The 114469-nt window shown below is 69.5% G+C and carries 115 protein-coding genes and 7 pseudogenes (2 of these 122 cut by a window edge); 76 read left to right on the top strand and 46 right to left on the bottom strand.

Annotated elements, in window-relative coordinates:
* The 6 genes from ACFWRV_RS02320 to ACFWRV_RS02295 all read left to right on the top strand — a co-directional run.
* A protein-coding gene (locus tag ACFWRV_RS02320; protein WP_384326995.1) for a M15 family metallopeptidase crosses the window boundary here: on the top strand, positions 1-750 show its 3' portion. The gene continues 516 nt to the left of window position 1, outside the view; the window shows 750 of its 1266 coding nt (coding positions 517-1266); its start codon lies beyond the left edge, outside the window; its stop codon occupies positions 748-750.
* A gap of 295 nt (positions 751-1045) precedes the next feature.
* Positions 1046-2815 (top strand): ATP-binding cassette domain-containing protein, encoded by a 1770-nt coding sequence (locus tag ACFWRV_RS02315; RefSeq protein ID WP_384327258.1) that lies wholly within the window; start codon positions 1046-1048, stop codon positions 2813-2815.
* Between the two features lie 131 nt (positions 2816-2946).
* Positions 2947-4119, top strand: coding sequence for an NUDIX domain-containing protein (locus ACFWRV_RS02310; RefSeq protein WP_384326993.1), 1173 nt, complete (start codon positions 2947-2949; stop codon positions 4117-4119).
* 591 nt (positions 4120-4710) lie between these two features.
* On the top strand, positions 4711-5661 hold the full coding sequence (locus ACFWRV_RS02305; protein ID WP_384326991.1) for a hypothetical protein: 951 nt from the start codon (positions 4711-4713) through the stop codon (positions 5659-5661).
* Between the two features lie 678 nt (positions 5662-6339).
* Entirely contained in the window at positions 6340-6888 is a 549-nt protein-coding gene (locus ACFWRV_RS02300; protein ID WP_384326989.1) for a hypothetical protein, read from the top strand.
* Positions 6889-8133, top strand: coding sequence for an MAB_1171c family putative transporter (locus tag ACFWRV_RS02295; RefSeq protein WP_384326987.1), 1245 nt, complete (start codon positions 6889-6891; stop codon positions 8131-8133).
* Between the two features lie 16 nt (positions 8134-8149).
* Here the strand turns inward: ACFWRV_RS02295 and ACFWRV_RS02290 are convergent, their stop codons facing one another.
* Complete coding sequence (locus tag ACFWRV_RS02290) at positions 8150-9004, bottom strand: helix-turn-helix domain-containing protein (RefSeq protein ID WP_384326985.1); 855 nt, start codon at positions 9002-9004, stop codon at positions 8150-8152.
* A 688-nt stretch (positions 9005-9692) separates the two neighbouring features.
* On the opposite strand from ACFWRV_RS02290, the gene ACFWRV_RS02285 reads away from it, so the two are divergent.
* The 9 genes from ACFWRV_RS02285 (at position 9693) to ACFWRV_RS02245 (ending at position 17623) form a co-directional block, all read left to right on the top strand.
* The gene (locus tag ACFWRV_RS02285; RefSeq protein ID WP_384326983.1) at positions 9693-10589 is read left to right on the top strand and encodes a helix-turn-helix domain-containing protein; all 897 of its coding nucleotides are present in this window, start codon (positions 9693-9695) and stop codon (positions 10587-10589) included.
* 2 nt (positions 10590-10591) lie between these two features.
* Positions 10592-11305, top strand: coding sequence for a hypothetical protein (locus tag ACFWRV_RS02280; protein ID WP_384326981.1), 714 nt, complete (start codon positions 10592-10594; stop codon positions 11303-11305).
* A 159-nt stretch (positions 11306-11464) separates the two neighbouring features.
* The gene (locus ACFWRV_RS02275; RefSeq protein WP_384326979.1) at positions 11465-12088 is read left to right on the top strand and encodes a WhiB family transcriptional regulator; all 624 of its coding nucleotides are present in this window, start codon (positions 11465-11467) and stop codon (positions 12086-12088) included.
* Positions 12085-13428: a DUF2637 domain-containing protein gene (locus tag ACFWRV_RS02270; RefSeq protein ID WP_384326977.1), complete on the top strand. Its 1344-nt coding sequence runs from the start codon at positions 12085-12087 to the stop codon at positions 13426-13428. Before ACFWRV_RS02275 ends, ACFWRV_RS02270 begins: the two co-directional genes overlap by 4 nt.
* A complete protein-coding gene (locus tag ACFWRV_RS02265) occupies positions 13425-13616 on the top strand; it encodes a hypothetical protein (protein WP_164260488.1) in 192 nt (63 codons plus the stop codon). The genes ACFWRV_RS02270 and ACFWRV_RS02265 overlap by 4 nt, the downstream gene beginning before the upstream one ends.
* A 319-nt stretch (positions 13617-13935) precedes the next feature.
* Positions 13936-14553 carry a plasmid mobilization protein gene (locus ACFWRV_RS02260; protein WP_384326975.1) on the top strand — a complete coding sequence of 206 codons (618 nt, stop codon included), beginning with the start codon at positions 13936-13938 and terminating at the stop codon, positions 14551-14553.
* Positions 14550-16277: a relaxase/mobilization nuclease domain-containing protein gene (locus ACFWRV_RS02255; RefSeq protein WP_384326973.1), complete on the top strand. Its 1728-nt coding sequence runs from the start codon at positions 14550-14552 to the stop codon at positions 16275-16277. The genes ACFWRV_RS02260 and ACFWRV_RS02255 overlap by 4 nt, the downstream gene beginning before the upstream one ends.
* Positions 16278-16428: 151 nt before the next feature.
* A complete protein-coding gene (locus ACFWRV_RS02250; protein WP_384326971.1) occupies positions 16429-16872 on the top strand; it encodes a hypothetical protein in 444 nt (147 codons plus the stop codon).
* 79 nt (positions 16873-16951) lie between these two features.
* Positions 16952-17623: a hypothetical protein gene (locus tag ACFWRV_RS02245; RefSeq protein WP_384326969.1), complete on the top strand. Its 672-nt coding sequence runs from the start codon at positions 16952-16954 to the stop codon at positions 17621-17623.
* Here the strand turns inward: ACFWRV_RS02245 and ACFWRV_RS02240 are convergent.
* The 4 genes and pseudogenes from ACFWRV_RS02240 to ACFWRV_RS02225 form a co-directional block, all read right to left on the bottom strand.
* Positions 17581-18084 carry a hypothetical protein gene (locus ACFWRV_RS02240; RefSeq protein ID WP_384326967.1) on the bottom strand — a complete coding sequence of 168 codons (504 nt, stop codon included), beginning with the start codon at positions 18082-18084 and terminating at the stop codon, positions 17581-17583. The two genes, ACFWRV_RS02245 and ACFWRV_RS02240, sit on opposite strands and share 43 nt — an antisense overlap.
* A gap of 148 nt (positions 18085-18232) precedes the next feature.
* The gene (locus tag ACFWRV_RS02235) at positions 18233-19054 is read right to left on the bottom strand and encodes a DUF317 domain-containing protein (RefSeq protein ID WP_384326965.1); all 822 of its coding nucleotides are present in this window, start codon (positions 19052-19054) and stop codon (positions 18233-18235) included.
* Positions 19055-19069: 15 nt separating this feature from the next.
* A complete protein-coding gene (locus tag ACFWRV_RS02230; RefSeq protein WP_384326963.1) occupies positions 19070-19360 on the bottom strand; it encodes a hypothetical protein in 291 nt (96 codons plus the stop codon).
* Positions 19361-19459: 99 nt separating this feature from the next.
* Positions 19460-19775, bottom strand: a pseudogene (locus ACFWRV_RS02225) (DUF317 domain-containing protein).
* 256 nt (positions 19776-20031) lie between these two features.
* On the opposite strand from ACFWRV_RS02225, the gene ACFWRV_RS02220 reads away from it, so the two are divergent.
* Positions 20032-20430 carry a TnsA-like heteromeric transposase endonuclease subunit gene (locus ACFWRV_RS02220; protein WP_384326961.1) on the top strand — a complete coding sequence of 133 codons (399 nt, stop codon included), beginning with the start codon at positions 20032-20034 and terminating at the stop codon, positions 20428-20430.
* 265 nt (positions 20431-20695) lie between these two features.
* Here ACFWRV_RS02220 and ACFWRV_RS02215 read toward each other — a convergent pair whose 3' ends face one another.
* Positions 20696-21310 carry a helix-turn-helix domain-containing protein gene (locus ACFWRV_RS02215; protein ID WP_384326959.1) on the bottom strand — a complete coding sequence of 205 codons (615 nt, stop codon included), beginning with the start codon at positions 21308-21310 and terminating at the stop codon, positions 20696-20698.
* Positions 21311-21443: 133 nt separating this feature from the next.
* Here ACFWRV_RS02215 and ACFWRV_RS02210 point away from each other — a divergent pair, with 133 nt between their 5' ends.
* Genes ACFWRV_RS02210 through ACFWRV_RS02200 form a run of 3 tightly spaced genes read left to right on the top strand, consistent with a single transcriptional unit; the run spans position 21444 to position 25506 of the window.
* Positions 21444-22634 carry a CaiB/BaiF CoA transferase family protein gene (locus tag ACFWRV_RS02210; RefSeq protein ID WP_384326957.1) on the top strand — a complete coding sequence of 397 codons (1191 nt, stop codon included), beginning with the start codon at positions 21444-21446 and terminating at the stop codon, positions 22632-22634.
* Positions 22635-22678: 44 nt separating this feature from the next.
* Positions 22679-24082, top strand: a complete 1404-nt coding sequence (locus ACFWRV_RS02205) for an MFS transporter (RefSeq protein WP_384326955.1) — start codon at positions 22679-22681, stop codon at positions 24080-24082.
* Positions 24079-25506, top strand: coding sequence for an amidase (locus ACFWRV_RS02200; RefSeq protein ID WP_384326954.1), 1428 nt, complete (start codon positions 24079-24081; stop codon positions 25504-25506). The genes ACFWRV_RS02205 and ACFWRV_RS02200 overlap by 4 nt, the downstream gene beginning before the upstream one ends.
* A gap of 284 nt (positions 25507-25790) precedes the next feature.
* Here the strand turns inward: ACFWRV_RS02200 and ACFWRV_RS02195 are convergent, their stop codons facing one another.
* The 3 genes from ACFWRV_RS02195 to ACFWRV_RS02185 all read right to left on the bottom strand — a co-directional run bounded on the left by ACFWRV_RS02195 (position 25791) and on the right by ACFWRV_RS02185 (position 30366).
* Entirely contained in the window at positions 25791-27437 is a 1647-nt protein-coding gene (locus ACFWRV_RS02195; RefSeq protein WP_384326952.1) for a DUF885 domain-containing protein, read from the bottom strand.
* 128 nt (positions 27438-27565) lie between these two features.
* Positions 27566-28984, bottom strand: coding sequence for an MFS transporter (locus ACFWRV_RS02190; RefSeq protein WP_384326950.1), 1419 nt, complete (start codon positions 28982-28984; stop codon positions 27566-27568).
* Positions 28985-29133: 149 nt separating this feature from the next.
* The gene (locus ACFWRV_RS02185; RefSeq protein ID WP_384326949.1) at positions 29134-30366 is read right to left on the bottom strand and encodes a M20 family metallopeptidase; all 1233 of its coding nucleotides are present in this window, start codon (positions 30364-30366) and stop codon (positions 29134-29136) included.
* Between the two features lie 125 nt (positions 30367-30491).
* On the opposite strand from ACFWRV_RS02185, the gene ACFWRV_RS02180 reads away from it, so the two are divergent.
* The gene (locus ACFWRV_RS02180; protein ID WP_384326947.1) at positions 30492-31577 is read left to right on the top strand and encodes an Lrp/AsnC family transcriptional regulator; all 1086 of its coding nucleotides are present in this window, start codon (positions 30492-30494) and stop codon (positions 31575-31577) included.
* A 469-nt stretch (positions 31578-32046) separates the two neighbouring features.
* Here ACFWRV_RS02180 and ACFWRV_RS02175 read toward each other — a convergent pair whose 3' ends face one another.
* Positions 32047-32973, bottom strand: a complete 927-nt coding sequence (locus ACFWRV_RS02175) for a recombinase family protein (protein ID WP_384326945.1) — start codon at positions 32971-32973, stop codon at positions 32047-32049.
* A 201-nt stretch (positions 32974-33174) separates the two neighbouring features.
* Positions 33175-33480, bottom strand: a complete 306-nt coding sequence (locus ACFWRV_RS02170) for a YfhL family 4Fe-4S dicluster ferredoxin (protein ID WP_384326943.1) — start codon at positions 33478-33480, stop codon at positions 33175-33177.
* Between the two features lie 284 nt (positions 33481-33764).
* On the opposite strand from ACFWRV_RS02170, the gene ACFWRV_RS02165 reads away from it, so the two are divergent.
* Positions 33765-33965, top strand: coding sequence for a tropomyosin (locus ACFWRV_RS02165; RefSeq protein ID WP_384326941.1), 201 nt, complete (start codon positions 33765-33767; stop codon positions 33963-33965).
* A gap of 38 nt (positions 33966-34003) precedes the next feature.
* On the opposite strand, the gene ACFWRV_RS02160 is transcribed toward ACFWRV_RS02165, so the two are convergent.
* Positions 34004-37141 (bottom strand): Tn3 family transposase, encoded by a 3138-nt coding sequence (locus ACFWRV_RS02160; protein WP_384326940.1) that lies wholly within the window; start codon positions 37139-37141, stop codon positions 34004-34006.
* A gap of 673 nt (positions 37142-37814) precedes the next feature.
* Between ACFWRV_RS02160 and ACFWRV_RS02155 the strand changes: the two genes are divergently transcribed.
* Positions 37815-38936, top strand: a complete 1122-nt coding sequence (locus ACFWRV_RS02155) for a glutathione-independent formaldehyde dehydrogenase (RefSeq protein ID WP_384326938.1) — start codon at positions 37815-37817, stop codon at positions 38934-38936.
* Between the two features lie 184 nt (positions 38937-39120).
* Here the strand turns inward: ACFWRV_RS02155 and ACFWRV_RS02150 are convergent, their stop codons facing one another.
* From ACFWRV_RS02150 to ACFWRV_RS02085, 14 genes and pseudogenes are all read right to left on the bottom strand, one after another.
* Complete coding sequence (locus ACFWRV_RS02150) at positions 39121-40041, bottom strand: hypothetical protein (protein ID WP_384326937.1); 921 nt, start codon at positions 40039-40041, stop codon at positions 39121-39123.
* Between the two features lie 471 nt (positions 40042-40512).
* Positions 40513-41514, bottom strand: a complete 1002-nt coding sequence (locus ACFWRV_RS02145; RefSeq protein WP_384326935.1) for a SpaA isopeptide-forming pilin-related protein — start codon at positions 41512-41514, stop codon at positions 40513-40515.
* Positions 41515-41700: 186 nt separating this feature from the next.
* Positions 41701-42177 (bottom strand): hypothetical protein, encoded by a 477-nt coding sequence (locus ACFWRV_RS02140; protein ID WP_384326933.1) that lies wholly within the window; start codon positions 42175-42177, stop codon positions 41701-41703.
* Between the two features lie 25 nt (positions 42178-42202).
* On the bottom strand, positions 42203-43066 hold the full coding sequence (locus ACFWRV_RS02135; RefSeq protein WP_384326931.1) for a DUF317 domain-containing protein: 864 nt from the start codon (positions 43064-43066) through the stop codon (positions 42203-42205).
* Positions 43063-44292, bottom strand: a complete 1230-nt coding sequence (locus tag ACFWRV_RS02130) for an ATP-grasp domain-containing protein (RefSeq protein WP_384326929.1) — start codon at positions 44290-44292, stop codon at positions 43063-43065. Before ACFWRV_RS02130 ends, ACFWRV_RS02135 begins: the two co-directional genes overlap by 4 nt.
* Before the next feature lie 62 nt (positions 44293-44354).
* Positions 44355-44657 (bottom strand): hypothetical protein, encoded by a 303-nt coding sequence (locus ACFWRV_RS02125; protein WP_384326927.1) that lies wholly within the window; start codon positions 44655-44657, stop codon positions 44355-44357.
* Between the two features lie 32 nt (positions 44658-44689).
* Positions 44690-45925: an MFS transporter gene (locus ACFWRV_RS02120; protein ID WP_384326925.1), complete on the bottom strand. Its 1236-nt coding sequence runs from the start codon at positions 45923-45925 to the stop codon at positions 44690-44692.
* Positions 45922-46455 carry a regulator gene (locus tag ACFWRV_RS02115; protein ID WP_384326923.1) on the bottom strand — a complete coding sequence of 178 codons (534 nt, stop codon included), beginning with the start codon at positions 46453-46455 and terminating at the stop codon, positions 45922-45924. The genes ACFWRV_RS02120 and ACFWRV_RS02115 overlap by 4 nt, the downstream gene beginning before the upstream one ends.
* Complete coding sequence (locus ACFWRV_RS02110) at positions 46452-47294, bottom strand: winged helix-turn-helix transcriptional regulator (RefSeq protein ID WP_384326922.1); 843 nt, start codon at positions 47292-47294, stop codon at positions 46452-46454. Before ACFWRV_RS02110 ends, ACFWRV_RS02115 begins: the two co-directional genes overlap by 4 nt.
* Positions 47295-47336: 42 nt before the next feature.
* The gene (locus ACFWRV_RS02105) at positions 47337-47750 is read right to left on the bottom strand and encodes a hypothetical protein (protein WP_384326920.1); all 414 of its coding nucleotides are present in this window, start codon (positions 47748-47750) and stop codon (positions 47337-47339) included.
* A 10-nt stretch (positions 47751-47760) separates the two neighbouring features.
* Positions 47761-48216: pseudogene (locus tag ACFWRV_RS02100) on the bottom strand (hypothetical protein).
* Positions 48213-48695, bottom strand: coding sequence for a hypothetical protein (locus ACFWRV_RS02095; protein ID WP_384326918.1), 483 nt, complete (start codon positions 48693-48695; stop codon positions 48213-48215). The pseudogene ACFWRV_RS02100 and the gene ACFWRV_RS02095 overlap by 4 nt, the downstream one beginning before the upstream one ends.
* 101 nt (positions 48696-48796) lie before the next feature.
* Positions 48797-49144 (bottom strand): SH3 domain-containing protein, encoded by a 348-nt coding sequence (locus ACFWRV_RS02090; protein WP_384326916.1) that lies wholly within the window; start codon positions 49142-49144, stop codon positions 48797-48799.
* Between the two features lie 148 nt (positions 49145-49292).
* Positions 49293-50009, bottom strand: a complete 717-nt coding sequence (locus ACFWRV_RS02085) for a hypothetical protein (protein ID WP_384326914.1) — start codon at positions 50007-50009, stop codon at positions 49293-49295.
* Here ACFWRV_RS02085 and ACFWRV_RS02080 point away from each other — a divergent pair.
* Positions 50008-50334: a CU044_2847 family protein gene (locus ACFWRV_RS02080; RefSeq protein WP_384326912.1), complete on the top strand. Its 327-nt coding sequence runs from the start codon at positions 50008-50010 to the stop codon at positions 50332-50334. The genes ACFWRV_RS02085 and ACFWRV_RS02080 overlap by 2 nt on opposite strands.
* Before the next feature lie 105 nt (positions 50335-50439).
* On the opposite strand, the pseudogene ACFWRV_RS02075 reads toward ACFWRV_RS02080, so the two are convergent.
* Positions 50440-50640, bottom strand: a pseudogene (locus tag ACFWRV_RS02075) (ISAzo13 family transposase); the annotation flags it as partial.
* Positions 50641-50780: 140 nt separating this feature from the next.
* On the opposite strand from ACFWRV_RS02075, the gene ACFWRV_RS02070 reads away from it, so the two are divergent.
* The 5 genes and pseudogenes from ACFWRV_RS02070 (at position 50781) to ACFWRV_RS02050 (ending at position 54736) form a co-directional block, all read left to right on the top strand.
* Positions 50781-51266 carry a hypothetical protein gene (locus ACFWRV_RS02070; RefSeq protein ID WP_384326910.1) on the top strand — a complete coding sequence of 162 codons (486 nt, stop codon included), beginning with the start codon at positions 50781-50783 and terminating at the stop codon, positions 51264-51266.
* Complete coding sequence (locus tag ACFWRV_RS02065; protein WP_384326908.1) at positions 51253-52794, top strand: caspase domain-containing protein; 1542 nt, start codon at positions 51253-51255, stop codon at positions 52792-52794. The genes ACFWRV_RS02070 and ACFWRV_RS02065 overlap by 14 nt, the downstream gene beginning before the upstream one ends.
* Positions 52795-52985: 191 nt before the next feature.
* Positions 52986-53780: pseudogene (locus ACFWRV_RS02060) on the top strand (IS5 family transposase).
* A 59-nt stretch (positions 53781-53839) separates the two neighbouring features.
* Positions 53840-53962, top strand: a complete 123-nt coding sequence (locus tag ACFWRV_RS02055; RefSeq protein ID WP_384326906.1) for a hypothetical protein — start codon at positions 53840-53842, stop codon at positions 53960-53962.
* A gap of 246 nt (positions 53963-54208) precedes the next feature.
* Positions 54209-54736, top strand: a complete 528-nt coding sequence (locus tag ACFWRV_RS02050; protein ID WP_384326904.1) for a hypothetical protein — start codon at positions 54209-54211, stop codon at positions 54734-54736.
* A gap of 16 nt (positions 54737-54752) precedes the next feature.
* On the opposite strand, the gene ACFWRV_RS02045 is transcribed toward ACFWRV_RS02050, so the two are convergent.
* The 6 genes from ACFWRV_RS02045 to ACFWRV_RS02020 form a co-directional block, all read right to left on the bottom strand.
* Complete coding sequence (locus ACFWRV_RS02045; protein ID WP_384326903.1) at positions 54753-55196, bottom strand: hypothetical protein; 444 nt, start codon at positions 55194-55196, stop codon at positions 54753-54755.
* A 10-nt stretch (positions 55197-55206) separates the two neighbouring features.
* On the bottom strand, positions 55207-55494 hold the full coding sequence (locus tag ACFWRV_RS02040; protein WP_384326901.1) for a hypothetical protein: 288 nt from the start codon (positions 55492-55494) through the stop codon (positions 55207-55209).
* A complete protein-coding gene (locus tag ACFWRV_RS02035; RefSeq protein WP_384326899.1) occupies positions 55491-57071 on the bottom strand; it encodes a caspase family protein in 1581 nt (526 codons plus the stop codon). Before ACFWRV_RS02035 ends, ACFWRV_RS02040 begins: the two co-directional genes overlap by 4 nt.
* Positions 57064-57441: a hypothetical protein gene (locus tag ACFWRV_RS02030; RefSeq protein WP_384326898.1), complete on the bottom strand. Its 378-nt coding sequence runs from the start codon at positions 57439-57441 to the stop codon at positions 57064-57066. Before ACFWRV_RS02030 ends, ACFWRV_RS02035 begins: the two co-directional genes overlap by 8 nt.
* Positions 57442-57504: 63 nt before the next feature.
* Positions 57505-57657 carry a hypothetical protein gene (locus ACFWRV_RS02025; RefSeq protein ID WP_384326896.1) on the bottom strand — a complete coding sequence of 51 codons (153 nt, stop codon included), beginning with the start codon at positions 57655-57657 and terminating at the stop codon, positions 57505-57507.
* A gap of 188 nt (positions 57658-57845) precedes the next feature.
* A complete protein-coding gene (locus ACFWRV_RS02020) occupies positions 57846-58001 on the bottom strand; it encodes a hypothetical protein (protein WP_384326894.1) in 156 nt (51 codons plus the stop codon).
* A gap of 10 nt (positions 58002-58011) precedes the next feature.
* On the opposite strand from ACFWRV_RS02020, the gene ACFWRV_RS02015 reads away from it, so the two are divergent.
* Positions 58012-58452, top strand: a complete 441-nt coding sequence (locus tag ACFWRV_RS02015) for a GNAT family N-acetyltransferase (protein ID WP_384326892.1) — start codon at positions 58012-58014, stop codon at positions 58450-58452.
* Positions 58453-58699: 247 nt separating this feature from the next.
* On the opposite strand, the gene ACFWRV_RS02010 is transcribed toward ACFWRV_RS02015, so the two are convergent.
* The 4 genes from ACFWRV_RS02010 to ACFWRV_RS01995 all read right to left on the bottom strand — a co-directional run bounded on the left by ACFWRV_RS02010 (position 58700) and on the right by ACFWRV_RS01995 (position 61068).
* Positions 58700-59020 carry a hypothetical protein gene (locus ACFWRV_RS02010; RefSeq protein WP_384326890.1) on the bottom strand — a complete coding sequence of 107 codons (321 nt, stop codon included), beginning with the start codon at positions 59018-59020 and terminating at the stop codon, positions 58700-58702.
* A gap of 17 nt (positions 59021-59037) precedes the next feature.
* On the bottom strand, positions 59038-59523 hold the full coding sequence (locus ACFWRV_RS02005) for a hypothetical protein (RefSeq protein ID WP_384326888.1): 486 nt from the start codon (positions 59521-59523) through the stop codon (positions 59038-59040).
* Positions 59520-60071, bottom strand: coding sequence for a DUF4913 domain-containing protein (locus ACFWRV_RS02000; RefSeq protein WP_384327255.1), 552 nt, complete (start codon positions 60069-60071; stop codon positions 59520-59522). Before ACFWRV_RS02000 ends, ACFWRV_RS02005 begins: the two co-directional genes overlap by 4 nt.
* A gap of 241 nt (positions 60072-60312) precedes the next feature.
* Positions 60313-61068, bottom strand: a complete 756-nt coding sequence (locus ACFWRV_RS01995) for a DNA-methyltransferase (RefSeq protein WP_384326886.1) — start codon at positions 61066-61068, stop codon at positions 60313-60315.
* 513 nt (positions 61069-61581) lie between these two features.
* Between ACFWRV_RS01995 and ACFWRV_RS01990 the strand changes: the two genes are divergently transcribed.
* The 22 genes and pseudogenes from ACFWRV_RS01990 to ACFWRV_RS01885 all read left to right on the top strand — a co-directional run bounded on the left by ACFWRV_RS01990 (position 61582) and on the right by ACFWRV_RS01885 (position 83367).
* Positions 61582-62703, top strand: coding sequence for a C40 family peptidase (locus ACFWRV_RS01990; protein WP_384326884.1), 1122 nt, complete (start codon positions 61582-61584; stop codon positions 62701-62703).
* 136 nt (positions 62704-62839) lie between these two features.
* Complete coding sequence (locus ACFWRV_RS01985) at positions 62840-63154, top strand: DUF6112 family protein (protein ID WP_359684006.1); 315 nt, start codon at positions 62840-62842, stop codon at positions 63152-63154.
* The gene (locus tag ACFWRV_RS01980) at positions 63154-63846 is read left to right on the top strand and encodes a hypothetical protein (protein WP_384326882.1); all 693 of its coding nucleotides are present in this window, start codon (positions 63154-63156) and stop codon (positions 63844-63846) included. The genes ACFWRV_RS01985 and ACFWRV_RS01980 overlap by 1 nt, the downstream gene beginning before the upstream one ends.
* A gap of 37 nt (positions 63847-63883) precedes the next feature.
* The gene (locus tag ACFWRV_RS01975) at positions 63884-65245 is read left to right on the top strand and encodes an ATP-binding protein (RefSeq protein WP_384326880.1); all 1362 of its coding nucleotides are present in this window, start codon (positions 63884-63886) and stop codon (positions 65243-65245) included.
* Between the two features lie 81 nt (positions 65246-65326).
* Positions 65327-66823 carry an SCO6880 family protein gene (locus ACFWRV_RS01970; protein WP_384326879.1) on the top strand — a complete coding sequence of 499 codons (1497 nt, stop codon included), beginning with the start codon at positions 65327-65329 and terminating at the stop codon, positions 66821-66823.
* Positions 66824-66849: 26 nt separating this feature from the next.
* Complete coding sequence (locus tag ACFWRV_RS01965) at positions 66850-67311, top strand: DUF6238 family protein (protein ID WP_384327252.1); 462 nt, start codon at positions 66850-66852, stop codon at positions 67309-67311.
* 28 nt (positions 67312-67339) lie between these two features.
* Positions 67340-68854, top strand: a complete 1515-nt coding sequence (locus ACFWRV_RS01960; protein WP_384326877.1) for a VirB4 family type IV secretion system protein — start codon at positions 67340-67342, stop codon at positions 68852-68854.
* A gap of 14 nt (positions 68855-68868) precedes the next feature.
* Complete coding sequence (locus tag ACFWRV_RS01955; protein ID WP_384326875.1) at positions 68869-69441, top strand: hypothetical protein; 573 nt, start codon at positions 68869-68871, stop codon at positions 69439-69441.
* Positions 69442-69724: 283 nt separating this feature from the next.
* Positions 69725-70777 carry a hypothetical protein gene (locus ACFWRV_RS01950; protein ID WP_384326874.1) on the top strand — a complete coding sequence of 351 codons (1053 nt, stop codon included), beginning with the start codon at positions 69725-69727 and terminating at the stop codon, positions 70775-70777.
* 182 nt (positions 70778-70959) lie between these two features.
* On the top strand, positions 70960-71220 hold the full coding sequence (locus ACFWRV_RS01945) for a hypothetical protein (RefSeq protein WP_384326872.1): 261 nt from the start codon (positions 70960-70962) through the stop codon (positions 71218-71220).
* Between the two features lie 56 nt (positions 71221-71276).
* Positions 71277-71852, top strand: coding sequence for a hypothetical protein (locus tag ACFWRV_RS01940; RefSeq protein WP_384326870.1), 576 nt, complete (start codon positions 71277-71279; stop codon positions 71850-71852).
* A gap of 17 nt (positions 71853-71869) precedes the next feature.
* The gene (locus ACFWRV_RS01935; protein WP_384326868.1) at positions 71870-72430 is read left to right on the top strand and encodes a hypothetical protein; all 561 of its coding nucleotides are present in this window, start codon (positions 71870-71872) and stop codon (positions 72428-72430) included.
* 103 nt (positions 72431-72533) lie between these two features.
* Complete coding sequence (locus ACFWRV_RS01930) at positions 72534-73274, top strand: glycosyltransferase family 2 protein (RefSeq protein ID WP_384327249.1); 741 nt, start codon at positions 72534-72536, stop codon at positions 73272-73274.
* Positions 73274-73792: a hypothetical protein gene (locus tag ACFWRV_RS01925; protein ID WP_384327246.1), complete on the top strand. Its 519-nt coding sequence runs from the start codon at positions 73274-73276 to the stop codon at positions 73790-73792. Before ACFWRV_RS01930 ends, ACFWRV_RS01925 begins: the two co-directional genes overlap by 1 nt.
* Before the next feature lie 397 nt (positions 73793-74189).
* Positions 74190-75296, top strand: a complete 1107-nt coding sequence (locus ACFWRV_RS01920; RefSeq protein ID WP_384326867.1) for a hypothetical protein — start codon at positions 74190-74192, stop codon at positions 75294-75296.
* Positions 75297-75334: 38 nt separating this feature from the next.
* The gene (locus ACFWRV_RS01915; protein WP_384326865.1) at positions 75335-75796 is read left to right on the top strand and encodes a hypothetical protein; all 462 of its coding nucleotides are present in this window, start codon (positions 75335-75337) and stop codon (positions 75794-75796) included.
* Positions 75793-76986 (top strand): hypothetical protein, encoded by a 1194-nt coding sequence (locus ACFWRV_RS01910; protein WP_384326863.1) that lies wholly within the window; start codon positions 75793-75795, stop codon positions 76984-76986. Before ACFWRV_RS01915 ends, ACFWRV_RS01910 begins: the two co-directional genes overlap by 4 nt.
* 18 nt (positions 76987-77004) lie before the next feature.
* On the top strand, positions 77005-78273 hold the full coding sequence (locus ACFWRV_RS01905) for an MFS transporter (protein ID WP_384326862.1): 1269 nt from the start codon (positions 77005-77007) through the stop codon (positions 78271-78273).
* A gap of 75 nt (positions 78274-78348) precedes the next feature.
* On the top strand, positions 78349-78546 hold the full coding sequence (locus tag ACFWRV_RS01900) for a hypothetical protein (protein WP_384326860.1): 198 nt from the start codon (positions 78349-78351) through the stop codon (positions 78544-78546).
* Between the two features lie 194 nt (positions 78547-78740).
* Positions 78741-79880, top strand: a complete 1140-nt coding sequence (locus ACFWRV_RS01895; protein ID WP_384327244.1) for an AAA family ATPase — start codon at positions 78741-78743, stop codon at positions 79878-79880.
* Positions 79877-81673 (top strand): annotated as a pseudogene (locus tag ACFWRV_RS01890) (hypothetical protein). Before ACFWRV_RS01895 ends, ACFWRV_RS01890 begins: the two are co-directional and overlap by 4 nt.
* Positions 81674-82047: 374 nt before the next feature.
* Positions 82048-83367: a hypothetical protein gene (locus ACFWRV_RS01885; protein WP_384326858.1), complete on the top strand. Its 1320-nt coding sequence runs from the start codon at positions 82048-82050 to the stop codon at positions 83365-83367.
* Positions 83368-83471: 104 nt separating this feature from the next.
* Here ACFWRV_RS01885 and ACFWRV_RS01880 read toward each other — a convergent pair whose 3' ends face one another.
* The 3 genes from ACFWRV_RS01880 to ACFWRV_RS01870 form a co-directional block, all read right to left on the bottom strand.
* Positions 83472-83639 carry a hypothetical protein gene (locus tag ACFWRV_RS01880; RefSeq protein ID WP_384326856.1) on the bottom strand — a complete coding sequence of 56 codons (168 nt, stop codon included), beginning with the start codon at positions 83637-83639 and terminating at the stop codon, positions 83472-83474.
* Between the two features lie 550 nt (positions 83640-84189).
* The gene (locus ACFWRV_RS01875; RefSeq protein WP_384326854.1) at positions 84190-85509 is read right to left on the bottom strand and encodes an alpha/beta hydrolase; all 1320 of its coding nucleotides are present in this window, start codon (positions 85507-85509) and stop codon (positions 84190-84192) included.
* Positions 85510-86005: 496 nt separating this feature from the next.
* Positions 86006-86977 carry an SGNH/GDSL hydrolase family protein gene (locus ACFWRV_RS01870; RefSeq protein WP_384326852.1) on the bottom strand — a complete coding sequence of 324 codons (972 nt, stop codon included), beginning with the start codon at positions 86975-86977 and terminating at the stop codon, positions 86006-86008.
* Between the two features lie 317 nt (positions 86978-87294).
* Between ACFWRV_RS01870 and ACFWRV_RS01865 the strand changes: the two are divergent.
* From ACFWRV_RS01865 to ACFWRV_RS01755, 23 genes and pseudogenes are all read left to right on the top strand, one after another.
* Positions 87295-87669: pseudogene (locus ACFWRV_RS01865) on the top strand (hypothetical protein); the annotation flags it as partial.
* 93 nt (positions 87670-87762) lie between these two features.
* Positions 87763-88188: a hypothetical protein gene (locus ACFWRV_RS01860; RefSeq protein ID WP_384326850.1), complete on the top strand. Its 426-nt coding sequence runs from the start codon at positions 87763-87765 to the stop codon at positions 88186-88188.
* Complete coding sequence (locus ACFWRV_RS01855) at positions 88185-89024, top strand: relaxase/mobilization nuclease (protein ID WP_384326848.1); 840 nt, start codon at positions 88185-88187, stop codon at positions 89022-89024. Before ACFWRV_RS01860 ends, ACFWRV_RS01855 begins: the two co-directional genes overlap by 4 nt.
* 122 nt (positions 89025-89146) lie before the next feature.
* Complete coding sequence (locus tag ACFWRV_RS01850) at positions 89147-89770, top strand: hypothetical protein (protein ID WP_384326846.1); 624 nt, start codon at positions 89147-89149, stop codon at positions 89768-89770.
* Positions 89754-90515, top strand: coding sequence for a hypothetical protein (locus ACFWRV_RS01845; protein ID WP_384326844.1), 762 nt, complete (start codon positions 89754-89756; stop codon positions 90513-90515). Before ACFWRV_RS01850 ends, ACFWRV_RS01845 begins: the two co-directional genes overlap by 17 nt.
* Positions 90512-91156: a hypothetical protein gene (locus ACFWRV_RS01840; RefSeq protein ID WP_384326842.1), complete on the top strand. Its 645-nt coding sequence runs from the start codon at positions 90512-90514 to the stop codon at positions 91154-91156. The genes ACFWRV_RS01845 and ACFWRV_RS01840 overlap by 4 nt, the downstream gene beginning before the upstream one ends.
* Before the next feature lie 13 nt (positions 91157-91169).
* Positions 91170-91577 carry a hypothetical protein gene (locus ACFWRV_RS01835; protein WP_384326840.1) on the top strand — a complete coding sequence of 136 codons (408 nt, stop codon included), beginning with the start codon at positions 91170-91172 and terminating at the stop codon, positions 91575-91577.
* A gap of 269 nt (positions 91578-91846) precedes the next feature.
* Positions 91847-92230 (top strand): hypothetical protein, encoded by a 384-nt coding sequence (locus tag ACFWRV_RS01830; RefSeq protein WP_384326838.1) that lies wholly within the window; start codon positions 91847-91849, stop codon positions 92228-92230.
* Positions 92227-93030, top strand: a complete 804-nt coding sequence (locus tag ACFWRV_RS01825) for a DUF317 domain-containing protein (RefSeq protein WP_384326836.1) — start codon at positions 92227-92229, stop codon at positions 93028-93030. Before ACFWRV_RS01830 ends, ACFWRV_RS01825 begins: the two co-directional genes overlap by 4 nt.
* Positions 93031-93056: 26 nt before the next feature.
* Positions 93057-93413 (top strand): hypothetical protein, encoded by a 357-nt coding sequence (locus ACFWRV_RS01820; RefSeq protein ID WP_384326834.1) that lies wholly within the window; start codon positions 93057-93059, stop codon positions 93411-93413.
* Positions 93404-94222, top strand: a complete 819-nt coding sequence (locus ACFWRV_RS01815; protein WP_384326832.1) for a DUF317 domain-containing protein — start codon at positions 93404-93406, stop codon at positions 94220-94222. Before ACFWRV_RS01820 ends, ACFWRV_RS01815 begins: the two co-directional genes overlap by 10 nt.
* Before the next feature lie 71 nt (positions 94223-94293).
* Positions 94294-94800 carry a hypothetical protein gene (locus tag ACFWRV_RS01810; RefSeq protein ID WP_384326830.1) on the top strand — a complete coding sequence of 169 codons (507 nt, stop codon included), beginning with the start codon at positions 94294-94296 and terminating at the stop codon, positions 94798-94800.
* A gap of 178 nt (positions 94801-94978) precedes the next feature.
* A complete protein-coding gene (locus tag ACFWRV_RS01805) occupies positions 94979-95572 on the top strand; it encodes a DUF317 domain-containing protein (protein WP_384326828.1) in 594 nt (197 codons plus the stop codon).
* A gap of 32 nt (positions 95573-95604) precedes the next feature.
* The gene (locus ACFWRV_RS01800; RefSeq protein ID WP_384326826.1) at positions 95605-97395 is read left to right on the top strand and encodes a type IV secretory system conjugative DNA transfer family protein; all 1791 of its coding nucleotides are present in this window, start codon (positions 95605-95607) and stop codon (positions 97393-97395) included.
* A gap of 113 nt (positions 97396-97508) precedes the next feature.
* A complete protein-coding gene (locus ACFWRV_RS01795) occupies positions 97509-98234 on the top strand; it encodes an HAD family hydrolase (protein ID WP_384326824.1) in 726 nt (241 codons plus the stop codon).
* 397 nt (positions 98235-98631) lie between these two features.
* On the top strand, positions 98632-99087 hold the full coding sequence (locus ACFWRV_RS01790; RefSeq protein ID WP_384326822.1) for a hypothetical protein: 456 nt from the start codon (positions 98632-98634) through the stop codon (positions 99085-99087).
* Entirely contained in the window at positions 99084-99845 is a 762-nt protein-coding gene (locus ACFWRV_RS01785) for a DUF317 domain-containing protein (RefSeq protein ID WP_384326820.1), read from the top strand. Before ACFWRV_RS01790 ends, ACFWRV_RS01785 begins: the two co-directional genes overlap by 4 nt.
* Before the next feature lie 255 nt (positions 99846-100100).
* Positions 100101-100610, top strand: a complete 510-nt coding sequence (locus tag ACFWRV_RS01780) for a hypothetical protein (RefSeq protein WP_384326818.1) — start codon at positions 100101-100103, stop codon at positions 100608-100610.
* On the top strand, positions 100607-101368 hold the full coding sequence (locus ACFWRV_RS01775; protein WP_384326816.1) for a hypothetical protein: 762 nt from the start codon (positions 100607-100609) through the stop codon (positions 101366-101368). Before ACFWRV_RS01780 ends, ACFWRV_RS01775 begins: the two co-directional genes overlap by 4 nt.
* Before the next feature lie 244 nt (positions 101369-101612).
* Positions 101613-102374 (top strand): hypothetical protein, encoded by a 762-nt coding sequence (locus tag ACFWRV_RS01770; RefSeq protein WP_384326814.1) that lies wholly within the window; start codon positions 101613-101615, stop codon positions 102372-102374.
* Entirely contained in the window at positions 102371-103642 is a 1272-nt protein-coding gene (locus ACFWRV_RS01765) for a DNA cytosine methyltransferase (RefSeq protein WP_384326812.1), read from the top strand. The genes ACFWRV_RS01770 and ACFWRV_RS01765 overlap by 4 nt, the downstream gene beginning before the upstream one ends.
* Positions 103642-104763 (top strand): DnaB-like helicase N-terminal domain-containing protein, encoded by a 1122-nt coding sequence (locus ACFWRV_RS01760; RefSeq protein ID WP_384326810.1) that lies wholly within the window; start codon positions 103642-103644, stop codon positions 104761-104763. Before ACFWRV_RS01765 ends, ACFWRV_RS01760 begins: the two co-directional genes overlap by 1 nt.
* A 62-nt stretch (positions 104764-104825) precedes the next feature.
* Positions 104826-106202: a DUF317 domain-containing protein gene (locus ACFWRV_RS01755; RefSeq protein ID WP_384326808.1), complete on the top strand. Its 1377-nt coding sequence runs from the start codon at positions 104826-104828 to the stop codon at positions 106200-106202.
* A 171-nt stretch (positions 106203-106373) separates the two neighbouring features.
* Here the strand turns inward: ACFWRV_RS01755 and ACFWRV_RS01750 are convergent, their stop codons facing one another.
* Complete coding sequence (locus ACFWRV_RS01750; protein ID WP_384327241.1) at positions 106374-107225, bottom strand: DUF5655 domain-containing protein; 852 nt, start codon at positions 107223-107225, stop codon at positions 106374-106376.
* Positions 107226-108431: 1206 nt separating this feature from the next.
* A complete protein-coding gene (locus ACFWRV_RS01745; protein ID WP_384326806.1) occupies positions 108432-108911 on the bottom strand; it encodes a hypothetical protein in 480 nt (159 codons plus the stop codon).
* Positions 108912-110716: 1805 nt separating this feature from the next.
* Here ACFWRV_RS01745 and ACFWRV_RS01740 point away from each other — a divergent pair.
* Both ACFWRV_RS01740 and ACFWRV_RS01735 read left to right on the top strand, forming a co-directional pair.
* On the top strand, positions 110717-110920 hold the full coding sequence (locus ACFWRV_RS01740) for a hypothetical protein (protein WP_384326804.1): 204 nt from the start codon (positions 110717-110719) through the stop codon (positions 110918-110920).
* Positions 110921-110927: 7 nt separating this feature from the next.
* A complete protein-coding gene (locus ACFWRV_RS01735) occupies positions 110928-111074 on the top strand; it encodes a hypothetical protein (protein ID WP_384327286.1) in 147 nt (48 codons plus the stop codon).
* Between the two features lie 279 nt (positions 111075-111353).
* Here ACFWRV_RS01735 and ACFWRV_RS01730 read toward each other — a convergent pair whose 3' ends face one another.
* The 4 genes and pseudogenes from ACFWRV_RS01730 to ACFWRV_RS01715 all read right to left on the bottom strand — a co-directional run.
* Entirely contained in the window at positions 111354-111632 is a 279-nt protein-coding gene (locus ACFWRV_RS01730; protein ID WP_384326802.1) for a hypothetical protein, read from the bottom strand.
* Between the two features lie 809 nt (positions 111633-112441).
* Complete coding sequence (locus ACFWRV_RS01725; RefSeq protein ID WP_384326800.1) at positions 112442-112927, bottom strand: Asp23/Gls24 family envelope stress response protein; 486 nt, start codon at positions 112925-112927, stop codon at positions 112442-112444.
* 173 nt (positions 112928-113100) lie between these two features.
* Positions 113101-113730 carry a hypothetical protein gene (locus ACFWRV_RS01720; protein WP_384327238.1) on the bottom strand — a complete coding sequence of 210 codons (630 nt, stop codon included), beginning with the start codon at positions 113728-113730 and terminating at the stop codon, positions 113101-113103.
* A gap of 711 nt (positions 113731-114441) precedes the next feature.
* Positions 114442-114469: pseudogene (locus ACFWRV_RS01715) on the bottom strand (molybdopterin-binding oxidoreductase) (its annotated part continues 185 nt past the right edge of the window); the annotation flags it as partial.

Raw genomic sequence — 114469 nt, 5'->3', positions numbered from 1 at the left:
AGCACGCTGCAGGACACCGTCGCCCGGATCGTGCGCGACACCGATCTGGCCCCTGCTGCCGCCCCGCCACTACAGTCCAAGCCGTCACAGGGAGACTCTATGAACCCTCTGGTGCTGATGTCCGATCCGCAGGTCGCCGCGATCCTGGTGCACGAGTGCGGAGAGCCTCTCGTCGACGTGCGCGACCACGACTTCCGCGTCGACCCCCGCAAGCACGACCCGCTGGGCGCATTCGCCCACGTCCGTGAAGGCGTCCTCGCCCGGCTGAAGCATGCCCGCTCGTTCCTGCCCGCCGGCACCGACCTGCTGTTCATCGAGGGCTACCGGCCACCGGCCCTCCAGCAGAGCTACTTCACCGAGTACCGCGACGAGCTGGCCGCCGCCCATCCCGACTGGGCACCTGAGCACCTGCACCAGGCCGCCAGCCGGTACGTGTCTCCACCGGAGATCGCGCCGCACTCCGCGGGAGCAGCCGTGGACGTGACCCTCGTCGACCAGGACGGCCACGAGCTCGACCTCGGCACCGGCGTCAACGCCTCCCCCGAGGAGAGCAACGGGGCCTGCTTCACGCACGCCCTGAACCTCAGCGACCAGGCGCGCCACCAGCGCACGCTGCTGCTCAACGCCATGGAGAGCGCGGGCTTTACGAACTATGGAACCGAGTTCTGGCACTTCTCGGCAGCGGACCGGTACGACGCGCTGAGGCGCCAGGAGCCTCACGCGCGCTACGGACCGATCGAACTGCCCTAGCACGCCGGCGGACTCTACTTCCCCGCCACCCGCTCCGATCCGCAGACACAGGAGCACTCGCTATGCCTCCCGCAGCTATGCGGAATCCAACTCGTCTCAAACACGTGCGTTCGAAATTTCGGTGCTGTCGCTGCACTCCCGACAGCGTCCAACCGACAATCCAGGGGGACCAGTAGCCGTGGCCGATGCTCACGAATCTCAGACCTTCGCTCCTCCTCCTCCACCGCCGCCAGCGGAGATCACCTACAGCGGCCAGTACTCCGTCAACCCGCTCGCCGAGGCGTCGTTCCGGAAGATGTGTGCGCAGATTCCGGCCGTACTGGGGAGAATCGCCCGGCTGTCGTGGCGGACAGACCGGCGGGCCGTGCAGCTCCTGGTCGGGTGCCAGGTGCTCACCGGTGTTTCCGCGGCCGTCCTACTGACCGCCACCGCTCGGGCGATGGGCCCCATTCTCGGCGCTGGGCCCTTCGCTGACCGGCTGCATACAGCTCTCCCGGCGCTGCTGGTGCTGACATTGGCAGCCGCTCTCGGCCGTATCGCGAGTGCGGTAGCCACGTACGCGGAACGGCGGATCACGCCCCTGCTCACCTCGCAGATGGACAGTGCACTGGTCGAGGCGGTCTGCAGGGTCGAGGCCGCGGCGTACGCGCAGGACGGGTTCTCCGACCGCCAAGAGGCGGCGGAGATGGGGGTGACCCGCACCCACGTGATGGTCACCGACGCCCAGCGCTTCATGTCCGCGCTGATCCGCATGGTCACCGCCGCCGGCGTCCTGTCGGTGCTGCACGTGATGCTGCTGCCGCTGCTCCTGCTCGCCGTTCTCCCCGCGGGCATCGGCGCCCTACTGAACGCCCGGGTCGACTACAAGATCCACTATTCCAACGTCAGCGACCGCAATATCCGCAGCATGATGCGCTGGTGGGCGACCGCGTCACGGTACGGCGATGAAGTCCGCGCCAACTCGATGACCGACTACCTAGTCTACTGGTACCGGTCCCTGTCCGAGCGGTGCGACCGGCGGATCCTGGCCGCCGCCCCGCGCACCCTGCGCATCGCCCTGCTCTCCTCACTGGCCGGCGGCGTCTTCCTCCTCGCGACCTGGAGCGCTCTCGCATGGCTCACGGCCACCGGCCGGATCGAGCCCGCCATTACTGCCACGGCCTTCATCGCCGTCCAGACCACGCTCGCCGCCCTCTCCCAGGTCGTGATCAACGGGGCCGCCGTCTTCCACACCAGCCTCTACCTGGGCGACATGCAGAACTTCCTCGACGCCGCCACCGCCCGTGCGCCGAAGCGCGGCCACCACCAACTCACTTTCCCGGTCGACGAGATCAAGCTCGACGAGGTCGTCTACCAGTACCCCGGGAAGGACAAGCCGGCCGTCGACGGCGTCTCCCTCACCCTGAAGCGCGGCCAGATCCTCGCGATCGTCGGAGCGAACGGCTCGGGCAAATCGACCCTGACCCGGCTGCTCACCGGGATCTACCTCCCCGACAAGGGCAGAGCGACATGGAACGACACCGACTTAGCAGATGCCGATCCCACTGCCGTCTGGCGGAGCACCGGCCTGGTGCCGCAGATCTTCGCCCAGTGGCCGCTGCGGGTCCGCGAGAACGTCACCCTCGGCCAGCCCCGCACCCACGACGACGGGCCGGTGTGGGAGGCCATCGACGCGGTCGGGCTGCGCGAAGCCATCGACGACCTCCCCTCCGGCCTCGACACCCTCCTCGCCCGGGACATCTTTGGCGGCTCCGAGTTCTCCGGCGGGCAGTGGCAGCGCATCGCCGCCTCCAGAGCCCTCTATCGCAAGCCCGAGCTGCTGATCCTGGATGAGCCGACCTCGCAGATGGACCCGCGCGGTGAGCATCAGATCTTCGAGCAGATCAAGGCCATCGCCGCCGACCGGATCACCATCGTGGTCACCCACCGCCTGGAGAACACCAAGATCGCCGACCACATCGTCGTGATGGAGCACGGCCGGATCACCGAACAGGGCCGGTATGAAGACCTCGTCCACGGCGGCGGGACCTTTGCGGAGCTCCTGGAACTTTCTCAGGACCGCTGATCACCTCGCTCGTCCCGCCGTACGGCGGGAGGGGCCCACACCAAGTCATCCGTCCACACCGCCGACCTCGACGTCCTGCGCTGCTACGCCCTGCCCCCCTCCCCCCGCCCCGCGATCAGATGGAGAACCTGGTGACCACTGAGTCCACCAACACCCTGGCCTGGCATATCTACGGCCAGCGTCAAATGGCCCGCGCCTACACCCCGCCCATCCCCGACCGGCTCGGTTGGACGCCTTGGGAAGGGATCGGTCCGGGTGCAGAAGTCCTCGGCGATCTCGCCGGCCGCCGAGTCCTGGACATCGGGTCCGGAGCCGGTCACCACGCCGTCCATCTCGCCCAGGCGCACGGAGCCCGCGTCACCGGCATCGAGCTGTCCCCGACCCAGCACGAACGTGCCGTCTCCGCCCACGCAGACGTCGACGGGGTTGAGTTCGTCCATGCAGACGTGACCGACTACCTGGTCGGAGCCGAGCCGTTCGACGCGGCGTACGCGATCGGGACGCTCGCCTTCATCGACCCGCACCGCTCGCTGCCGACATTGCGCGACGGCCTGTTGCCCGGCGCCCCCCTGATCCTTTCGCTCCTCCACACGGACTTGCACGGCCGTGGCCCGTCCCAGGAAGTGACGCCGCGCGAACAGATGATCCTGCTGCGCGACGACCCGCCCCTGCCGACGCACATGTGGGTCCTGGCACCGCAGCTGTGGGAGGACCTGCTCACCGAGTACGGCTTCCGCGTTGAGACATTCGACCTGCTGAAGCACCCCGACGAGAGCGCCACGGTCGTCCAACAGCTCATCCGCGCCCGGCACCTGCCCGGCCGACCGTCGCGCGTCACCAGCCGACCCCGCAGCACTCAAGCCCCGGCCGCACACGCGGCCGTCGGCGTCGGAGCGATCCTGCTCAGCGAACAGGGCATCCTGCTGGGCCGGCACCGCCGCGGCACCCTCGAACTGCCCGGCGGCAGCGTGGAAGCCGGCGAGTCCTTCGAGGAAGCGATCATCCGCGAACTCGCCGAGGAGACCGGTCTGGTCGCTCGTGCCGAGGACGTGGGGCTCCTGGGCACGCTCCTCGACCATGTCGAAGATGTCCTGCGAGTCACCGTCGGCGCGCTCGTCCACACCTGGCTGGGGCAGCCGACCACACAGCCGGACGAGAGCATGGGCCACTGGGCGTGGTACCCGCTCGATCAGCTTCCCGACGGCCTGTTCGTCTGCAGTGCCCAGATCCTCACCGCCTGGCGTCCCGACCTGCCCATCGACCACCCGGCCGCGTACTTCGCCGCCTTCGATCCAGCCAAGTAGGCGGCGCATTAGCACGACAGCCGACACCGATGCCCTTCGCGACGCGACGAAGGTGCCGCTGGCCTGTCGGTGGGTTTCGGGATCAGGCACGAACTCCGTGAGGACGATCAACGGCGTTCGGCCTCGGTGACGTAAAGGCGTCTGGGACCGTGGTGCGCCGCTACGAACGGGGCGTGGACCTGTTCCGCACCTCGGCGAGTTGCTGGTGGAGCGAGTGTTCTCCGAGAACGGTGTGGTGCGGCTGGAGGTGCGGGAGGCTGAGCGTGCTGGTCCGCTGGGAGCCAATTGACCTCCGGGAGCACCACAGGGCACGACCGCCAGGACTCCCATCGTCCCGCCATCCATGCCGCCCATACCCTCGATGATCCGTCCGTCCGGGCCCATGCTGTCGCACGCCGCCGGACCCGGCGGGCCCATCGCTCTCTCAGCCGCGCCGGGCGGCTCCCGGGCGAGCCTGGCGCCCGCCGGACCCGAGGCCAGCGGGGAAGAGCGCCCGCTTCTCAGGATCGACGGCCCCAACCCAGGCCCGCGTCGGACGGGCTGCGGCCCTGGGCGGCCCTATGTGCCGCCCAGGGCACACAGAGTAGCAAAATGCGCATTGCGTCACAGTTGATTCATCAAGTGCACTATGTGCTGCAAACTGACTATATGGACATAGCCGCATCGAGCGCCCTTTCGATACCGGATCTCGCTGCCCATCTGGTGCGAACGGCGCCCGCCCAGGAACTGCAGCCGCCGACCGCACTCGGCGTTCAGCCCGCGTCGCCCTCGGCGGCGTCGGCCGCCGGGGGGCTTCGACAGGCGATCGACGCGGTGAGCGAGCACCTCGGCCCACCGACTCTGTATGGCGGGAGCGCCACCGGGCCCACCATTCGATGGCGAACACCATCACACACCGTAGTTCTCGATTCACCTGATGTCGCCGAAAGTGGTCTGCAGCTGTCCGTGCGCCGGACGGCGTCTCTGGAGCGGGCGGAGGCCGATCGTTTCCGGCGCGCCGGGGAGCTGGACGCCGAGGACTTGCCGTTTCTGTGGCAGTGGCAACCGATCCCAACGGCGCCCCCACCGCCGTCCGCACCGGTCGCCCAGGACTGGGCAAGTCTTCGAGCTTCCCTCGAAGCGCTACTTCGCGCCTGGTGCGAACAACTCGAAGCGCAGCTCGGCCAGGACGACGCCGGATTCGACATCGTGGTCAATGCAGACGGCAGGCCGCGGCGGCTAGTGGTCCTGGTCAGCCCTGCGGACAGCTTGACGGTGCTCGTGGACGACAGAGATGGCGCTCACGGCGACGAGCACCACGCCGAGATGACTGGCCGGGGATGGCAGGACTTCATACCGCTGCACCGCTGGTGGGGCTCCTACTTCGAGCGCACGTCGGCGGGTGCCGCCGCAGCGGCACACCTGATCGTGACCGAGGTGCGAGCCCGTGGAGCCCAGAGCCCCTACGACCTCCACTTGTCGGACGTCGGCGCCGGCGAGAACGACGGACTCCTGGTCCTCCCGGGACTGGGCGTCGCCAGCGCCCCCGCCCGCCCGCTCTGAGGCACCCTGCGGCACGAGCGGATGAGGAATCCGACGAACTAACTGGGCGTCACCGCAGCCCACAAGGTTGCTCATTGCGTCGGCCCATCCGCCGAACAACCCCAGCGGCCCCTTGGGCGATCCCGCCCCAACTGCGTCTCAGAGCGGAACAAAGAACGCTCGGACGCGGGTTGGGACTCCTGAATCGCGAACACCCTCCTATCAGTTCAAAATTGCGCCCCGAAGTTCGGTAAGAGCCAATCGAATATGCGCCCACCGTTCAGCACCCGCCAACCGCAGGCCAGAGAAGCTCTATCACCGAAGCCAGTCAGGCTGCAGACGCTTTCCCGGAGTGCATATTTCTAGCATCGGCAAAGATCAAACTGCGCCTTGCCGGAACCATAGGCATCCTCTAGCCCTGGCGGGACACCCCAGGCTGCCCCTGTCAAGGTGATTCACCTCACGCATTTCCCGGGGAATCCGCCTCGCTCCGCCCGTGCGGTCAAATCCGGCGAAGCGGAATTCGGCCCGCCCCAGTTTCAGATCCGCCATACGACCGACATATGGTCGGCATTCCGGGTTTCACTCTTCCCCCATGCCCCCTTTCGGCATGACGAGAGAGGCTTGCAAACGCCCGGCACCGACCGGACGGAAGCTGGAGTGAGACCGATGCTGCGAGCCTTGCGCGAAGGAAGCGAAATGCGCAAACTGCTCAGGGACTGCGGAAGGAAGATCGCCGACCTGCCAGTCCCAGACTCGTCCTCCATTCCCGCCCTGGTGGCAGCAATGGAGGCGGCCAGCGGGCGCAGCATCCGGCTCGTAGCAGTCGATGCACCCGAAGTCGATCTACGAACAGCTTGCGGGCTGCGGATACGGGGCGCGTACAGCACGGTGGTCCTCTATCGTCCGCGGTCCACTCCGCACCAGACTGATCACGTGGTCCTGCACGAGCTCGCACACGAGTGGCTGGACCACGGCGTCAGCATTCCGCTCGACGAGGCGATGCAGTCTGTGCCTACCGCTATGCAGCATGACGTGGCGGAGGCTTTTCACCCGGGGGCGGTCATCCAGGCACGTGCACGGTACAGAAGCGCGGACGAGCGTGAGGCCGAAATGTCGGCCTACCTGATCAAGCAACGTATCTACCGGAGCCGGACATCAGGGCATGACCTGATCAGCAGGCTGGAGTCGACCTTGTCGCACCCACTCGCGCCGCCGCGCCGCCCTAGGCCGGAAGAAGTCGCGTAGATGACCACCATGCTGTGGGTCGTCGCCATCGGCATGACCGTTACGGCCATATGGCGTTTCCCTGCTCTGAGGTATGGAGACCCAACGCAGCGGGCTCTCTGGGCGTGCTCGGCGGGCTTCGCCGCCACAGTCTGGTGCAGAGTCCCGCAGGTAAAGCACGCGTTGGACAACTCACCTGTGACGGATCTGTCAGCTCTGGTGAAATACCTGACGTCCCTGGTCGCCATCCTCGCGGCCCTCCGATACATCACGGCCGTATACGGGGAACCCTCCGGGGATTCCGACCGGCACGTAGCCATGAGCCGGCGCATCAGCCATGTGGCGCACACGTGTGCGCTGGCTGCCCTGATCGCACTGGTCGTGCTCTTCTTCACTGTGGTGGACCGGAGCCATCCGAGCGTTGATTTCGCCGATGCGCAGGCCGGCCAAATTGGCGGCGCACTCTTTTTGACGATCCAGTACACCTACCTAGGTGCGGCTGCGGCCACCTGCTGCTATCAGTGGGCGCGGGCAGCCCGCCGGGCCGAGAAACGGCTGCTGAGAATCGGGCTAGCGCTGATGGCAACGGCCATGGCGATCTACACGGTCTATCCGGTCCTCCGTACCCTGATTACGTGGTTCCCCCCGGAGGTCAGCGCGGTCACGATGCGCACGGTGGCCGATTCGGTGAACATGGTGGTCGCCTTTCTCTGGGCGGCAGGCGCCGCCGTACCGTCAACCATGGCGATCTCTGCGCGCTGGACCTCTTGGCGGACTCTGCACAAACTTCATCCGCTGTGGTCAGACCTCATGGGCTCGTTTCCGCACCTTGCGCTGCAGCGGCCCGGGGCTGGGATCACCGAGTCGCTGCGTTGCGTCCCCTCCCTCGACGTCCGCCTGGATCGGCGGACACAAGAGATCGCCGACGGGGTCGAGCAGCTGCGCCACCACGCCTCTCCGGGGTTGCTTTCCGTCGCCGAGGACCTGGCCGAGTCCCATGACGACCCCGAAGCAGCGGCCGAGGCGTACTGGATCAGGGCCGCCCAGCAGAGTCAGAAATCGGGCAGGCGTTCCGCCGTACCCTCCAGGAAGCTCCGCGAGAAGCCGCTGACCAGCGTCACCTCCGAGGCGGGCTGGCTAGCCCGCGTCGCAGCAGTGCCCGTGCCCCCGAACCTGGTGCGGATCATGCACGAGCGGGCGGGCGAGCCGCCCATCGACCCCGCCCTTCAAACAGGTGGCCGGAGTCAGGCGGTTACCCCGACCTGAGCCGGTTCCGACTGGATCAAGGGCCCGACGGGTCGGCCAGCTCGCGGTTGAGGAGATCCGACAGCAAGGCGACCATCTCGGGCGAGACACCGCCCTCGCCACCACGAGCAGCGAGGTCGACGCCGTAGCGGCTTGCGATGTAACGAAGGTCGTCCAGGACCCGGCTCTCTGCCCTGTCATCGAGGTGAAGCTCGGACACGCCGAAATAGCCGGCCAAACCGGTGACAGCTATGGCGCGGGCCACCCGGGCGCCGGCGAAAACTCGGTCCGCCGGCATACCCCGGAGCAGGGCCTCGACCTGGTCACCTCGAACGACCTCGGCACCTGCTACGCCGTTGACACCGGCCGCGATCGTGTCGGGTGACGGCTCACCATCCGGGAAGCGTTCGCCGACCAAAGCGCGGAGTTCCAGGGTGAGCGGAGGCAGAGCTGTCGGCAGGGATGCCGGCACGGCCTCGCCGAATGACCGGCGCTGGGCCGCCAGCAGCTCATCCGCGTGAACGCCGTACAGCTTCGCCAGGGGGCCGATCCACGCGTCGTCGAGCCGGCGCTCGCCGCGCTCGGCGCGGCTCAGCCCGTACTTGCTGATCCCGACCTCCTGTGCGGCGGCGTACTGGGCATACCCAGCGTCACACCGCACGTCGGCAAGATCGCACGGGCCCTCACGAGGGAACAAGACGTCGATATCGACACGAACCACTTTGGCGATAACCGGGAGCTTCTCCCCCGGAGGGAACGTTTTCTCCGTCTCCCAGCCCGCAACGATCGCTTGATTCTTCGACCCCACCGCAACTGCCAACTCGCGCCGATGCACATCTGCGGCGCGGCGCGCCCTCATCAACTGAGGGCCGTTGAACCGGCGTGGCGGCAAGGCTGACACTCCTGAACGTGCTTGTGGGTGGCGGTGGAGCCGCACAACAAGGTCTTGCAACAGAAACATACATCAGATACTTTTCGTTGCAGAGCTGGAGAGGGAAGCCCTCCCGCAGCTCACCCTATTCCCCTTGACCGCCAGGCAGGCACCCCGGGTTCTGCCACAAACAGGCAGGACTGGCCCCTGATGTCGGCATACCGGGAGGCGCCGTTACGACAAGGGGTCCGGAGCGGGCCGCAGCCCTGCCCACGACCCGGCTGGTGACTCTCTGCAACTAGTACAGGGTTTAAGAACCAAGCCTGGATCTTGACGCGGGTCCGTGCGTATGTTCGTCGTCCCCCGGGCAACCCGCCCGCGGCGGCGGACGTGAGGAGCCCGCGAGCACGGAGTGGACCGAAAGGTCCTATCAGACAGCGGCGGCGCCCGGGAGCGGTAACTCCCGGACGCCGAACGCTAAGCGGCATACCCGCCCCTGCAAGGGCGGAGATTGCCCATCATCACCACGCTGAGTCCTTCCGAGGGGCGCTTCAGCGTGGCAACACTGCAAAGGGGAGTATCGCATGTCTCCTGCCCTGCGCAAAAGGCCGTTTCGTGCGGTCTGCGCGGCAGCCATCTACGCTTCGGCGCTTCTGCGGCCCGAGCTGGAGCGCCTCGTCGAGGCTCGTCCCGTCACCAGGAGCGGGCGATGAGCAGCGAGGCCCGCGAGTGGGTGTGGGAGCACAGCTCCAGCCGAGGGGCCGCACGTCTGGTCCTGCTGTCGATCGCCGACCGGGTGGCCGACGACCAGTGCATCTCCTGGGCCTCGCTGTCCAGCCTGGCCAAGCGCACGCGCGCCTCGGTCTCCACGGTGCGCGAAGCCGTCGAGCGCCTGGTCCTCGCCGAGGAGCTGGAACAGCTCGACGATCTCGTCGGCCCGCAGCGCAGCACGGTCTACCGCCTTCCCCTCGCCGCCGAGGCCCTCATACAGGCTCAGCGCGAGCAGCAGGAGGAGGACGGCGAGGAGGCGGTGGCCGACGCGCCCACAGAGCCTGCGAAGCTCCGGCTCTCGGCTCTGCGGCGGTACGGAATCCGCCCGCGTGAGGTGCCGGAATCCCCTGCGAGGGCCCGGAAACCGGCAGTACCGGAAACCGGCAGGCCGCGACGGAAACCGGCACCCCGGCGTACCGACCACCGGCATAGCGATGTACCGGCCACCGGCACACAGAACCGTAGTGAACCTGATTTGAACCGGAGGTACAGCAGTAGTGGTGCTGCCGTCACCTCCGCTGCCGAGTGGCGGGTCGACCCTGCCACCCACGCCTGGATCCGCCAGCAGGGACACCTCGACCGCCTCGGCGAGCAGGGCCTCCAAGCGGCCGACGCGAAGTGGCGTGCCCACCGCGCCGACTTCAAGCCGAGGCCGGCGGACGCGTGGGCTGCGGACTGGAAGTCCTGGGTCGCCCGAGAGCACGCTCCCGGCCGCCCGAACCTCCACGCCGTGCCCGGCAGCAAGGGCAGCGCTCCTGGCGGGATGACGCGGGCCGAGGCCCACACCGCCGCCCTTCTCGCCGCCCTCGACGAGCCGACCGGAACGGAGGGCTGACCATGATTCGCCGCGAAATCGCCGCCCTGCTGGCCTATATCGGCCGCATCGACCCCCGCACCATCCGCACCGACAAGGGTGAGGCAGGCGACCAACTCGCCCAATGGCACGAACTCCTCGGCGACGTGCCGACCGCCACCCCGCACGGCTGGGACGCCCTCGCCGCAGCCCGCCAGCACACCCGCACCTCGCCGTACCAGATCCAACCCGCGGACGTGGTACAGCGCTGGGAGAAGTACCGACGCGACCGCCTGGCGCGGCACTCCGACCCGACGCCGTCCGTCGACCCGGATGACCAGGCTGCCTGGGCGAAGGAGCTGGTCGAGACCCGGCGCGCGGTCGCTGATGGAACCCTGCAGCCCGCGCGGGCCCGGGCCATCGAAAGCGGTCAGGAAGAGATCAACCCGCGGCTGCAGGCCCGGCTGGACCAGATCGGGTCCTGCATACCGCCCGCCGCCCGAGCAGCCCTCGCTCCCTACCGGCCCGCACGCGCAGCCCGAGAGGCCGCTGTCGCCCAGGGCCTGCCCGACGCCCTGAGCGTGCGGTGCGCATGGTGTCTGGCTCAACCCGGCGAGTCATGCCGTCGCCGGAGGATCGGTCCCGACGGTGGAGCCCGCGGAACCGCCCCCTGCGCCACGCACCCCAGCCGCCTCGATCTCGCCGCCGCCCAGCAGGCACAGCTCACCGAGCAGACCCAGCAGCCTGCCCTCGCCTGACCGGCACCCCCGGCACGTGCACCCCGTCCACTGCACGACCGCCTGACACCACCGTCCCGCACCGGCTGCGGCGCACGCCTCCGCGCCGCAGCCGGCACCCGACGCCACACCCCGGGCACCGCACCCGCCGGTCCGTGCGGCAGCACATCGGAGACCCTCTTGCGCCACATCACCACCCACGACGCCCCGGCCACCGGCCTGCGCGGCATCGGAGACACCCACTGGCACGTCCATGGAGCGTGCCACGGCATGGACGTCGAGGACGCCGAAGCAGTGTTCTTCCCCGGCCCCCGGGACCACGAGGACATCGCGGAGGCGAAGGAATTGTGCGGCTGGTGCCCCGTACGACGTGACTGCCTCGACTTCGCCCTGGAGAACGGTCTCAAGGAGGGCATCTGGGGCGGCCTCACCAAAGCCGAGCGTGCCCCTCTGCACAAGAACCTGCACAAGCGGCGCGATTACCGGCGCGTAGTCGCCTTCTTCCAGGGACGCGACGTGCACCTGACCGAGGCCGAGCGGCAGATCGTCATCGACCACGCCTACGTACGCGGCTGGCGGCCCGACCGGCTCGCCATCGCCCTGCAGATCAGCCACACCCACGCCCGTGACCTGCTCCGTCAGGCCGCCAACAAGGTCCTCGACCGCGACCGCACCTACGGCATGCCGAAGCCCAAGAAGAAGCGCAAGAAGATCGCTCCGGCCACGGCTGCGCCCACCAAGCCCGGCACACGTCCGGCGGCGCCGCTGGCCTCGGCGACCGCCCCTCTCGGAAAGGCCGCATGACCTCCCCCTCAGCACACCCCACCGTCGCGCCCATCGGGTTGTGGGACCGGCTCGCCATCGTGGTCCTCGGCCTCGCCGGATGCGCCCTGAGCTACGACGCGCTCCAGCAGATGGCCGTCGCGATCCACATCCGCGGATACTTGACCTATCTCTTCCCTCTCGTGGTCGACGGCTTCATCGCCTACGGGGTACGCGCCCTGCTGGTCCTCTCCCAGGCTCCGCTGCGTGCCCGGCTCTATGTCTGGATGCTCTTCGGTACGGCCACCGCGGCAAGCATCTGGGCCAACTCCTTGCACGCGGTCCGCCTCAACCAGCAGACCGCTCACACCACCGGCCTGCGCCTGGGCGACACGGTCGTAGCCATCCTGTCCACCCTGGCCCCACTCGCCCTGGCCGGCGCGGTCCACCTGTACATCCTCATCACCCGCCACCACCCGGGTGCCGGATACACGGGGGCAACTACAGCGGCGGAAGCCGGGGAGCAGCCCACGGACCAAGGACCCGCCTCCGCCCCAGCAACGCACTGGACCCGCCCCGCAGACCGTCCAGGAGGCGGTACGGACCACGGGCGCGGACCAAAACCGGAGCCTAGTCCAGCGAGCGTGGACCACCCCGACCCGCACGGTCAGGGCCCTCTGCGGACCACGGACCATGACACTGGGTCCGTCCCATCGGACCATGAGGATCCGGCTAGGGACCACCGGAGCGACTCGGCCTCGCAGCAGGCTGCCGGCCAGGACACGGCGGCTGCGGACCAGCAGACCGGTGATGGTCCGCACGGCATCGAAAACTATGGGCGGACCGGGAAAACCCCAGCTCAATCCGCTGATGGCTCCCATGGTCCGGTGGAGCACGACCGAGCGGACCAGGGGCGTGGACCGGCCCAGGATCTTGACCCTGCGAGCACGGACCAGGTTGCCCCGGCAGACCGGATGCCGGACCGCGACCACCCTCGGACCGCGGACCAGCCCGCCGAGCCCGCCGCCACGGACCAGGACGCCCCGACCCTCGCGGACCAGAACGCGGACGGTCCGGCGGACCAGGACGAGGACGATTCCTCAGCCGGACCGCAGGGGGCTCCGACCACGGACCACGAAACCTCGCCCGAGCCGCGGACCACGTCTGCGGAGCAGAACGACGAGGTCCCGTGGGAGGTGAAGGTCGAGGTGGCCCGCCAAGCCGCGCTCGACGCGGGTCGTATGACCCGCCGGGTCATACGACCGCACCTTCGGCGCAACAACATCACCATCAGCAACGAGGGCTTCCGCAAGCTCCAGGCTCAGCTGTACGCAGACCCTCGGCTCGCGCACCTGCCCCGAGACACGAGGAGGTCGCGATGAAGACCTGCCGCCGGTTCAGCACCGTCCGCGCGGAGTTCGAGCGGGAGATCAGCTTCATGCTGGCCCACTCCCAGCGGTACGAGGGCAGGCCCTCGGCGAAGTCCAGCGCGAAGCGGGCCACCTCCACGAAACAGCAGATGGCCCGCGCGCTCTCCACCCACGTCGGGCGCTGCCCAGAGTGCGGCTGACCTGGCAAAACCTCAGCTCAACCCCCCTATTCGCAACAGGTGGTCCGGCTCCGTGCCGGGCCACCGTCCCACTTGGGAGGCAACGCCGTGAATCCGCGTTCTTCTGGGTCATCCGAGCCCGCCTTCGCCGAGGCGGGCGCCTGGGCACACGTCGTGGTGCGCGGACGGCTTCTGAACGCGCTGTCCTCACGCCAACCGGCCAGCGGCTCGTCCTGGGCTGTCCCGGCGGGCCGCTTCGCGCCCGTACGGACCCGGCCAGCGTCCTCGTGCTGACCACGACCGTCCAGCACCACACCCGATCAGCGAGGCCCGAACCCCGATGACGAACGCACCCCAGAACGGCACCACCCCGGAACCTGAACCCGACATCAACTCGGACTCAGAGCGAGCAAGATGGAGGTTCGGACACTCCCCCGAGGGGGCAGCGTCCGAACCAGGTCCCGCCCCTGGGGTGGCGGGGCCCGACCGGCACCAGGGGGCGCCAGTCGGGAAGGCTGCGACCGAGGGCGGATCGCAGCCAGAAGCCGCCCGAACAGGGCGGTCGAGGGGGCGGGCACGCCCGCGCGACAAGAAACAGCGTCGCGCACACAGCGTTCGCCTCAACCCGTCCGAACTCGCCCTCATCCAGGGCGGAGCAGACGCGGCCGGTATGAGCGTGGCGGGCTTCCTCGCCCACGCCGGGTTGGCCATGGCCCGTGACCGGTCCCGTACCGCCGTCGCCATCGCCACTGAACACGACGTGCTCACCGAATTGTTCGCGATGCGGCGGCAACTCGGCTGGGCTGGCAGCAACCTCAACCAAGCAGCCAGAATCCTCAACTCCGGCGGCGACATTCCCAACCTGGCCCACGTGCTGGCTGATGTCCACCGGGCGGCCGACGCGGTGAGGTCGGCTGCCGACAAGGTGGCCAACCGACAGTCAGACGAGGCACCTTGATTCCACAGATCCACAAGCAGGGAAGCCACACCCCGGGCCTGCTGTACTACCTCTACGGCAAGGGAACTCACGAGGAACACATCGACCCACACCTCGTCGCCTCCTTCGACGGCATGTCGCCCGACCCCGGCCGCGACACGACGGCCACCAAGAAGGACCTCGCGCAGCTGCTCGACCAGCCTCTCCATCTCCTCGCCGCGGATCAACGCCCCGACAAGCACGTGTGGCACTGCTCGGTGCGTGCCGCGCCCGACGACCCGATCCTCAGCGACGAACAATGGGCGGACATCGCGCGCCGCATCGTCGCCGCCACCGGCATCGACCCGAACGACGGCGCGGGCTGCCGCTGGGCCGCCGTACGGCACGCCGACGACCACATCCACATCGTCGCCACCCTCGTACGCGAAGACGGCCGACGCCCCGACCACCACCGATCCGGAAAACGGGCCCAGGCCGCAGCACGGCTCATCGAGAAGGAACTCGGACTCCACCAGGTCGCCCCCGGCGACGGCACCGCCGCACAGCGTCCCACCAGCGCCGAACGGCACAAGGCCCAACGTCAGGGCCGCGAGCGCACCGCCCGCGAGGAACTGCGCGAGACGGTGCGACGCGCGGTGACCGGGGCTACAAGCGATGAGGAGTTCTTCGCACGGCTCGCCGCCGCCGGCCTCCTGATCCGCAAACGCGCCGCGCCCTCCGGAGACCTCCTGGGATACAAGGTCGCCCTGCACGACGACCTGAACAAGGACGGCGAGCCGGTGTTCTACCCCGGCGCGCGTCTGGCCCCCGACCTGTCGCTGCCCCGCATCCGGGAGCGCTGGTCCAGCGAACCAGCTCCCCGACAAGAGGACACGGTCCGTGCGAGGCCGAGCACCCCTGCTGCTGCCCGGCGGGCCACGGCATCGGCAGCGTGGCAGGCCGTACTCGTCGTCGAGTACGGCGACGATGCCGTCGCCGCCGCCCACATCGCCGCCGCCGGCGAAGTCCTGGACGCCCTCGCGACCACGTCCGCCGCGCACACCCGCCGCGAACTCCGCAACACGGCAACGGCCTTCGAGCGCGCTTCGCGCTCGCACGTACGTGCCGTACGGGGCCACGAGCGGGCCCTGCGGCAGGCGGCACGCGACCTCGTCCACGGCGGCACTGCTCTGGGCAGAGGTGAGGACGGCGCGAGTACCGCGATGGCGATCGACATGCTGTTCTTCCTGATCACCGTCGCCGCGCACTGGCATGCACGGAAGGGGCACGCTCAGCAGGCGGAGGCCGCCGCCCGGGCCGCCGAGCACCTGCGCGCCGCGTACCAGCCCGCCGCCGCCCAGCCCCTCGGTGTGCTCTACGCACGTGGCCGGCGTCTGAGCAGGCCGGTGATCCTGCGGCAGTCCGCACTGCTGCGCGACACCCTGCCGAGCCTGGCCGAGCAGATACTCGCCGAGCCCGGCTGGTACGCCCTGGCCGCGACCATCGCGGAAGCCGAAGCCGCCGGCCACGACCCGGCCGCTCTCCTCTCCGACGCCGTGGAGCGCCGGGAACTCGGCACCGCAGACCAGGTCAGCGATGTCCTGGTGTGGCGGCTGCGGCGGACGGCCGACCTGCCCGCCGACGCCTCCGTCCTGCCCGAGACGGGCACGGCAGGCGACCGGAACACAACGCGCAGGCCCACGACCCGACCCTCCACACCAGGCAGGCGCCGCAACGGGCAAGGGACACCGGGCAAGGCCCGGTGAGCCCCGCCGAGCACCGGCGCGCGGCGTCAGCACACACCGTCGGCAGCACGGCGATACGGAAGTCAGCGCTGTGGACTTTGTGAATTGAAACCGCCGGGGGCGTAAGGCACGATCATGAAACGAGTTGGACGAGGTAGAGGAGGACGCCAGGGTGTTTCACCGAATACGCCGCAGGGCTAAGGGACCGAGCGAGGCGCAGCGTCAGTTCGCCGAGCTGCACGCGCGGCTGGCAGACCAGGTCCCCCCGGGATTCGGGGTGCCGACGGCGGAGCCGCAGCACACCGAGCCAACCGCGATGGTGGACGACTTCCTCCCGCCGGAGCTGCGGGTGCCGAGCCACGACCAGCTCGACGGCAGGATGATGCCGTGGAAGCAGCCGCTCGTCCTCGACGGCGAGATGGTCGCCTGCGCCGAGTGCGGCGAGTACCGGGACTGGCTCGTCCTCTCCACCCGTGACGAGATCTGGCTGCGTTGCCGGGCCGGTCACCAGCAGCAGGAGACACGCCTCGACACCGCCTGGTACAACCGGCACGCGGGGCCGGCGGACGCGACGCACGCCACGTTCGAGGACTGCCTGCGCCACCTCGGGCACTGACCACTACCCCTACGACCCCACCGGGCCTCCGGGCCCGCACTGACCACCCGTCGCCTAGCACCAAGGGGTCAGTTCCGTCATGCGCGTTCGCGTCGCTACCACCATCCTCGGCATCACCGCCACCCTCCTCGCCGTACCCGCCTGCTCCACCGACTCCGACACCGCGCCAGCCTCCCGTACCGGTATGCCGGTCAGCGACACCGCCGTCCTCTCGTCGGCCGCGCTGGAGACGCGCCTGCTCGACGAGAACGAGCTCGGCAGCGGCTACCTGCGCAAGCCTGAGCCCTCTTCCCTGCATGACGATGTCACCGCTATCGGCTGCCCGGCCCTGAACGAGCTGGGCGGCGACGCGGCGACCGGTGGATCGCTCACCTTCCCGCGCAAGGCGAAGGCGTCCTTCACCTTCGGCGGCAGCGCCGTGGAGGTCTCCGAGGAGCTGTACAGCGACAGCGCGGCGAAGCTGTCCGAAGGCATAGGCCGGATCTTCGAGGCGATGACCGGGTGCCCGACCTATCAGGTCGTCGCGGGCGGCACTCGGATCGACATGGCCTCACAGAAGTTGGCCCCGCCCCGCGGGCTGGGTGACGAGGGATGGAGCCAGCTCCTGACGTTTTCCACCGGGGCACGGAGCACCGTGGTCAAGCAGACCGCGATCCGTGATGGCAGTCTGCTGCTGATCGTCTCGGGTTCCCCGGCCCTCGTCGACCGTCACCTCGGCAAGGCCCTCGACAAGGCCCTTGCAACGAGCTGACCTGTCGGCCCGACGTCTGCTGCCTCCGACCGCTGCGGTCGGGGCAGCAGTGCGTTACCGGCCGACGCGCTGAGCGGCACGAGCAGCCTGGCGGGCACCCAGGCGCGGACCTGGGCGGGCTGTACGTAGAGCACGTTCGGGTTGTGGCTGTGCGGCCCGTAGCCGCTGGAAGCGTTGACGAGCAGGAACGCGCCTGCGGGAACGTGCCAGTTCCAGAACCAGGCGTCCTGCTGCCGACCGGTGTCGCACCAGGTGACCACGGCTTTCGAGCCACGGTGTCCGTGCTGGTAGACCCGCGCCACCTGGAGAAGTTGCCCTTGCCCGGAGCTCCGGTGCTGCTGGAATGCCTGCCACTGGGCCGCGAGGGCCACCGCGCGCTTGCGCCGTGAACGGACCGTCAACGCGATCGTCACGACGACGATGAGCGCTATCGCCGTAATGGCGCCGGGGCTGGGGTGCATGCCCGCATCCTGCATCGTGCCGGCCAGGGGCGGCAAACCCTCTGGGCGTCGGAGACCGAACGGCCACTTCACCCGAGAAGCACGAAAGTCCGGCACCCCCAACTGGGCAGGTGCCGGACTGTGAGTTTCGAGAGGTGCGCGCATGGCGTTAGATGGCCGGCGCGCGCAGGAGGCGCTCCTGCGTGGCCTCGGGCAGCACCCTGCGCAGGACCGGTGCGGTCGAGCTGAGGGAGGCGGCGAAGGCGGCGACGAGGTCTTGCGGGACGCTGGCGGCGAACGATGCCGCCCACAGCCACGGTGCGCTGAGCGCGGGTTCGGCCCACGCCTGCCATCCGGCCGGTCCCGTCTCGTCGTACTCGGCCGCCAGGACGCGCGGGTCGGAGTCCTGGATGAGCGGCGGAACCTCGCCGAGGCTGATGTGCGTGGTGAACGTCGGGTCCGTCGCCGCCGCCTGGGGCTGGTCGGAATCGCGGAACCATCCGTGGGCGTCGACAGCCTCAAGGACCAGCTCGGATCCAGAGAGCGGTACCGCAGGCTGGTCGCTCGCGTCGAGCGCGACGAGGAAGTCGACCACCGCCTCGCCGGGGACGTCTCGAGTGAAATAGGCAGACCACTGGGCCAGCGGGCTGCTCACCTCAGCTCGGGCGGAGACCTGCCAGGCGATCGGCAGCTCGCCCAGAACGAACGGCTCGTCCGCCAAGCCCCACTGAGCCCAGCGAAGGGCGTCGGGGCTGATGTGCAGGACGGTACTGCGCAGGACCTGGCGGTCCTCCGGTGCTTCGTCCGGCTCGTGCCGTCCACGGACGATCGTCAGGCTCGTCCAGCCCAGGCTGGCGAGCGTGTCGGCGACGACGTCGTAGAGGACCCCATCGTCACCGGCCAAGTACCGGGGGCCAACCCAGAACGCGGGCTGGCCGCCGCGCGGAGTGGACGAGTGGGGCGGGAAGTCGGGGTACAGGGGCGCCTCCAAAGGCTCGGTGCGGGTCTAGTTGCCGCCGACGCGGCGGCGGGGGCGGCGCGGGGGCGCCTGGACGGGGCCCTGCCACGTCAGGGCGATGGCGACCTCCGGTGGCAGGTGGCCGAGTTGTGCGTCCTCGTCCCGCCCTTCGGCAAGGTAGACGATGGTGCGTCCGGTCTCGTCCACCGACTGCAGGACCCGCTCCAGGCGGTGGGCCATCGGGAAGAACGGGTTCATGGCCTGCCGGACCGGAGCACTCCGGTCGCAGGCGGACAGCCGGTCGATGAGATCGCCGACGGTCATCTCGGTGGACATCACGAACAACAGCCTCCTGGGGCGCGGGGGAAAGGAATTGATGGAACAGGTCGACCGTTGCCGCCGAGCCGGGTGAGGGGCTGTCGGTGGGAGGCGCCGCGGTCAAACGCGGCGTGAGGTCTCCGGCACGGGCGCCACGGCGGCGGCAACGATGTCGGACGGTGTTTCGGGGTCGAACGAGATGCGGTAGCCGGGCGCCTTGATCGTGCCGGTAACGGCGATCGTCCATCCCTCGCTGTTCCTGCACGTACGGCCGTTCGGGAACCAGCCAAGGCAGAAGCGGTCGTCTTTCGAGCTGACGTGGACGTCTGCGCGGTCATCCACGATCAGGTGGAAGTCGTCCGCGGAGAACTGATCCGTTACGAGCGTGGGCTGTCCGGGGCCAAGCTGCCATTCGCGCAGCCGTAGAGCCTTCGATCGTGGTGGAGAAGCCGAGGCGGGAAGGGAGCTACGGCCACAGGCAATCAACTCTCTGACCTGGTGTTTCTTGCAAGGTCGTCTACGTTGACATGCCTCAGCGCACCTTGGCCAGTCTTTCCGCGATCTTTCCTGTCTGCCCCCGGCGAACTGCTGTCCTTCGTCATCCAATCGAGTCGTTTGACAGCGAACCCAGCCGTTTCGGCTTCCTTGACAGCGAACCTACTCGTGCGGGGTGAGCACGCTGGGGGTGTTGTATGACCGTACTGGCTGGGACGGACGGGGACGTGCCGTACGTCGAGGTGTCGTGCGTGGATGCCGCAGGTAGGCGGCTGCGGCGTCCCCTGCTGGACTGCGCGACGGCGAGGTTCGAGGACGTGGTTCCGGTACGGCCGTTTCGGTGGTCACGGGGTTCGCACCACTTCCCAGGCTGGTACTGGTCGTCGACGACCGGGCAGCTCGTCGGCTTCGAGTCGTGGCTGAAGCGGGATCATCTCGTGCTCATGGACTTTGATCCCGCCGTGGCGCAGATCGCCTCCCAGCCGTTCTGGCTGCACTGGCACGACGGTTCGCGTGAGCGCCGGCATGCCCCGGACTTCTTCGTACGCCGTGCGGATGGCTCGGGCATGGTCGTCGATGTCCGCGCCGACGATTGAATTGCGCCGCGCGATGCCGAGGCGTTCGAAGTGACTCGCCGGGCCTGCGCTGCGGCTGGGTGGGGCTTCGAGCGGGTGGGGTTCCGGAGGCGGTGCTGCTGGCGAACGTGCGGTGGCGGGCAAGGAGCACGTCCAAGCCGTGCTCGCTTTCGCTAACCGACGCGTCAACGTCTGGTGGGCCCGTATGCGTGACCGACGGTGCTACCAGTTCGCACCCTCAGTCACTGCGATCGCTTCCGATAGCGGTAGGAAGTGGTTCGTGACTTTATGACTCATGGTCGGGGGGCTGGGTGGCGAGTCCGGCCACCATGCGGGCGAAGGCGTGGGCGGCGCGTACGTCGAGTTCCTCCAGGGAGATTCCGGTGTTGCGGGCGTACGCCTCACGGAAAATCACGTATCCCATCTGGGCCGCGGCCGTCATCACGTGGGCGGCCACCACGTCCGAGTCCGCGGGCAGGCATCCCTCGTCCTTGTCCCGCTCCAGGCTTTGGTTTGTCTGCGTGAACCGCGGGAACGGACGGAAGTCTTCGTCCCCGTCGAGTGCCAACAGCGCTTCGAGTTTTACCAGTTCGGGCTCCTCCAGGCGGTGCTGGAACATGGTCTGTCGGCGCTCTGCGAACGGCCTCTCCCAGTGGCCGTCCCGATCTGTGCTCTGACGTTCCACGAGGTCGGCCGCCGCAGCGCGGAGCAGGGCCTGTCGAGTGCCGAAGTACTGGTAGATCTGACCGTGGTTGACCCCGGCCTCGGCTGCGATCTCGCGGAGGTTGACTCCGGCGAGCACCCCGTCCCGCTCCAGCAGGCGGCGTGCGGCGCCCAGCAGGTCCGCCTCGGTCTCCTCGCGGGTACGTCGACGCCGTCGCGTCTTGCCGGTCTCGCTCATCCTCTGCTCCCCGTTCCTACTGGGATGAATCTTCGCGCCACGAACCCTTGCCGCGCCGAAAGCGACCACTCTATTATCCCACTAACAACGATCCGTTAATAACGGTTCGTTAATTTAACGTGAAGGGACATCCATGTCGACACTCCCGCTGGCGGGCATACGCGTCCTCGACCTGTCCACTGTGCTGGCCGCGCCCGTCACGGCCACCTTCCTCGGGGACTTCGGTGCCGAGGTGATCAAGGTCGAAGAGCCCGGGCGCGGCGACTTCACCCGGGGCACTGCCTCCGGCGCCCGTTCCCCGTACTGGGCTCAGGAGGCCCGGAACAAGAAGTCGGTGACGCTCGATCTGCGCACGGAGGCAGGACAGCGGATCGTGCGCGAGCTCGTTCCGCACTTCGACGTCGTGATCACGAACTACCGCCCGCCCACCCTGAAGGCATGGGGCCTGGACCCGGACACCCTGCACGAACTCGCACCCGGCACGGTGCTGGTGTACGTGACCGGATACGGGCTGACCGGCCCCTACAGCGATCGCGGATCCTTCGACCGGATCGCGAGCGCCTTCGCCGGTCTGACCTACGTCACCGGTGACGACGACCGCCCGCCGGTGCGCAGCGGGTACTCCACGATTGACTACATGGCCGCCTATCTGGGTGCCTTCTCCGTAGTCACGGCGCTCTACCACCGCGACATGGCCGGCGGCGGCGGTCAGGTGATCGACCTGGCCCTGTACGAGGCCGGATTCCGCGCCTCCGAGGACGCGCTCGCCACGTATGCCACCACTGGCCGGGTACGCGAGCGCCTGGGCAACCGCAATCCGCAGATCGTTCCCGCGAGCGACTTCACCACCCGCGACGGGCGCCGCGTCTCGATCCACGCCGGTACCGACGCGCTGTTCCATAAGCTCGCCGCTGTCATGGGCCGTCCCGAGCTGGCGGAATCACCCCGGTACGCCACCCGTGCGGCACGGGCCCAGCACGCCGACGACCTGTACGCGGCGATTGCCGACTGGACCAGCTGCTACGCCGCCAACGACGTGACGAAGCTGCTCAGCAACGCCGGCATCCCGGCCTCGCCAGTGATGAGCATCGCGGACATCGCCGAGGACCCGCACTACCGGGAGCGGGGCACGCTCGTCACGGTCGAGGACCCCGAATTCGGAGAACTCCCGATGGTCGCCCCCCTGCCCCGGATGTCGAAGACCCCCGGCCGCATCCGCACGACCGGCCCCGCGCTCGGCGCGCACAACGCCGAGGTCTACCAGGGCGTGCTCGGTCTCGGCCCGGACGAGCTCGCTGCTGTCGCCGCCGACGGCGTGATCTGACCCTCCCCTCCGCCCGCCATTCCCCGCACGGGAGGTCATGCGCCATGACTGTCAGCTCGCCTGCTGCCGCACTCGGGAACCGTCTCGATGGGCTCCCGCTCAGCTCGTTCCACCGCCGCCTGGTCATCGCTCTGGCCGGCATGATCCTCTTCGACTGGGTGGAGACCTACTCCTTCGCCTTCGTCATCCCCACCCTGCGCGACCAGTGGGGCCTGTCGCTCTCGACCGTCGCGCTCATCGCCGGCGTAGGGCAGCTGGGAGCCTTCGTGGGAGGGGTACTCGGCGGGTACCTCGCCGACCGCATAGGCCGCCGCCGCACCCTGCTCGCCAGCGCTGCCCTCTACTGCACGGCCGCGGTCTGCTGCGTCCTCGTCCAGAACGAGTGGCAGCTCCTCGTCGCTCGCACCGCGGCCCATTTCGGCTCCCAGGGCATGGCCGTCGTCGCCATCGTCGTCCTCGCGGAGTTCGTTCCGGCAGCCTCCCGGGGGCGCATGCAGACCTACAAGGTGGCGGTTGGATCGCTCGGCATCCCCATCGCCGCCTGGGCCGGCTTCTTCTTCGTTCCGCAGTGGACCTGGGGGTGGCGCCTGGTGTTCGCCCTCGGCCTGTTCAGTCTTGTCTTCGCCTGGCTGATCCGCCGCTGGGTCCCTGAAAGCCCCCGCTGGCTCGCCTCTCGGGGCGAATTGGAGAAGGCCGACGCCATCGTCCGGTCGATCGAGCGGCAGTGCGGCATCCAGACGCCACCCGACAGCGGACCCGCCGTCACGGGGCCGGCCGCTCCTGCGCCCGACCGTCCCCGCTTCGGCGAGCTGTGGAAAGGCCAGAACCGGCGCAACTTCCTGGTCGTCACCACGATGTGGGTGGCCGGACTCCTCGCCTACTCCGCGTACAACACCTGGACACCCACACTCCTCTCAGAGAACGGGCTCGACCTCGACCTCCGCGACACCCTGCTTCTGTCCGCCTTCCTGGCGACAGCCGCACCGTTCGGAGCCCTCGCCTCAGTACCGCTCATCGACCGCTGGGACCGCCGCCGCACTCAACTGGCCCTCGGGTCACTGGGCGGTGCCACCCTGCTGATGTTCGCCTTCGTACGCGAACCCCTCGCCGTCCTCGTCCTGGGCTGCCTGGTCAACCTGCTCTTCCACATGGCTATGCCCTTCCTCCAGGTGTACTCCGCGGAGATCTTCCCCACCCGCATCCGCGCGCTCGGCTCCGGCAGCGCCAACGCCCTGTCCCGGATCTTCAACTTCGGGGCCCCCCTGCTCGTCGCCACCATCTACACGAGTGCGGGCTACACCGCTGTCTTCGTCCTGCTCGCCGCCCTCAGCGCCGCGGGCGGCCTCGTCGCCGTCCTTTTCGGCGCCCGCACCACCGGTGTCAGCCTCGAAGCGACCACCACAACACCGGATCGCCCTCTCACCAGGAAGGAACCCACCGCACCATGACTGATCTGTCCTTCGCCTCCGCCACCGAACTCACCGCCCTGATCTTCCGCCGCGCACTGTCACCGACCGAACTCATGCGCCATACCCTTGACCGGATCGAGACCGACGACACCGAGGTCAACTCCGTCGTCGCCCTCGACCCCGAACGGTCACTGGCCGAGGCCACCGCTCTCGAACAACGCATCGCCCACGGCGAGGAGACGGGCCCGCTCTCCGGACTGCCGATCCTTGTCAAGGACCTGGAGGACGCGGAAGGCTTCCCCACCAGCAGGGGCACGCGCGCCTACCGCGACAGCCCGCCCGCCACCCGGGACAGCACCCACGTCGCCCGCCTGCGTGCCGCCGGCGCCCTGGTGATCGGCAAGACGAACACGCCTCCGCTCGGTGCCGGCGTACACACCGCCAACGAAGCCTTTGGCGTCACCCGCAACCCGTGGGACCTGCAACGCACTCCTGGTGGTTCCAGTGGCGGCGCCGCGGCGGCGGTCGCCGCAGGGCTCGTCGCTCTCGCCACCGCAGGAGACGGCGGCGGCTCCACCCGCATCCCCGCGGCACTGTGCGGAGTCGTCGGACTCAAGCCGTCCCGCGGCCGGATCCCCAAAGGCCCCTCCCGCATGCCGAACTGGCCTCAGCACTCCTGTCTCAGCGGCATGGCGCGCACGGTACGGGACACCGCCCTGCACCTCGACGTTGCCGCGGGCCACCACCCTGCCGATCCCTACTCGTTGCCGGCGCCCGGCATCTCGTACCGGGAGGCCATTGACACACCCGGACCCACACTGCGGGTGGGCGTCTTTCGCACACTTGGCATCTCCGCCCCCCACCCCGAGATGCTGAACGCCCTGGAACGAACAGCCGGTGTTCTGCGCGAGGTGGGCCACGACGTACGCGACGATGAGTCGGCGCTGCCCGGAGCCAAGGACTTCCCCGCTCCCTTCCAGCTGCGGCAGCACGTCCTGGCCTACAGCCGCCTCCTGGGCGTCCTCGACGACCTCGGCACCCGCCGCGACGACTTCGAACCCTGGTTCGCCGACATCCTCGACAAAGGGCGCACCCTCAGCCCTAACGACTCCGCCGACTACTGGACCCACCGCGGCCAACTCGACCGGTGGACCGCCGCGCTCTTCGAACAGTACGATCTGCTGCTCACGCCTACCGTGCCCACAACCGCATGGTCGGCCGAGGGCCCGGACATCACGGCGGCCGTACGCAAGCGGACCCTCCCGATCTCCTTCACCTCCGTCTTCAACGACACCGGCCACCCGGCCGTCAGCGTCCCCGCCGGCCTCAGCCCGGACGGACTGCCCTGCGCCGTGCAACTCATAGCCCCCCACCACCGCGACGACCTCGCACTCAGGGCCGCCCAGGTAATCGAAACCGCTCACGGCACACTGCGCCCACCAGCCTTCACCCGCTCCGGCTGACATCACCTGCACGCGAGAGCCGACGAGCTGGGACTCACCTGTCCCAGCTCATGGCGACATACACCTGGCGTCGTGGAGATCGCCCCGAAACCACGAGGTCGCGCGCGGGTGATCGCACCGAAACAGCGGGTCGAAGAGCGCAGGTCGCGGTGTACGCGGCCGGGTCGTGATGCAAGCCGGTTGCGAGCATGTGCCGTTCGAGCTCTGGTCGCGGCCTGAACGCAATCGCCGCCGACGACGTCGCTGCCTGCTGCGAACGCATCGGCGACCGGGTTTTCTGCTCTTTATGCCGAGTCCGGCCTGTCGCCCAATACGGACAGTTCGTTGGTGAGGTCGTCGAGTCCGAGGGGGCCTTGGGACAGCGCCGCCATGTGCCAGGTCTTGATGTCGAAGCGGTTGCCGTGCCGGGTGCGTGCCGCAGTTCGGCCGCGCAGCCAGGCGCGCTCGCCCAGTTTGTACCCGATGGCCTGGCCGGGGTTGCTCTGGTAGCGCAGGAGTTCGGCGTCGACAAACGAGCGGGGCCGGGCGCAGTTGCGGCGCAGGAACACGCCTGCCGTGCGGGGCGTCCACCGCTCCCCGGGCAGATAGGCCGCATCGCCGGGTATGGGCAGGCCGAGGTGGATGCCGATGTCGACGATGACGCGGACGGTTCGCAGCATCTGGGCCTGGAGGTAGCCGAGCCGGTGGTCGGGGCGGGTGAGGAATCCAAGCTCATCCATGAGGTGTTCGGCGTACAGGGCCCATCCTTCGACGTTGGCGTTGACGACTCCGGACGACGCCTGGAAGCGGGTAAGGCGGTCCGCGCCGACGTGAGTCCACTGTGCTACCTGGAGATGGTGGCCAGGCACTGCCTCGTGGTACCAGGTCGAGACCAGGTCGTGCACGGGGAAGCGGGAGCGGCCGAGGGTGGGCAGCCAGGTGCGGCCTGGTCGGCTGAAGTCCGCCGAGGGGCCGGTGTAGTAGGCGGCGGTGACCCCCTGCGGTGCCAGCCGGGTCTCGACGCGTCTGACGTCGTCCGCGAGGGTGAAGTGGGTGCCGTCGAGCGCCTCGATGGTCTGTTCGGTCAGGGACTGCAGCCAGCTTCGGGCAGCTTCCGGGTCTTCGATTGCCTCGCCGTGCTCCTCCAGATGGGCGAGGGCCTGCCAGGGGTCGGTGCAGCCGGGCAGGATGCGCTGTGCCGCGTGATGCATCTCTGCCAGCAGGCGGTGGTATTCGGACCACCCGTAGGTGTATGCCTCTTCGAGGTCGAGGTCGGCGCCATTGTGGTGCCGGGACCAGAGTCGGTAACGGTCTCGGCCGAAGGTGTCCGGCGCGTCCGCGACGCGGGGTGCGTAGGTGCCCCGCAGCCAGGTGCGCAGGTCCACCAGGCCCAGGGCTGCCCTGTCGGCGGCCCGGGCGATGTCAGGACGCAGCGCGTGCGGCGCGGTTGCCGCGAGCATGTGGAAAGAACCGGTGCCGGGCTTGGTCCAGGTGTCGAGTTGGTCGAGGACCGCGCTGACCGCGGAGGGCCCGGCGGGCAGGCCACTGTCGAGTCCCGTCGCCAGACAGGCACGGTATCCGTCGAGTGCGGCGGGCACTGCGCGCAGTCTGCGGGCGATGGCGTGCCAGTCATCGTCGGTGCGGGTGGGTGCGAGGGTGAAGACCTTGCGGATCAGGTGGAGGGTTGAGCCGAGGGTGCTCACGCGCCGCAGGTGCTCGCCGGCGTCGTGGAGGGCGAGTTCGGCGTTGAGCCGTTCCCGCAGGAGACGGGCGCAGAGCCGCTCATCGTCGGTTTCCGGGGTGGGTGTGGCCGCAAGTGCGGTGAGGGTACGGCGGGCAAGGTCGGCCCGCGCGTCGTGGCCTTCGGGGGAGAGGTCGGGCAGCCGGTCGGCGCAGCCGGGTTCACCGAGGTAGCTGCCGATGAAGGGATCGAGCGCGACCAACGCCGTCATGTGGCCTTCCGCGACGGCCCGCGGGCTCGCGGTCGCCGGGCGGGCAGGCGAACCCGACTGCGTGGAAAGGCGATTGTCGTGCACTGCTGAGACTCCAAGGGTTGGGGTGGGGCGATGCTTCGGGAGCGTCACTTGCGGGCCGGAGTAGCCCACGTGACCAGCAGCGAGGCGGCAGCGCCGGCCATGCACACACCCCACACCAGGAGGTAGGCGCCCAGTGTGGGGATGTCGCTACCGCTGGCCACCATCGTCCCGAGCAGTGTGGCGAACGCGCCGCCGGCGAGGGTGCCGCCGATGACCTTGACGTTGCTGTAGACGGCCACCGCGCTGGCGGAGCGGTCCGTCGGGCTCGCTTCGACGATCACGGTGGGAATGCCGCTGATGGCCAGCCCCATTCCCGCTCCGGCGACCGAGTAGGCCAGGGCGAACAGGTACAGGGAAGAGTGCGCGAGGAGGAGGCCGGCGTGTCCGGCGGTGAGCAGGACCAGGCCGAGCAGCAGCAGTCGGCGCATGCCGATGCGTTCCGCCAGGGCTCCGGATCTGCTGGCGGCGATGAAGGCCAGCAGGTGGGGTATGCCGCCCCAGATGCCGATTTCCAGGGCCGAGAGGCCGAAGCCGTAGCCGTTCTCGTCCGGGGCGGCTTCGAGGTAGGTGATGGAGACGACAGGCGCGGCGAGCATGATGGCGCCGAGCATGAACGTCGTCAGCAGATGCGGGGCGACCCGGCGGCCGGCGACGGCGCGGACGTCCACGAGCGGGGCAGGGTGGCGCAGTTCCCAGCGCACCCACCCGGCGAACAGGGCCAGTGCCACCAGGACCATCCCCAGGATGCCCGGCTGCAGCCAACCCCAGTCACTCCCTCGGGAGAGCGCGGTGAGGAACAGCACCAACGAGATGCTGAGCATCCCGGCACCGGCCCAGTCCATCCGTCCCGCTGCCCGCTCGCGGCTCTCCGGCACGCCGACGAAGGTGACCAGGGTGCAGATCGCGGCCAGTGCGGCGAACGCCCACAGCGTGAAGCGGATGTCGCCCAGGAAGTGGTAGAGCGGGGCGGAGAGGAACGAGCCGATCATCGAACCCAGCGCGAGGGAGGCCACCAGCATGCCGACCGCCTTGCGGTTGGCTGCGGCACTCAGCCGGTCCCGACACAGCGCGATCTCCAGCGGGAGCAGGGCCGCCAGCGGCCCGAGGAGGACGCGGCCGACCAGCAGCACAGCCAGGTTGGGGGCGAGTGCCACGATCACACAGCCGACGGTGATGCTGGCGACGGCCACCCGCAGCAGCAGCCGGTGCCCGTACTTGTCTCCCAGTCTCCCGAAAACGGGGACGGACACCGCGGCCGCGAGGAACTGGACGGCTGTGATCCACTGGGCGTCGCCGGTGCTCACCCCCAGCGTGTCCCGTATGGCGGGAATGAGCGGAGTGGTGCCGCCCTGGATGAAGCCGCTGGTCAGCTCCAGGAAGACGAGCAGCCCCACCACAGCACGCACCCGCGTTCGGCTCTCCTCGGGTACGACGTCGTCCGGTGTGGGCTTGGTGACGCGCATGGACTGCACCTTTCGGATGGCGAGGGTGGAGCTGCCGGGCGGGGCGGGGGCGTGGCTCACGTCTGCGTGGTCCGTGGGTCGACGGCTCGGTTCACACCGGCTCGGCCACGACGGGTGATTCACCTCTGGCGGTCAACGAACTCCGGGTCTCACGCCCGCTCGCGCGTGCCTGCCCGTTCCGCGAGCGGGGCTGTACGGGACAGACGAGCGGTGGCGAGTTCGGTGAGGAGCGCAGCCTGGCGGGGCAGTACCGCGTCGTCGAAGACCGCCTGCGGCGAGTGGTTCATCGGTGCCGCTGTCGGATCGCACCCCTGCGGGGCCGCGCCGAGCAGCAGCATCGCGCCGGGCACCCGCTGAAGGACGAGGGAGAAGTCCTCGGAGCCGCTGGCCGGCTGCGGGGAGACCCACACCTGGTCGTCGCCGACCAGCTCCCGCGCGGTCTCCAGCGCGAAGCCGGTCTCCTGCGGATCGTTGACGGTGACCGGGTAGAGCACCTCGAAGTCGACGTCCGCGCTCAGCCCGTGGGCGGCGGCGATGGAGCGCACAAGCCGCGGCAGGCCCTCGGCGAGACGTTCGTGGTTGGTGTCCGAGTAGCTGCGCACGGTGGCTTGGAAGGTGGCGGTTTCGGGGATGACGTTGTGCTGGGTGCCGGCCTGGAAACTGCCGACCGAGACCACGACGGGATCGAAGATGTCGAAGGTGCGGGTGGTCCAGCTGTTGATGGCGGTGACCATCTCGCAGGCGGCCGGGACCGGGTCGAGGGCAGAGTGCGGCGCGGAACCGTGCCCGCCGCGCCCGCGCACGGTCACCCGCAGGATGTCGGAGGCGGTCATGACGGTGCCCGGCTTGCTGACCACCAGCCCCTGCGGAATGCGGTTGGCAGAGACATGGATGGCGAACGCCGCGTCCAGCGGCTTGCCGGCAGCCTGAAGCACGCCTTCCTCGATCATCACGCCTGCCCCGTTGTGGCCCTCCTCGCCGGGCTGGAACATGAACACCACATCGCCCGGCAGAGACTCCCGCCGCTGGGACAGCAGCCGGGCCGCACCTACGAGAGCAGCGGTGTGCAGGTCGTGACCGCAAGCGTGCATGCGGCCCGCGACGCGGGACATGTAGTCGACACCGGAAGCCTCCTGCACTGGGAGCGCGTCCATGTCCGCGCGCAGCAGCACCGCACCGCCCGGCCGGCCACCCCGCAGCACCGCCGTCACCGAGCTCAGGTTCTTCCCGAGTTCGATCTCCAGCGGCAGCCCCTCCAGAGCCGCCAGGACCTTCTCCTGCGTGCGCGGCAGTTGAAGCCCCAGCTCCGGCTCGCGGTGCAACTCCCGCCGCAACACCGCCAAGTCGTCCCGCAGCTCCTCGGCATTCCCCAAAGCGGACACGCTGCCGCCACCTTCCCGTCAGATCGGATCCGCAGTGCGTCACGCGCCGCAGCCATGCCTCACACTGAAGCCATGACTTCCACGCTGACCAGAAACTGTTGGAAAGACGCAAAGAGGTCCCGCACATGAAGGATCTCCGGCCGCTGACGGGCATCGACGCGTCACTTGTCCACGCCCTGCAGATCAGCCCCCGGGCGAGCTGGGCCCAGCTCGCCAAAGTGCTGAACATGGACGCCGTGACCCTGGCCAGGCGCTGGAAACGGCTCACCGACGACGGCGCCGCCTGGACCAGCTGCTACCCCGGACCCGCCATGGCGGAAGCCGGACAGGGATGCCTGGCCTTCGTCGAGATCGACTGCGCGGGCGGCCGACTGACCGAGGCCGCCGAGCACCTGGCCCGACTGCCGATGGTCACCACCGTGGAGCACGTCACCGGCGACCGAGACCTGCTGCTCACCGTGATGGCACCGGACCTGGGCACTCTCTCCCACTGGATCACCCACACCCTGGCCTCGATCCCGGCCGTCACGGCCAGCCGCACACAGGTTGTGGGCTCCATCTACACCGAGGGCAGCCGATGGCGGCTCCGCTCCCTCACCGCCGCGCAGGCAGCACAACTCGCCCAGGACCGACCCGTCGGCGAAACCACAGGCGCACTGGAAGTGTCAGAGCTGGACCGCCGCATCATGGTGGCCCTCTCGGCGGACGGAAGGGCCACTTACGCCGCGCTCGCCGAACAGTGCGGCGCGAGCCCGGACACGGTACGCAGACGGGTCACCGGCCTCCTCGCCGCCAAGGCCGTACACCTGCGCTGCGAGATCGCCCGCCCGCTCTCCGAGCGCCCCGTGGCGGCCATCCTGTGGGCACAGGTCCCATCCGACGCCGTGGAGACGACAGCGCGCCGCATCGCGGGAATGCAGGACGTCCGCCTGTGCGCCGGCATCACCGGCCGCCACAACCTCCTGGTTATCGCCTGGGTACGCTCGGTGAACGATGTTCAGAAACTCGAAACGCGGGTCTCCGAGCAGGCCCCCGGCATCGTCATCGCGGACCGGGCCATCGCCCTGTGGACCGCAAAACTCAGCGGCCACCTCCTGAACGAACACGGCTACCGCCGCAAGACGATCCCCATCGACGCGTGGGGCCCGTTGCCGGCCGACGTCCCCCCGCAGGCGGTGACCGACAGTCCCGCCTCGGACCACCGGGAATGAGCAGGCGCCGACAGGTTTCCGGGAGGTTCACCAACGTCAGCCGGCGGCGGGAGTCCGGCCTCGGGGAACATCGGTACAGCCGTTGGCGCTGAGAACGATCATGTCGGCACTCTGGGTGATCTTTGGTGACGTTCTCTCCGTCGGCTAGTTGACCAGGCATGAATCGAATGTCTCTGTCTGCATCCCTGGCCAGTGCGCTGTGCAGTGTGTTCCTCGTGACGCCAGCTGTCGCAGCCACGTCTGACCCGGAACCGCCCGCCGGCGTCGCCGAGGCCGCGGTGTCCAACGCCTGCGATGACTTCGCCGCAGATCTCCCGCCGGGTCTCGTCTCTGACGACCCGGACGAACTCACCCGACTCTGCGAGCTCATGAATCCGTAGGACCACGCCGGCGCCGACGTGCTCGGCTAAAGCTGTGCGCCAGGGCCGGGAGTATCCGAATGGAAATCAGCGGTAGGCGCTGACCTGGATCATGGTCCGGTCGGCGTGAGGGAGCTGACGCGGTTCTCGTACTCGCGGCGGGCCTTGCGCTGGGCCGGGACCGCGGGGGTGCCCTGGGCGCCGTCGAGCGGCTGGCAGCGGGCGAGGAGCTGGCGGTGTACGGCGGGGACGGCAGTCAAGCGCAGGGTGTAGCCCTGGCCCCGTCGTACGGTCGCCCCCTGTTCGAGCGCGGCGCGCTCGGCGGGCTCCAGCTCGGTGGTGAGGAGGTAGTCGGCGACCTTGACCGGCATGTCGAGGGTGACCGGCAGCTCCGGGGCGGGGATGTCCTCCCCGGTGGCGGTGTGGTCGGGCAGGAGTTCGGCGACGGCGGTGCGGATCGCGCCGCGGCTGACCCGGTGGTCGCGGGCGAGGGCGGCGATCGAGCGGCCTTCCAGGTACGCGGTGCGCACGTCGTCGGTCTTCGTGGCCGCCACGGCGGGGCGGCGTCCGCCCTTGTTGCCCTTGGCCTCGGCGGCGCGCAGCCCGTCGTAGGTCAGTTCCCGTTGGAGGTCGCGGTGGAGTTCGCCGGCGGCGGCGAGGGTCTGCACCATGAACTTGACGGTGGACAGCAGCTCGCCGGTGCGCGGGTGGCGGGCGGTGAGGTCCATCGCGGAGAACGCGCCGTCGTGGATGCGCAGCGCGACCTGGTCGCGGTGGAGGACGTCGAGCACGTCGAGGATGTGCCCGGTGCCGCGCACGAGGCGGAACATCTCGGAGATGTGGAGGGTGTCGCCCGGGCGCGAGTAGGTCAGCAGTTCGCGGAACTTCGGGCGCTGGAGGGGGTGGAGGCGGCTGGAGGTGCCCGGGTCCTCCTCGAAGGCGCCCGGGTCCTCGATCCCGGACTCGGCCAGGACGAGGTTCTGCCGGGCGGTGGACTGCTGGTCGGTAGAGACCCGCTTGTAGACCAGGTTCGCCACTGCGGGCCCCTTCCGTACGGAGGATCGGACCCTATCTGTCGTCAAACCCTGTCAGCAATCACCATCGGATCCGATTGGATTCGAGCCGCCATGAACCCCCGGATTGCACGGGTTCATTGGACGCGCCGGCCACCTGTCGTCATTCGATCGTTTGACGACAGGTGGCCCGCTCCGCCGCTCCTCGCACACAGGCGGCAGGGTTCACTTCCGGAAGTGACTGGGGTAGTCGTTGGCGGCTGCCTTGCGCCGGAGCTCGTCGCTGTCGGGTCGCAGACTCAGGGATCGGCGGATCAGGACGTCCTCGGTTTCCACCCTGCCGGGGTCCGGCAGGCAGCACTCCGGCGGGCACACGGCCTGGCACGCGAGGGAGTCGGAGAATCCCACGCACTCCGAGCAGGCGCTGGGGTTGATCACGTAGATGTCGTCGCCCTCTGTGATCGCCTTCGTAGGGCACTCGGGCTCGCAGGCACCGCAGTTGATGCAGTCCTCGGTGATGGTGATGGCCATGACGGTTCGCTCCTGTCTCGTGGTGCGGTCCGGTGATCAACGAGCGAACAGCCGGGCAGTAGCGCGTGCGCCAGCCGCACCTCCAGCTGCCAAGGGGGTCAGCACACGCGGGTTGTAGTGACCTTGCCCTGACCATGTCGTTTGCGGAGTGTGGAACGGTGGATCTTCGCCGTCGACGCCTGAAGTCGGGCGGAGACGTATCCGCCACAGACCGCTGGTCGGTATGCGTGAGGCGCCCAGCTCCTTGCTCGTACCGGCACCAGCCGACGGGAAGGAACACAGAGGTGAGCGACGCAGATCGCATCAAGGAGCTCGAAGAAAAGCTCCGCCAGCTGGACGTGAAGACTGAGCACTTCGAGCGACAGGCCCAGCGGCTTGAGCAGGAGCGGGACCAGTGGGAGAAGAAGTACAAGGAGACGCACGAGAAGTACACGAAGGCACAAGCGGAGCTTGCCGAGCTTGAGGCAACGATGCAGGGCCTGTGAGCAGCGCTCTCCCCTAGACGTCTCCGTCCTGGTCGTGCTCAGCCGTGGTCGGCCTCGTCGTCGTCCGCGTCCAGTTCCGGCGCGTCCGGGTCGCGCAGGGGGCGCAGGGCGCCGGCGGCCGGGACACTGGCGGTGAAGCTGTAGCGGCCGAGCAGGTTCAGGTTGCGGTGCTTGAGCGGGGACAGGCGGGCGATGTCCTCGTCTCGGATCTCGTGGCCCTCGGCGCGGAGCTGGGCGACGGCGGCGTCGAGGTACTTCGTGGTCCAGAGCACGATGGCGTTGAGGACCAGGCCGAGTGAGCCGAGCTGGTCCTCCATGCCGTCGCGGTACGCCTGGTGGATGGTGCCGCGCTTGCCGTGGCACACGTCCCGGGCGAGCTTGTGGCGGGATTCCTGCACGGTGAGCTGCCGGTTCATCTGACGGCGGTAGGTGTCGTCGACCGGGTCGACCACGCGCAGCAGGTGCTCGGTCTTGGCGATCCGCCCGTACTCGGCGAACGCGGCCCCGAGCGGGGTCGGGCGGCCGTCGCGGCCGAACATGCGCAGCAGGTCGTAGGCGCGGACCTGGTTGGTGACCAGGGAACCGGCGACCTTCAGCATGTCCGGCCAGTGCGTGATCACCTTGTTCAGGTTCACGCGGTTGCGGGCCAGGTCCTCCACCGCGCCGTACGTGCCGGCTTCGACGCCGGGCATCGTGGCCCGCCAGAACCGCTGGTCGTCCAGGTCGCGGAACCTGGGGCTGAAGTTGTAGCCGAGGATCTTGAACAGGCCGAACACCATGTCGGAGTACGAGGCGTTGTCGGTGGCCACCATCTCCGGCTTCACCCCGCCGTCCAGGTTCAGCAGCGCGTCCAGGATGTGCAGGGAGTCGCGCGGGGTGCCGGGCACGACCATCTGCCCGATGCCCGCGACCTGGTCGTTCACCGCGTTGAGCCAGGTGATGCCGCGCTTGAATCCGAAGTACTTCGGCGACGGGGCGGCGTTGATGGTGCGCACCGGCACCTGGAAACGCAGCCCGTCCACGGAGGCGAGCAGCCCGTCGCCCCAGTAACGCACGATCGGGATGTCCGCCTGGGCGGCGATCAGCCGTCCGTTCGCCGCGGCGATGGTGTCGGCGCGCAGGTAGTACTGGTCGACGTGCACGAGCCGGGCCCGGGTCAGGGCCTCATAGCCGGGGTTCACCACCGGGGCCAGGCCGATGTTGCACGCCTCCGAGACCAGCAGCGCGACCACCGAGGTGGGCAGGTCCTTCATCCGGGTGGTGCCGTCCCCGAGGTGGACGAAGGCGTCGAGGAACCCGGTCCAGGCGTTCACCTCGAACAACAGGTCCGGCAGGTCGATCTTCGGGAGCATCTTCTCGACCCGCTGGCGCAGCCAGGCCAGGGACTTCGGCTCGCCGAGCGCGCCGAGCTTGTCGACGTTCAGCTTCACCCGTCCGTCGTCCTGGACCTCGATCGAGACCTTCGCCGCCGGCCCGGCCTCGTCCAGGCGCTCGGCGAGCTGCTTCCATCCGGCGTCCAGGCCCCGCACCAGCTCCGCCAGGTGCTCGGTCACGGGCATGTCCAGGCTCAGGGCGGCCAGGACGTCCTCCTCGACCGCGTCCCAGTCGGGCCCGTCCAGCAGGCGGGCCCGCGGGTTGGACCAGCGGTGCGAGGGCGAGGCGAACACGTCGCGGTTGTTCAGGGCCCGGTGCAGCTGCTCCAGCACGCACACCACGTACGCGTCCCGGTCCACCGCACCCTGCGGCAGATCCGGGTTGGCGTACACCGCCTTGCGCCACGCGGGCGGCACGAGCTTGTCGTCCACCTCGCGCGGCAGCAGCGGTTTGACCCCCACCTTCCGCCGCGCCAGCGCCGGAAGACCCCGGACCCCGGCCAGGACCCGCTTGCCCGCGCTCGCCGCGGCCAGTGCCTTTGACTCGCCCAGCAACGCGAGGAACGGGCGCACCGTGGCGTACCGGTTCGTGAGCGCGGCCCGCATGGCGACCTCGGCCGAGCTCTCGTCCTCGGGCACCAGGGTCACCACGGTGGCCGCCGCGGTCATCACGGCGGCGCGCGGCGCGATCTCCTCCACCGCCGCCCACAGCGCGGCCACGTCCACATCCGCACCGCGCTCCTCGACCAGCTCCAGTTCCTCGAACAGCACCTTCGCCGCCCGCGCCAGCACCCGCGACGCCTTTTCCAGCTGCGGCAGCGTGGACAGCCGGTCCTTCTCCGTCTTCCGCTTCGCCGCGTTCAGCAGCCGGGTGGCCATCAGGACCTGGAACAGGTCCAGGGCCTCGTCGATCGCCTTCGCCTCCAGGTGCCGCATCACCGCAGTGAGCATCGCCGTGCGCTTGGGCTCTGCCGCCCGCTCCAGCAGCGGCGCCTTCGACCCCAGCGCGTACCGGGCCAGCGCGGCCATCCGGTTCGGCGGGATCTGCGACAGCCTCAGCCGCCCGAGCCGGTACGCGCCGATCTCGTCCACCCGCTCCAGCGCGCGGGCGAACGCCGTGCCCGTCGTACGCGTCGGCGGCCGGCGCAACCGCTCCAGCTCCGAGAACCGCGAGCCGTCCGGCGTCTTCAGCGTCGCCACCAGATCCCCGGGCAGCGCCGGGTCCGCCCGCCGGGCGGCGCCCGCAACGGTGGCGTGCAGCCGCTTGTCCGCGATCTTCCGCACCTCCGACACCTGCCGGGCCAGCACCGACACCCCGGGCAGCAGCACCCGGTTGCGGCGCAGCCAGCCCGCCGCGTGGTCGAACAGTGCCTTGGGGCCCTCGGCGTGCGTCCAGGCCCGGCCGTGGAGGAAGGTGCGGAACCGCCGGGACCACTCCGCGTCGTCGTACTCGTGGTACTCGTAGGCGTCCCGGATCTCCCAGGCGTGCTCGTACGCCGTCTTCGGCCGCTCGGTGTACCGCTTCACCACCGACGGGTCCTCGACACCGAGCTGCGCGGCCAGGTGCTCGACCACCGGCCACGGCGCATCCAGCGGGTCGTCCGGGAGGAACCGGCCGATGTAGCGCACCGTGCACATCTGGAGCGCGAAGCCGAGCTGATGGTGCGCAGAGCGCCGGAGCGCGATCAGGTCGCGGTCGACGTCGTCCAGGAAGAAGAACCGCTCCAGCTCGGGGCGGGTCGGCTCCTCGGCGAACTTCCCGTACGCCTCGGCCTGCTCATCAGTCAGAAACTCCACGGGCACGAACGGACCGTAGCCAGCCGCTGCACCCGCCCGGCGATCTTTCCGCGAACCCCAGCGGAGCCCCCAGCCAGTGTGCTAGCCGACCATGATCGTTTTCAGCGCCAACCGCTGTACCGATGTTCCCCGAGGCCGGAGTCGCGCTCGGCGACATGCCGGCGACCGCGTCGACACCGGGTCGGCCTCACCGGCCCCTTGCCAACCAAGTTAGTCGCCGCAGGTCAGCGTGGAGAGGACAACTGACTGACCTCGTTGCCCAAGGACACGAACTGCTGTCCTTCGACAGTGAAATCCGTCGCTCTGCTCGCGTTGACCTGCGGCGACTGAATTGATCGTCGAACGATCAGGTGAGGCGGGTCGGCTTCCGGCTTTGGTACAACGGCTAACTCCAACGCCGCGTGTCGATTGCGTCAGCTTTCATGACGACGCGGCGCAGAACTGGCAGCAGTTACCCGCTTCCCGGGGAGTCGCGCCCGGCAAGGGCGAGTGGGAGTGTGGAGGGAGGGGAGAGGACGCGCTGACGTCCCCCTCGAAACGCGCCGGACGGCAGAGCACCGTCGCCGGTGGCGCCGTCGACTATCCGCCGCCAAGCGCATGCAGCGATGGCGCTCGCGCGTAGCGGCGAAGAGGGATTGATCATGAAGGCAGCGGTGTAGAAGGTCCCCGCACCATAGCGGTGAAGGACGTACCGGACGCGAAGATCGAGCACCCCAGCGACATCCTCGTGAAGATCACGAGCACCAACATCTGCGGCTCCGACCTGCACATGTACGAAGGCCGCACCTCGTTCGAGACCGGCCGCACACTGGGCCACGAGAACCTGGGGCAGGTCGTCGAGGTCGGCTCCGCGGTCACCAAGGTCAAGGTCGGCGAGTATGTGTGCCTGCCGTTCAACATCGCATGCGGTTTCTGCAAGCAGTGCGAGCAGGGCCTGACCAACTACTGCCTGACGATGCAGCCCGAGCCCGCCCTCGCCGGCGCCGCCTACGGCTTCGCCGAGATGGGCCCCTACCAGGGCGGCCAGGCCGAGCTGCTGCGCGTACCGTACGGCGACTTCAACGCCCTGCGGCTGGGCGAGGACGCCGCCGAGCGCCAGCTGGACTACGTGATGCTGTCCGACATCTTCCCCACCGGCTATCACGCCACCGAGATGGCGGGCGTCAAGCCCGGCGACCAGACCGTCGTCTTCGGCGCCGGTCCGGTGGGACTGATGGCGGCCTACTCCGCGATACTCAAGGGCGCCGGACGGGTGTGGGTGGCCGACCACCACCCGGACCGGCTGCGGCTCGCGGAGGAGATCGGTGCAATCCCGATCAACACCAACGACCAGGACCCGTCCGAGGTCGTCAAGGAAGCGACGCTCGGGCTGGGCGCCGACAACGGCTGTGAGTGCGTCGGCTACCAGGCCCACGATCCGCAGGGGCACGAGGACGCAGCGCTGACGATGAACCAGCTGATCGACGCGGTCCGGTTCACCGGCGCTCTCGGTGTCGTAGGCGTCTTCCTCCCCGAGGATCCAGGCGGAGCCGAAGCACAGGGAGAACTCCAGGCCAAGGGCAAGGTGCCGATCGATTTCGGCATGATGTGGTTCAAGGGCCAGAAGGTCGGCACCGGTCAGGCGCCGGTGAAGCGGTACAACCGGGCGCTGCGCGACCTCATCGCGGGCGGCAAGGCAGAGCCGAGCTTCCTGGTCTCACACGAGCTGAACCTCGACGACGCCGCAACGGCGTACGACCACTTCGACGCCCGCGACGACGGCTGTACGAAGGTCGTCCTGCACCCGAACGGTGCCGGCTGACACCGCCGCGCCCCGGGGTGTGCCGTCGGTGGCCGCCCATCCAGGGTTGGGTAAAGGTTAGGCGGAAACTGAGCGCCGTACTTGGCAACACAGGTCAACTACGGCGCTCACAGCTGCCGAGACACCCGGATGGGCGCGGCGCAGCAAGGCGAAACGCGCAGAGGGGGTGCGGCTTCGGTATACGTCAGCGCGCCAATTTGAGGCGTGCTTTCTCCGCGGCATGGGACGCGGCTTCGATCAGTCCAAGTTCGCCCGCGAGGGTTCCCACAAAGGCATCGACCGCCTCGATCGCGCGGCCCTCCATGGTGTCGGGCTCCGCGAAGTACGCCGCGAACTCTCCGGCGCCAAGAGTCGCCATGGCGGGTCGGCGGGCCTGGTAGTCAGCCCACATCGGCCGGTAGACGACCCGCACCCGGTCGAGTTCGGTTTCGTCGATCTCCTCGTGCCGTAGGAGGCGGACAGTTTGGTGGCGGGCGCTCCACATGGCGATGTGGTGCTGGACGGAGACCGGCCCGAACGGGCCGGGTAGGGCGCGTTCGATCCTCGGCGTACCCGGCTGGATCGGCCAGGGCGAGTACGGCTCCGTGCGGACCGAGGTCAGTCTGTCGATATCGATCCGCCCGGTCCGCTCACCCTCCTCAAGGACGAGGTGGGCAGCGCGCCGTTGCTTGTGGGTGGCTGACGGGTGGGCGAGTTGCTCGACGATGGCGCGGACGTTCTGGCTGCGCCGGACGGCGTTGGTCTGGCCCGTGGCGCGCGCGTGGGTGCGCCAGGCTCGGCGTGCCTGCGGCGTGGGCACGATCGTGTCGTCGATCAGCCACAGATACAGCACGACGCGGATCAGTGAGCGTTGTGGAATGCGTCCCAGCGGGGAGCGTTCCCGGGCCTGCAGGAGCCTGGTGAACAGCTCGCGCTGCTCGGGTGGAAACACTCGCGGATCGCTGCCATGAGCGCTGGTCTTGCGCGGTTCGGGGTTGGCCAGCATGCCGTCCTCGACCCAAGAGGTCACCATACGGGGACTGGCCTTCACGCCCAGCGCGAGCGCATCGGCGACCAGGTCGGCCGAAGTTCCCTCGACCCACGTGGCGACCCGACTCCCCTCCATGGCACCGAACTTACATCGAGATTCGAGCCTCCGGAGCTGCATTCAGCGCACGTCAGCCATAAGGCTTGGGGCCAGCAGAAACTGCACCCCGCACCGTATCCCTGCCAGGAACACGCGGTGCGGGGGCAGCCGACTCATCCCCTGAACGGAGACCGTCATGAACCACCGTACGCACCGCCGAGCCCCGAAGCGGCGCCGAGCCCGCCACCCTCTTGTCGAGGGCCTTGGGCGGGCAGCGCTCTACGCCGCTTCCGCCACGCTGGCCGGCGGGCTCGTCCAATCGCTTCTCCAACTGGTCCACATCTCCGTCTCCTCGTGCTGATCTGAGCAGGAAGGCAGGCTCCAGAACCGAGGCCGTGTAACGGATGAAGTGCTGGATGCGGGTAGCGCGGCCTGTCTTGCCCGCAACGCGCGAAGGCCCCCGGAATCATGGTGACTCCGGGGGCCTTCGGGGATGCGCCGATGGGTTGATTAGTTGTCGTCCGTGCGGCGTCGGCGGGCCGCGAAGAGGACACCACCGCCGGCGGCGATCAGCACTCCGGCGCCGCCGATCATCCACGGGGTGGCGTCCGCGCCGGTGCGCGCGAGCGAGCCCGCAGGGGCGGGGGCCGCGGTGCTCGACGCGGTCTCGTCGCTGGTCGGGATGTCCGTGGCCGAAGCCGAAGCAGCGGGGGTGCCCTCGTCCTGGCCGGGCTTGTCCGGCGTGGGCCGGTCACTCGGCTTGTCGCTGGGCCCGTCGCTCGGATTGCCGGTGGGCTTCTCCGTGGGCGGCGGCGTGGTGGCGGTCTTGGCGTTGGTGACGGTCACCGTCACGGGATCGCCCGGCTTGGCCTTGAACGCCTTCGACGGCTTGTAGATCTCGTAGCCGTCGGGCGCCTTGACTTGCTTGACCCAGAAGTCGCTGCTGCTACGGGAACTGGTGGGCAGCTTGCCGCTTGCCGTGCCGTCGGAGCCGGTGGTCAGCGTCAGGAGGGTCTTGTCGCCGCTGCCGATGTTGACCGTGGATCCGGCCAGCAGCTTGCCGGTCTTGTCGTCCTTGGCCTGGAGGAGGACCTTAGCGGCCTTGAACGGGTCCACGATCGTCAGCCGGGTCGTCGCGCCCGGGGTTACGACGACGTCTTGGTCGGCGACGACCTCGTGCAGCGGGCTGCCGGTCGCCGTCTGCTTAAGCCGGTAGATGCCAGGTGCCAGGTCGGGGAAGGTCGCCTTCCCTTTTGCGTCGCTCTGACCCCGTCCGGCTTCCTGCCCGTCGGAGTCGAGCAGCAGGAACGTGGCGCCGAGCAGGGCGTCCCCGGCCATGTCCTTCGTGGTGATCTCGACGCCGCCCGCGTCCACGGCCGGGGTCTCGGCGGGAGCGGCGGAGGCCGAGGGGGTCGGTTCGGGAGACTCGGCGCCTGCGGCCGGCGCCCAGGTCAGGGTGCCGGCCGCCGCTACGGCGACAGCAGCGGCAGATCGGATGAGACGTGCATACACGAGGAAGGCAACTCCTTGGGACAGGGAACGGGGAAGGTCATCGGGTGTGGCCGGAGTTCAGGGCGGAAGGTGGTAGAGAGACGGGTGTAGTGCCGCCCTGTCGCTTGCCTGTCACCGTGGCGACCTAGAGGTCACGGAGGGTGGAGACGGGGGCGTCCTGGACGGTGCGCTGCAGCGGATGAGGTTTCACCGGCCGCGTGCGGCGTTCGCGACTGGCGCTCCCGGCGTTCTGTGGACGGGGTCGATCGCGCGGCTCTGCCGGCGGGCGGCCCCGGCACCGGGGAACCAGACGGCGGTGTACCTCTCGATCGCGTCGCGCAGACCCGTGAGGTCAGCCCCCTCCCAGGGGGGCTGACCGGGCCTGGCGATCTTGATGTTGAAGGTGTCGGGCATGTTGCGACCGTGCAGCTGTCCCTGCCGGCGGCGGAAAGTGTCGTGATCGGCGAAGCTGAGCGCCACGGTGTCGATCGTGCCCCGGTCGGTGTGCGTCACGGTCAGGCGCAGGCCGCCGTACGCGTTCCTGTACTGCGTATCGGTGAAGTCGATCTGCAGCCGTAGTGGTGAGTCCGGGATGGGCGTGGCGTAGTACGTGGTGCCCACCATGGTGCCGTTGGGGAAGGGAAGTCGGAGTTCGGCGAAGAACTCGGGGGCGTGCAGGGACAAGGTTTCTCCGGTGGATGGGATGGGTCTACCGGCGCGGGCCGGGCAGGGCAGGTCGGCTGGTGGTGCTCCAGCGCGGGACGCTGGCCGCGGGCAGCGCGACCGGGCGGCGGGATGCGACGGCCCGCCGTACGTCGAGCGGTGTGGGAGTCGGCGGGAGGATCGGGGTGGGCTGGGCCATCCCCTTGATGTAGCTGTAGGTGTCCTGCAGCCATCGGGGCAGCGGAGCTGGATCGGCGACGCACTCGGTGACGGCGGTGAGCAGGGCGACGGGGGTGTCGGTGCTGGCAGTGGCGTACCAGACGGGCCGGTCGATGGACTTGCCCGCCCACAGCTGCCAGCGGGCGTCCCGTGTCGACAGCTCGGCTTCCGGATCGAGGTCACCGGTGGTGAACTCCATGCCGGCGAGTCCGTCCGGGGCCTGGATGGCGAAGACGCCCCAGCGCGGGCGGTCGATCTCCCATCCCTGCTTCAGGAGCGGGACGATGGCGAGGAAGGGATCGTGCTCGTCGATCCCTGCGACCGGCCGGGCCAGGTAGGCGTCCGGCCCGTGCTCGTACGCCGTGGCGAGGGCGGTGGTGAACGCGGTCACGAACTCGGTCGGGGTGCGGTCGTTGAAGCAGGCGCCCCAGGTCGGAGGGCCGAACGGGTCACGGTAGGCGTTGATGCGCCAGAGCCCGTCGTCCTCTCCTTCGGGCAGGTAGCCGACGCGGACCTTGCGGTCGGGGGCGTTGGTGTAGGCGTTGCCGTGGTCGTCGTGCTCGATGCTCCAGCCGAGTTCGAGGAGCGGGGCGAAGGCGGGATCATCGATACCGGTGGTGGAGGCGAGGTGGCGCGGGGAAACGTAGACGTCGCCGTCGATCTCGTGGTGCGGATCGGGCTTGGGGGTCATCGGTCCGCCTGGGTGGTGACGGTGATCTCGTCGGCGGCGGTGTCGAGGCGTTCGGTGACCTCGGCGGTGGTCCGGCCGGTGACGATGTAGAAGCCGGCGCGCGCGACGTACAGGTCGCCGTCGGGCGGCAGGACGAGCTGGTCGCCGATCTCGCGGATCCACTGCACCTGCCGCAGCCAGGGGGTGTGGGCGGCGAAGGGCTGGTTGATGTTCCGTTCGGTGAGGGTGCCGGAGGTGTCCGGGTAGAGCATGCGGATGCCCGCGGCCCCGGCGCGGGTCGGGGTGAGGTCCGGTGTCCGGCCGCACGCGAGGTCGGCAGCGGCCCGAGGCAGGTCGATACCGGTGGCAAGGTGTACCAGGTGGCCGATCATGTCGCCGCCGATGCGCGCGTTTACCTCGATCAGCCGGGGCCGCCCGTTAACGAGGCGCAGCTCGACGTGCTGCACTCCGTCGGTGATCCCCAGGGCCTTGACCGCGGCAGTGGCGGCCGGGGCGACCTGGGCCAGGAGTGGGTCGTTGGCGTCGACGGTGTGGCCGGTCTCGTCGAAGTACGGTGCGGGGCCCAGGTGCTTGCGGGTTATGGCGACCGCGGTGGTCTCTCCGCGGTGGGTGACGCATTCGACGGAGAACTCCGGCCCGTCGAGGTATTCCTCGACGAGGACGGTGGTGTCCTCGCGGCTGCGGCTGGCGCCCTGTGAGGCGAACGCGAAGGCGGCGGGCAGTTCTTCGGGGGGGTCGACGCGGATCACGCCGATGCTGGCGGCGAACGCGGCGGGCTTGAGGACGGCGGGGTAGCCCAGCGTCATCGTCGCGAGACCGGCCTCCAGCAGGGTCCGTGCCTTCATCGAGCTTGCCGACGGTACGCCGTGGCGGGCGAACAGGGTGCGGGCGGTGGCCTTGTTGCGGCAGGCCCGCATCACCTCGACGGAGGGCGAGGGCAGACCGAGCGCGCGGGCGAGGACGGCGGTGGGGACGAGGTTCCACTCGTCCCAGGTGATCACACCGGTGAGGTCGTGGCGCTCGGCCAGCACCCGGCCGCCGGCGAGCAGTGCGGCAGGGTCGCTCAGGTCGACGACGGCGTGGCCGACGATGAACGGCTTCTCCCACGAGGGCTCGGTGCCGGTGAGCAGGACGACGTCGTACGCGGCGGCCACCTGCTCAAGGCAGTAGCCGCGATAGGTCTCGTCACCGGGAGACACGACGAGTACGAGGGGGCGAGCGGACAAGAAGGGGTGCTCCGTATCGGTGGACAGCAGCGGGGAGAGATGAGAGAGCGGGTGCCATCGGGTCAGGCGGCACGACGGCGGCGCAGCTCGAACGCGGAGGCCCAGCAGGGGTGTTCGTCGATCATCCGGCGTGCGTAGAGGGCGGTGTAGTTGTTGTTCAACCCGGCGACGCCGTGCGGGAGCTGCCGGCGCAGGTCCTCGAAGAGATCCTTGAGGCTGATCCGGGTCGCGCCGGCAGCCAGGCGGCGGGCGGCCATGCGCTCCAGGGCCCGGTACACGTGCGGGTTGTGGGCGTCGAAGGTGCGGAACTGCTCGGTGATGCTGCGACCGGTCGCGCGGTGCGATCCGAGGACGGCGGTGGGCATGAGGTTCTCCACAGGCTGGGGGCGTGCCGGGTTCAGGCGCGCAGGGCGGGGTCGGTGCGCAGGCGGGCGAAGGCGCTGAGCAGGCCGAGGGCCTGCAGGGCGGCGCAGGCGGTGATGACGTGGCCCAGTGCGTCGGGCGGAGTGAGGGCGGTGAGCACGCCGGCGACCGGGAAGGGCAGCAGGAGGATGAGGATGGTCGCCGACAGGGTGCTGCCGAACTTCTCCGGCGGGATGAGTCGGGAGCGCAGGGTGCGCAGAACGACCGTCATGCCGCCCTCTGCCGCCATGAGGACTGCGACCAGGATCAGGTAGGACCGGTAGTCGGGGGCCTGGGCGGCGGCGAGGCAGGCGAGCGAGGCGATGGCCGCGCAGGCGGCGCCGACCGGCCACAGGCCGAGGCGGTCGAGTGCGAACCGGCAGATCGTGACGCTGAGGAGCGTGGCCGCCGCAGCCGCGGACCAGACCAGACCGACGGCGGTGGTGGACTGCCCGAAGTGCTGGACGACGATCACCGGTCCGGCTGCCTGGAGCAGCCCGGTGGCCAGATTGGACACGGTCAGACCGGTCACCAGCCAGCCGAGCGCGGGCAGCGAGCGGATCGTGCGCCACCCGGTGCGCAGGCCGGAGCCCTGCTGCCCCTTCGGCGCACGGGCCGGAACGACGGGCGAGGGGGGTGTGCGCAGGGCGAGCAGCGCGGCGAGCAGCGAGAGCACAGTGACCAGGGCGAGCATCGGCGACGGGCCGGCAAGCAGGAGCAGTCCGGCGAGCGCCGGGCCGGCCAGCGTCGCGGTCTGGTCGATGCCGAGCAGGACGGCCTGGACCCTGTGGGCTCGCCGTCCCGCCCTGCGGGCGGCGGCGGTGCCGGCGGTCTCGGCCGCGATGTAGCTGAACTCGGTGAGCACGCCGGTCGTCGCGGCGAGCACCATCACGGTCACGCTCGCCACGTGGCCGGACGGGTGCAGGTAGAGGACGACCGCACCGGCGGCGAGCGCCAACGCACGCCCCAGGGAGGCGAGGTGGAACACCACCGCAGCCCCTCGCCGGTCGACGACCGCACCGGCCCACCCGAACGCCGCCAGCCGTGGGATCCACTCCAGGGCGAAGGCCAAGCCCGTCAGCGCGGCGGAGTTCGTGGTGGCCAGGACCAGCAGGGGAATGCCGTAGGTCGACATCGCGAGAGCCAGCGCGTCGGCCGTGCGCGGCAGGTAGACGCTGCCCATCAGCCCGGTGGGGTGGCGTGCGTGCCGGGGTGCGACGCCTAGGCTCACGCGGCGCGCCCGTATTCGGGGTCGGGTTCGAGGAGCGCGGTGATCTGCGGATGAGCGTCCAGCCACTGGAGCAGCAGAGCCCGAGGTCCGGACAGCTCCAAGCCGATCTCGGTATCAGCCAGTTCAACGTCCGGCCGGCGGGTGGAGCCTCCTGCCGGGTCCGCGGCGGGGAGGGACTCTACAAGGCTGAGGGTGTGCCGGATGCGGCTCATGAAGTCGCTGACGCGGGTCGGATAGGCGTGGTGTCGGGCCCATCGGGCTGTCGCGTCGTAGAAGTCGGCCAGCTCCACGCCGGACGTCGTGAGTTCGAGGCTGGCGCCGGGCGCGGCGCGGACGAGATCGTGCACGAGGGCAATGTGGTTGATCCGGCGTAGGTGGTGCGTGGAGAGGTCGGGCAGGGTGCTGGCCAGCTTCCGGGGCGGGATCGGCCCGTTGTCGTCGATCTCGGTGATCAGCCGGATCAGTGCCGGTGAGGACAGGAAATCGACGGCGGCGCGCAGGTTGGCGGAGGTGAAGGAGGGGGTGGTCATCGGCGCGGGCCTCCCGCCTGGATGGCCGCCGTCGGGCGGACGGTCGTGGCATGGGAGAAGAGATCGCGGTTGTGCCACGCCGGGGTGGGGTCACCCGTCCGGGTAGGCGGGAGCCCCGCGGGGGCCGGCCGGGACTGGCTGCTGACCCACGGCCTCGGTGCGGGCTTCGCCTGCGGTTGCCCCCACACGGGGTGATTCGTGGCCTGGTTGAGAGGCTGACCGGCGGACCACGCGGACAGGGCGCCGAGCACGGGGCCCAGGCCGTCGCCCGCCGCGGACAGCCGATAGGGCTGGCCGATGCCGTCGGTGTCGACCAGGCCGTCGGCGACGAGCTGCCGCAGCGGCGGGTACACGTTCGTCCAGTCGCTCTCGGGCATCAAGATCCTGGCCAGTGCCCGGCCGCTGACCTCCTGACGGGATTTCAGCACCCACAAGATGGCCGCGGCATGGCGCCGGGTGAGCAGGGTGAGACTGTCCTCGATCTGCTCGATCGCGGGCAGCGGCTGGTCCGCCGTCTCCAGGTGCTCCTCGGCCCAGGTGACGATCATCGGCAGGACCGGCAGCAGGGCGGCTCCGCGTTCGGTGTGGCCATAGGTGACATGCCGGGAGGTGTGCTCGGCACGCTCGACGAGGCCGGCGTCACAAAGGGTCTTGAGCTTGGGGTGAAGCTGGCCGCTCTGCAGCCAGGAGACCTTCGACGCCAGCTCGCTGTACCGCAGCGGCGGGCCGGAGAGAGCCAGCATGATCCGCACGTTCCAGCGCGGGGTGATCATGGCGAGGGCCTCGGTGACCCGGGCGATGTCGGCGTCAGTGTCAGGGGGCAGAGCGGTGATGGCCATGGGAGGAACTCCTGGGTGAGTAAGGAGAGATCGCGTGCTGGATCAGCGGCTGGGTGCCGTGCTCTGAGCCGGAAGAGGAGGAGCCGGAATGCACGGCGAGACAGTCGGCGGGGACGGAGCTGGGGCCGGAACGGGAGCCAGGCTCTGCAGGACGGCAAGGACCGACTTCACCTGGACGTCACGGACGGCGACTGCCTCGGCGAGCCGACGGGAACCGTCGAGGAGGTGGGGAACCTCGTGTCGCCCGATCTGCCGCTCGGGGTGAATGAGACGGGCGATGTGGTCGCGGTGGAAGCCGATGCTGCGCTCGGCGAGAGCGAGGTCGTCGCGCATGCCGAGCAGGGCGGAGAGCATGCCGGGCGGCTGGTCCTGAGCGTGGGCTTCGAGGTCGGCGAGCGGTGCGCCGTACAGGTCCGCGATGCGTCCGGCTATCTCGGTGGACGTGAGGTGGGGCAAGCGGGGGCTTTCACGGTCGGGTGGCCCGGGCCGCCCGGGCCGCCCCGGCACGCGAGGGTGGGGGGGGGGCCGACGGGGGCAGGGTCGCGGTGGCCCGGAGCTGCGTGGTGCGTACGCGACGGGCTCGCTGATCGGGCGGAGGCATGGTGCGCAACAGCTCGCCGAGGGCCGCACAATAGCCGTCGCGCGCATCGAGCGCCGCCTGCAGCCACTGCGCGTCGAAGCCGAGCTTGTCCGCCGACAGCTCGCCCATGTCGCGGTCCGGATCCATGTCCGCGTGCACGCGGTCGCGGACGCGGGAGATCTGGTCCTCGGCCAGAGCGAGAAATTGACGCAGTTCCAGGGCGCTAGTCAACGCCGGGGAGACTTTGGTCCAGCCGGCAGCCTCGTGCAGTTCATCGACCGGCGTACCGAAGACTTACTGCAGACGGTCATCATCCATGCTGCTGGGCTTGTTCCGGCTCATCGGACGAGTCCTCCCGCCCGCCATGCCGACGCCGGCGCGGGTGTACCCACGGGACGACGGGGAGCGCTGGCCGGCACAGCAGGACCGGTCCGGGGGCGAAGGCGGGCGAGGCGTTCGGCGGCGAGGCCCTTCTTGCCCGGAGCGTCCGGGTCGAGCAGCCATCGCACGACCATGGCCCGGCCGTCGCGGGCGGTGACGGCCGCGTTCACCCGGTGGGCGAGACCCATCGTCGGGTCGTCGACCTCGCTGGGCTGGGTCTCCAGCGCGGCGAGAAGGTCGTCCTCCGCCCGCTCCAGCACGGACTGGGCCTGGACGAGCAGGCCGTGCCACTTCACGACGTCGGTGGCATCAGGGTTCGCGGTCGGCTCCGCGCAGACTGCGGCCTTCAACTCGTACATGCCCATGGCGAAGCGCGCTTCGATTCGTTCGGCGAGCACGCCCACGACGTCCTCAACGTCTTCGGATATGCCGTCGGACAAAAGAGAAACTCCTGTTCTGGAAAGGCCGATGCCTGGCGGAATACGAGGGGCAGCCGTGCCCGGGGCGTCTCAGCCGATAAGGGGATCTGCTCTAACGCCTGTCAGGACAGGCACATACGGACGTCGCGATAGACGTACGTGCCGGACACCCAGCCCTTGACGCCGGTCGACTTGTCCGTGATGTAGAGCCAGTTGCCGCTCTTCTTGTGCACGCTGAAGCGGTGGCTCTTGTAGAGAATGCCGACGGCGGTGGACTTCGAGCTGGCCTTGGACCGGATAGTCACGGCCTTGGTGTGGACCTCGTACGGCAGCGGCGGCAGGTGATGGCAGCTGTACGCCGGGGCCGCGGCTACGACGGCGGGTGCCGCGCCGGCGGGAGTGGCGGCCAGCACCGGCACAGCGAGCGCGCCGAGCATCGCCGCGGAAACAGCAATTCGGGTGGAGCGCATGCGAAAGAAACCTCCGTAAAGGCATAGGGGTTGAGTGGAAGAGCGCCGCAGGTGTTGTTCCGGCGGCTGTATAAGAGTCCGGAGAATCCCCGGTTTGGCTAACCGGCGATCGTCGGTTATGTTGCGCCGCCCGCGCTGCGAGGAGCGCTCAGCGCCTACGGCTGGGCGGGCGCGGAGCGGGGGTCGTCGTCGTACCGGTCGGGCGGCCGGCGGTGGCTGCCGGGCGGACCGGCGGCAGCGGAGCGGCCGTACCGCTGTGCCGCTCGTTGCACCACCGCCAGGCGTCTTCGACCCGGTTGAATCCGCCCTCGCGCAAGAAGTAGGTGTCCCCGTCGGCAGCGACCTCCTCGACCAGCACGCGGAAGGGGGAGGGCGCCCGCTCGTCGAGGGCACGCAGTACGACCAAGGTGACCATGTCGTCCGGGTCGTCGTGGGTGTAGGAGTAGCCCATCGCGAAGTGGTCCCCGTCGCTCACGAGGCGCCGTTCCAGGGCCCGGGTGGCGTCGTTCGCGGGCCGGGGCCTGAACTCGTTGGTGAGGGCGATGGCTTCGGAGGGGCAGCCGCGGTGGATGAGCCAGGACTGAGCCATCGGCACCAGCGGCAGAGGGGCGTGCTCGAAGTCGAATGTCGCCCTCTGCTGGTCTCGGCACAGGTGGACGGCGAGATATTGAGGCTCGCCGGGGTGGCCGTAGGTGGCGCTGCGGTCGAACAGCACGTAGTAGCTGTGCGCACCGTCAGGAGTGTGATGCTCGGCGAGCGGGACGAACGAGTCCTGGTTCACCGAGACGTGGTAGAAGAAGTCGCGGTACTTCTCGACATCGGCGTCGAGGTCGTCGACGTGGAAGTCGAATTCTTCCCGGTCCATGCGCTGGTGGTCGGATGACGGATCAGGTGAGGACAACAAGGGCCTTTCACGTCGGGGGTCAGCGCCGCGGTGTTGGGGTGGATGGCCAGGCGCCGCCATCGCCGTCGACGTGCTGCGTAACACACTCAAGCCGCTCGGCCCCTTGGTCCAGGAGGTGCACGACGCGGTGAGCGCCGGGCCGACGCCACCCAACGAGGTGGCCGTCACGTTCGGCGTGCAGCTCGGGCAGGACCTGAAGCTGGGGATCGTGAACGGCAACGGGCAGGCGCACCTGACGGTCACCGCCACCTGGAAGCCCGGCGATGACGCAGGCGCTGGCTCATAGCCACGGACCTCCCCTGCATCTAAGGGCTTGCAGATCATCAACATGGCCTCTTCATCTTGCTGTTGGGGTCGATGCCCAGGGCGATGCCCCGGGCATGGAGAGTTGGAGGGCAGCGGGTGGGGTGGTCACCGGCGGGACGCTTTTGGCGTGCGCATCGAGCGGTGTCCTGATCTTCAGCAGGGTGCGGTACATGGCGGTGCAGCTGCTGCCGAAGAGCACGGCGAGGGGCTCCGCAGCCTGGGCGAGCCGGAGGTGAAGGACGGCCGCCAGGACCTGGTCGGGGAAGGCGAGCAGGGGCGGGCGGCCCGCCGCCTTGCCTGACCGGGCGGAGTGCTGCGGCTTTCGGCGCGGAGGTTCAGAACGGGAGTGTCAGCCCGGGCGGTTGGGGCACCATAGAGAACTCACCGGCGACAGTCTGGTGATGCCGTTTCGCTTATGGGGGGCCTGTGCGCGTACGCATCGGAGATGAGGGGGTAGCCGGGGAGAGCGCGGTCAGCGGTGGTGGTGACCTGACCGGTCGCTTCGCGGACTGGCTTGCCAGGGACCGGACTGTGGGTCGGCACGTCGCGTTGACCCGCGAACGCTCGGGCGCGGCCGACGGCGGGATGTCGGGTGACCTCGTGGAGTGGATCGGCCTGACCCTCAGCGCCGGTTTCTCCGCCGCCGGTCTGATCTACGCCCACCTCAACTTCCGCGCCGCGCTTCCACCGCGCCAGCGGCCCGGCGCTCGTATGGTTGTCGAGCACAACGGTGTGCGCGTCGTGATCGAGGACGGCCACGCGGAGGACGCCGCCCGCCTCGCTCGTCTGCTGGGCACCACGGTGAGCGACGCGGACAGCGCATCGACCGGCCACGCAGGCCCGGTTGGCGGTGACGGTACCGGGCAACGGACCGGGGACGACACCGGAGGGGCGGCGGGTGGCGCTTCCTGATCCGCACAAGAGCCGGGCGGTGCTGGTCGGGATCGGTGACTACACAAACGCCGATCTCACCGCCATACCGGCGGCGGCTACGGGCGCCGACCACATGGCCCGGCTGCTGCGCGACCCGTCGATCTGGGGACTACCGCACAAGCACGTCACGGTCCTTGGCACCGCTACCACGCAGGAACAGATTCTGACGACGGTCAGGGACGCCGCGCTGGCCACGGAAGACACGTTGGTGGTGTACTTCGCCGGCCACGGACTGAGGGACCCAGGCGAACGCCTTCACCTGGCACTGGTCGACGCCGACCCCGACTACCCCCAGATCGGCACCCTGCCCTATCGCCAACTCCGCGACCTGATCAGACAGTCGGGCCACCGGGCCAAGCACCGTGTCACCATCCTCGACTGCTGCTACAGCGGCATCGCCGGCGGCATGTCCCACTCCACGGCCCCTACCCGCGACGAGTTGGCCACGGCCCTGGACGAACGCGCCCACACCAAAACCGCCGGAGACTACGAGGGGCAGCACGAATCGGACGAGGACGGCCACGGGGACTGTGTGCTGACCTCGGCGCCACCGCAGAGCCGTTCCTTCGTGCGCCCCGGCGCACCGTTCCCCGAATTCACAGGTGAGCTGATCGCCACGCTGGAGGCGGGCATCACAGGAGTCGGAGCTGCGATCAGCCTGGAGCACGTCTGGCTCAAGGCCCGAAACCGCATGCGAGCCCGCGACAGTCCAGAACCACAGCTGTTCACCCAGAACAACTCCACCCGCCACATTCACTTCCACAACCGCGCTCCCCACGAACGGCAGCAGCCGGGCCCCGCCGCTCCGGGACCGGATCCCGGCCCAGATGGGAAGAAGAGGGACAAGCCCCGGAAGAAACCGAAGAAGCCCAAGCCGGAAACGCCGCCCCAACAAGCGACGGCCTTCACCGTTTCGTGGACCGGGAACGAAGACCCGAGGACGTTCACCAAGAACGGGCTCATGATCCCCGGAGGTCTGCTGCTCGCAGTCGCGCTTGCGTTCTTCTACTCCGCGATCGAAGGCTCAGCGAAAAGCAACCCGACCATTGCCTACATCACCAGCGCGGTCTTCCTGGTGGCGGGGATCCTCCTGTGCGACAACATGATCCCGCCCAACAAGGTGAAGAGACTCATGCAGGCACGGACCCTCAGCGTCGACGACACCGGGCTCACCACCAGCGACCCTTTCGGCAATCAGCACTTCTCCAGGACCTCGATCAAGAAGCTCTCCATCCACCACACCTCGGAGAAGATCAATAATCGCGCGCCCCTCGCCCTCCACCTTCAGCTCCATCGGTGGTCCCAGGAAGCCCATCGGACATCCTGGCCGCCTGCTGGATGGCCACCCGAAGAAGACCCGCCGGAATCCTTCAAACGCTTGCCCCACACGGCTCCAGACAAGTGGGTGCCGGTGTGTTTGCTAGGCCCGCTGACAAGACCGAACAAGACCGACCTACAGAACGCCCTCGCCCTCTACCTGAAGAAGACCCCGGAAGGCATCTGGTAGCTCGTGCGCATCGGTTGGCGAGGCCGTGCCCACCGACCGTACGGCCGGATCGGCCACTCACCGAACGATTCCTCAGCCAGAGAACGGCCAGCTACCGGCTGTGGCGCGCGCCCACCGAGATCTCGGTCCGGCTGGTCGATTCAGAGGTCGTCTCAACTGGCTTGATCATTAAGCTGACTTCCGTGATGGAGATGGTGGAGCGTCTGGTCCCGGATGGGCTTTGGGAGGTGTTCCAGCGGGTGGTTCCGATTGCTCCTGTGCGGCCCCAGGGTGGGGCCGACGCCGGTATGGGGACCGGCAGGTGCTGGCGGCCATCGTGTTCGTGGCCACGACGGGCTGTACGTGGCGCCAACTGCCCACGGGCTTTGGTCCGTCCGGGCCGACCGCGCACCGGCGGTTCACCGAGTGGAGCCGGGCCCGGGTCTGGGGCAAGCTCCACCGCCTGGTCCTGGACGAACTCGGCGCCCGCGGCGAGCTGGACTGGTCGCGATGCGCCATCGACTCCGTGAACATGCGGGCGGCGAAAGGGGGGATCTGACGGGTCCGAATCCCGTAGATCGCGGCAAGAAGAGCTCGAAGATCCACTTGATCACCGAGCGGGCCGGTCTGCCCCTCTCCATCGGCATCTCCGCTGCGAACACCCGTGACAGCCAGGGCCTGGAACCCCTGGAGCGTGGCATCCCGCCGATCCGCTCCCGGCGCGGGCCACGTCGACGACGGCCCGCCAAACTTCACGCTGACAAGGGATACGACTACGACCACCTGCGGAAATGGCTGCGCTCCCGGCACATCGTGCCGCGCATCGCTCGCCGGGGCATCGAGTCCTCCCAGAAGCTGGGCCGCCATCGTTGGACCGTAGAGCGGACCGTGGCGTGGCTGGCCGGGTGCCGCCGCCTGCACCTCGCTACGAACGCAAGGCCGAGCACTTCCTGGCCTTCGCCGGTATCGCCGCTGCTCTGATCTGCTACCGCCGTCTTTCCAGTTAGACGGCCCACCGCCCATATCCCGTTGCAGTGATCCGTGCCGCAGGACAATCATGACCGTCATGGAACGACCGAGGCAGATCATCAAGTGTGGAGACTTCGCTCTGCGGCGCTGGCGGGGACAGAGCGACTTCGAGCCGATGTTCAGGTTGATTGAGGAGTCTCTGGACCACCTGCGCTCCTGAACGGTCAGATGGCCATCGGCACCGCGCTGCGCGCCCTCGCCGTGGCAGGGCACCTGCGTCACGTGCGCTGCAGGGTCGAAGGCTACAGCCAGTGCCGGTGGGTGACGCTCACTTACTGGTCCCGCACCGCCCACGACAACGAGTGGTGGACCGCCAAGCTCGCGGGCGAGGCCGCCGCCGCCCCGGAGCGGGCACCTGCCGCCGAGCAGGCGGTCGTGCCAGCAGCGCACTGCGGAACGACCCGCAGTGAGCGCACCCGCAGAGCCGCATGGCGAGCCGAGCGCAGGCATCCCCACGGCCGTCGCGGCCCCTCACCCCGCCTACCTCATCCTCGCCGAACTCGGCCGCAGGGGAACCCGCCTGGCTCTCTCCACCGCCGACTGCGCCACGCTGGAACCGCTCGCCGCCGCATGGTTCGCACGGGGCGTCAGCGCCGACTACCTGACCTCGGCGCTCACCGCCGGACTGCCCGAGCGCATCGGATCACCCATCGGCCTGGTACGCCGCCGCCTCACCGACAAGATGCCGCCCCAGCTGCCCACAGCACCCGCACAGGTCCAGGGACCGCGCGGCACTCCCGTGCGCGCTCTCCTGGTCGAGTGCACCGAATGCGGTCGCCCCGGCCCGGCCGAAGCGCTCCCGGACGGCCTCTGCCGCCCCTGCGCTGCCACGCACAAGTCGGCGGAATCGTCAGAGGCACCGGTCCCGGCCGAGATCGAACGGGATGTCCCCGCCCTCGTCGCCGGCCGCCGCAACCTGATGCGCACTCCCTGAACCGCCGACTACGGCCTCAACGCGGGTCCCGGCGCCGGCTGAGTTCCACGGCGGCGTCGAGGATGCGGTCAATGTCGGCCGCGACGGTGCTGTCCGTGTTGTTCAGATACCGCACGATCGCCGCGCCCGCCGCCGATACGCTTGTGGGCGGCACGGGGACCGTCAGGAAGAGCAGCGGCACTCCGTACACCTCACGGAGGACCTCCTCCACGACGAACTCGTTGACCGGTCGTCGCTCGGCACGGTGTGCGGCAGCGACCTCGTCGCTGAAGACCGCGAGCTCCTCGATGCCACACCGGTCGCCCAGCCTGGACGCGAGAAGCACGGCGACGAACGACACCAGGAAGCCGTTGAAGGCGATCCTGTCTGCGGGGGAGAGCGCCTCGTCGAGCGCCTTGGCCCTGCGGTCCTTGAGGACGAGGCACCTGATCTGATCGCGGAACCGGGGTTCGACACGCATTCCGGGCCTCCTACTCCACGTACGTGAAGCTCATCAGGACGGCGAGCACGGCATCCTCGAACGACTCGTAGCGGCCGACCTCGTCGGCCCGCCAGAGCCCCTGCGGGCGGACGACGGCGAAGGCCGACCACAGCCCCCGGTCGTGGCTCACCCGCCCCGCGTGGAAGGTCTCCCCGCCGTGGTCGAGTACGAGGTGCGCGGTCTCCTCGCCGACGGGCACGCTCAGCTGCGGCACGAGTGAGAAGCGGTGGCGTTCGAGGGTCTGCCGGAGTGCCGTGCTGACGTGCGGGATCGTCATGGCGTCCCTCCTGTGCCCGGGGGATCGACGGGGGCCTCTGCCGCCCGGCGGCGGCGCAGGCGGGCGGCGTGGGCGCGGAGCCTGCCCGGGCCGACGGACTCGTAGTAGCGGCGTGAGGCTTTCACGAGTTCCCTCCTGGGCGGAAGCGAGTCGGTGAAGTCGCGTATCACGTACGCCTGTTCCGCCTCCGGAAGGGTTCCCCACTCGCCGTGGGTTCCGCCGCAGGCATCCGCGAGCACATCGAGGCATTCGGCCAGAGCCAGGTGCGCTGACGCCGTGCCGCCCCAGTCCGCAAGCCACTGCCCACGCAGCAGCTCGGTGGCCTGACCGGCGTGGGTGAGCCCTGTATCGGTGGCGTTGTCCGGTTCCTCGACGATCCCGTCCTCCGGCTGTGGGGAAGGGCCGATCCCCAGACGGATGCGCTGTTGCAGCCCGGCCAGGCGTTCCTTCGCCGCACTGTTGCCCCGTCGGACGGCGAGCTCGTACCAGGACAGCGCCTGCCTCTGGTTGCCGTACTGCTCCTCGTAGAGCTGTCCGAGGTGGAGCGGGGCCGCGTGATCACCGGTTTCGTAGGCTTTCGTGTACCACTCGGTCGCCTCCTGGAGCGCCTCGCCGGTGACAGGCTCCGGTTCGATGCCCTGCATCCTCGCCTGGACCCGGCCCTCGGCGATCTGGCCCAGCCGGTTCATCGAGGGCGCGTGTCCGGCCGCGGCGGCTGCCTGATAGCGCAAGGTGATCAGAGGGAGCCGCTCGACACCCCCCTCGGTCTCCAGGCGGTACGCCGAGCGGTAGAGAGCTTCGGGATTACCTCCGGGCTCGGGCGGTGCCTCAGGCGCGTTGTTGCGGGCGAACACCCAGCCGGCGGCATTGTCCTCGATGCGGCGGCCGGGTTCCGGGCTGCCCTTCTCGACGAGCTTGTCGGCGACCACGGGGAAGATGTGATCGAAGGTGAGCCCGGCAGGCCCGCCGGGTACGCCCTCCCGCACGGTGTCCACGAGTGCTCGGGTGAAGTGCGTCTGCGCCTGGTGGACGTCCTCCTTCTCGTACCAGGAGCTCTCGAACGCGCTGCTGCTCATCAGCAGGTAGGTGCCGGACACCGGGGGCAGCCGGTCCGGGGAGAGACGGCCGTAGTCCTGGGCGGCGAGCCCCGCGTTGCAGCAGTCCAGCACCGCGATCTTGACGGCGGCACGGCTCTCGCGGAAAGCGTCCCGTACATCCTCGAACAACAACCCTGTGGCGCTCGTGTAGGCGGAAGCGATTCTGGTGTCCTGCACGGTGAGGCACAGCCGCTCGCGATGGTCGTAGATGCCGTGGCCGACGTAGTAGAAGAACGCGATGTCCGTGGCCGCGACGAACGCATCGATGAGTTCGACATGGGTGGTGCCGAGCGTGGGGCGGTTCTTGAACTCCTCGACGGAGCTTTCGGGCCACGAGCCGCACACCGGGTCCAGGAGCAGCTCCCGCATGCGGTGGTAGCTGCGTTCCACCGCCCGTGACCTCGCGAAGTCCGTGTAGTCCCAGGTGCCCATGAGGACCGCCCGCGAACGGGAGTAGTCCCGGCAGGTCAGGTCAGTCATCGCTGAGCAGGTGGGATGCGATCTCGAGGACTGTTTGCGGGTCGTCGGAGTTCTCGACGGTCACCGTCACCGAACGCTTGCCGCGTGTCAGCGTCACCGTCACGGACGACCTCCGGGACTGGATGAACGCCGGAAGAGTCCGGATCGCGACCGTGAGCACCGCCGCCGAGGGCACGAGCACCTGGAGCACCTCGACGACCCCGAGCTGCCCCTCGCCCGGGCCGGAGCGCATGCGGGAGACCTCCAGCCCCGGGAGGGGGCTGAGGCGGCGGTACAACGGTCCGACTTCAGCCGGCTCGGAGACCGACAGGACCACCTCGAAGGGTGCCTCGGCGTCTCCCGCCATCTGTGAGGAGATCGCTTCAGTCATCGGGGCCTCCCAGCCGATGGTCCGTCCAGTCCGTTCGTCCGTAGCCACGTCGTGCGCATGTCCCTAGTACGGGTTGGCGGGGTCATCGGGGTCGAGGAGATCAACGCCCTGCTTCTCCAGCTCCTGCATGGCCGTCCCGATCTCCCGCAGGCACGGGTCGCACAGCGTCATGCCCTTGTCGAGCCCTTTCGACTCGCACCTCTTGCAGTTGCTCATCGTGTACTCCCTCACCGGCAACAGAGTGTTACCTCACGGGTGTTGAGCGCATCGTGGTAAGCGAAAAATACCAAACGGTCCGCACTCGCGGCAGGGCGTTCGCCTAGCTGCTCTCGGTCAGCGCGCGGGCGAGCAATGGGCGACGGCGGAGGGGCGCAGGGACGCCCGTCCCGGACCGCCCGCCCGGATCAGGCGCCGGACAGTGTGTCCGCCAGCGACTGGAACCAGGAGCCGTGGGAGAACGGCTCGGGCGGGCCCACCTCCATGCCGAGTTCGGCGGAGGCCAGGGCGTAGTCCCCCTCGTCCAGGGGAAGGGCGAGCAGCTCATGCAGTTCGCCGACCACCGTGGATGCCGTGGTCGCCAGTCACAGCGAGGAGAAGACCCGCGACTTCCTCGCGAAGTCCGACGCGAAATGGGACAGCGGTGACGCGTTCAACTACGCCGTCACCCGGAACAGCGCGCTCATCGGCATGTGTTCCACTTACCGCGGGACCGTACCCCAGGGCTTGTACATGGGGCTCTGGTTGCACCCTGCCGCCACCGGCCAGGGCATCGCCACGAGATCGACGGCAGCCATGGTGGCCGAAGCATTCACCCTGCCGAGCGTGGCATACCTGGAAATCGCGCACGACCTGGCCAACGTCTCCAGCGGCGCCATACCGCGCCGGCTGGGCTTCACCGAAGTCCGCCGTGAGCAGGTGACGCCGCCCGCTGCCCCCTCCGACTCCGGCATCGACGTGGTCTGGCGGCTGAACCGCCCCACGCCGCCCATGAGCGACATTCCCACCCGCTGAACTGAACTTCCCGAACCCAACTCCTGCCGCTTCCTACCAAACGAGATCACCTTTTCAGTAAGCCCGCCGTTGCGTGGGGCGCACGGTACGAGATCCGGTTAGTCGACCGGCATGCGCTCCAGCAGTGGGCCGACGAGCGGCGCCCGCTGTGGGAGGTGCTCGGCCATGTCCGGCGGCCCCGGCGTCTGCCCGGTCGCGCACGATGAACCGCAATCTGACCACTGGAGGTGCAGGTCAGCGAGTTGTGTCAACAACCCGCGGCGGCGCGGGCACCCGTCGCCTGCTCCAGCTGGTCCATGGTGCGGGCGATGCGCGTGAACAGGGCGGCGTCGACCTCGAACTCGCCGCTCGACAGTCGGTTGAGGAGCTTGAGGTAGAACACGACGCCGGTCTGGGCCTTGGCCAGCTCACGGTGCACATCGACCAGGTGGGCGTGGGACTCGTCGAGGACACCGCGGTCGCGGTAGCTCCACAGGGTGTCGATGTCGTGGCCGGTGGCGGCTTCGATGCGATGGTCGAGTGGGGAGACCGCACGCCGGGCTGGTGTCGGCGCGGGTTCAGGAGGCATGGGCGGGCTCCGTGGGATCAGCGGGTGTGATGGTGCGCGGGGCGGGGCGCGGGAGGGGGCAGGCCCGGCAGTGCGGTGGGCGGCGGGCCGGGCCGGGGCGCGGGGCCGCGCGTGGTCAGCTGCGGCGGGCGGGAGCGGGCCGCGTGCGTACGGGCGCTCAGCGGCCTGCGTGCCATCCCGAGACGGCGGCCGACCTCGTCGTAGACGTCGTTGCCCGCACGCGGCCGAATCGCGACCACGTGGATCTCCTTCTGATGTGCCGACTGCGCCGGTGCCGGGCGGACGCCGTAGATGACACGCCACTCCTTGCGGGAGTCCACGAACAGCTTCCGGAACCCCTCCAGGTCACCGTCCAGGCGCAGCCCGAAGCGCTTCGCCTGGACGACTTCCTGCAGGCTGGCGAGGGTGAGGTCGCGGATATCGCTGGGAGCCTGGAGGAGGTCTGTCAGGGCTCGGGGATCGAAGCTCAGGCCAAAGGCGGGCTGCCCCTGTCCCGCGCTCATGACGTCGGCTCCTCCGGCCCGGCAGGTCCGGCAGCTTCTGCCGTGGCCACCGTCTCCGTACGCACGGACGGCGGCGGGCCGGGCAGGAGACGGTGCGCGGGACGGTCCGGAGAGGTCATGCAGGCCGACAGCGGGCCGCCCGGTGCACGGATCGCCGCGACGGCGTGGGTGAGGAAGTCCCGGTGCCATACGAACAGTGCGGACAGCCCGGCGTCAGGCTCACGGTGCTGCTGGTAGGCGAGCCACAGCGCGTGGAGCCAGGCCACGACATCGTCGTGCTCCTGCCACTGCAGGCACCAGGGTGCTGCGGTGGTGACCTCCGCCCCGTAGACCGGGAGGAAGAAGTCGTCGACCCAATCGGAGAGCGCATCGACCTCGTCTTCCCGTTCCTCCCCCGCCAGTTCCAGGATCGGACGGGGCTCCGGCGGGGCAGCCGCCGGCGGTCCACCGAGCCCCGGCATCCCGAACGCGGCGAACGGCGATCCGCTGGGTTCCGGGGCGGAGGCGAGGTGGTCGAGCTGCTGGGCCTGCTGCGCCGACTGCTCCATGAGCCGTCGCACGCTTGCTTCGATTCCCTCCAGCTGCTGATCGGGAATGCGGACCGGCTCCAACTCCCCATTGTCCGTTGGGTTTGTAGATTCGGGCATGAAAGGTTTCGGCCTCCTACGAGACGGGGGAAGAAGGGCGGACGGAGGGGCGTCGCGCGGGCCGGTCGGCTATTTAACGGATCTGCCGCACCGGAATGCCGCCTGGGAAGCCGGTCGCCCTCATGGGCAGCACTGTCGCGACTCAGGCGGTGAGGACCACGTCATCCTGCGTGAGGGTCTCGCGGATCGTTTCGGTGAGTCGGTCGGCCGCGATCGAGGCGTAGTGCTGGGTCTTCTCCACGCCGATGAAATCCCGGCCCTCCAGCAGGGCGGCGACGCCCGTGGATCCGGAGCCGGCACAGAAGTCGAGGACCGTGCCGCCCGGCGGGGAGATCTTGACCAGCTCGCGCATCACGGAGACGGGCTTCTGCGTGATGTGCTGGCGCTTGGACCCCGACGGCTGCGACGCGGAGTACATACCGGGCAAGTAGACCGGGTTCCGGGAGCCGTCGATCGGGCCCTTGCTGGCCCACACGATGAACTCACAGTTTTGGGTGAACCTTCCGCGCTGGGGCCTGGCCTGCGGCTTGTGCCAGGCCAGGACTCCACGCCACAGCCATCCGGCCGCCTGGATCGCGTCCGTCGTGGTCGGGAGCTGGCGCCAGTCGGTGAACAGCAACGCCGCCCCGCCGGTCTTCGTGAGGCGGTGGGATTCGGTCATGATCTGCGTCAGCCAGAACGAGTAAGACCTCTGGTCCATGTTCTCGCCGGTGAAGTCGGCCAGGTCGTTCTTGGCGTCAGCGGAGGTGTACTTCTGCTTCGCGGAGCGGGTAGTGCGCTCCTTCGCGGTCCGGCCGCCCGAGTTGTACGGGGGGTCGGTGATGACGGAGTCGACGCATCCGTCCGGGAGGCCGGCGAGAACGCTGAGAGCGTCGCCCTGGTGCAGAGAAAAAGGCAAAGAGGAACCCCAAGTCGGGTGAGGGAATACGGCGGGACTCGCCTCCTCTCTCAGAAGTCCTCGCGGGCCGGAATCGGGCATGCAGAGGCCCAGGGCCACAGACCGAGGAAGGAGAGGGGGAGTCCAAAAACTGTAGAGGCGAATCCATCGACGGCCAAGAAATGCCCGCTGAGGTGCCGGCTTCCGGCACCTCACGCCAACCTTTTTGGTCAACCGCCGATCCGGGCCTACTGTTTTTGAACCGCCCGGCGCACACCGCCGCTGGCCACTCCCCCGCCCCCTCTCACGGAGGCACCCCCTGCCCCGGCACACCTAGCTCACGGCCCGGCCACGCGATACGAGCAGCAACTCGCCCGCACCGGCCGGCCACTGATCGCACACCCCGGCCGCCGCGCCCTTCCGAACGCCCCGTGCACGCGGCATGCCGGACACCGCACCCCGCAAGGACACGTTCATGACCTCTCGCTACCCACCCCTGCCCGAAAACGCTGACCGGCGAGCGGACCGCTCGGGTTGAAGTGGCTCGCCGCCGGCATCAGCGTCGTCTTTCTCGCCCCGATCCCGATCGCTGGCACCAGCATGATGCTGGCCTCCGCCGCCGACGCCGTACAGAGCAACGGCCTCGTCAGCACCTGCCTGCCCGGCATCGACGCCGACAAGGTCACCGAGCAGGTCGGCAAGATCCTCGACGGAGCGTCCGGCAAGGGCGTCCACATCGAGGGCCTGGACCTGCCCGCCGAGCAGATCCCCCACGCCCAGACGATCGTGGCCACCGGCCTCTCACTCGACGTCCCCACCAAGGGACAGATCATCGCGCTCGCCACGGCGATGCAGGAGAGCCGGCTCCGCAACCTCAACTACGGCGACCGCGACTCCCTCGGCCTCTTCCAGCAGCGCCCCTCCCAGGGCTGGGGCAGCGCACAGCAGATCCGCGACCCCGTCTACGCGTCCGAAAGGTTCTACGAGGGTCTGCTCAAGGTGAGCGGCTGGCAGCAGTTGACCGTCACCCAGGCCGCCCAAGCCGTACAGAAGTCCGGCTTCCCGGACGCGTACGCACAGTGGGAGAACCTGGCCACCGCGCTCCAGACCGCCAACGCCAAGACCTTCCCCAACAGCGGTGACACGGACGGCAAGGACGCCGACCAGGGCGAGGAACCGTCGTCCGGCTGTACGCCGGGCCAGGACGGTTCCGAGTTCGGCCGCATCCCCGCTGGCAGCGTCCCGAAGGGCTACTCGATCCCCAAGGACGCCGATCCGAAAGCTCGCCGGGCCATCTCCTGGGCGATGCAGCAGCTCGGCACGCTCTACCAGTGGGGCGGGACCTGCACCAACGCACACGGCCCCGACCCCATGGGCCGCTGCGACTGCTCCAGTCTGATGCAGCAGGCATACGCGCAGGTCGACATCACGCTCACCCGCACCACATACACGCAGGTCAACGAGGGCAAGACAGTCTCACCTGCCCGACTGCAGCCCGGTGACCTGGTTTTCTCCCGCGGCAGCGCCGCCCGGCCCGAGCACGTCGGCATGTACATGGGCGAGGGCCTCGTCATCGAGGCGCCCCGCACCACCAAGCCCGTCCGGATCACCCCGATCAAGGACTGGGACATCCTCGCCGCCCGCCGCGTCCTCTGACGCCGCCCCGCCCGGACACCACTCCAGGGCGTGCCACCGCGGCCACTTCCGCGCCCTGCGCGCACTTCCCCCTCCGCATTCCCCTTCCCGCCGGCCCTCCCCTGGCCCGGGTACGCAAGGAGCCCCCGCCACACCCATGCCCTTCCCTCTCGCAGACCGCGTCATCCAACTCGCCTACGACCCAGGAATCTCGCCCAAGGGCGGCGGACTGCCCGGCCTCGCCGTGCTGAAGAACGTCGTCAACAGCATCAACCTTTTCGGAATCGTCGCCGTCGTCGGCGCACTCGCCGTCTCGCTCGGCGTGTGGGCCTGGGGTCATCACAGCGGTGGTCACCAGGCTGAGGCCAACGGCAAGAAGGGCGCCGTCGTGGCCGCCGGCGCCGCTCTCGGCCTCGGGGCCGCGAACGGTGTGGTGGCCTTCTTCTCCAACCTGGGGTCGCAGGTCCAGTAATGCGAAAGCGATTCCCCTCCCTCTCGCCGTCCTCGTACGGCGCGGGCTGGCCGTCCAGCAAGCGCATCGCAATCGGCGCTTCGGCCGTCGCCGTCCTCCTCGCCATCGCCGTGGTCGTCGCCCTGCTGACGGGCGGCGGCAACGGCCACCGGGCTCCGGAAACCGCCGCGCCGGCCTCAACCGGTAGCCCGTCTCCCTCCGAGGCCGCCCCGAAGCCTTCCTCCGGATCCGGGGCGGTGCCCCACCCGCCGCAGATCGCCGAACCGGTCGCGTACGCCACGGCCGCAGCCAAGATGCTGTGGTCCTACGACACCCGCGCCACCAGCCGCGACCAGCAGCTCGCCGGCCTGCGCGCCTGGATGACCACCGAGAGCACGTACGCCGACTGGGCCTCAGTCTCCGGGCAGGTTCCTGATCCGGTGCTGTGGTCGCGGATGGCCGACCAGGACCAGCACGCCACCGCCCACGTCACCGAGGGCCACTACCCGTCCGCCTTCAAACAGGCGCTGGCCGACGACCCGTCCGCGATCACGAAGGCGTACATCTACGTCGTCACCGTCAACGGCAATCAGCAGATCGCCTGGAAGAGCGGTGGGGGCGGTGCCGAGGAACGGGCCGTGACCCTCGCCGTCCAGTGCCGCCCGAACCACGACTGCACTCTGGCCGCCATCGCACCGAGCGTCACGCAGTGACCCGGACCTGAGAGAAGAAGGGAGGGGGCAACTCCTCGTGGCTTTCTGTGATTTCCCCCTGGCAGACAAGCTGTGCTCCGTCGGCGACGCGGTCGACTTCGCCTCGGACCCGGGTAAGGCCATTGGCGACTGGATGGCGAAATCGGCCGGCGAGCTCGCCGCCGCCGCAGCCGACCTGGCCGCCGAGGCAGTCGACAGCACCACGAAGGTGGATCTCAATGCCGCCTGGTTCGTCGACAACTACGAGATGCTCCTGCCGCTGGGTCTGGTCCTGCTGGTCGCCACGTTCTGCGCGCAACTGGTGAGGGCAGCCGTCCGGCGCGACGGCCAAGCCCTGACACAAGCATTCACCGGCACCGCGTCCGGTGTCCTGTTCGCCTTCTGCGCCATCGCCTTCACCACGGTCGCGGTTGAAGTCGTCGACGCCATCAGCGCCGGCCTGTTCAAGACCGCGAACCTGAGCATCGAGAGCGCGGTGCGACGTGTCGTGAGGGTGAACCAGATCGCGGCCCTGACCAGCCTGGGCTGGCTGATCCCGGTCGTCGTCGGCCTCGGCGCCGCCACCGGAGCCTTCATGTACTGGTGCGTGATGATGGTCCGCAAGGTCGGCATCCTCGTCATGGTCACCTTGGCGATCTTCGCATCGGCCGGAGGCGGCTGGGAGGTCGCCCGTCGCTGGCGCAAGGGCTGGATCGAAGCCACCGCAACCCTCGTCGTGTCGAAACTTCTGATGACGGTGATCTTCGTTCTCGGTATCGCCGCCATGGGCAAGACCGAGGCAGACGACGGCATCGCCGCCCTAGCCGACGTCATGTCCGGCATCGTGATCATGGTCCTGGTGCTGCTGTGCCCCTACGCCGTCTTCAAGTTCGTCCACTGGGCCGCCGACGGGACCGACGGCGAGTCCATCCACCGTGCCGGAGGCGCTGGTGCGCAGATCGCAAAGGCGCACGCAGAGAAGGCCGGACGCAAGGCCGCCTCGGCGGCGGCCACCGCCGGAACCGGTGGTGCCGCGGCCGGTGCCAGTGCCGCCCCGCAGGGCCCCGACGCCGGCGGGGGTGGATTCCCCGGCGACGTCGCCGCCAACCCGAGCGGTGGAGGCGGAGGCGAGAAGGAAGGTTCACAATCCGGCGGAACGGGCCTCTCGCCCGGTGGCGATGCCCTGGAGAAGGCGGTCCAGCCCGCGCCGACCAGCGTGTCCGACGACACCAGTGGCCAGGTGGGCGGCAGCCAAGGGCCCGGCGGATCCGGCGCGAACGCCGCATCCGACCAGGGCGGCGGATGGCAGTCCACCCCGCCGAGCACGACCCCGCCGCCCCAGGGCGCACCGTCGTCCTCCGGCTCACAGAACGCCACGTCCAGCGGGCCGGCCACGCCGCCGCCCCCGACCGGCCTCTGATCCTCTGCCCGACTCCCGGGGGCGGGACGTGCACGCCGCACCCTGCCCCCGGGTTCCACCCGCGCCTCCAGGACCCGCCCCTTGACTGATCTCTCCGTCGCGCCGATCACGGTGAAGTTTCCGCACCGGTCCCGCCGCGGCATCCTCCTCGGCCTCTCTCTCCCTCAACTCGTCCTCGTGTCGTGCTCGCTGGCCTTGCTGCTGATGACGGTCATCTCCACCGGGCTGCTCGGCGCCATCGCCCTGGCCCCACTGTGGGCGGCATCCGGGGCACTCGTCGTGATCCGCCGCCACGGCCGGTCCCTCATCGACTGGGCCCCGATCATCATCCGCTACGCGCACCGCCGCCGTACCGGCCAGACGCTCTGGCTCGCCCGGCCCCTCACCCGGCCGCGGCAGGACGGTGTCCTCCATCTCCCGGGCACCACCGCCTCGCTGAAGGTGGTCACCCCCGGCGATTCCGCCAACGGCGCCTCGGCCGTGCACGACCCGCACCAGCAGACGCTGACCGCCATCGCCCGTGTCACCAGCCGGGCATTCGCACTCCTCGACCCCGCGACCCAGAATCACAACGTGTCCAGCTGGGGGCGTGCGCTGGCGGGGATCGCCCGCACCGGGCACATCGCCACCGTGCAAGTGCTGGAGCGCACCGTGCCGGACAGCGGCGACACCCTGGCCCGTCACTGGGCCCAGCACGGACAGCCCCAGGCCCCTGTCGCCGGGCAGATCTACTCCGAGCTGGTCGCCTCGGCCGGTCCCGCCGCAGCCCCCCACGAGGTCTACCTCGCCATCTCCCTCGACCTCAAGGCAGCCCGGCGCCTGATCTCCCAGGCCGGCGGAGGGCTGCCAGCAGCCTTCACCGTCATGGAACAGACCACGTCCAGCATCGCCCAGGCCGCCCGCAACGCCGGTCTCCAGGTGACCGGGTGGCTCACCTCGCGGGAGATCGCCGCCGTCATCCGCACCGCCTACGACCCGAAGGCACTCGCCGCCCTCCAGCAGTGGTCCGAAACCGGACGTGCCGAAGCGGACCCCGCAGCAGCCGGTCCTGTCGTCCAGTTCGAGGAGTACGACCGCCTCACCACTGACAGCGCACAGCACACGACGTACTGGGTGGAGAACTGGCCACGGACCGAGATGGGAGCCGGATTCCTCCACGGAATCATGTTCACCCCCGGCGTGCGCCGCAGCCTCTCCCTCATATACGTGCCACAAGGGCTGGAGTCCGCGCTGCGCGACGTCCAGCGGAAGAAATCGGCGATCATCGCCGACGCCAACGAACGCGCCCGCCGCGGACAGGTCGACTCCGAAGAGGACTCGGTCGAGTACGCCGACGTAAAGACTCGCGAACGCCAGCTCATCGCCGGACACGCGGACGTGGCCCTGACCGGCCTGGTCACCGTCACGGCCGAAACCGACGCCCTCCTCGACGCCGCCTGCGCCCAGATCGAGACCGCCGCCATCACAGCCGGAGTCGACCTGCGAAGGCTCAACTACCAGCAACCCAGCGCCTTCACCCTCGCCGCCCTGCCTCTTGCCCGCACCGAGGCACAGAAGAAGTACGGTCTCGCCGCCTGAACCGGCCCACCCGAAAGGCCCCCTTGATCCACACGCCTTCCGCGCACGACGATGCGCACCCCTACCTCCGCGCGGCGACCGCCGGAGTACGTCACCACACGCGAGCACTGACACCGTCGGAGACGAAGCCGCGCAAACCGGCGGACCGCCCGAACCTCGACGTGCTGCACGCCCACCTCGCAGCTCTGCTCCACCTCCTGGACCGGCTCGCTGACAACACCCGGCCACCTCACCCCGCCGCCGGGCGTCACCTCGCCACCGCACACACCCGCCTCTGGCAGGCCACCAGCGAAGTCCACGCTGCCTTCCACCTGCTGCCCAGCACCACCGTGGCAGAAGCGGAGGCGAGCGTCTGCCACCCGGAGCAGCTTCCGGAGGGGCCACCCGTACTGACGATCTGCCAGCGCCACCTCGCCGCCGGGCACGTCGTCCGCCGCAAGACCACCCCCACCAACCTCCGTCCACACACCACGGCCTGCGTGCGATGAGCACCGTCCGCAGAAGCGAGGGCCTCCGATGAGCCACCGGCCCGGCCGCCGTGCCCGCCGAGGATCCGCCAGCCCGCTGTTCACCCCCCACGGTGCCGACCGCGCCAGCCGCAAGGTGGCCCGCCAGCAGCTTGCCGAAGCCACCGCCAAAGCACGTGCGGAAGCCGGCGCCCACCAGAGCGACACCACGTCCACCGAGCACGAGATGCCTCCAGCTCTCTATCCACCCGGCGGACGCCCCGGTCCTGCCTCCGCCCGAAACAACCGGCTGAAGCTGCCCGCCCACCGCATGACCACCGCGGTCGCGGCAGGTGCCTATCCCTTCCTCGCCGAGGGCGGCCTCGGCGCCGAGGGCATCTACATCGGCCGCGACATGCACGCCGAGGCCAGCTTCGTCTTCGACCCGTTCGAGCTGTACGGCCGCGTCGAGGGCTTCACCAACCCGAACGTGTTGCTGGCCGGGGTCATCGGCCAGGGCAAGAGCGCACTCGCCAAGTCGATCGCGCTGCGTTCGGTGGCCTTCGGGGTCCGCATCTATGTGCCCTGCGATCCCAAGGGCGAATGGACCCCTGTTGCGGAATCGCTCGGAGGCCGGTCCGTCGCACTCGGTCCGGGGTTGCCGGGTCGCCTGAACCCCCTGGACGCGGCCCCACGTCCACAGAGCGTCTCCGAGGCCGACTGGGTCGGGGAGATCCGCAAGCGCAGGCTCCTCCTCCTCGGCTCCCTGGCCCGGACCGTCCTGGGCCGGGACCTGATGCCCATGGAGCACACCGCTCTGGACGTCGCGCTGGACGCCGTCGTCACCCGCGCCGCCGACACACACCGCACCCCGCTCCTCGGAGACGTCGCCGCCACCCTCAACGACCCAGCCGCGCTCCACGAGGCGGCCGGCATGATGTCGGGCCAACTCGGCGACGCCGCCCGCGACCTCGCCCACGCCATGCGACGCCTCGTCCATGGCGATCTCGCCGGAATGTTCGACAGTCCCTCCACCGTCGCCTTCGACCCGACCGCGCCGATGCTCACCATCGATCTCTCCCGGCTCGGCGGCTCCGGCGACGACACCGCACTCGTCCTCGCGATGACCTGTGCCTCAGCCTGGATGGAGTCCGCCCTCTCCGACCCGACCGGCGGACGGCGATGGATCGTCTACGACGAGGCGTGGAGGCTGATGCGACACGTCGGTCTGCTGCAGCGCATGCAGGCCCAATGGAAGCTGAGCCGCGGCCTCGGCATCGCCAACCTCATGGTGATCCATCGGCTCAGCGACCTGCTCACCGCCGGCGACGCCGGATCACAGGGCCGGGCCCTGGCCGAGGGCCTTCTTGCGGACTGCTCCACCCGGATCATCTACCGCCAGGAGACCGACCAGCTCCACGCCGCAGCCTCCCTGCTCGGCCTCACCTCGGTTGAGATGAACGCCATCGCACACCTCAACCGCGGCAGGGGCCTGTGGAAAGTCGCAGGTCGGAGCTTCATCGTGCAGCACCTCCTGCACAGCTACGAGCTGACGCTCTTCGACACCGACGCCCGTATGCACTGAGGAGAAAGAGGCCCGTGAAGCCCGACTTCGAACGCGAACTGATACCGCCCGACGACGCGCTCCACCTTATCGGCGCGCTCAACGTGATGAAGGACAAAGCACACAACGCCGCCCACCAGTGGAAGCTACTGGACGAGGACGGCCACGTACCGGCCGCACCGTCGTACACCGTGCTCCTCCAGCACGCCAACGACGCACAAGACCTCTCCTGCGACGTCCTCCGGCTCACCACCGAATTCGCCCGGAGCCCCCACCACACCACCCGCGACGGCAGCACCGTCCTCAAGAAGCTCGCCTGGGCGACGACCGAGTCGAGCCACGCTCCCCCGTACTTCGCAGAGACCGCGAAGTACGCCCTGTCACTGCTCCGGTCCACCAACCCGGACGACCGGCAGTATCTCTCGAACAACATGGTGCACGACCACGCCACAGGCCGTGCCTACCTGCGACGTACTTCGGAAGTTCTTCGGGACGCAGCCGAGGAACTCGGCGCCCACCTCGGCTTCCAACGCTTCCTCGCACAACTCACCCGGCAGGAAAGTCCGCCGACGCCTCCGCCCCCCAGGCCAGGCGGTCGACCCCACTAGCCGCGCCGAGCCCGAAACCCGATCCACCCACATCCCCCAAGGAATCCTCTGAAACGCCCACCTCACTTCAGCGACGCCGACTGGGCCGAGTACCAGCAGTGTCAGGCTGAGCATGACGACCTCATGGAGCAAGTCGCGGACCGCGAAGCCCAGCTGGAACGCGAACTGATTCCGACCTACGACGAGTACGAACTCGACTTCAGTCCCGTTCCGACGCCGGACGCCGACCCCGCCAGCCGGATTCCTCCGCCGAGCCGATCTCCGGCCTCCCGCAGGAGAAGTCGTGGCCGCTGACGAGGAGAACACACCACCCGCTCACCAGGCGGTTTCGCTCGCGCCGCTTCCAGACCACCGCAACGTGAACACTTCGTGGTGGCAGGAGCTCTGGCGCCGGCACGCCCACATCACCACGCCATTGCGGGCACGCGGATTGACGTGCGACATCGAGTTCGGCCTCAGCGCCTACATCGTGCGCGTTCCGCTCCCCGATGCCAGCTACCTGATCATCGGCCCGCATCAGGAGCCCGCATCCGACCGTCCACCGGGAGACCCGGAGGGATGGATCGCGACCCGGGAACATTCCCTCGACCAGTCGGTGTTCGAGATCGTCTACGACTCTTCTCGCTCCGACGATCCCAGCGCCCCCCAGCGGCCCGAGGCCCGTCGCGGCGACAGTGCCGAGCCGCTGATCGCGGCGATCGAACATCGGCTCGCCCAGCTCGGGCTGCTTCCCAGCCCGGAGCTTCACACCTTCGAGATCACCCAGGACGCCACGGTCAGCTTCACCCTGCAGGCCCGGGACCTCGCCGACGCCACCGAACCCATCGCGGACCTCGAATCCACGGAAGCCGCAACCGACACCGCCCTCGACGGTGGCACTCGTCTGACCCACATCACGTACGGCAGCGTGCACGACACCGACACCACAGCCGGAAGGAACACCAGCACCACCACCGTGTCCACGGCATGCAGTGACGCCCTTCTGGAACTCACCGACCAGATCAACGGAAGCACGTCCCACGTACAGGCCGCCGTTCTGCTGCGCCAGATCTTGGACCCGGATGACGGGGTGCTGGCACGACTGGCCGATTCCCTCGAAGCTGCGGCGGACAAGGCGAAGGAAGCGGAACAGGACGACGGGTTCGACCTGTCCCACGACCTCGCCGGCGCCGCCGCCGAGGTACGCAGCCTCGGAGAGGACCTGCAGACCGCCGAGGCGCGGATACGGACGCTGACCTCGCTCGCGCCGGGTCCTCGTCCCCCGCTCTCCCCGAGCCGTACGCCGTCCCTTCCTCCTCGCGCCCTCCCGACGGCACCGCCACGGCACACACGCTGACCCGGAACGAAGACGTGAACGAACAGCCAAAGCAACCCATACCTCCAACTGCCCATGGACACCAGCTCGTTGTCAAAGCCCTCCAGAAGCAACCGAATGCGCTTCGGACCCTCCACTCGCCCGGCAGCGCAGAGAACGAACTCGCAGAACTCGTGGTGCGTGCCGCACGGCATCTCGACAGCGTGCAGAGCGAGCTAGTCGACCGCTGCACCTGGGCCGCCGCCGACCTGACCCGTGTCGCAGCCGGGGCCGCCGCGGCGAACCCCCTGGGCATCCTGCAGACCTCGGGTACCCAGATCGACATCCTGGCTGCACGCCGCGCCGACGCCATCACCCACCTCAAGTCGGCGTTGGCCGCGTACCAGCGCGCCACCACTACTCAATCCCAGCCCGCCCTTCCCGTCCCGCCCTTCCCGTCCCGAACATCACGACAGACGCACTGAGGCTCCCCCGGGGCCATCGCCCTCACGAACCATTCCGCAGACCGGAAGCCCCTCCTTTGCCGCACACCACTCTCGAAGCCCTCGCCTCCGGTATGGCCGCGCGCCTGCCCGGCGGCTGGACCAGCACCTACCAGCACTACGCCCTCTACGAGGACCAGTTCCCCACCACCAACCGTCTCTGGGACTCCGGACACGTCGAGTACATCGCCAGCACGTACGTCCTCGGACACGGCGCCGTCCTCCGCGGTCCCGAAGATCAGACGCTGTACGTCACCGACCGGCCCCGGTATCCCCACGAGGTTGTCGTCGCCCCACTCGAACCGGACTGGGCGGGGATCGGGCCCCACCACTTCGACGGCGTCGAGGAACCGTCCGGCATCGCCGTGCCCACCGACCCCGTACGCGCAGCCGCAACCGTCGCCCGTCGCCTCCTCCCCCGCTACGAGCAGGCCCTGCTGCAGGTCCTCCAGCAGGTGGAGGACCTGCCAAAACCGCCCGCCAACCCCAGCCGGGCCCGCACCGACCCGGTCACCACCGGCCCCGGCAAGCTGGAGGCCGGGCTGCCCACGACGGCGCTCGCCCGGCAGACAGCTTCCTCCCCCGCCGGCCGGACCCCGACCCGCAGGTCCTGAAAGCCTCCGCGGGCACGATGCACTCATCCCTGGACGACACTGCCGCGCTGCTCAGCATCGCCGACGAGCTGTACGGAGCGGCAGCCGAGATTCCGATCTCCACGGCCACCGGGTACGGCATCGGACTCGCCGAGGACGTCGAAGATCAAATTCGCCGCCTGGGGTTTCTGCTCTCCTCCTTCGCCAACACGGTGGCTGTGCAGAGCCGGGCACCACGAACCCATGGCGGCCCGCCGGCCAGAACACACCGAAGAGTGATCATGGAGGCTCACGCGGCGGGCACCGTTGGAAAGGCGCTCGCCGAGCTCGCAGAGGCCATGGTCCAGGTCGCGATCCTCCAGGACCGCCCCAGCCGCTACCACCCTGCCGTCCGCGCGGACACCATCCGGTCAGCACACGCCACCCTCGACAGCCTGTTCAACAGCGCCCGGCGACGTCTTCACCACGCGGCGTGCCAACTTCACCGCAGCGCGGATCACCTCTACCGCCCCGTGGCACCGGCTACCTCCAGCACCACAGAACCCCGCCTCCCGCCCAGCCCTCCTTCCGTAACAGCGCGCCGGCCCAACAACCGCTGATCCGCTCGCGGTCAGCCTGGCCACACGGCTCACCCCGTGACGGCCGCCGAACGCCCGCTCAGCCCCAGGCTCAATCTGGAGAAGTCCCCTGCACACCGCCCCCCTGATCACCGTCGTCATCGCCAGCCAACTACGCGATGACCGGCTCGACTACCTGACCGCCATGCACGCCAGCCTCTCCCGGCAGTCGGTGCCGTGGGAGGCCGTGATCGCGCTCGACGGCGCCTCACCCGACCGACTCCCGGCCCCGCTCGCGCAGGACCCCCGCGTCCGCACCCTTGCCCTGCCCCGGGCCGTGGGTGCCGCCTGTGCCCGCAACCTCGCCCTCAACCTGGTCCGGACGCCGTACGTGAACTGGGCAGATGACGACGACACCTTCCCCGACCACGCCATGTCCACACGGCTCAACGTCCTCCGGACGACCGATGCGGGGTGGTGTGCGGGGTGGAGCGAGGACTTTCACCCGGACGGCTCGACAACGCTCTGGCGCTGCTCGACGCCGCCCGGACACCACGCGGCCGGGGACGTCTGGACGTACTGGCTGAAGCCCTCCGACACGATTCCGATCGGCCCCACCACCATCCTCGCCCGCACCGACCTGGTCCGCGCCGCTCCCATGGGCGGTCTCGTTCAAGGCGAGGACTACTGCGCGGCACTCGGCATCACCACCCTCGCCCCCGGGGTCCTGCTGCCGGTATCCGTCTACCGCTACCGCAAGCACGCCGGGCAGCTCACGAAGAGCGCCTCGTACGACGAACTGGAGGCTGCGGCGCGAGAACACGCCTGGCAGTACGGCCGCCACTTGCGTGCAGTCCTGCGTACCGGCGCAGGAGCAGCCGCGTGATGGCCGCAGCCTTCACCGCCTCCGCCTGCGCCGGGCTGGCCAGGCAGATCGATGCGCTCGTCGCGGAGTTCCCCGCCGTTGCCGCCGAGGTGTCCGTACCCGATCTTCTCGACGATATCGGCATGCTGAATTACCACCTCAACCACATCGCGGAGCGCATGCGGGAGAGTTTCGCCGAGCCGGACAAGGTTGGGCCGGCCGAGCGTACGGTGCTCGCCGGCGTCGCCGAAGCTGCGGAGCAGATCGCCAGCGCACAAAGGCACCTGACGTCCGCACTGGCACATGTGACTTCGGGTTTCCGAAAAGAGCTGATGCTCCACACCCACCCGCACCTGGTGAACGACCCCGCGCTGGCCCGCACCGTAGCCGCCGAGAAATACGCGGAAGCAGGAGAGCGTCTACGCAAAGCCTCCCGTCGGCTGGACAGCACAGCCCGAGTCGGGCAGCGCCCGTCAACGGCTCGCCCACGCGTCCGCGCCTCTCGTGCTGTCAGCGCAATTCCAGCCCGGCGCCGGTGACCGGTGTCCACCACGCGCTTCCTGTAGCACCAATGTCCGCTCCCCCACCCGACGCCGCTGGTCTCTGCCCCTATCAGAGCGTCCCCGATTCGCTCCGACAAGGCCGGTGCCTATTGACCGCCTTCCGGCAGTGTCGGCCCGCTCGGCATTGGCGGGGTGAATGGCGGCGGAGATCGCGGCCATCGCGTGTTACGCGCGAAGGGTGGTTGACGTCGGCCGCGTTGCCATCACGGCGGCGCAACATAGCCGGGATTCGCCGGTTAGGAAAACCGGCCTATGTCGCGATGATTTATGGATTCCACCGACCAGAAGGAGGACAACACGCCTGCCCCGAACCGCTCCGATCACCGCGGCATGACGCCGACACGAAATGCGGAGCATACCGAGGAAATGAGCCATGGCTGAGGCGCAGATCATCCTGGCGCACGCCCGGGAGTCCGGGATCGTGGCCATCGCCCAAGGGGAGCAACACAAGCGGGCGCGCACCGCCCTCGCGGAGACCGGCTTCCGTCGCGACGACGACGGCGTCTACCACCTGCCTGTGGACGGCACCGAGACCATAGTGGCCGACCTGGTGGCGTGCGCGAAGCGGCATCGCGTCGCCGTGCACCCGAGTGGCCGCCGGTTCATCGGCGACGCCGCCCGTGACCTCGCGAGCCAACTTCCCGGTCGGTGGCGCACCTCCGTCCAGATCTACTCCCACCCATCCTGGCAGGAGGACCTGGTGCCCTGGATTTGGGACAGCGGCGAACTCGGCCGCGCCATCCAGAGCGAACGGATCCCCTACGCCGCCACGCTCCGCGACGCGGAGCACGGCACCACGCTGTTGTTTGTCGAACGCCCCGGCCATGACCCGGGCTACGTGGTAGGCGCGTTCGCCCCGGAAGGGCTCGAAGAGGGCTACGCCGATCCGCACGCGCCGCGCAGCATCGTCGTGCCGCCGTTCTCCGGACGGGCGGCCCGAGCCGTCGCCGACCGGTTCCTGCCCGCCTACGAGCAGGCCGTCCACGCGCGCCGCACGGCGGTCATCGCCGCTGCTCTCGAAAGTATCCGCGCCGATTACGGTGCCTGGCAGACCGTGGTGGCCTCCGGCCGATTCAGCGACGCCACCCCTCTCAGCGCTGCCGCGCTCGGCGCCGCGTCCGAGGAATTCCTCGACAACTCCTGGCGTAGCTTCTTCACCACCCTCGACCATGCCCCGGCACTGATCGACCGGTGCCGTCCCGCCAGCAGCCCGTGGCCCGCCGATGCCGAGACGCTGTCCCGACTGGCCGACGCCGTGATCGCGGCCGAGGACCTGGGCGTTGAGGTGGCCCTCGGAGGTTTCGTGGCGCCGCAGGAGCGCCGTGCACGGGCGTGGCCGGCCATTGAGACCTGGCTCGTCGGGGGCGAGACCTTCCTGCGCCAGGCCCGAGTGAGCGCACCCCACCGCCGCCCGGCCCTCCCCGTCTCCGCGCCGATCCGATCCCTTGCCGCTGGCCACTGCCCTGGCCGCAGCCGCTGATCGCTCCACTCCGACAACGTGAGGAGAATCCCGCCCCCTTGCAACCCGGCACCCATTTCACCTTCGGCGACCACGAGGAACACGGCCTCGTCGCCTCCTATACCGCCACCATGCCCGCACACCTCGCCCACTGGTACCTGGAGCGCGAAACGTTCGAGCCCGTCCCCGGTGAACCAGGGCTGTACCGGCTCAGCGAGCCCGAGCGCGACGGTCCCCGCCGCGTTCGACAAGCTGTGCACGATCTTCGCCGCCAGGGCTTCACCGTGCTGGCCGACATCCGCCTCGACCCGGCCCGCTCCGCCAGACCGCCCCGCCCGACCCGGCCGAACGGACTCGCGGAGCGCCGCACCCGTCTCGCCCAGGCCGCCGCCGCCGCAACGACTCAGCGTCGTGCCACCCCTCCCACGACCTCCGCGCCAGCAGCCCGGCCGGTCCCGCCGAAGCCCGCCTACGCACCGACCGTCCACCTCACGGCTTCGAGCAGTGGGCGGTCCCGATGACACCGGCCAGCAGCCCGGCCCCCGGCGGCCCCCGGCCGAGCGCCGCCGAACTCTCCAACGCCGCCAGCAACTTCCGGCTTCGCATGTCGGTGATCGACTGTGAGACCGACGTCGCGCTCGACAGGACGCGTGATCGCCATGGCCGTACCGTCCACCCTGGTGCCGCGGAGGCCGCACGGGCATACCGCGACAAGGCTGCGGTGGAGGCGTACCGCACCCATCTCGCCCCGCACGCCGAGGCGCTCCTCGACGTCGCCCGCCTCGTGCTCGACGAACTGCCACCGGCCCAACATCTGGCGGGGTGGCAGGCCGTCTTGGACGTCCTGCACGCCTCCACCGCCAATATCCGCTGGATCCTCGAACGACCGGCTGACTCCGGCTCCGCGGACGAGCGCGCTCAGCACGCGTCCCTGTGGCCTCACCTCACCGCCTGGGCGGACCACGGCTATATCGCGAGCAACCTGGCCGACCAACGTGACGGCGGTCAGCACCAGAAGAGTCCGCTGACCGACGAGGAACGGCAGAGGTGGACCGAGATGGCCGTGGCGGCGCAGCGGCGTGGTGCGCTGGAGCTGACCGAGTCCTGGTACGCAGCCGACGGGCAGCCGATCACCCTCGCCTACCTGGTCGAAGACGACGAGTCCATTGTCGTCGCGCTGCGCGGCGACCCGGGGGCACCCGGCTGGCAGGTGATCGGGCACTACGAACACGAGTACGAGGCGGGGAAGGACCTTCCCTCTCCCGTTCCGCCCGGCGTACTGCGACGGAATCTCTCCCGGTTCAACCGCCCGCTACCAGCACCGGAGATATCCCTGCAGGATCTCATCCGCGATGTCGTCGAAGGCCGCGCTGCCGGTGACGCGTCGAACGCTCTCCTCGGTGCCGTCCAAGGTGGTTACGCCGCCGGTCCCATGGTCCGGCTGCAGGAACTCGTTGAGACAAGCGGCCAGTTCGCCAGCGCTCTGGAGACCGTCCAAGGGCAGCAAATCGCCGCCCGGCTCTCCGCTCTGGGCCGCCAGATCGAGTTCCTCACCCACGAAGTCCAAGAGGCGGCCGAGGACCTCGGCGCGACCGTCGCCGTCCTGCCCCCGCACCGCACCCCCGTCCTGCGCGTACGCCCGCGACCCGCAGTGGACACCTCGCCACCCGCGCCGCCGCCCCTCGCCGGTAGGCCCGCCCGCCACCGCTGAGACCCCAGAAAGCACCCGTTGTCCCTGATCGCACCCCCCGCCCCGGCACCGCGCATCACGTACGGCGCGGTGCTGGGCAGCCCGTACGTCACCCGCCTCCTCGGCGGCACCCTCACCGGCCGGCTCCCCAACGGTATGGCCCCCGTCGCCATCCTCCTGTGGGCCACCGCGAACGGAAGCAGCATCGCCTTCGGCGGACTGCTCAGCGCCCTGTACGGGCTGGCCTCCGCCCTCGCCCAGCCGGTCAAGGGACGCCTCATGGACCGCCACGGCCAGAGCGCGGTGCACCTCCCGGCCGCCCTGCTCAACTCAACCCTCCTGGTGGCCCTGCCTCTGGCCGGGCCGTACGGCGGACCCGGCCTGGCCACGGCCCTCGTCGTCGTCGGCGGGCTCGCCGCACCGCCGCTGGAGGCCGGGCTGCGTGCACTGTGGCCAAGCGTGCTGCCCGACCCCCGGCTGCGGCACGCCGCACTCGCGCTCGACACCGGCACGCAGGGCCTGCTGTACATCGTCGGACCCCTACTCGTCGCCGCGCTCGCCTCCGCGTACAACCCCGCCGTCGCACTCGCCGTCACCGCGGCCCTCGGCCTCGTCGGCACCGCCGCGGTCGCCCTGTCACCGCCATCACGGCGCTGGCGCCCCGAACAGTTCGAGGACCAGGACGCTGCCCCAGTACGGCGGCTGGCCACCCCCGGCGTGACACTGCTGTTCGTCTCGCTGACGGGCATCGGCTTCGCGATCGGCGCGATGAACGTGTGGTCGGTCTCGGTGGCCGAGCACTACGAGCAGGACATGCTCGCGGGCATCATCCCCGCCGCGTTCTCCACCGGCAGCTTCGTCGGCGGCCTCATCTATGGACGCCGTACCTGGTCGGGCACCGCCACCAGACGGCTGATCGTCGCCACCGCCGCGTTCCTGGGCGGGTGGCTCCCGCTCCTTGCTCTCCCGGCCCCGTACGCGGCCACCGCCGCGGTCGCCCTTCCCGGTGCGTTCCTGACCATCGTGGTCGCCTGCGCCTACCTCGCCACCGACGCCCTCGCCCCCAAGGGCCGTACCACCGAGGCGTACGCGTGGCTGATCCTCTCGATCGGCGCCGGGCAGTCCGCCGGTACCGCCCTCGCCGGACGTCTCGCCGAGCAGCCGCTCGCCAGCGCCGCGCTCCCCGCCGCCGGCGCGGCCTTCGCCCTCACCGTCCTCCTGGCCGCACGTCGGTGTCTGGGCCCGGCCAGACACCGCCGGCGAGGCCGTCACCGCCGCCCGCTCCGAGGCCGGCACAAGACGCCCTGATTACGGGCGCATCCCCCAACTTCCCGTACTTCCTTGAGGAGATCCGTCTTGCCCGAAGCGCCAGGAGAGCCGTTCATGACGATCCGGCACTCCATCACCGGCGAGGTCACCACCACCGGCTACAACGCCGCCGCCCGGCGGATCCTGCTCCAGGACGGCTTCGAAGAGACGCCCGGCTGCGCCTGCCGAGCGACGGAACCCGGTACGGAGCCAGCGAGCTGCTCGTTGGCGGGCATCCCCTGCACCTGGACCGATCCCTCGGTCGGCCGGTGAGCGCCGACGGTACGCCCCGGTTGGCCCGGTCGCCGATGTCGGCACAGTCCGTGATCCGCTCCGAGAGCGGCCAGCCTCTCCAGCGCATCGCCAGCCCAACCCGCACCCGTACCCGTTGAAGGACCCTCGTCTTGACCACACCCGGAACGTCTACCAGTCCAGCGCGCACCAAGGGCGGCGAACTACGGGCAAAGGTGGCCCGGCTGCTGGCCGACCGGCCGGCGGACACGCTCACCATCGGGGACATGGCCCGGCAGCTGGGCCACTCCCACGGCGCCGTCCGCAACGCCGCTCTCACCCTGGTGCGACGCGGCGAGGCCGACCAAAGCGGAACCGGACAGCCGGAGTTCCGGGCGAACGCGAAGACCGTCACAGCCGCGCAGACCGCCGTGATCAGCCCACCGGGCACCCACGCTCCCCGCGCCCAGGCGGCCACGGCCCGCACGACCATTCCCGCCTCAGCCACGCCCAGACAGACCGGTCCGATCCGCCGCGCGGGGGGCCAGCTCTACCACCCCCGGGAGCTGGCCGACCTGCCCGACGTCGAGGCGCTGAATCGCCTGCGCGACGCCGACGTGCCGGTGCTGCTCTACGGCCCTCCGGGCACCGGCAAGACGTCGCTGGTGGAGGCGGCGTTCCCGGACCTGCTCACCGTCGCCGGCGACGGCGACACCACGGTCGGCGACTTGATCGGCGAGTACACGCAGGCCGACAGCGGAGGTTACGTCTTCCAGTACGGTCCGCTCGTCAGCGCGATGACCGAGGGCCGCGCACTGCTGATCGACGACGCCACCCTGATCTCACCGAAAGTGTTGGCCGCGCTGTATCCCGCGATGGACGGGCGCAGGCAGATCCAGGTCAAGGCCCACAAGGGCGAGACCATCAAGGCCGAGCCAGGCTTCTACGTGGTGGCGGGCCACAATCCGGGCGTACACGGTGCCGTTCTGACGGAGGCGCTGTCGTCCCGGTTCAGCGTGCAGATACAGATCGGCACGGACTACGACCTCGCCACCGCGCTGAAGATCGATGCCAGGGTGGTCCGGGTCGCACGACACCTCGCCCACCAAGTCGACCTCGGCGAGCTGGGCTGGGCCCCCCAACTGCGAGAGCTTCTCAGCTACCAGAAGACCGAGGCGGTCCTCGGTACCAATGCCGCGCTCGCAAATCTGGTCGGCATCGCTCCTGTAGAGGATCGCGACGCCGTCGCCGCCGCCGTCATCAAGACCGTCGGCGTCACGAAGATCGCGCCCCTCACCCTCGGCAGGCAGCTCCCCGCCTCAGCCGCCCGGCAGCCCCCGAGCACTGTCTCCGCACACCGGGGCCGCTCGCGATGAGCGCCCACCACCACGTCCAGTCCCCCGCCACCACCCGGGACGACGACGCCGACCTCGCGCGATGGGACGACGACGGCGCCCCGCCCGCGCAACCCCGTTCCTCCCCGGACGCGTGGCTGCGCGTTGGAGCCGAACTCGGCGACCGGCTGGTCGCCCTCTCCGGCCGCCAGGACCTCCTCGTCACCTGCCGCCCCGGCACGCGCAGCGGCGCCCCGGCCGCCTACTTCCCCACTCTGGGCGAGGTCGAGTTCGACGCCCGCCTGTTCGCCCCGCTCCAGCCCCACGAGATCCATCCGCGGATCGTGGGCGACGAGGAGCGGTATCCCGCCGCCTGGGGCGTGTTCGTCCACGAGGCCGCGCACGCGGCCCACTCCGTCTAGACACAGCCTGCCGGAGCGGACCCCCGTGTCGTCGAGGCCGCGCTCCTGCTGGAGGAGAGCCGTGTCGAGGGCGCGCATCTGATCGGGCGGCCCACGGACCGCACGTACCTGCGCACCAGCGCCCGAACCCTGGTGATGCCCGACATCGCGCACCCCACCGTCCAGGGCATCGAGCAGGCCGCCGGCGTGGCGGCCCTGGTCCTCGGCCGCCGTGACGTCGGCATCCTGGATGCTGGCGAGACCCGGGCCGTCGCCGATCTGTGCGAAAAGGTGCTGGGCGCAGACCTGCTGGCCAGCCTCACCCGCATCTGGGCCGCAGCTCATCAGTGCGCCGACCACGACGCCACGACCATGCTCGCGCACGGTCAAGAATGGTGCGACGCCCTGGACGCCGCCCCCGCCCTGCCCGTGCCGGAGAACCTCACCGATCTGCTGTCCGGCGCCGTGCGGGTCGTCATGGACAGCACGGCCGCCACCGACGCCGCCGACCTCGCGGCACAGGCCGCAGCTGCCAACGCCGTGGCCGCGCAGTCCAAGGCGCAGGCTCAGGACCGGGCCCAGAGGGCCGGCCAGCGACGCAAGGCCGCCGCCACCGCCAAGTCGGTCTTCAGCGCCCGTGGCACCACCGTCGCTCCCGACGGCAGACCGGTGCCGTCCAGCAACCCGATCACCGGTACCCGCAAGCCGACCGCCGCCGAGCAGAGTGCCGCCGCTCGCCTGAGCCGTGCCCTGCGCGCCGCTGCCTACCGCGAGCGGACCGAGGAGCGGACCACCAGCCCCACCCCGCCCGGCCGCCTCAACATGGGCCGTGCCCTCGCCCGCGACGCCCAGCGCGCAGCCGGGGCTATCCCCAGCGCGGAGCCGTTCACTCACACCCGCCGGCGCCACTCTCCCACCCCACCGCTGCGTGTGGGTATCGCCGTCGACGTCTCCGGCTCCATGCGTGCCGCCTGCGCGCCCGTCGCGTCCGCTGCCTGGATCGTGGCACGCGCAGCAGCCCTGACCGACCCCGACTCCCTTACCGCCACCATCGCCTATGACAGGCACCTGACCGCATTGACCCGCCCCACCCACCGAGCACCAGAGCGCGTGACGACTTTCGATGCAACCGGCGGCCACCACAACCTCGGCGACGCCATCGACGCACTCGACCACGGCCTCGAACTCAGCCGCCCCGGCGCCGGCCGCCTCCTCGTGATCGTCACCGACGCCCGGTACGTCAGCGACGAAACCGCTCACGCCGTCACCCGCGTCACGCAGCTCACGACCGCCGGCTGCGCCGTACTCCAGCTCAGCCTCACCGCGGAGTCCCAGCACTTGCCGGGGACCACCTTGCTGCACCTGCCCCGGCCATCAAGCGCTCCCGTCGCCATCGCCACGGCGGCAACAGACGCCATCCGCAGGACACGGTGAGACGACGCAGAAAACAGAGAGCAGGAACAACCACATGGCAATTGTTGGTAAGTTCGGCTATCCGCACATGCGGAATGCCGCTCAGTGATTTGCCGGGCGAACGAGCACGGCCTCCTGCGAAGAGCGAGACCGCAGGATTGGGCTGGGAGCGCCCGCAGTAGCACCCCCGCAGCCATCGAAGCCGCCTTGGCGTCCTCTGCCTTTGGTTACGAGTCATGGCTCCGACGCAGCTGTGGGGATCAGCCGCGAATGCGAGATCTGGCGCATCAGCCATATGGTCCAGCGCTTGCTCACCAGCCGAGCAGGTTTGGTCCGAGCGGATGAAAATGACGCTCTGCGACCTTCCGGGTGCTATCAGTTGCGATACTGGTGTCATGGCCAAGTACCCCGAAGGCAACTTCACCATCGTCAACAACGAGACCGGCCGGGCCGTACGTGTACGCCTGGGAGACACACACAACGTCAGCGACCACAAGGAGGGCACGGCTTATCTCCAGTACGTGACCGAGAAGCCCACCCTTCGGTTGAGCGAGGCCGATAACACCCCCGCCACCGTCTGGTGGCACAGCACGATCAAGGACTCCCAGCAGATCGTCAGCTACGCCGTCGGCGAATACCAGAACATCGGCGACTACTGCGTGTGGATGTACGCCCAGACGAACAGCAGTGACCGCTTCAACACCCAGAAGGCGTTCAAGGACCGGCTCAACGACATGCCCGCCGACGTGCGCAGCCGTCTCGCCCCGCTCATCCCCGCCGAGTGGACGACCGTCCGGGACCGCTTCCGCGCCCGCCGGGCCAAGCGCATGCAGTTTGAGGAGCGGGGGAAGGCCCTTGCGGACGCCGAGCTGGAGGCGTGGAACGGCCAGGACGACCCTCCCAGCGCCGGGGACCTCGCCACGCTGCGCACCTACCGGTTCGCGGTCGCGGACGGCAGCTCACCGGACTGGCTGGAGCTGCAAGCAGTCATGTACGAGGTCGGGACCGACCAGGTGGAGAAGCTGCTTGTGCTCCCGGAAGCTCAGGTGGAGTTGCTGTCGGAGGGTGCGCGGCATGCACTGCACATGCTGTTTTCGATCATGAAGAAGGTGCCCAGCATCGACTGGAAGACCGTGGAGCGTCTGGAGAACGACCCACGCGCCGCGAAGGTAGCCGCCCGGGCCGCTGAGCTGCTGCCGGGGTTCGAGGAGCGCCGCGCGGCTGCCGCCCTTGCAGCCATTGCGTCGGACGACCTGCGCGAGTGGCACTCGCAGTGCGCTTTCCGGAAGACGTTTGGCGAGGACGCCGGCTTCCACTTCACGGACGGCGAGTTCGACACCCCCGAGGACAAGCGCATCGTCGCTGCGCTTGACGCCTATCTGAAGGCGGCGGCCAAGGAGCGCGTGATCCCGCCGGTGATCGCGTCCAACGCCGCCACTGAGCTGGACGGCTGTGGAGCCAGCCGGGGCCAAGAAAGCACCTACGGGTGGACCTACGACGGCACCTACATCTACAGCTCGGACAGCAAGACGGTCTCTTACGAGCGCACCTACTGGACCGACGAGAACGGCTACCTCGTGGGCAAGCCCAAGGGCGGTCCGGGCCAGACCTGGTCGATCAAGAAGTGGACGCCCACCAAGTCCGGCGGTCCCAGCCGGTCCGACATCGCCCTCACCGGCCTTTTCGGGCCGATCGGCCGCGCCCTGGGTCTCTGACTCAACGCCAGGCTCAACATCAACCGCAAAACCATGCGCACGCAGCCGACGGAGCGCATGCCCGCCGAGACGCTTTGCAGCCAGCCCTCCGGGGCTGGCCAGGGTCATTCGCCGCTGCCGCGCCTGGCGATCTCGGCACCGTAGGCGGAGCTGTAACCGCGTGCGTCGGAACCCCAGTTGTCGGCGGTGGACTGGCTGAAGCCGAGAAGCCGGCTGAAGACGGCGGCGGGCAGCTCCGAGGCGATGTCCATGAGGGAGGCGTTACGGGCCATGCGGGGCCGGATGCCGAGGTTCTTCAGACGCCGACCGAGACTGTGGGGCTCCAGCGGCCGTCCAGTGTAGGCGCCGGGGAACAGCCACGGTGGCTCGTGTCCATCGAGGCGTGGTGCGCGGCCTTGCCCAGGCATCAGCGGCTGCGGTGAGCCCCCGACGGCGGTCACGCGACCGCGCGGGCGCGTCCCTGGATGTGGGCGAGAACGGGCTCTGGTTCTGCTTCTGTGATGGTCTCCGACCGCTTGGCGCATCGGTGGTGGACGATCGGCATCCGACTGCAGATGATCTACCACGCGTGCCAGCCATCGTGGTGCCTCTGATGGCGCTCGACGAAAACGGCCACCCGGTGATCTCTGGTGACCTCAGACCTGCTCGATGGATCTCCCCACTCAAACGGCACCCGACCCGGGACGGGCGTCACGGGCCGCAGGCTCCACAAGCGGATTGGGGAACATCGGCACAGCGGTACCGGTGCGCCGAGGGCCGGTCTGGGGGTGTGTGCCCCGGCGACGCCGGCGCCGCCCGCGTCGCCGGGTGCCGCTGACAGGGCTATGCCTCGCAGGTCAGGTTGTGCGCGGGGAGCCGGCCCGTGCGCAGGTAGGCGTTGACGCGCTCGTCGACGCAGGCGTTGCCGTACTCGCCGTACAGGCCGTGCTGGCGAGCGCCCTTCACGGTGAGCAGCCGGGAGCTGGGCCACTGCTCGCGTATGGCCTCGGCGCTGGCGTAGAGGGTGCGGGGGTCGCGGGTGGCGGCGACGAGCAGGGCCGGGACGCCGTTGTCGAGCTCGGTCGGCGCCTCGGCGGGCCGGTCCCAGAACTCGCAGGGGGTGATGTTGTTGGCCAGCGGTCCGGTGAGGGGGTACCGCTCGCGGGACGCCTTGACCGCGCGCCAGTAGCTGCTGACGCCGCGCCGCTCGGCCACGTCGCCGCAGACGATCGCGGTCATCTGGCTGGCGGGTGCCGAACCTGTCCTGGTCAGTAGGAACTCCAGCTGCCCGGCGAGCTCTTCGGACGGCTCGACCGGCTCGCGGTCCGCAGCGTGCGCCAGGAGACGTACGGTCGCGGCCAGGTCGGCGCGCTGCTTGTCGAGGTCGCTGCCGAGGCCGCCGATGAAGAAGAAGGGAAGCACGTGCTCGTCCAGCAGGTACGTGTCCCCGATCTGCAGTGGCTCCTGTGCAGCGGCGGCCAGGATGTGCTTCACCGTCGCCAGGACCTCGGCGCGCGTGGGGCCCAGCCCGTAGGTGCTGTGCCGTGCGGCGGCCCAGGACGCCCAGGCGCGCAGGGCCGCCTCGTTGGCCGCCTCGGCGCCGCGCAGCAGGGTGTGGCTGTAGCGCTCCGGGGAGTTGACGCCGTCGAGGACCATGCGGTCGGTGCGGCCGGGGAAGAGCTGGGTGTAGACCTCGCCGAGGTAGCTGCCGTAGGAGTAGCCGAGGTAGGAGAGGGTGTCCTCGCCGAGGGCGGCGCGGATGACGTCCATGTCGCGGGCGGTGTTGCGGGTGGTGACGTACGGCAGCACGTCGCCGTGGGCGCGTTTGCACCGCCGGGCCAGCTCGCGGGCGACGGCGACCTCCTTGCGGTACGCCGCCAGGTCGGCGCCCGCGGAGCGCAGGGGTGCGGAGCCGAGGTCCCAGCCGCAGTCCAGCGGGGTGCTCCGGCCGACGAAGCGCGGGTCCATGCCGATGAGGTCGTAGCGGTCGGCGACCTCTCCCATCACCTTCGACTTGGTCAGTGGCATGTGGAGGCTGGGGCCGGCCGGTCCCCCGTCGTTGAGCAGCAACGGGCCGATGCGGTGGGCGGTGTCGGTGGCCTTCAGGCGGGATATGGCGACGGTGATGGTGCGACCGCCGGGGTCGGCGTAGTCGAGCGGCACGGTGATGTCGGCGCAGTCGGCACCGGCGGCGTCCAGCTTCTGGCCGAGCTCGTCGTCGGCGCCGAGGGCGCAGGCGTGCCAGTCGACGTGCTGGCCGTGGAAGCGGGCGAACGGGTCCGGGTCGGCGGCGGCGGGGGGGGGGGGGGGGGGGGGGGGGGCCCCCCCCCCCCCCCACGACCACCGCGAAGACTTTGATGTGTCGGGAAGTTGACATACCCGCACGCTAGGGCGGCGGACACCTCAGCACACTCAGGGAGAACCCCGAAACCGGGTGGGATTGTCCCCCGAAAAGACTCGCACCCGGACACCCGCCCATCCCGCCACAGTTGCCTTAGGCGCCTCGCTGGGGAACGAAGAGCCAAACTGGTCGTTTACAGGAAGCCTCATCACCTCGGGGGTGGCCGCTTTGACACCAGCGTGGTGAGTGGCCGGGACTGCCTCCGGCTGGGGTGCCGGAGACAGGGCGGCGTGAATGGCGTGGGTTACAGGGTGTGGGTCAGCCCGCGTCGAGGGAGTTCAGGACCGCACTGGTGACGAGGTCGGCAGCGTTGCGGTGACCCGCGGCGTTGGGGTGGACGAGGGCGAGCTGCTGGTTGTCGGTGAGGATCCCCTCTGCCCACTTGCCGGCGTCGCAGACACTGTGGTTCACGGAGGAGTCGTAGAGGTTGACGAAGCTGGTGGCGTCGTGCGAACCGGCGGACTTATCGATGGCCTGGTTGAGGGGTTCCAGGACGTCAATGCGCAGCCACGCCAGGTCTCCGGGGGTGATCGAGCCGAACTGCTCGAAGTTGTTGTAGCTGCACTTGGAGGTGTCCTTGGGGATGACCGCGGGGTAGCCGACGGCCAGGATCTTGGCCTTCGGGCTGCGCTCGTGGAGCACCGTGAGCATCTTGTCGTAGTCGCTGCTCACCTTGGCCAGGCGGGCGGGAATGCCGGCGGTCAGGTCGTCCTTGCAGGGGGTGCCCTCGCCTTCGCTGCCCGACCCGAGTTCCAGGCACTTCCGGAGGATGTCGGCGAACCCGAGGGTGTTTCCGCCCACGCCGACGGTGACCACGTTGGTGCTGGCGCGGACCGACTCGGACTGAGGCGGCACCGGCGGGAAGGGGTAGTCCGGGTCCTCGGAGAACGGCGGCAGGTGACGCCCGATCGGCTCCTGGGCACGGGAGGTGACGTTTTCAATCGTGGCGGCACCGCAGCTGACGTTGGTCAGGTCGAGGAGCGATCCAAGGTCGCGGTCAATGACCTGCGGGTATGACCGGTCCGTGCGCTCACAGCCGTCACGCGGAACCTCGAAGGTGTCGCCGGCGGCCGGGATGACGCCGGCGGTGTAGGAGTCGCCGAGCGCGACCCACTCATACGATGCCGCCGCCGCCGGGGACGCCCCGGCGATCTGGCTGGGAACGATGGCTGAAGCGGCGAGAGCGGCGGTGGAGCCCAGCAGGGTCAGGCGCTTACGGAGATGCGTCACGGGTCCTCCAGAATCGGCAACGAAGATCACCTTTCGTAGCTTCGCATTACAGAAAGTAGCCAACTGGCTCGACACGCCCTCTCGGCGAGCCAGCGATCATCAGCCTCGAACCCACTCGGGTTAGCACTGCCGCTGAAAGCTGTGAAGCTCTCAGGACCCGGCTCCGCCCACAACTTCCGTGACGGCCCGTCGCTCAACGGATCGGCGCTCCAACGATTGCCCAACGCCGGGAGCCGGGTACACACCGCAGGCGAGCGTGCGCCGCATCGCATCACAGAAGTCGAACCAGAGCCCATCCGAGTGAAGTGCAGAGAAGCACCAACTGCTGGAAGGCGGCGCGCGACGCCGACACCGGCTCGAAGGAGGAGTGGCTCGCGGCCAAGCGTGCCGCCGAGCAGGAGGAGGCCGCAGCGTGGGCGAAGCAGTTCGACATGCCGCCGCTCGAAGGCCCGGAGAAGGTCCTGGACTGGGGCGAGCGCTCCCGCCACCAGCTGATGACCGCCGCCCACACCGCGCTCGCTGTCGAGGGGAGTTGAGACGAGGCGGACTGGGCAGAGCTGGAGATTAAGGCGCGCGCGATCACTCGCGCCGGGTGGTGGATCGACCAGCGCGACGCCGATGGCTCTGAACTGCTCGAACTCCTCAACGCAGCCGGTGAAGGTGACCGTGCGACGGAGAACCCGTTCCGCTGATCGCGGGGAACATAGCCGGGAAACGCCGGTTAGCCAAACCGGCGTTCCTCCGGACTATTGATGCTCCCACCCCGCCACCTGCGGAAGGACCTCATGTCCCAGCCCCCTCGCACCTCAGCGTTCGCACCGACGCCCGACCCGCTCACCCCCAACCGGGACGTCACACACCAGCATTTCCGGGCCGGTGACACCGTCGTCGTCCTCAAGGGGGTGGCCGGCGGTGAGCTGTGGGGCGACTCGATGCGCGTTGTCGCCCCGTCCTGGCACACCCCGACCGACGAGGACGGGTGGCGGCTGCGGGACTCGACCGGCGGAGCCCAGTCCTACGTCACCGCCCACCCCCGCTACCTCGTGCACCTCTCCCGTCGCTGCCCGGACTGCCTGATCCACCTGCGCGCCATGGAGGATGCGCTCCTGGCGCGGTTCGCCGGCCGGGAGGAACTGATCGACTGCGGCTGGTACACCACCACCGCCCTGGGCCAGCTCGTGCACATCGCCGACATCCGGGGCGGCCGGTGATCCCTCACCTTCATGAACGGGCCCCCCAGCCGCAAGACCCGCTCGAAGCGGCCCTCGGCCGACCGGTCTCGCTGGACGAAGGGCTCACGGAGTACACGGTCGTCGCCCACTGGCCGGGCCTGGACGAATTCACCCAGGACGATGAGGACAGGATCTGGACGTCCGTCGAGTGGGCCGAGCACCTCGACGATCCCCGTCTGAACCACCCGTTCCCCGCAACTCCGCCCGACGGGCAGGCGTTCTTCCACATCGAGGTGCGCCTCGCCCCCTGCGACCGGGAGTTGGCGCTCCAGGAGTATGCCGAGGTAGCTCACCGCCTTGCCCGGGCCGCCGCAATCGAAGTTCCCGGCAAGGAACAGGGCGCCCGGTGGATCGCAGTCCAAGCCCAGCCCGGGCGCCTCGATCTCATCGCCAACCTGATCCACATCGACGGCACGTGGCACGCGCCACCCGGCAACGTGGCACGGCGTCTGGCGGACGAGGCTCGCCGCATCGAGCAGGACCTCCACCTCGCCTCGCCATCGCGTGCCACTCCCGCGTCACGTCCCGCCGCCCGTACGACGCCGACGGCATCGGATCAGCTCGCGGCCGTTCTCACGCAACTGGCTGACGAACACGCCGGCCCTCTGGCCGCAGTCCGTGGACTCATCGAGCACACCGCGCACCGGACCGCCCATCAGCCCGGTGCCGCCGGCACCGCCCACAGCCTGCTGCTGCTCGCCCGGCGGGTCTACGCCGTCCAGGAGGACCTGCACCGCGCCGCAGCCGGGCTGGCCCGGTCCCCGGTCGCCGTCGAACCACCCGCCGTCCGGCGCTCCGCCCACCGTTCACCGTAGGAGAACAGCCTCTGCTCTACCTCAACCGCTGCGTCGAGATCCGCCGCGACCCTGACTCCGAGGAACTCCTCGCCCGAGAGGGCGACGCCCCAGCGCACAGCATCCTCCAGCGCGCAGGCTTCGTGCCCGTCGTACGCGTCCACGAGAGCTACCACCGCGCCCCCAAGGGCCTGACCGCCAAGGACGAAGACCGTCTTGCCACCGCCGCTGTCGCCCGTCTCCGGGCCCAGGGCTACCACGTGGACTGCGACGAGGACTTCGACACCGACGACCGCCCGGCAAGCTACCCGCCGTCCAGCTCCTCCGTCGCCCACCTCGCCAGCCGCGTCAGACAGGCCACCACCATGGAGGAGACGGCCGCCGCACTGACCGAGCTGACCGTTCCCCACGACGGTGTCCTCACCGCGATCGAGGAAGTCCTCACGGCCACCGCCGACTTCTACGACGTGCTCGGCGAGCCATCCGACCCGCACATCGCCCGGCGGCTCCGCTACCTCGCCGACGAGGTTCTCCGCAACATCCGCACCGACCTCTCCGACACCCGCAATCAACTCGCCGACCGGCACGCCCCGCACCCCCGCCGCAGCACCTGCGCACAGGCGGTCCCGCCCAACGAACGCGAGCGCTCCGCCGCGTGCGCCTGCCCGCCCCGCCGCGCACGCTCCCGGCCCCGCCGCCCCCGGTGGCCGTCGGCCTGCGCCGCTGACTCCTCTCCCGCCCAAGGACACCATGTACGACCCCCATGAAAGCTCCGATCGCCTCGCCTCGTACGCCGACGTCCTCGCCGGCGAACTCCCCGGCACTTGGACCAGCTCCCACATACCGGCGGACGCCAAGGACGACCTCGCGGAACTCGCCGACCGGATCTGGGACCTGGACCTGGTCGCTGCCGCCCTCGCCGATCACCCGCTCCAGGAAGCGGCCCTCCTTGCCCGCCCGGACGGCGCACAGCTCGTCCTTCTGGACCGGTACGACGAACGCGACGGGTTCCTCATCGCCGCCGTCGCCCCGCGCGCATTGCCCGACGAGGCGTACCGCTCCGTCCCCGAGCCCAACGGAATCGCCCTGGTCGACGACCCGTTCCTGAGCGCCGAACACGTCGCCGGTGATCTCCTCGCCCGCTACGACAGCACGCTCGCCCAGGTCCGCAACAACGCCCTGGGCGGCCTCCAGCCCTCCCAGGCAGACCGGGTCGTCCTCACCTGGCAGCCGGATGGCAGCGTCGCCACCGCGCCCGTCGACCACCGCGCCGGTGAGATCCTCCTGGCCCACGGCTTCGTCCAGGACCCGCAGGACGGCATCTATCGTCTCAACGGCGACGACACCCAGGCCCAGGCCCGCGCCCTGCGTGAGATCGGCCCCAGGCTGGAGGCAATCGGTATCGGAACCGGCCTGCAGCACCCCGCCGGCCGGACCGCACCCACCGCCACCCCCGCGTCCACCCCGCCAGTCCTTGCGGGCAACCGCACGCCGCCGGTCCGCGGGCGATGAAGCAGCACGAACCCGACTTCCTGGCGCTGGAGTACATCACCATCACCAAGGACCCCCGCACCGGCCTGGTCGTCGCCATCGGCGGCACCGAGAAAGCCGCGGACATCCTCCAGCGAACCGGTGGCTTCCTCTCCGCCGCCGGACACCACGGGAACTACCACCGACTGCCGCACGGACTGCCCGTCGAGCAGCAGCGTCTGAAGGCGACCACCGCCTCGCACGCCCTGCTCGCCGCCGGCCACAACGTCCACCTCGACCCCGCCCTCAACATGCTGACCGTCCCGAACGGGGACCGCGATGCAGCCCTGCGCTACCTCGGCCATCTCGCCGAGCGGGTCGCTGCCGCCGAAAGCAGCAGCCAGGTGGCCGAGGTACTGACCGAGATCGCCGCCCCGGTCAACGGGCTGTTGCCTCTCACCAGAGAAGTCGTCGTCCGCGCTGTGCTCGCCGCCACCGCCCTCCATGGCACCGCCCCCAGCGACGAACCCGGCCCCATCGACCGTCTCGGTGACATCACCCACTCCATGAGCCTGGCAGCACGAGTCATCCTCCACGCCCGTGATCACGCTGCCCGCGCTCCGCAGAAGGCCCCCACACCGCCGCCGAGCACACTCCAGACCCCGGCCTCCCGACGCCGTTGACCCGGAGAAACGCATGACCAACCTGGCCGACGAATGCGGCACGGACGCCGAGATCTACATGAGGCCCTTGCCGCCCACGGTCCACGTCGACACCCGTACCGGTGCCCCTGCCGCCCTCTACAACCTGCTTGACCAGCTCGGTCTGCAACGGCACCCCGTCCAGCAGGGCGACCAGACCCTCACCTTCCACACCGCGCCCCTGCAGCTGGACTTCGACGAGCAGAAGCACGTGGCGACCCGGGCCATCCCCGACCTGCTCCTGGCCGGATACAAGATCAACTCCACGCCCACCGTCTTCGACGAACCCACCTACCAGCAGGCCGCGCACGACATCCGCACCCGCAAGGCGAACCCTGCGGCACAGCCGCCGGCACCAGCCGGCGCACCCTCACGGTCCGCTCCTGCCCGCCGTACCCCATAGACCCCAGGCGGCCCCGGCTCCGCCCCGGGCCGCCCACCCAGCCCCGATCCCGGAGTAACCCGTAACACCCCGCACACCCCCACCGATCAACAGCCGGCTCAAACCCCGCCTGGCTACCGCTCTGTTCCGCCGCTACCTGCGCGCCTGCATCCCGACCAGGCCCGACAGCGGTTCTCCGTTGGCCGGTGCCCAGCCGGAGGCCGTCCTCGCCGAGTCGCGTCGCGTCGGGCAGCGCCACAGCCCCTGACCGTCCACCGACCCGGAGGAGCATGTCCCACCCCGCCCCCTACCCGATAGGGCTGGCCGACGAGATCACCCGGCAGCTCCATCTGCTCGCCGAGCACGTCGCCGTACTTCCACCTCACCAAGCGACGCAGGTCATCGCACACATCCTCAACCCGGACGACGGGCTGCTCGACGGCGTCACCGGACTCGTCTCCGTGAGCAGCACGTTCGCCAAGGTCCAGGCTGAACGCGGCGTACTTCCAGCCGAAGTGTGGCTCGCGCTGGGCCGGGCCGCCAACGATCTTGACGCCGTCGGCGGAGACCTGGACGAGCACCGCGCCACCCTTCGGCGTTTCGGCGCTCAACCTGCTACCGGCGCGGCAAAACCTCCGGCCCCCGCGCCGCTCGTCGTACGGCGGCGCCGATGAAGAAGAAGCAGCGGCACGGCTGGGGTACCGGTGACCAGGCCGAGCAGCACTATCTGGTCCAGCCCCGAACCCTGGCCGGTGGCGGCGACATCCGGCACGTCTCGGAGTTCCTGCGCGCCTCGGGCTGGCGGGACAAGTCTAGGACGGGCGGTCCCCTGCACATGGAGAGCCCGGACCGCACGCTCCGTGTCGCCTACGACCCCTACGTCCTGCCCGGCGGATGGACCGTCCACGGCCGGGCAGAGAGGCCGAACGGCGAATGGACGGCGCAACTGGGCATGCAGACTCCGGTGGAGATCATCGCTGGTCTGACCGACGCCCTCACCCGGCCCCGCACCGCCCACGCTCCCAATGTCTGGGCGCCGCTGGAGGAACAGAAGTGGGAGATGCGCTTCGAGGGTGAGAACTACATGGCGACCAGTCCCGACGGCACTGCGTGGATGCAGTACCACCAGAGCACCGACGGCTCGGCGATGTGGTGGACCGGCGCGAAGGACAAGCGGGGCAACGGCTGGGCAGCCCACTTCACGCCGAACACCCCGATGCATCTAGTGCAAGCCTTCTCAGCCGAACTCGCCGGCCCCGAACCCGTGATGCGCCCGCGCGGACACTTCCCTCTCAGCGCCCAGATCCGTACCTGGTCGGTTTCCGTCAAGCCCTCCCAGCTCAGTGCGTGGCAGCAGGCCCGCATCACGGCCGCCCGCGCCTCCACCTGGGCCCGCAACAGCGCCAAGGGCTCCCGGCCCCGCGCAACCGCTCCTCCCTACACCCCGGCCGGCGGTCTCCGGACCCGCCGCTGAACCACCGATCCATTCCAAGGAGATTGATGCCCGCACTCACCCCGGACACCATCCGCACCCTCACCGAAGCGCTGGCAGATCTCACCGACTATCTGCGCGAGAACCCCGACCTCGACGAGGCCCTCGCGCTCGTCGAGCCCCTCCTCGACGAGTACACGGGCCTGCCCGTCCAGTTCGCCGACACGCTGCGCGCCCTCGCCCGTGCCGTACAGGAGCACCCGGACGTCCCGCGCACCGCGCAGGTCGACCTTCTGGTCACCGAGTTGCGTACGGCCGCGTGGGAGCAGGCCGACCAGCACACCCTCCACTACGTCCTGGACGATCTCCGCGACCTGCCCGCCGACTCCGTGGCAGGCGAACCGGGGTGCTGCTGGTGCCGCTGAGCGAACGGCAGCTCGCCGCGTTCGCGGACGAGCACGTCTGGAAGATCCCCTTAGACACCAGCCCCCGCCACCTCGCGGGCCCGGGAGATGCCCGCCACGTCACCCACGGTCTGGCCGCCGCCGGATGGAGCAGCGTCTCCGACCCCCTGAGCGCCGAGATCGTCCTGCGCAGCCCTGACCTCCGTCACAGCCTGCAGTTCGACCCGCAGTCCGCCACCGGAGCGTGGTGGCGGCTGCGGGCCGAGCCCTCCGACGACGGTCCCGGGTGGTACGCCGAGTTCGGCGAACTCGTGCCCGCCGAGGTCCTCGCCGCCCTCACCGACGCCCTCATCAGCGCACCGCCGCAACCGGCCGACCTGTGGCAACCGGTGACCTCGGCGGGGTGGCACCGGGACTCAGAGAGCACAGCGCGCTCCCCGGACTCCATGTGCCATATCGAGCTGCGGCAGTTGAGCGAATTCCAGGACCTGCCGTCCTGGCACATCGAGACCAGCGAGCCCCGCGGCGAGTTCTCCGGCCCGCGCATCTGGCACGCCTACCTCGACGAGCTCACCCCACCCCACCTCATCGCTTCGTTCCTCACCGCGCTGGCCGACCCCAGTCCGCTCCAGCGCGGCATGTACGAACGCACCGCCCACTACCGCGCCGTACAGAAGCCGAGCCCACTGCGCCCACAACAGGTGGTCGACGCCCACACCAACCGCATCAGCTCTCTCCGCGCACAGGCACGCTCCGCCCGCCGGCCGCAGACGAAACCCGCGACAACCCCGGCGAACACGAACCCAGCCCGTCCGGCAGCCCGCCGCTGAACCGACAGGACCCGTCCATCTCCACCGACCACCACGCACACCGCGCCGCTCTCCGCCACCTCGACCACTACGTGCGGGACAGCAAGAAGATCCTCGACGCCTGGGACGCGTACTCCGAGGAGCACACCGACCTCGACGGCTGGCCCCACGACGAGCACGCCTACGGCGTGCGGGCGAGCCAGCGCGACGCCGACACCGCCGAGGCGTTCGAACCGCTCCGCTTCGGCGCCCGGCATCTGCTGGCCACCGCCGAGACACAGCTCACCCGGCTGTCGGAGACCACGGTCCAAGGCCGCTGGGTCTACCAGTTGGGCGTCCTGCGCAACGCCCTCGACCAGCTGGACGAACTGCACGAGCAGTGGCTGACCACCCGAGACGCCCTCCCCGCCAACGCCAAGGCCGGCACCGCTGGCTTCGACGACGCCCTCGCCGAGCATCACGCCGAATCGTGGAGCTATCTCGACGACTGGGCCACCCACGGCAAGGCCGTCCGCGAGATCAATGCCTGGGCTCGCACAGCCCGTTCGATCCTGGCCCCCGCGCCCGCGCCCGCCCGGCGCCCTGCGGCACGGAAGTGAACATGCCCCCGACTCCCCAATCCGTTGAGGTCGACTTCATCACCCCGCGCCACCTCGCGGGCGGCGGCGATCCCGCCTGGGTCACCGTCCCGCTCCACCGTGCCTGCGGATGGAGTCACGGCAACGACCTGCTGAGGCCGCGCGTCCTGCTCTCCAGCCCCGACCAGAAGGCACTCCTGTGCTGGAGCCCCTCCTCGACGGACAGTGGTGGACGCTTACCCACGCACCGAGATCCGGTCGGCCGGCCTGGTACGCGAGCTTCGGCGGGCACACCCCGGTGGAACTGATCGCCGCCGTCACCGATGCCCTCGCCGACCCAGCCGTCGCCGACACACCGCCCGATCCGTACGAACCGCTCGCGGACGCCGACTGGTATCCGATGTACGGCATGAAGGGCCTCGTTTCTCCCGGCGGCCACGCCCGGGTCGAACGCGTCGTGGACCGCAGCACCGATCACTGGGTCGCCACCACCGCCATCGGCAACCGCACCGTGTGGCAGGCCAGCTTCGGCGAACACACCCCACCGCGCCTGGTCGCGGCGTTCACCACGGCCCTCGCCGACACGCGCCCCGTGGCCCGTCCGGACAGCCCGCACGACCAACCCACTCTCGATCCGGACCTCGTTACCCGCAGGCCCACCGAGGTGCTCGCGGGGCTCGTCGACTCCGCTCTCGAAGAACGCGTCCGCTCCCTGACCGCCCGCCACGCCTTCCCCGATCCGGCACAGCGACCAGCACGACAGCCACCATCCACGAACGGCCGCAGTCGCTGAACCACCCGTCCCCGCCCGGAAGCACCTACCTCTTGCCCCCTTCCTCCTCCAGCAGCAACACCGACAGGTACGACCTGGTCCTGCGCCTCCTGCTCGGCGCTGTCGCTGTCGTCGTCCCCCTGTCCCACCTCGCCTGGCTGTCCGGGAACATCACCGCCTACCTCACCGGTGGCACCTGCGCGCGATACCAGCCGACCGATGCCCTGCTCCATCCCGAGCAGATCTGGCCCGACGCAGGCGAAACGTCCCTGCTGATCGGTGCCCGCATCGTCCCCGTCGTCCTGCTCCTCGCATTGATGGCAGGGGCGGGAATCCTGTGGGCCCGGCACAAGAACCTGAGCGGCGGCCGGAAGAAGATCACCGACATGGCCAAGGCCCGGGACATCGAGCCACTGATGGCCAAGGCGATCTCCGGCAAAGCCCGCTCCCTGCGCCCCAGCCTGAAGGACGCCAAGCACATCGAAGCGAGGGACACCGGCATCCTCCTCGGCAACCTCCAGGGCACGAAGCACGAAGTGCGGATGGGGTTCGAGGATGTCGCCGTTGCCATCATGGCGCCCCGCTCCGGGAAAACCACGTCGCTCGCCATCCCCTCCATGCTCCACGCACCTGGCCCGGTCCTCCTCACCTCCAATAAAGCCGCAGGCGACGCCTTCACCGCGGCCCATGAGGCCAGAGCGCGGGTGGGTGCGGTGTGGACCATGGACCCACAGCAGATCGCCCACGCCGATCGCCAGATGTGGTGGAACCCCCTCGCCACCGCGAAAACCCTCGACGGTGCCGGTCGCCTGGCCGGGCACTTCCTGGCCGCGAGCGTGGACGCGAGCGCGCAGGGCGACTTCTGGTCGAAGGCCGGCAGCAACATCCTGTCCCAGTTGCTGCTGGCCGCGGCGCTCGACGATCGGCCCATCACCGACATCATGCAGTGGCTGGCCTTCCCCGCCGACCGCACACCGTTGGACATCCTGCGCGACCACGGCTTCGCCGCCGTCGCCGCCCAGCTCAAGGGGACGGTGGAGGGGCCGCCCGAGACCCGGGACGGCATTTACGAGACGGCCCGCCAGTACGCCGCCGCGCTCCTCAACTCGGAGATCGCCGCTTGGGTGACACCGCAGAAGGACGTTGCCGACTTCCGGCCCGCCGACTTCGTCACCTCCACCGACACCTTGTTCCTGCTCAGCAAGGACGGCGGCGGCGGAGCAAGTGCGCTGATCGCAGCATGCGCCGACTCGGTCATGCGCGCCGCGACCGCCCAGGCCGAACGTGCCGGCGGCCGTCTGGACCCGCCTATGCTCGCGATCCTCGACGAGGCTGCCAACGTATGCAAAATCTCTGACCTTCCGGACTTGTATTCCCACCTCGGCAGCCGCGGCATCATCCCCATCACGATCCTCCAGAGCTACCGCCAAGGTCAGAAAGTGTGGGGGGACGCCGGCATGGACGCCATGTGGAGCGCCTCCACCGTCAAGGTGATCGGATCCGGCATCGATGACCCCGACTTCGCCGACAAACTGTCCCGCCTGATCGGTGACCACGACGTGGAGACCACGTCCACCTCGCACTCGGAGTCCGGGAAGTCGACCTCGGTCAGCATGCGGCAGGAACGGATCCTGCCCGCCGACGCGATCCGAGCCCTGCCCAAGGGAACGGCCTTGTGCTTCGCCACCGGCATGCGCGCCGCCATGCTCGACCTACGCCCGTGGTACGCGGAGCCCGGAGCGAAGGAGCTGTCCGCCGCATCCGCCCGCGCATCAAAGGCCATCACCGCCAGGGCCAACGCCAAACACACCCCCAGCCAGGACGACTACGGCACCGCGGCATAGGACAGCCCGACGCGTCACCGACCCCGGTGACCCGACCGGCACCACCCTGCACCACGGCAGCTGCGTTCACCACGCCCGGCCTGCCCGACAACACCCTCTGGAGAATCCCCTCTTTGCACACACCCTCTACCGCCCCCGTACACATCGTCTGGGATTGGAACGGGACACTGCTGGACGACCTCCACTGCATGGTCGAGGCCGTGAGCGCCTGCCAGGAGGCCATCGGCGAACCCGCAGTCGACACGGCGACCTACCGCCAGCAGCACTGCCTGCCCGGACGCCGCTTCCACGACCGTCTCAGCGGCCGGCCGGTCACCGACGCAGAGTGGCCCGTCATCCAACGGACCTACGCCGAGCACATGTCTGTCCGCAAGCCACCGCTGCGCGCAGGCGCCGCGCACCTTCTGCAGTGGATCGCGGAACAGGGCCACACCCAGTCCCTCCTGTCACTCACCGACGACCCGCAACTGCGGCGGGAGGTGGAACAGACCCGTCTGAAGCACCTCTTCAACCGCATCGATGGCCGACGCGCTCCCGGCACCCCGAAGTCCGCGGCCCTCCAGCGCCACCTGGCCATGCTGGATGAACCCGACCGCTGCCGGGTCGTCTTGATCGGTGACACCACCGACGACGCCGCAGCAGCACGGACCTGCGAGGTCCGGGCCGTCCTCCACACCGGTGGCTTCGAACTGGCCTCGCGTCTGCGCACAGCCGGAGCCCCCGTGGTCCCCAGCCTCGACGCAGCCGCCCTCCTCGCCCTGGGTCTGTCCGCCAGTACGTCCCAGCGGCCCTACGTCCCGGACATCCTGCTGCGCCGTGATGCTCGACGCCAGCGCTGACAAGAACGGCCCTCGACTTGAACCAACGAGGCATTTCCTCACACGTCGCCTACCTTCGACACCTTGGCGTCGACTTCGCCGACCTCCGCTCCACGGTCCTTGGTCTGGAGATTGCTCCTGGCCAACCGACCCTGCACACCCTGTCCACGCTCTTCTACCGGGCGCAGGGCATGGCCACCCGGCTGGCCTCTCAGGTTTCCTCTCTCGATGGCAGCCCCTACACCCAGGTGCCCGGGAGCCGCGAGTCTCTGGATGCTCTGCGCGCCGGAGTCGGCACCGCTTCCCTGGCCGCTTCCGACCTCGCTCACGCCTTGGCCGCCACCCCCGGGAAGGCATCCGCTTCGGTGGACCGACCGAGCGCGACGAGCAGCTCAGCGACCAGGAGCGCTCTGAGGCCGTGCCCGTCCTGACCGAGCATCTACAGGAAGCCGCCCGGCAGCTGGAGCTGTGCTCCACGGTCTGCCACTACGTGGCCCACGGGATCTCCAAGGACATCTCCCCCGCCGCAGCACCAGCGCCCGCACCGTTGCCGGCCCCGGCCAAGCTGAACACGAAACAGTACGAGGCTCTCGACGCCCTGGCGAAAGGCGGGGCGCAGCTGAAGGTACGGGACCGGGGTGCGCGGATCGCGACCATCGATGGCACAGCCGACACCAACGCCACCTTCGGCTCACTCGACGAACTGGACCTCGTCCACCACGACACGTCCGTGTCATTGGCGCGCGGTCGCGACATCACGGTCACCGAGGAAGGACACCGTGCCCTGGCCCACCGGCCGGCTCCACCGTCGGCACCCACTCCAGTCGCACCTGCACCAACCGCCGTTCGGGCATCCGGCCGGACCGGCCGGTGAAGCGGTTCGCGCCGGACGAGGTGGTCCTCGTCTCCCCGCGTCATCTGGCGGGTGCCGGCGTCGACAAGATCCGCGATGCTCTCGGTCTCCTCATCAACATGTTCGGCTGGACGTCCGAGAAGCTGCCGCCCGCGGGCCACGTGCTCCTCAACAGCCCGGGCGGCGAGATGGTTCTCGACTTCACCCCCGACCGGCAGGACGGCGTCTGGTGGACGATCGCGCACCACGAGCCCCTCTGGCGAGCTGAGTTCACCCGGCAGGTGCCCGTGGAAGCCATCGCGGCCGTCACCCAGGCCCTGCCCCAGGTGCTGGGCGACAACCGGTATGCCGACCGCATCCCCTTCGCCGACGAGTACCCGGCCAGCATCGCCAAGGACCACGGGTGGGCAATACAGGGCGCCGCGCACGGCACGACGTGGACGTCACCCGACGGACACTGCAAGGTCGAACACACTGCGGATACCGAGCGCACCTGGCGGTTCACGCACTCGGTCGACGACGGTTTCGACACGGACTGGTCCGCCGTCTTCACCGTGGACACCCCGACCCAGGTCGTCGCACAGTTCGTGACCCACCTGTCCGATGACCGCCCCGTCGAACGGCGGTTCGTCGACGTGCCTGCTGCCGCCCTGAACGCAGCCGTGATCACTCCCATCCGCAGCAGCGGGCCCAGCACTCACACCCTGCACTCGGTCGAGCGGCTCGGGCATTCCCTCACCTCGGCCGGTCGGTCACCCGGTGCGCACCGCCGTCGCTGACCCACTGCGAATCACGGGTACCCCACCTCTGGCCCGCGGGCGCTCGGGGCCGTCCCGCTCTCCTTCGTCCCAACCTCCGCGTACGAGCCCGCCGGGCTCGACGACGTGGTGCCCAAGGCCGCGATCGGCTCCATCCCCGCCGGCGCCCGAGGCGACCTGATGCCCGGCCGCGGGCACATCACCCGCGCGAGGGGAGCGCCGACTTCACGGCAGCGACCACGTCGCCCGCCTCCTTGTGGCAAGCCCCCGAACCTCATGTCTGGAGATCAGCTGCACACCTACGAACCCACCGACCTCGACGAGATGTCGCCGCTCCAGGCCCTGGACGCCGTGACTGCGGACGTACGCGGCGCCCGCATCACCGTGGACAGCACCGGCCTCTTCAACGCGACGCGGCACATCGGCCTGCTGTGCCACCTGGCTGCCCGCACGGCCGCCGACGCCGAGTACCAGCTCTCCCCGAACATCTCGGAGCTGCCATCTGCCGAGCACCTCGGCGCGAGCGCCGGACACCTCGGACAGGCCATCGCCCACTACACCCAGGCCCTCGCCCCGCTCCTCGTCCTCACCACCACAGCGCAGGACACGCCACGGCAGAAGCTCGACTCGCTCGACCATCACAACCGCCTGCGGAGCCACCTCAATGACGCCGGCCGAGCCCTCGCGGCGGCCCGCACCGTACTCGCAGTGCAGCAGCCTCTCACCGCTCCGAGTAAACCTGCTCCGGCGCCGCTGCGCGCCCCGGCCGCCCGGCGCCGTGCATGACGACACCGCCCAACGATGGCCTCCTGTTCGATCTGGCCGCCCCGCCCACGCCAGTCGAACGACTGGTGCTACTGGCCGACCAGTACGTACAGCACAACGACACCCTCGACCGCCTCCTGCGCGCCGGTTCCCCGCCCGGTCCCGCCGCCCACGTCGCCTCCGCCCAGCACCTCGCCTCCGCGACCCGCGCAGCCATCGAAGCCGTCAGCGACGCGCGGCTCTTTGCGAGTCACGAGCTGGCAGACGCGATGTTCCGCCTCCAGCAACTAGCCTTCCTGAGCAGCGCTTCCACGGAGCACGGACTACCGATGGCCCGCACGCTGACCGCCCTGGCACCCACAGCAGCTATGGGCTGCGCCGACACCGTCGCCCGCGAACTCCACCGCCGCCGTGCGCATTCGACCAGCGCTCCCGACCACCGGCTGACCGCCACGCACCACACCGCCCTGCGGGAGATCGCCCTCGGAAACGTCGTGACAACCAGCTCCCAGGGCCGGGAGTACGTCCACTACCGCGACGAACGCGTCCTGATCGGCACGCTCCGGTCGCTGGAGGCGAACGGACTCACCGAACGCGTACCGGATTCCGCGCCGTCCGCCTACGTTGACGGACCGCTCCAGGACCGCATCCGTCTCACCTCCGTCGGCGTCACCGCCTTGGCTGCCGTCATCAGCAGCCCTCCCGCCAGTACGGGGCCCGGCACTGCACCCGCGCCCGCCGCCGCAGCCATGAAAGCGCGGGCTGCCCGAAGCCTCTGACCGACACTCCCCATCGCCCGGCCCGATTACAGACGAGCCTCACCGAAGGCATGCCCCACGTTCCCCACCTCCAGGACAGACCATTCCAGACCAGCCTCAATTCCGCGCCCTTTCCCTGGGTGCGGGCGTTCAATCCAGCACTCTCCTCGCCCTGTCGGCCGAAGGAATTCTCCCCAGGGTCGACTGCGCAATTTTCGCCGACACCGGATGGGAACCCGAAGCGGTTTACACCCACCTTGACCGCATGGAAGAGGGGGTAGCGAAGCCCGCCGGAATCCCCATTCTTCGGGTGGCGTCCGGAAATATTCGCAGTGACGCCCTGAACCCGGATCACCGATTCGCATCCATGCCTCTACACATCCTCAACAAGGATGGGCGACCGGGAATGACCCGAAGGCAATGTACGGGCGAATATAAAATAAAACCGATAAAGCAGAAGGTTCGCGAACTGCTCGGATACCCCTACCCTGCACGTATCCCGAAAGGGGTATTCGTCGAGCAGTGGGTGGGGATCTCCACCGACGAGTTCCACCGGGCCAAAGACGCCGACGTCAAGTACATGCGCACCCGGCATCCTCTTCTGGACATGTCCTGGAGCCGTGCCGAATGCGTTCGATATCTAACCTCTCTCGGGCTTGCCGATACGCCGAAATCGAGTTGCCTCGGCTGCCCGTTCCACGGAAATGCGCAGTGGCGGCACATCAGGGACACCTCTCCGTCCGAGTGGGCGGATGTCGTCGAGTTCGACGCGGCCATCCGGCAGGGCAATGCCCGCGCCAACGCATCGGGCAACCGACTACTCGGCGAGGCATTCCTGCACCGCTCCCGCGTCCCCCTGAGCCAGGCACCGATTGACCATGTGACCGCCGCCGAACGGGCCGCTCTTCACACCGGCGCGGATGAGGCCGATGCGCTGGAGAACGGGGTCGAGGACGGCTGCTCTCCCTGGGCGTGCCGCGGCGACGCCGACGCACTGACGCGGGACGACTTCGGACTGGCCACGTGATACTCGACCTCTTCGCCGGCCCCGGCGGCTGGAGCACTGCGCTGCACGTCCTCGGCGCACGGGACGTCGGCCTGGAATGGGACAAGTGGGCGTGCAAGACCCGTGCTGCCGCAGGCCAGTTGACCATTCGTACCGACGTGGCGATGTATCCGACCTGGCCGGTCGTCGGCCGCACCCGCGGTGTCATCGCCTCTCCGCCGTGCCAGGCATGGAGCATGGCCGGCAAGCGCCTCGGCTTGCTCGACCAGCCCTTGGTGCACGCGGCGGTCGAGGACCTCTCCGCCGGACGCGACACCCGCGAACGCATCCTTGCCGCCTGCCGCGACGAGCGGTCCCTGCTCGCGGCCGAGCCGATGCGCTACCTGTACGCCCTGAACACGGTCGGCGAGCCCGACTGGGTCGCTATGGAGGAAGTACCGGACGTCCTACCACTGTGGAAACAGTATGCGGCCGTCCTGCGCCGATGGGGGTTCTCCGTCTGGTGCGGGATTGTCAACGCCGCCGACTTCGGCGTTCCGCAGACACGGAGGCGGGCCATCCTCCTGGCCTCACGCGTCCGCACGGCGCAGCCTCCCACGCCGACACACGCTCAACTAGCAGAGCCCGATTCGCTGTTCGGTCCGGGCCGCACCCGCTGGGTCAGCATGGCCGAGGCCCTCGGGTGGGGTGCGACCGACCGACCCGTCCCCACTGTCTGCGCCGGTGGCGGCCCCGGGGGCGGGCCTGAACCCTTCCCCTCTGGCTCCCGCAAGGCACTGTCCGACGCCCGGGAGCGGGGTACCTGGACGCCCCGGGCGGACCGTGTGGTCCTGCGGTCCCGCCGCGAAGGAACAGGATGGGCGGCGCGGCACGGTACCCGTGAGAACCGGGCCGCCGACGCTCCAGCGCCGACGTTCACCGGCGAGGCGCATCGCTGGACCTGGTCCCTGCGCAACAACAACCAGGCCAACGCCACCGTCCGTTCCTTGTCTGAGCCGGCGGGCACCCTGTTCTTCGGGCACCGGGCGAACGAGTGCACCTGGGTCGCCGAACCTACCCCCGTCACGGTGGAGACCGCGGATACGCCGGCAGTTCCCGAGCCCATCCGGATCACCGCCCGCGAGGCCGGACTCCTGCAGACCTTTCCCGCCGACTACCCATGGGCCGGCAACAAGGGCCAGCAGTTCTCCCAGATCGGCAACGCCGTACCTCCGCTGCTCGCCGGCCACCTCCTCGCCCCGCACCTCGGCGTCACTCTCGACCCGAACGACTTCACCCTCGCCGCCTGATGCCCGCCGCCCCTGAACCCGACGAGGACGACCTCGACGCCATCACGCCGCCGCAGCCGGTGTTCCACATCGAGCAGGCCCTTCTCGGCGCCCTCCTCCTCGACCCCCACCGTCTCCGCGACGTTGACGGCATCGCCGCAGACTCCTTCTCCACCGCCCCGCACGCCGCCCTGTACGCCGCGATCAGCACCCTGCCGCCCCCCCATCCCGCCGAGCATGCCAAGAACACCAAATGGCTCGACCGCGTCCTCACCCTGGGACGCGAACAGGCGCGCGGACTGTCCGCCTCCTACCTGCACACCCTCATCCAGGTATGCCCCTGGCCCCGCCACGCACCGGCCTACGCACGCATGGTCGAGGCCGAGCACGCCCGCCGCCGCTTGCAGACGGCCGCCGAACACCTCGTCCAGACCGTTCACGACGCCTCCCTCCCGAACCCCGTCCAGACGGCGCTCGCCGAGGCCGACGCCCTCAGCGCAGTCGTGGACGACATCGCGAGCCGCTTCCCGCCCCGCGCCGGAGCCCTGCCCCGCACCACGGTCCCGCCGCAGGTCGCGCCTAACCGCAGCGAAGCGGTCGAGGAGGAACAGCTACTGCTCGCCACCGCCACCGCCCACCCCGCCGACATCGAAAACGTCCGCTGGCTACTGCCCGACGACCTCACCGTCCCCCTGCACGCCGGCCTGTGGCGGTGCCTGACCGCTCTTGTCCGCCGCCGCGAGGCCGTCGACCCCGTCACCGTCCTGTGGGAGGCCCAACAGCGCGGCGTACTCGACGACGGAAGCGACCCCCGCGACGTGATCCGCCTACTGGCCGAACCAGCCGGTTCCCTGGACTACTGGGGCGAACGCACCCTGCAGCGTTCCCTCCTGGCCACCGTCGACCAGGCCGGCCGTCGCATCGAGGCGTACTCCGGCGACTCAGCGAACACCCCGTTCCAGCTGGTCGTCGGCGCCCGCCGATCCCTCGCCGACATCGCCGCCATCCGCAGCCGCTGGCAGCACGCCACCGGGCCGATACCGACGCGACGGCCCCGACTTGCGCCCCCCGCTCGCGCCGAGCCGCCGACCACCACCGCCGCCGTCGCGCCCACCGCTCGGCCCGCGCGAGCTGCCCGCTAGCGCCCGCATACGCCGGTGGCCGGACCCGAAGATCCGGCCACCGGCAGAAGAGAAGACGCTCCATGACAACCACACCCTCCATCGACGCCCACGTCGTCCTCGACCTCCACCCCACGCACTCCAGCGCCGTGACCGCCACCCTGACCGGCACCCAGGCCCGTATTGCCCACATGGGCCTGGAGGCAGCCGACTGGACCGTCGTAGCGGACAACGTCCTGGCCCTGGTGCGCATCGACTCCGAGGAGCCCTACTGGGCACAGGACGCGGCAAAGCACCTGGCCTCCGAGGGGATCACCGTCGAGATCGCTCCTCGACTCCAGGAGGCCATGGACGAGGAATGGACCTGGGCCAACTACCCGATGCCCTGGTGCACCCGCAGCGAAGTCCGTGAGGTCTCCAACGAGGCCCAGAAGATATACGACGACATTCGCCACGGCCAGCTCCTCATCCACGCCCACGCCCATGACGGGTACACCACCGTCGCGGTCGGCACGTACCTCGGCCGCACCGGCAAGTCCGTCTACCTCCACGGCGAGGACCACCTGCGGATGATCGCCGACACCTTCGATTCACCCGCCCAGGCCATGCTGGCATTCGAGAAGACGCACGGGGCGGAAATGCGCACCGGTCCGGCGCCCCTGACCGACACCGAGCGCTCAGCCGCGGAAGCCCGCACCCCTCTCAATCTCACTACGGCCAAGCCCGAGCCGGCCCCGCCGGCGCCGGAAAGCGTCCCCGTCTACCTGGCCGACGCCGGCGACCACGCTGCCCTCCTCGACACCTTCCTCGACGCTCACGGTGACTTCGGGAAGTGGCGGACCTGGTCGGACGAGACGACACACGCCATCCACGAGTCCCAGACCCTGCGCATCGAGCACGTCCACGAAGCCCATGCCCGCGAGACCGCATGGACCGTTGCCGCTTACGAGACCCCCGTCTCTGACCGCATGTGGGTCCTCACCGCGACCAGCGCCACCCCCGGTCCGGTGCTTCAGGAACTGCTGAGCAACCTGGCCGACGGCGACGGCTGGGACACCGCGGTCGGTGCCCCGGTTGACGAGAAGGCCGTCACCGCTGCCACCCAGCCGCTCTCCGACGCCGGCTGGAAGCACACCGTGGACGGACGCTGGATCCGCTGGACATCGCCCACCGGGGACGCGGGCATCTTTTTCGATGCCTTCGCCGCCCAGCGGCTGAGCCAGACCCTGGACACCTGGACCATCTGGGCCGGACGCGACCCGGAACGGCCCATCTGGACCGTCACCGCGTCCCCGCACACCCCGAGTTCGCTGCTCTCCGGCCTCTCCGAGACCCTCGCCCACGACACCGGACTCCGCCGCCCCCAGACCGCAGGCACCGGACGCAGGACGAGCCTCGTCACAAGCCCACCAGCCATGCCAGTGGTCGCGGCCACCTCCGCTGCCTGCCGTTCACGCTGATCATCGGCATACGAGAGCAGCGCAACATAGCGTGGGATCACCGGTTAGCCAAACCGGTGATCCCACGCATCATTGATAGTCCACCGCCACGTCCCACTCGCCCGTCGAAAGGCATCACCCACGACCTCAGAGCAGCCTCGAAGCGGCCACGGCCATGCGGCCAGCCGGCGATCACGCCGCCGCGTAGCTCGCCCGGAACAGATCCTTCGCCCGCTCCACGTCCCTCGGCGTACGGAGCTGGACCTCCAGGTCGCCCGTTCCGTGGTGACCGAGCCCGCGCACGTCCCGGGTAAAGCCCGGAACCATGGCGACGTCCGCCGGGTCAACCTTCAGGTAGACCAGCAGCTTGCTCCGCTGCGGCGGACACACACAGGCGAAATTCCGCAACCGCTGATAGGCCCGATACTGCTTGCGCTGCACGCGGTTCACACCGTCCCCGAACCCGAGCAGAGCCTCGTCGACCGCGATAGCCAGCTCCATCATCGCCGCACCCTGGACATCGGCCGCTGCCTGAGCAACAGGCTGGCGCCGTGCCCGACGGGCCACCTGCATACCGCCGCTCACGGAGGCCACGGTCTCCAGGCCGAGCAGATCGCTGCCAAAGAGCCGGTAGCGGACCAGGTCGATCGAACGCCGGTGCTCCCGCACGGCGAGCACGTCGTAGCGGGTGAAGCCACCGGCGATGCAAACCAGGCGCGGCCCGCTCCACAGGACCTGGGACGCGGCGGCCACCCCGAGCCGGTCGCGGACCAGGCGCTCGAACTCATCACGGTGATCCAGAAGCCACGACAGGTAAAACAGCCCCTGGTTGATCACGCCGGCATCGACGCCACGCTTGTACTCCACGATGACCGGGCTACCGTTCTCATCCAACCCGAGCGAGTCAATCCGGCCCCCGTGCAAAGGTCCGGTGCTGTACTCGCTCGCCAGGAACCGAACACCTAGCAGTGTCTCCATGTGCGCTTCGACGAGACCCTGCACGTCCGCCTCGACCTCAGCAAGACGCGGCACGACTTCGGTCATGCCGCTGTTCGCCGTGTCCGCACGGAACAGCTTCACTACCCGGCACCTCCCCCTCTTTCGGTAAGGAGGTACTCAACGTCGGGGAGGCGCCGTTCTATTTCCACCCGCCTGTGACGATGAGGGGCCCGGCTCAGACGAGCCGGGCCCCTCAGTCCTGTTGCGAGCTTCCGTGCAGCACCTCGGCCCGTGCCTGGCCTGTCCACGTCCGCCCTTCTACTGCCAGACGCCGCCAACAAAGGGCGCATGACCAACGCGTGACCAACAGCGCCCAGGAACAGGCAGAAACGCCTAGGAGCAGGCCGACACAGACGCAAGTCGAGCACCTACGCCAAGGCGCCAAAGCGCAGGCCAGAGGGCCATCCGGCAGGGGTGCGGCTGGGGGTGCGACTTCCACCCCATTGCGTGCAGCACCGACGAAGGGATCGTCGCCCCGACCCCGAAACGGGATGTGCCGATCCCGCTAGAGAAGGAGAACGAACGATGGTGCCCGCAGTGCCTTGACCTGCACCGGGCCGCCTGATCGCGTGAACGCTGAGCCGCATCCCAAGTTCGTCCGTTGCCTCCCGCACCGCCGAGGCCGACGGCTTGTACTGCTACCCGTGCGGCCGTGTGCGCCCTCGGCACGACAACCCGCCCTGCCGCGCGGCGTACTCGGTGAGCGCGGTATCCCCCGCACCTTATGCGGCGCGGGGAAGCCCAGTTCCCCCGCTCGCCGGAAGTCCGGTGCCACCATGGCGCGGGAACATACTCCGAACGCAGCCAGCTTGTGAGGGCGGGGCGTCGCAACAACGCCGTGGGCGAGGTCAGGGGCTCAATCTGATGTGCCACCCGGTGCGACAGATCTGCACGAGCCGGGAACGGATGCGCGACCGTCCCGGCTGTCCGCAGGATCGGGTGCACCATCGGCAAAGAGCCCGTGGCCCGCCGCGGACTGCATCCGCCGCCGGCCACGGGCTGCCGTTCCGGCCTTCCCCTGAGAGGTAGGCCGAGGACGCGGTCGTGATCGACCGCCGACAGGGGCCGTCTAGACCGAAAGGCGTCATATGTGGCGAACGACTAATATCGTATCGAAGACTCGGCACCCGCCTGGTGTGGCGTGCGCGCGTTCTCCGCCGCTGCTGACAGGCTGTCGGCCAGGCGTACGCCTCTTCCGGAAGCCCCGGCCCGATTCCGACGGGCCGAGGTCCTGGCGTGCAAGTGGCGTTGTTACCACTTGTAGTGGTGGTTGTTCTCGACGACGCGGAAGCTGCCCACGACGCCGTCCTTGATCTGGAGGCCGCCGTCGACGTAGTGCGGCTTGACGCCGTTGCTGGTGCTGTACGGACCGACCGTGGCGATGGGCGCGCCGTTGTCGCAGGTGGCCCCGCGGAAGACCTCGACACTCTTCTTGGAGTCGTTGCGGATGTTGAAGCTCTTGGCACCCAGACCGCTGACAGCGATCGTGCAGCCGTCCGACCCGGCGGAGTAGGACCGCTCGTTGATGTGGATCCGGCCCTTGTGGTCGTCGTGGTCCTTGCGGTCGTAGTCCTTGTCGCCACCCTGGGGGGCGGCCGGAGCGGCGACAGCCGGGACCGGCTTCGCGGCCGGGGCGGCCTGGTCGGAGGCAACCGCGTAGTTGATGCCGGTCGCGGTGAGGGCCGCGGCACCGACGACGGCGGCAGCCACTGCGAGCGAGCGATTCTTCATTGCACGACTTCCTGTTCCGGGGTGGTCGACCGGGCGGCCGATCCGAGAGCGAACTTACCTAAAAGCCACTTAAGTGGCACTCTGGGCAGAGAGAAAGTGTGAATAATGGGCCGCTTGGCCGCCTCGCCCGGACAGGCAGCGACGCCGAACCGTATTGCCCACTGCCGCAGAACAGGTCTTCTGCCAGGAGCAGTTGGAGCATTGTTCCCCCACTGGGTGACTCGGAGGCACCCCGTTCACACTTTTGATTGCGTGTCACTCCTTGCGCCAGGTGCCCCCCGCCTCAGAGGCAGCCCCCTCACATCGGGCGGAGTGCCGGAGTCCGTGCGTCGGCAAGAGTTCGGCATGTCGGTAAACCGTGACGCCGGGTGACGAACCAGCGGGGCGAGTGGACAGCGAGGCTCCCCAGGAATCACCCCCGCCGGAGTCCGGAGCCTGCCCGGGAGCGGGGGCGAGATGCCGGCCCAGAAGCCGGACGTGCGTTCTCGCCGGCCCTCAGCTCGGGGACGCGCCGCGGGGCGGGGCCCGAAACGGGACCGTCGGCCATGGAAACCGTCCTGACCGCCCAAGGTGACATCTCCGGCCCAGGAGTTCGCCGTTCGGGCGTCCACCCGCACGGCGGGAACTCCAGATCCGTTCAGGTGACTCCGGCATGGTTTGCGCGTTAGAGCGGTGTGACCACAACGACGACGCGGCCTGCCTACGGGACCGCTCGCAGGGAATCGCCGCCCCTGCCGGCAAATGAGCCGGTCTTCGCGGCACTGGCCGCCGAGTGGAAGGCGGCTGGGCGTGTCGTGCCCGGCCAGATGGGCCGGGAGTGGGACATGCTGACGGACAGACCCCCGTGGCCCATCCCCTGAAGACCAGCGTGGAGCGGCAGACTTCGCCACCGTTGCCGTACCCGCTGCACCGGCCGGCAGCCTCGACTACCTGCCCGGCCAACGAGGCTGCCGGACCGGCCGGGCAGGTTGGGCCCCTTCCGGTCCGGCAGCCCGCAGTCCAACACTGCCCGCCGTAGCGCCCAGGATCCGGCGATGCTCCGCAGCGAGGCGCCTGCCCGTGCCGACGGTGGCGGCGAGCACGACCTGCCGCAGCGCCAGGAATCTAGCCAAAGGGGCGTGATGTCCGGCTTAAAGCCTGTGCGGCGGCCGAGCTGGGCGACTCGAAGAGGCTGACCGCCGCACCAAAGGAGAAGGCTTCCCCGAGTAAACTTTCGGCCAAGAAGCCCTCCCGCTACCCGAGTATGCGACGCTGCCAGGCATTCCCCGCCACACGGCGCGCAACACGGTCACCTGAACACCGCAGCCCCCCGCCAGACCGATGCTCGCGCCCACGACCAGGCCGACCGTGTCGCCCGCGTCCCGGCGCCTACCCGACCGCTGCCAGGGCCCGGCACGTCATCGCACCCACTCGTATGCGTCGTCCTCCCCGTCCGTGTCGCGGTCGTCATCGCTGAGGAGGTCGTTCACCTCGTCCTCGGTAAGGAGGTCGCGCGTCTCGTTCATGCTCCTCAGGATGCCGGGCCGTCATCGCCGCCGCCCGCACGGCACGTATGGCATCTCAGAACTCAAGAACGCTGACGCCGTCGATCTAGTCGATGCTCCGATCTGATTGCCAGCTGTCTGGCGTCGCCCTCGTCCTGTCACGCGGCCGAGAGTTCGGCGGCGGTCGGGATGGCCGGGATCCCGTTCGGTGGTAAGTCCGACGCGGGGCGCGCCTGCGGGCCGCTGCTTCCCGGGCGGGCGGTGCCCCTTTCCCGTATCAGGGCTCCGGGGGTCTCGCGCGGACGTGCGCCATCGTCGACCATGCCACCCGGGCCGATTGCGCTGCTGTACGGGCGTGAGGTCCTGGACGCGGCGGTCGACGCGGCAACGGTGACCGGGCTGTTGGCGCTGAGCGAGGCCCGCGCCACGGCTGCGTTCGATCCGAGCATGGCGGCTGAGCTCTGTCTGGCGGCCGTGCCGCACTTCGCGCTCGCGGTCACCCTGGCCTCCGCCGACCTCGACTGATCCGGCCATGCCGGGGGGCGCCCCCTGGCATGGCCCGGGTGACACCGCTGGCCTCCTGCTGCACGAGTACACCGACGACGTCGAGCGTGTACGGGTCGTGTACTGGATCTCCGCGCTCCGTACCGTCGTGGTGGTCGCCTACATCGAGGTGTAAGACGTCCGGGTGGCCACCGGGACGGTCGAAAGGGCCGTACTGGCAAGGCCGACGCCAGGGGCCACGGCAGCGGCGCCCCCAGCCACGATCCAGCGGAAAGCGTGGCGTCCCACCACTCGCGTCAGACTTTCTGCGGGGCGATGGCCCGGGAGGGAACCCGTAATCGTCCCTGTAGTGCGGAGCAGGGGCAGGGCACGGGTCACGCTCGCAGCGCGAAGCAGAGCTCGGGTCTCCGCGGTCACCGGCGGCTGGGCGCTCAGCTTGATCCGTGGGTCGTACTCAACAGGGCTCGCCAGCGTGGTCGCTACGGGTGTTCACCGGCGTAGGCGGCAGCTCGACCTCGGCGGTCTCGTCCCACCAGGCGTACATCCACTCGTGGCGGACCCGCATGCGGTCAGCCCACGGGAACGCCCGGCCGACGACGGCCTGAACCGCCGCGGTGATGACGTTGACCGCCTCGAACCGCTTGGTGTTCCTGATGTTGACCCCCATCCCCTGCGGGATGTGAAACTCGAATGTGAGCCGCAGGACGCGCGGCGCCTTGATGTATGTGGTCATCGTTACCCCCTTCTGATGGACCTCAGCATGGCAACTTCTCCGCGAGATGTGAGGTTCTCGCCGAGCGTGTCGAATCTCCGCGAGAGACCCACCGCCGCTGACTGCCGGCACGGGGCGACTCCCGGCTCCGACGCCGGGGGCTTCCGTGCTGTCCTGTCGCTCCGAAGCCTGCGCACGGGCTGCGCCGCAGGTCAGACGCGTGGCGGTCATCGCTGACCGCGCTCCGCACCGTCGTGGTGGTCGCCTACGTAAAGCCATCGACCGGAGCGAAGTGGACGCGGTGCCCTCTGCGCCCACTTCGGCCTGCCGGGCTGTTCGCCGAGGTGCTCGCCGGGTCGGGCCCCACGGCCCATCGCCCGGATCCGCTGAGCGGGGCCACGGCCCACCGAACTGGCCCCTGCGTAGCGGCTGTTGAGGCCCCTGGAATGCGCCCGGAAGGCGACATTCAGCTGAGGCTTTTGTATCGGATTGTGTTCTTGGGCCTGGCGAACCCCGGCCGCTTCCGGAAAGCCCCACGGCCCATTGCAGCCCGGACCGGGGCGACGAGCAGTGACAGCTCCAGCAGCACGAGGCCGGCATCCTCCACCGCATGCTCGGCCTGCTGCGCTACGCAGCGGATCCTCGGCATCTGGACCTGTCCGACCACAACTCCGGGAGCAGGTAGCCTGGCTCGACAAGGACACCACGATCCACAACCGGCGCCGGGAGCGGCTCGGGCCGTGCCCGGGGCCCCGGCTGCAGGCCCGTCCCGACTCCGTACTCGCCGCCCGCGTCGGCCAAGCCCTGGCCGACGCTCCGGCTCGACCGCGCTACGTGAGGACGCGCCGCTCGTCCTCCGGCTCGTCTTCCTCGTCAGGGAGATGAACGTCGCTGATGTAGATGTTCACTTCCACGACTTCCAGCCCGGTCAGCCTCTCCACTGTGGAGATCACGTTCTCGCGCACCTCGGCGGCGACGTCGCCGATCCGGACGTCGTACTCGGCCACGATCCCCAGGTCGATCGCCGTCTGCCGGTCACCGACCTCGGCCTTCACGCCCCGGGTGATGGATGCCCTGCCCGCGCCGGGGGTGGCATCCCGCACGGCGCCTGCGGCGCGGCGGAAGACGTTGCCCATCGCGTGGACCCCGCCGGTCTCGCGCGCCACCATCGCGGCGATCTTCAGCACCACGATATCCGCAATGTCCGTGCGCCCCCGCCCCGCTGACTGATCCCCGCCCCTGACGCTGTGACCCGCGCCAGAAGCAGAAGGTCCGGCCGGGGTTCCGGAGTCACCGTGCTGAGACGTGTCCGTCATCGCTTCGCCTTCCCACCAGGACGTAGACCGACCGAAAGGGCCATTTCGAACAAGAATGACTGGAAAATCGCATACGCGCACTCCCGGCGGCTTGGTCAGCCATCCCTGCCCTGGATCCGGACCGGCAGGATGCCCGTTCGGCGACGAGTCGCAGGAGATGGCTCGGTGCCGGTTCAGCCGTAGGGGTGCGGTGACCCGTACAGCGTTTCCGGGCTGTCGGGGACGAAGGTGTACTGCACAGCGTTGTGCCGGCGGTGGCGGCCCGACTGGTTGTCCTCGTAGGCGGGGGTCTTCGGTGCCAGCCGCCCCTCGGCCGCGAGCATCTGTGCCCGCAGGAGCAGGTCCTTGGAGTTCAGACCGAGTTCTCCCGCGACGGTCTGGAGGTCGAGGCCGGACTCCCAGCTCCATTGCAGGACGGAGTCCATCCCCTCCGTCCAGGTCGCCGCGGCAGCCGGGATCACCGTTCCCGCCGCCTCCGGCTGACGGGCGGGCGCCTCCGCTTCCGGCCGCTGGTGGGGAACCTGGGCTCGCACCGCGTCTGCATGCGGTTCCTCCCGATCCGGGACGGGAGCGGGCGGTTGCGGAGGTGGTTCGGCAGGAGCGGCAGCCGGTGAAGCCCGCTGAGGGGACATTTCTGCCGGCTGTTTGAGCAGCTGGTCGGCGACGATACGGGCGTCCTCCTTGCCGACCGTGCGGCGCGCGACGCGCACCTCACGCTCGTTCAGCCCCATCAGGTCCGCTACGGCGGCATCGCTGCCGACCGTCACGGCGAACGCCGCCAGCGTCCTCGTCCTGCTGGCCACAGCCTCATCCATCACCGACTGCGCTTCCCGCACCCGGTCGTCCGTGCTGCAGAATGCCTCGGCCAGCAGCGTGTTGCGTTCCCAAAGTTCACGTGGCTCCACGCAGGCAACAACGTTTCTGCGCCCTGCTCGACACCCCATCGCGGGCGCATCACCCAAAGGGCCTATCAACCAGCTCGCGCGGCAGTTGATCGCGACAATCCGAGGATCGGACAACCGGTCATCCCGACACCGGCGTCCGCGGTCCAGGGAGCGGCCTCGGTCCGGTCGTGATCGCCGTCCAGCGCAACGCGACCCGGACCAAGGCCGCAGCTTGCAAGCCTGCCGTATCGCAGCGTCACGCGTGACTATCTCGGCTGCTGTCACGCTTCCGGAGGAGTCGTCCCGACTGGAGCGGGCCCGCGTCCTGGCCGCCCGGCACCCGCTGACCGTCGTCCGGACCCGCTGATCGACCCATGCCCGTACGGCGGCAGCGCCGGTTGTCCCGGTATGACGACCGCGCCCTAGCCTGGGCCTCCTGATGATGTGCCGCCGTACGAGCCGTGGGCGGGGGAGGCCGCGGTTCTGGAGCAGGCCGCGGTGGCCGGCTGCCCGGGCCGCGGGCTGGATCCCGTCCCTGCCCGGCCCGCCGGCCCCGGGTCCGGCGGGCGCCTGGCCCGCCCCGGAGCTGCACGGTGCGGTCGAGAGGGCGATGGGCTCCCTGGATCCGGGTTTGTCGTCCTCGCCGAAGTGGCGGATC

Origin of the sequence: Streptomyces sp. NPDC058576, assembly GCF_042718715.1 — a bacterium.
Taxonomy (GTDB): Bacteria; Actinomycetota; Actinomycetes; order Streptomycetales; family Streptomycetaceae; genus Streptomyces.
The sequence above is the reverse complement of the archived record's forward strand: the minus strand, read 5'-3'. Positions and strand labels throughout refer to the sequence as shown.

What these genes read in the sequence shown, in the direction of transcription:
- ACFWRV_RS01845 (WP_384326844.1), top strand. Translation starts at nt 89,754, where the DNA reads ATGTACGACCCCCATGAAAGCTCCGATCGCCTCGCCTCGTACGCCGAC.
- ACFWRV_RS01730 (WP_384326802.1), bottom strand. Translation starts at nt 111,632, where the DNA reads ATGACCACATACATCAAGGCGCCGCGCGTCCTGCGGCTCACATTCGAG.
- ACFWRV_RS02300 (WP_384326989.1), top strand. Translation starts at nt 6,340, where the DNA reads ATGCGCAAACTGCTCAGGGACTGCGGAAGGAAGATCGCCGACCTGCCA.
- ACFWRV_RS01860 (WP_384326850.1), top strand. Translation starts at nt 87,763, where the DNA reads ATGTCCCAGCCCCCTCGCACCTCAGCGTTCGCACCGACGCCCGACCCG.
- ACFWRV_RS02005 (WP_384326888.1), bottom strand. Translation starts at nt 59,523, where the DNA reads ATGAGCGCGGGACAGGGGCAGCCCGCCTTTGGCCTGAGCTTCGATCCC.
- ACFWRV_RS02040 (WP_384326901.1), bottom strand. Translation starts at nt 55,494, where the DNA reads ATGACGATCCCGCACGTCAGCACGGCACTCCGGCAGACCCTCGAACGC.
- ACFWRV_RS01780 (WP_384326818.1), top strand. Translation starts at nt 100,101, where the DNA reads ATGTCTGGAGATCAGCTGCACACCTACGAACCCACCGACCTCGACGAG.
- ACFWRV_RS02010 (WP_384326890.1), bottom strand. Translation starts at nt 59,020, where the DNA reads ATGCCTCCTGAACCCGCGCCGACACCAGCCCGGCGTGCGGTCTCCCCA.
- ACFWRV_RS01925 (WP_384327246.1), top strand. Translation starts at nt 73,274, where the DNA reads ATGGCCGCAGCCTTCACCGCCTCCGCCTGCGCCGGGCTGGCCAGGCAG.
- ACFWRV_RS02270 (WP_384326977.1), top strand. Translation starts at nt 12,085, where the DNA reads ATGACCTCCCCCTCAGCACACCCCACCGTCGCGCCCATCGGGTTGTGG.
- ACFWRV_RS02035 (WP_384326899.1), bottom strand. Translation starts at nt 57,071, where the DNA reads ATGACTGACCTGACCTGCCGGGACTACTCCCGTTCGCGGGCGGTCCTC.
- ACFWRV_RS02000 (WP_384327255.1), bottom strand. Translation starts at nt 60,071, where the DNA reads ATGGAGCAGTCGGCGCAGCAGGCCCAGCAGCTCGACCACCTCGCCTCC.
- ACFWRV_RS02285 (WP_384326983.1), top strand. Translation starts at nt 9,693, where the DNA reads ATGAGCAGCGAGGCCCGCGAGTGGGTGTGGGAGCACAGCTCCAGCCGA.
- ACFWRV_RS02125 (WP_384326927.1), bottom strand. Translation starts at nt 44,657, where the DNA reads ATGCCCACCGCCGTCCTCGGATCGCACCGCGCGACCGGTCGCAGCATC.
- ACFWRV_RS02245 (WP_384326969.1), top strand. Translation starts at nt 16,952, where the DNA reads ATGCGCGTTCGCGTCGCTACCACCATCCTCGGCATCACCGCCACCCTC.
- ACFWRV_RS01745 (WP_384326806.1), bottom strand. Translation starts at nt 108,911, where the DNA reads ATGAAGAATCGCTCGCTCGCAGTGGCTGCCGCCGTCGTCGGTGCCGCG.
- ACFWRV_RS01725 (WP_384326800.1), bottom strand. Translation starts at nt 112,927, where the DNA reads ATGACGGACACGTCTCAGCACGGTGACTCCGGAACCCCGGCCGGACCT.
- ACFWRV_RS02305 (WP_384326991.1), top strand. Translation starts at nt 4,711, where the DNA reads ATGCGCATTGCGTCACAGTTGATTCATCAAGTGCACTATGTGCTGCAA.
- ACFWRV_RS01910 (WP_384326863.1), top strand. Translation starts at nt 75,793, where the DNA reads ATGACACCGGCCAGCAGCCCGGCCCCCGGCGGCCCCCGGCCGAGCGCC.
- ACFWRV_RS01740 (WP_384326804.1), top strand. Translation starts at nt 110,717, where the DNA reads ATGCCACCCGGGCCGATTGCGCTGCTGTACGGGCGTGAGGTCCTGGAC.
- ACFWRV_RS02215 (WP_384326959.1), bottom strand. Translation starts at nt 21,310, where the DNA reads ATGAGCGAGACCGGCAAGACGCGACGGCGTCGACGTACCCGCGAGGAG.
- ACFWRV_RS01900 (WP_384326860.1), top strand. Translation starts at nt 78,349, where the DNA reads ATGACGATCCGGCACTCCATCACCGGCGAGGTCACCACCACCGGCTAC.
- ACFWRV_RS01830 (WP_384326838.1), top strand. Translation starts at nt 91,847, where the DNA reads ATGTCCCACCCCGCCCCCTACCCGATAGGGCTGGCCGACGAGATCACC.
- ACFWRV_RS01750 (WP_384327241.1), bottom strand. Translation starts at nt 107,225, where the DNA reads ATGACCGAAGTCGTGCCGCGTCTTGCTGAGGTCGAGGCGGACGTGCAG.
- ACFWRV_RS01775 (WP_384326816.1), top strand. Translation starts at nt 100,607, where the DNA reads ATGACGACACCGCCCAACGATGGCCTCCTGTTCGATCTGGCCGCCCCG.
- ACFWRV_RS01880 (WP_384326856.1), bottom strand. Translation starts at nt 83,639, where the DNA reads ATGGCCCGTAACGCCTCCCTCATGGACATCGCCTCGGAGCTGCCCGCC.
- ACFWRV_RS02265 (WP_164260488.1), top strand. Translation starts at nt 13,425, where the DNA reads ATGAAGACCTGCCGCCGGTTCAGCACCGTCCGCGCGGAGTTCGAGCGG.
- ACFWRV_RS02055 (WP_384326906.1), top strand. Translation starts at nt 53,840, where the DNA reads ATGGAACGACCGAGGCAGATCATCAAGTGTGGAGACTTCGCTCTGCGG.
- ACFWRV_RS01885 (WP_384326858.1), top strand. Translation starts at nt 82,048, where the DNA reads ATGGCCAAGTACCCCGAAGGCAACTTCACCATCGTCAACAACGAGACC.
- ACFWRV_RS01935 (WP_384326868.1), top strand. Translation starts at nt 71,870, where the DNA reads ATGCACTCATCCCTGGACGACACTGCCGCGCTGCTCAGCATCGCCGAC.
- ACFWRV_RS01985 (WP_359684006.1), top strand. Translation starts at nt 62,840, where the DNA reads ATGCCCTTCCCTCTCGCAGACCGCGTCATCCAACTCGCCTACGACCCA.
- ACFWRV_RS01735 (WP_384327286.1), top strand. Translation starts at nt 110,928, where the DNA reads ATGCCGGGGGGCGCCCCCTGGCATGGCCCGGGTGACACCGCTGGCCTC.
- ACFWRV_RS02110 (WP_384326922.1), bottom strand. Translation starts at nt 47,294, where the DNA reads ATGGCCATCACCGCTCTGCCCCCTGACACTGACGCCGACATCGCCCGG.
- ACFWRV_RS01760 (WP_384326810.1), top strand. Translation starts at nt 103,642, where the DNA reads ATGCCCGCCGCCCCTGAACCCGACGAGGACGACCTCGACGCCATCACG.
- ACFWRV_RS02295 (WP_384326987.1), top strand. Translation starts at nt 6,889, where the DNA reads ATGACCACCATGCTGTGGGTCGTCGCCATCGGCATGACCGTTACGGCC.
- ACFWRV_RS02210 (WP_384326957.1), top strand. Translation starts at nt 21,444, where the DNA reads ATGTCGACACTCCCGCTGGCGGGCATACGCGTCCTCGACCTGTCCACT.
- ACFWRV_RS02030 (WP_384326898.1), bottom strand. Translation starts at nt 57,441, where the DNA reads ATGACTGAAGCGATCTCCTCACAGATGGCGGGAGACGCCGAGGCACCC.
- ACFWRV_RS02080 (WP_384326912.1), top strand. Translation starts at nt 50,008, where the DNA reads ATGCGCTGGTGGTCGGATGACGGATCAGGTGAGGACAACAAGGGCCTT.
- ACFWRV_RS02180 (WP_384326947.1), top strand. Translation starts at nt 30,492, where the DNA reads ATGAAGGATCTCCGGCCGCTGACGGGCATCGACGCGTCACTTGTCCAC.
- ACFWRV_RS01770 (WP_384326814.1), top strand. Translation starts at nt 101,613, where the DNA reads ATGGAAGAGGGGGTAGCGAAGCCCGCCGGAATCCCCATTCTTCGGGTG.
- ACFWRV_RS01980 (WP_384326882.1), top strand. Translation starts at nt 63,154, where the DNA reads ATGCGAAAGCGATTCCCCTCCCTCTCGCCGTCCTCGTACGGCGCGGGC.
- ACFWRV_RS02085 (WP_384326914.1), bottom strand. Translation starts at nt 50,009, where the DNA reads ATGGACCGGGAAGAATTCGACTTCCACGTCGACGACCTCGACGCCGAT.
- ACFWRV_RS02280 (WP_384326981.1), top strand. Translation starts at nt 10,592, where the DNA reads ATGATTCGCCGCGAAATCGCCGCCCTGCTGGCCTATATCGGCCGCATC.
- ACFWRV_RS02170 (WP_384326943.1), bottom strand. Translation starts at nt 33,480, where the DNA reads ATGGCCATCACCATCACCGAGGACTGCATCAACTGCGGTGCCTGCGAG.
- ACFWRV_RS02135 (WP_384326931.1), bottom strand. Translation starts at nt 43,066, where the DNA reads ATGACCCCCAAGCCCGATCCGCACCACGAGATCGACGGCGACGTCTAC.
- ACFWRV_RS02150 (WP_384326937.1), bottom strand. Translation starts at nt 40,041, where the DNA reads ATGGAGGGGAGTCGGGTCGCCACGTGGGTCGAGGGAACTTCGGCCGAC.
- ACFWRV_RS02220 (WP_384326961.1), top strand. Translation starts at nt 20,032, where the DNA reads ATGACCGTACTGGCTGGGACGGACGGGGACGTGCCGTACGTCGAGGTG.
- ACFWRV_RS02195 (WP_384326952.1), bottom strand. Translation starts at nt 27,437, where the DNA reads ATGACGGCGTTGGTCGCGCTCGATCCCTTCATCGGCAGCTACCTCGGT.
- ACFWRV_RS02205 (WP_384326955.1), top strand. Translation starts at nt 22,679, where the DNA reads ATGACTGTCAGCTCGCCTGCTGCCGCACTCGGGAACCGTCTCGATGGG.
- ACFWRV_RS02045 (WP_384326903.1), bottom strand. Translation starts at nt 55,196, where the DNA reads ATGCGTGTCGAACCCCGGTTCCGCGATCAGATCAGGTGCCTCGTCCTC.
- ACFWRV_RS01960 (WP_384326877.1), top strand. Translation starts at nt 67,340, where the DNA reads ATGAGCCACCGGCCCGGCCGCCGTGCCCGCCGAGGATCCGCCAGCCCG.
- ACFWRV_RS01840 (WP_384326842.1), top strand. Translation starts at nt 90,512, where the DNA reads ATGAAGCAGCACGAACCCGACTTCCTGGCGCTGGAGTACATCACCATC.
- ACFWRV_RS02025 (WP_384326896.1), bottom strand. Translation starts at nt 57,657, where the DNA reads ATGAGCAACTGCAAGAGGTGCGAGTCGAAAGGGCTCGACAAGGGCATG.
- ACFWRV_RS02090 (WP_384326916.1), bottom strand. Translation starts at nt 49,144, where the DNA reads ATGCGCTCCACCCGAATTGCTGTTTCCGCGGCGATGCTCGGCGCGCTC.
- ACFWRV_RS01920 (WP_384326867.1), top strand. Translation starts at nt 74,190, where the DNA reads ATGGCTGAGGCGCAGATCATCCTGGCGCACGCCCGGGAGTCCGGGATC.
- ACFWRV_RS01755 (WP_384326808.1), top strand. Translation starts at nt 104,826, where the DNA reads ATGACAACCACACCCTCCATCGACGCCCACGTCGTCCTCGACCTCCAC.
- ACFWRV_RS02240 (WP_384326967.1), bottom strand. Translation starts at nt 18,084, where the DNA reads ATGCACCCCAGCCCCGGCGCCATTACGGCGATAGCGCTCATCGTCGTC.
- ACFWRV_RS02260 (WP_384326975.1), top strand. Translation starts at nt 13,936, where the DNA reads ATGACGAACGCACCCCAGAACGGCACCACCCCGGAACCTGAACCCGAC.
- ACFWRV_RS02200 (WP_384326954.1), top strand. Translation starts at nt 24,079, where the DNA reads ATGACTGATCTGTCCTTCGCCTCCGCCACCGAACTCACCGCCCTGATC.
- ACFWRV_RS01835 (WP_384326840.1), top strand. Translation starts at nt 91,170, where the DNA reads ATGACCAACCTGGCCGACGAATGCGGCACGGACGCCGAGATCTACATG.
- ACFWRV_RS02115 (WP_384326923.1), bottom strand. Translation starts at nt 46,455, where the DNA reads ATGACCACCCCCTCCTTCACCTCCGCCAACCTGCGCGCCGCCGTCGAT.
- ACFWRV_RS02190 (WP_384326950.1), bottom strand. Translation starts at nt 28,984, where the DNA reads ATGCGCGTCACCAAGCCCACACCGGACGACGTCGTACCCGAGGAGAGC.
- ACFWRV_RS02315 (WP_384327258.1), top strand. Translation starts at nt 1,046, where the DNA reads ATGTGTGCGCAGATTCCGGCCGTACTGGGGAGAATCGCCCGGCTGTCG.
- ACFWRV_RS01820 (WP_384326834.1), top strand. Translation starts at nt 93,057, where the DNA reads ATGCCCGCACTCACCCCGGACACCATCCGCACCCTCACCGAAGCGCTG.
- ACFWRV_RS01825 (WP_384326836.1), top strand. Translation starts at nt 92,227, where the DNA reads ATGAAGAAGAAGCAGCGGCACGGCTGGGGTACCGGTGACCAGGCCGAG.